Annotated in this window: 89 protein-coding genes and 2 pseudogenes; 42 read left to right on the top strand and 49 right to left on the bottom strand. The window is 63.2% G+C overall.

Annotation, left to right across the window (positions count from 1 at the left end):
- Positions 1–195 precede the first annotated feature (195 nt).
- Both rhtA and HU750_RS21085 read left to right on the top strand, forming a co-directional pair.
- On the top strand, positions 196–1,083 hold the full coding sequence (gene rhtA / locus HU750_RS21080) for a threonine/homoserine exporter RhtA (protein WP_186682167.1): 888 nt from the start codon (positions 196–198) through the stop codon (positions 1,081–1,083).
- A gap of 191 nt (positions 1,084–1,274) precedes the next feature.
- Positions 1,275–1,556 (top strand): hypothetical protein, encoded by a 282-nt coding sequence (locus HU750_RS21085; RefSeq protein WP_027596536.1) that lies wholly within the window; start codon positions 1,275–1,277, stop codon positions 1,554–1,556.
- A 59-nt stretch (positions 1,557–1,615) separates the two neighbouring features.
- On the opposite strand, the gene HU750_RS21090 is transcribed toward HU750_RS21085, so the two are convergent.
- The gene (locus HU750_RS21090; protein WP_186682169.1) at positions 1,616–3,424 is read right to left on the bottom strand and encodes an aminopeptidase P family protein; all 1,809 of its coding nucleotides are present in this window, start codon (positions 3,422–3,424) and stop codon (positions 1,616–1,618) included.
- 227 nt (positions 3,425–3,651) lie between these two features.
- On the opposite strand from HU750_RS21090, the gene HU750_RS21095 reads away from it, so the two are divergent.
- Together HU750_RS21095 and HU750_RS21100 are read left to right on the top strand one after the other, a co-directional pair.
- On the top strand, positions 3,652–4,764 hold the full coding sequence (locus tag HU750_RS21095) for a DUF3182 family protein (RefSeq protein WP_186682171.1): 1,113 nt from the start codon (positions 3,652–3,654) through the stop codon (positions 4,762–4,764).
- Positions 4,748–5,518, top strand: coding sequence for an alpha/beta hydrolase family protein (locus HU750_RS21100; protein ID WP_186682173.1), 771 nt, complete (start codon positions 4,748–4,750; stop codon positions 5,516–5,518). The genes HU750_RS21095 and HU750_RS21100 overlap by 17 nt, the downstream gene beginning before the upstream one ends.
- Here the strand turns inward: HU750_RS21100 and HU750_RS21105 are convergent.
- Positions 5,515–5,877, bottom strand: a complete 363-nt coding sequence (locus tag HU750_RS21105) for an antibiotic biosynthesis monooxygenase (protein ID WP_027596540.1) — start codon at positions 5,875–5,877, stop codon at positions 5,515–5,517. The two genes, HU750_RS21100 and HU750_RS21105, sit on opposite strands and share 4 nt — an antisense overlap.
- 107 nt (positions 5,878–5,984) lie before the next feature.
- The gene (locus tag HU750_RS21110) at positions 5,985–6,968 is read right to left on the bottom strand and encodes a GlxA family transcriptional regulator (protein WP_085274186.1); all 984 of its coding nucleotides are present in this window, start codon (positions 6,966–6,968) and stop codon (positions 5,985–5,987) included.
- A gap of 82 nt (positions 6,969–7,050) precedes the next feature.
- On the opposite strand from HU750_RS21110, the gene HU750_RS21115 reads away from it, so the two are divergent.
- Complete coding sequence (locus HU750_RS21115; RefSeq protein WP_186682175.1) at positions 7,051–7,599, top strand: cysteine hydrolase family protein; 549 nt, start codon at positions 7,051–7,053, stop codon at positions 7,597–7,599.
- 25 nt (positions 7,600–7,624) lie between these two features.
- Here HU750_RS21115 and relB read toward each other — a convergent pair whose 3' ends face one another.
- Positions 7,625–8,188 carry a type II toxin-antitoxin system RelB family anti-toxin gene (gene relB, locus HU750_RS21120; protein WP_099429969.1) on the bottom strand — a complete coding sequence of 188 codons (564 nt, stop codon included), beginning with the start codon at positions 8,186–8,188 and terminating at the stop codon, positions 7,625–7,627.
- A gap of 83 nt (positions 8,189–8,271) precedes the next feature.
- Between relB and HU750_RS21125 the strand changes: the two genes are divergently transcribed.
- The 7 genes from HU750_RS21125 (at position 8,272) to HU750_RS21155 (ending at position 15,430) form a co-directional block, all read left to right on the top strand.
- Entirely contained in the window at positions 8,272–9,222 is a 951-nt protein-coding gene (locus HU750_RS21125; RefSeq protein ID WP_186682177.1) for a DMT family transporter, read from the top strand.
- A 150-nt stretch (positions 9,223–9,372) separates the two neighbouring features.
- Entirely contained in the window at positions 9,373–12,288 is a 2,916-nt protein-coding gene (locus HU750_RS21130; RefSeq protein ID WP_027596545.1) for a monovalent cation/H+ antiporter subunit A, read from the top strand.
- The gene (locus HU750_RS21135; RefSeq protein ID WP_003250128.1) at positions 12,288–12,632 is read left to right on the top strand and encodes a Na+/H+ antiporter subunit C; all 345 of its coding nucleotides are present in this window, start codon (positions 12,288–12,290) and stop codon (positions 12,630–12,632) included. Before HU750_RS21130 ends, HU750_RS21135 begins: the two co-directional genes overlap by 1 nt.
- Positions 12,629–14,308: a monovalent cation/H+ antiporter subunit D gene (locus HU750_RS21140; RefSeq protein WP_186682179.1), complete on the top strand. Its 1,680-nt coding sequence runs from the start codon at positions 12,629–12,631 to the stop codon at positions 14,306–14,308. Before HU750_RS21135 ends, HU750_RS21140 begins: the two co-directional genes overlap by 4 nt.
- Positions 14,305–14,793, top strand: a complete 489-nt coding sequence (locus HU750_RS21145; protein ID WP_027596547.1) for a Na+/H+ antiporter subunit E — start codon at positions 14,305–14,307, stop codon at positions 14,791–14,793. Before HU750_RS21140 ends, HU750_RS21145 begins: the two co-directional genes overlap by 4 nt.
- A complete protein-coding gene (locus tag HU750_RS21150; protein WP_003259015.1) occupies positions 14,790–15,068 on the top strand; it encodes a K+/H+ antiporter subunit F in 279 nt (92 codons plus the stop codon). The genes HU750_RS21145 and HU750_RS21150 overlap by 4 nt, the downstream gene beginning before the upstream one ends.
- On the top strand, positions 15,065–15,430 hold the full coding sequence (locus tag HU750_RS21155; RefSeq protein ID WP_186682180.1) for a Na+/H+ antiporter subunit G: 366 nt from the start codon (positions 15,065–15,067) through the stop codon (positions 15,428–15,430). Before HU750_RS21150 ends, HU750_RS21155 begins: the two co-directional genes overlap by 4 nt.
- Before the next feature lie 12 nt (positions 15,431–15,442).
- Here HU750_RS21155 and HU750_RS21160 read toward each other — a convergent pair whose 3' ends face one another.
- From HU750_RS21160 to HU750_RS21220, 13 genes are all read right to left on the bottom strand, one after another.
- A complete protein-coding gene (locus HU750_RS21160) occupies positions 15,443–15,655 on the bottom strand; it encodes a hypothetical protein (protein ID WP_027596549.1) in 213 nt (70 codons plus the stop codon).
- A complete protein-coding gene (locus tag HU750_RS21165) occupies positions 15,652–16,122 on the bottom strand; it encodes a hypothetical protein (protein ID WP_027596550.1) in 471 nt (156 codons plus the stop codon). The genes HU750_RS21160 and HU750_RS21165 overlap by 4 nt, the downstream gene beginning before the upstream one ends.
- Positions 16,123–16,632: 510 nt before the next feature.
- Positions 16,633–16,827: a hypothetical protein gene (locus HU750_RS21170; protein WP_186682183.1), complete on the bottom strand. Its 195-nt coding sequence runs from the start codon at positions 16,825–16,827 to the stop codon at positions 16,633–16,635.
- 181 nt (positions 16,828–17,008) lie between these two features.
- Positions 17,009–17,413: a TraR/DksA family transcriptional regulator gene (locus HU750_RS21175; protein WP_027596552.1), complete on the bottom strand. Its 405-nt coding sequence runs from the start codon at positions 17,411–17,413 to the stop codon at positions 17,009–17,011.
- 332 nt (positions 17,414–17,745) lie between these two features.
- On the bottom strand, positions 17,746–18,519 hold the full coding sequence (locus tag HU750_RS21180) for an enoyl-CoA hydratase (protein ID WP_099429973.1): 774 nt from the start codon (positions 18,517–18,519) through the stop codon (positions 17,746–17,748).
- Positions 18,520–18,532: 13 nt separating this feature from the next.
- A complete protein-coding gene (locus HU750_RS21185; RefSeq protein WP_027596554.1) occupies positions 18,533–19,660 on the bottom strand; it encodes an acyl-CoA dehydrogenase in 1,128 nt (375 codons plus the stop codon).
- A gap of 8 nt (positions 19,661–19,668) precedes the next feature.
- Positions 19,669–20,862, bottom strand: coding sequence for an acetyl-CoA C-acyltransferase (locus tag HU750_RS21190; RefSeq protein ID WP_186682185.1), 1,194 nt, complete (start codon positions 20,860–20,862; stop codon positions 19,669–19,671).
- A 12-nt stretch (positions 20,863–20,874) separates the two neighbouring features.
- A complete protein-coding gene (locus HU750_RS21195) occupies positions 20,875–21,642 on the bottom strand; it encodes an SDR family NAD(P)-dependent oxidoreductase (protein ID WP_186682187.1) in 768 nt (255 codons plus the stop codon).
- Between the two features lie 12 nt (positions 21,643–21,654).
- Entirely contained in the window at positions 21,655–23,301 is a 1,647-nt protein-coding gene (locus HU750_RS21200) for an acyl-CoA synthetase (RefSeq protein ID WP_186682189.1), read from the bottom strand.
- An 89-nt stretch (positions 23,302–23,390) separates the two neighbouring features.
- Positions 23,391–27,947 (bottom strand): NEL-type E3 ubiquitin ligase domain-containing protein, encoded by a 4,557-nt coding sequence (locus tag HU750_RS21205; protein ID WP_186682191.1) that lies wholly within the window; start codon positions 27,945–27,947, stop codon positions 23,391–23,393.
- A 112-nt stretch (positions 27,948–28,059) separates the two neighbouring features.
- Complete coding sequence (locus HU750_RS21210) at positions 28,060–32,532, bottom strand: NEL-type E3 ubiquitin ligase domain-containing protein (RefSeq protein WP_186682193.1); 4,473 nt, start codon at positions 32,530–32,532, stop codon at positions 28,060–28,062.
- Between the two features lie 72 nt (positions 32,533–32,604).
- Positions 32,605–33,639 (bottom strand): AraC family transcriptional regulator, encoded by a 1,035-nt coding sequence (locus tag HU750_RS21215; RefSeq protein WP_186682195.1) that lies wholly within the window; start codon positions 33,637–33,639, stop codon positions 32,605–32,607.
- A gap of 64 nt (positions 33,640–33,703) precedes the next feature.
- A complete protein-coding gene (locus tag HU750_RS21220) occupies positions 33,704–34,567 on the bottom strand; it encodes a LysR substrate-binding domain-containing protein (protein WP_186682197.1) in 864 nt (287 codons plus the stop codon).
- 134 nt (positions 34,568–34,701) lie between these two features.
- Here HU750_RS21220 and HU750_RS21225 point away from each other — a divergent pair, with 134 nt between their 5' ends.
- The 3 genes and pseudogenes from HU750_RS21225 to HU750_RS21235 all read left to right on the top strand — a co-directional run bounded on the left by HU750_RS21225 (position 34,702) and on the right by HU750_RS21235 (position 37,336).
- Positions 34,702–35,808: a 2-aminoethylphosphonate--pyruvate transaminase gene (locus HU750_RS21225; protein ID WP_186682199.1), complete on the top strand. Its 1,107-nt coding sequence runs from the start codon at positions 34,702–34,704 to the stop codon at positions 35,806–35,808.
- A 34-nt stretch (positions 35,809–35,842) separates the two neighbouring features.
- Positions 35,843–36,670: a phosphonoacetaldehyde hydrolase gene (gene phnX, locus HU750_RS21230; RefSeq protein ID WP_027596561.1), complete on the top strand. Its 828-nt coding sequence runs from the start codon at positions 35,843–35,845 to the stop codon at positions 36,668–36,670.
- 211 nt (positions 36,671–36,881) lie between these two features.
- Positions 36,882–37,336, top strand: a pseudogene (locus tag HU750_RS21235) (REP-associated tyrosine transposase).
- A 121-nt stretch (positions 37,337–37,457) separates the two neighbouring features.
- On the opposite strand, the gene HU750_RS21240 reads toward HU750_RS21235, so the two are convergent.
- Positions 37,458–38,522 carry an AI-2E family transporter gene (locus HU750_RS21240; protein WP_027596563.1) on the bottom strand — a complete coding sequence of 355 codons (1,065 nt, stop codon included), beginning with the start codon at positions 38,520–38,522 and terminating at the stop codon, positions 37,458–37,460.
- Between the two features lie 130 nt (positions 38,523–38,652).
- On the opposite strand from HU750_RS21240, the gene trhP reads away from it, so the two are divergent.
- The 6 genes from trhP to HU750_RS21270 all read left to right on the top strand — a co-directional run bounded on the left by trhP (position 38,653) and on the right by HU750_RS21270 (position 44,573).
- Positions 38,653–39,987: a prephenate-dependent tRNA uridine(34) hydroxylase TrhP gene (trhP, locus tag HU750_RS21245; protein ID WP_186682201.1), complete on the top strand. Its 1,335-nt coding sequence runs from the start codon at positions 38,653–38,655 to the stop codon at positions 39,985–39,987.
- Positions 39,988–40,068: 81 nt separating this feature from the next.
- Complete coding sequence (locus tag HU750_RS21250; RefSeq protein ID WP_514132427.1) at positions 40,069–41,757, top strand: copper resistance system multicopper oxidase; 1,689 nt, start codon at positions 40,069–40,071, stop codon at positions 41,755–41,757.
- Entirely contained in the window at positions 41,750–42,619 is an 870-nt protein-coding gene (locus HU750_RS21255) for a copper resistance protein B (RefSeq protein WP_186682205.1), read from the top strand. Before HU750_RS21250 ends, HU750_RS21255 begins: the two co-directional genes overlap by 8 nt.
- 14 nt (positions 42,620–42,633) lie before the next feature.
- Positions 42,634–43,062 (top strand): DUF411 domain-containing protein, encoded by a 429-nt coding sequence (locus tag HU750_RS21260; protein WP_186682206.1) that lies wholly within the window; start codon positions 42,634–42,636, stop codon positions 43,060–43,062.
- A complete protein-coding gene (locus HU750_RS21265) occupies positions 43,062–43,499 on the top strand; it encodes a YqaA family protein (protein ID WP_186682207.1) in 438 nt (145 codons plus the stop codon). The genes HU750_RS21260 and HU750_RS21265 overlap by 1 nt, the downstream gene beginning before the upstream one ends.
- 75 nt (positions 43,500–43,574) lie before the next feature.
- Positions 43,575–44,573, top strand: coding sequence for an alpha/beta fold hydrolase (locus HU750_RS21270; protein ID WP_099453418.1), 999 nt, complete (start codon positions 43,575–43,577; stop codon positions 44,571–44,573).
- 83 nt (positions 44,574–44,656) lie between these two features.
- Here the strand turns inward: HU750_RS21270 and zapE are convergent, their stop codons facing one another.
- The 7 genes and pseudogenes from zapE to HU750_RS21305 all read right to left on the bottom strand — a co-directional run.
- Positions 44,657–45,763, bottom strand: a complete 1,107-nt coding sequence (zapE, locus tag HU750_RS21275; RefSeq protein WP_186682208.1) for a cell division protein ZapE — start codon at positions 45,761–45,763, stop codon at positions 44,657–44,659.
- A gap of 174 nt (positions 45,764–45,937) precedes the next feature.
- Complete coding sequence (locus tag HU750_RS21280) at positions 45,938–47,086, bottom strand: PQQ-dependent sugar dehydrogenase (RefSeq protein ID WP_186682209.1); 1,149 nt, start codon at positions 47,084–47,086, stop codon at positions 45,938–45,940.
- A 22-nt stretch (positions 47,087–47,108) separates the two neighbouring features.
- Complete coding sequence (locus tag HU750_RS21285) at positions 47,109–47,426, bottom strand: hypothetical protein (protein WP_027596572.1); 318 nt, start codon at positions 47,424–47,426, stop codon at positions 47,109–47,111.
- 147 nt (positions 47,427–47,573) lie between these two features.
- Positions 47,574–48,653 carry an extracellular solute-binding protein gene (locus HU750_RS21290; protein ID WP_186682210.1) on the bottom strand — a complete coding sequence of 360 codons (1,080 nt, stop codon included), beginning with the start codon at positions 48,651–48,653 and terminating at the stop codon, positions 47,574–47,576.
- A gap of 182 nt (positions 48,654–48,835) precedes the next feature.
- Positions 48,836–51,217 (bottom strand): TonB-dependent receptor, encoded by a 2,382-nt coding sequence (locus HU750_RS21295; RefSeq protein ID WP_186682211.1) that lies wholly within the window; start codon positions 51,215–51,217, stop codon positions 48,836–48,838.
- A gap of 174 nt (positions 51,218–51,391) precedes the next feature.
- Entirely contained in the window at positions 51,392–52,264 is an 873-nt protein-coding gene (locus HU750_RS21300) for a FecR family protein (protein ID WP_238348928.1), read from the bottom strand.
- Between the two features lie 4 nt (positions 52,265–52,268).
- Positions 52,269–52,775, bottom strand: a pseudogene (locus tag HU750_RS21305) (RNA polymerase sigma factor); the annotation flags it as partial.
- A gap of 136 nt (positions 52,776–52,911) precedes the next feature.
- Here HU750_RS21305 and HU750_RS21310 point away from each other — a divergent pair.
- Positions 52,912–53,391, top strand: a complete 480-nt coding sequence (locus HU750_RS21310; protein WP_027596577.1) for an LEA/WHy family protein — start codon at positions 52,912–52,914, stop codon at positions 53,389–53,391.
- Positions 53,392–53,396: 5 nt separating this feature from the next.
- On the opposite strand, the gene HU750_RS21315 is transcribed toward HU750_RS21310, so the two are convergent.
- Entirely contained in the window at positions 53,397–53,660 is a 264-nt protein-coding gene (locus tag HU750_RS21315; protein WP_027596578.1) for a hypothetical protein, read from the bottom strand.
- 127 nt (positions 53,661–53,787) lie between these two features.
- Between HU750_RS21315 and HU750_RS21320 the strand changes: the two genes are divergently transcribed.
- On the top strand, positions 53,788–54,108 hold the full coding sequence (locus HU750_RS21320; RefSeq protein ID WP_027596579.1) for an ElaB/YgaM/YqjD family protein: 321 nt from the start codon (positions 53,788–53,790) through the stop codon (positions 54,106–54,108).
- A 34-nt stretch (positions 54,109–54,142) separates the two neighbouring features.
- Here HU750_RS21320 and HU750_RS21325 read toward each other — a convergent pair whose 3' ends face one another.
- Positions 54,143–54,760, bottom strand: coding sequence for a MiaE family protein (locus HU750_RS21325; RefSeq protein WP_027596580.1), 618 nt, complete (start codon positions 54,758–54,760; stop codon positions 54,143–54,145).
- 154 nt (positions 54,761–54,914) lie between these two features.
- Here HU750_RS21325 and HU750_RS21330 point away from each other — a divergent pair, with 154 nt between their 5' ends.
- Entirely contained in the window at positions 54,915–55,778 is an 864-nt protein-coding gene (locus HU750_RS21330) for a universal stress protein (protein WP_186682213.1), read from the top strand.
- 130 nt (positions 55,779–55,908) lie between these two features.
- On the opposite strand, the gene HU750_RS21335 is transcribed toward HU750_RS21330, so the two are convergent.
- The 10 genes from HU750_RS21335 to HU750_RS21380 all read right to left on the bottom strand — a co-directional run bounded on the left by HU750_RS21335 (position 55,909) and on the right by HU750_RS21380 (position 65,988).
- Positions 55,909–56,112 (bottom strand): formate dehydrogenase subunit delta, encoded by a 204-nt coding sequence (locus HU750_RS21335; RefSeq protein ID WP_186682214.1) that lies wholly within the window; start codon positions 56,110–56,112, stop codon positions 55,909–55,911.
- A complete protein-coding gene (gene fdhF, locus HU750_RS21340) occupies positions 56,109–58,988 on the bottom strand; it encodes a formate dehydrogenase subunit alpha (protein ID WP_186682215.1) in 2,880 nt (959 codons plus the stop codon). Before fdhF ends, HU750_RS21335 begins: the two co-directional genes overlap by 4 nt.
- On the bottom strand, positions 58,985–60,544 hold the full coding sequence (locus tag HU750_RS21345) for a formate dehydrogenase beta subunit (protein ID WP_085274165.1): 1,560 nt from the start codon (positions 60,542–60,544) through the stop codon (positions 58,985–58,987). Before HU750_RS21345 ends, fdhF begins: the two co-directional genes overlap by 4 nt.
- Positions 60,538–61,020 (bottom strand): formate dehydrogenase subunit gamma, encoded by a 483-nt coding sequence (locus tag HU750_RS21350; protein WP_027596585.1) that lies wholly within the window; start codon positions 61,018–61,020, stop codon positions 60,538–60,540. Before HU750_RS21350 ends, HU750_RS21345 begins: the two co-directional genes overlap by 7 nt.
- 264 nt (positions 61,021–61,284) lie before the next feature.
- Positions 61,285–62,442: a glutathionylspermidine synthase family protein gene (locus HU750_RS21355; protein WP_186682216.1), complete on the bottom strand. Its 1,158-nt coding sequence runs from the start codon at positions 62,440–62,442 to the stop codon at positions 61,285–61,287.
- Between the two features lie 2 nt (positions 62,443–62,444).
- On the bottom strand, positions 62,445–63,161 hold the full coding sequence (locus HU750_RS21360) for a DUF1190 domain-containing protein (protein WP_186682217.1): 717 nt from the start codon (positions 63,159–63,161) through the stop codon (positions 62,445–62,447).
- Positions 63,162–63,189: 28 nt separating this feature from the next.
- Positions 63,190–63,615: a DUF350 domain-containing protein gene (locus HU750_RS21365; RefSeq protein WP_027596588.1), complete on the bottom strand. Its 426-nt coding sequence runs from the start codon at positions 63,613–63,615 to the stop codon at positions 63,190–63,192.
- Between the two features lie 12 nt (positions 63,616–63,627).
- Positions 63,628–64,227, bottom strand: coding sequence for a DUF2491 family protein (locus tag HU750_RS21370; RefSeq protein ID WP_186682218.1), 600 nt, complete (start codon positions 64,225–64,227; stop codon positions 63,628–63,630).
- 130 nt (positions 64,228–64,357) lie between these two features.
- On the bottom strand, positions 64,358–65,452 hold the full coding sequence (gene sfnG, locus HU750_RS21375) for a dimethylsulfone monooxygenase SfnG (protein WP_186682219.1): 1,095 nt from the start codon (positions 65,450–65,452) through the stop codon (positions 64,358–64,360).
- Between the two features lie 248 nt (positions 65,453–65,700).
- A complete protein-coding gene (locus HU750_RS21380) occupies positions 65,701–65,988 on the bottom strand; it encodes a DUF3077 domain-containing protein (protein WP_027596591.1) in 288 nt (95 codons plus the stop codon).
- Between the two features lie 622 nt (positions 65,989–66,610).
- Between HU750_RS21380 and HU750_RS21385 the strand changes: the two genes are divergently transcribed.
- From HU750_RS21385 to HU750_RS21400, 4 genes are all read left to right on the top strand, one after another.
- On the top strand, positions 66,611–66,958 hold the full coding sequence (locus HU750_RS21385) for a metalloregulator ArsR/SmtB family transcription factor (protein ID WP_099453403.1): 348 nt from the start codon (positions 66,611–66,613) through the stop codon (positions 66,956–66,958).
- A gap of 28 nt (positions 66,959–66,986) precedes the next feature.
- Complete coding sequence (locus tag HU750_RS21390; protein WP_027596594.1) at positions 66,987–67,457, top strand: arsenate reductase ArsC; 471 nt, start codon at positions 66,987–66,989, stop codon at positions 67,455–67,457.
- Between the two features lie 9 nt (positions 67,458–67,466).
- On the top strand, positions 67,467–68,168 hold the full coding sequence (arsH, locus tag HU750_RS21395) for an arsenical resistance protein ArsH (protein ID WP_186682226.1): 702 nt from the start codon (positions 67,467–67,469) through the stop codon (positions 68,166–68,168).
- Between the two features lie 213 nt (positions 68,169–68,381).
- The gene (locus HU750_RS21400; RefSeq protein ID WP_186682228.1) at positions 68,382–68,819 is read left to right on the top strand and encodes an acetyltransferase; all 438 of its coding nucleotides are present in this window, start codon (positions 68,382–68,384) and stop codon (positions 68,817–68,819) included.
- Positions 68,820–69,165: 346 nt separating this feature from the next.
- Here HU750_RS21400 and HU750_RS27345 read toward each other — a convergent pair whose 3' ends face one another.
- Complete coding sequence (locus HU750_RS27345) at positions 69,166–69,750, bottom strand: SEL1-like repeat protein (protein WP_186682230.1); 585 nt, start codon at positions 69,748–69,750, stop codon at positions 69,166–69,168.
- A gap of 358 nt (positions 69,751–70,108) precedes the next feature.
- Between HU750_RS27345 and dusA the strand changes: the two genes are divergently transcribed.
- From dusA to HU750_RS21425, 4 genes are all read left to right on the top strand, one after another.
- Positions 70,109–71,119: a tRNA dihydrouridine(20/20a) synthase DusA gene (gene dusA, locus HU750_RS21410; protein ID WP_099453399.1), complete on the top strand. Its 1,011-nt coding sequence runs from the start codon at positions 70,109–70,111 to the stop codon at positions 71,117–71,119.
- 25 nt (positions 71,120–71,144) lie between these two features.
- The gene (locus HU750_RS21415) at positions 71,145–71,405 is read left to right on the top strand and encodes a hypothetical protein (RefSeq protein WP_186682232.1); all 261 of its coding nucleotides are present in this window, start codon (positions 71,145–71,147) and stop codon (positions 71,403–71,405) included.
- A 227-nt stretch (positions 71,406–71,632) separates the two neighbouring features.
- A complete protein-coding gene (gene tal, locus HU750_RS21420; RefSeq protein WP_099453398.1) occupies positions 71,633–72,559 on the top strand; it encodes a transaldolase in 927 nt (308 codons plus the stop codon).
- A gap of 179 nt (positions 72,560–72,738) precedes the next feature.
- The gene (locus tag HU750_RS21425) at positions 72,739–74,604 is read left to right on the top strand and encodes an alkaline phosphatase D family protein (RefSeq protein ID WP_186682234.1); all 1,866 of its coding nucleotides are present in this window, start codon (positions 72,739–72,741) and stop codon (positions 74,602–74,604) included.
- A 111-nt stretch (positions 74,605–74,715) separates the two neighbouring features.
- Here HU750_RS21425 and rssC read toward each other — a convergent pair whose 3' ends face one another.
- Both rssC and rssB read right to left on the bottom strand, forming a co-directional pair.
- A complete protein-coding gene (rssC, locus tag HU750_RS21430) occupies positions 74,716–75,198 on the bottom strand; it encodes an anti-sigma factor antagonist RssC (protein ID WP_027596601.1) in 483 nt (160 codons plus the stop codon).
- Positions 75,195–76,379, bottom strand: coding sequence for a two-component system response regulator RssB (gene rssB, locus HU750_RS21435; protein ID WP_027596602.1), 1,185 nt, complete (start codon positions 76,377–76,379; stop codon positions 75,195–75,197). The genes rssC and rssB overlap by 4 nt, the downstream gene beginning before the upstream one ends.
- Positions 76,380–76,649: 270 nt before the next feature.
- Between rssB and HU750_RS21440 the strand changes: the two genes are divergently transcribed.
- Entirely contained in the window at positions 76,650–76,949 is a 300-nt protein-coding gene (locus HU750_RS21440) for a PilZ domain-containing protein (RefSeq protein WP_027596603.1), read from the top strand.
- Positions 76,950–76,992: 43 nt separating this feature from the next.
- Here HU750_RS21440 and HU750_RS21445 read toward each other — a convergent pair whose 3' ends face one another.
- On the bottom strand, positions 76,993–77,700 hold the full coding sequence (locus HU750_RS21445; RefSeq protein ID WP_186682236.1) for an MlaA family lipoprotein: 708 nt from the start codon (positions 77,698–77,700) through the stop codon (positions 76,993–76,995).
- A gap of 191 nt (positions 77,701–77,891) precedes the next feature.
- Between HU750_RS21445 and pcrP the strand changes: the two genes are divergently transcribed.
- Together pcrP and HU750_RS21455 are read left to right on the top strand one after the other, a co-directional pair.
- On the top strand, positions 77,892–78,455 hold the full coding sequence (gene pcrP / locus HU750_RS21450; protein WP_186682238.1) for an HAD superfamily inactivated hydrolase PcrP: 564 nt from the start codon (positions 77,892–77,894) through the stop codon (positions 78,453–78,455).
- 122 nt (positions 78,456–78,577) lie between these two features.
- Entirely contained in the window at positions 78,578–78,841 is a 264-nt protein-coding gene (locus HU750_RS21455; RefSeq protein WP_186682240.1) for a DUF4404 family protein, read from the top strand.
- A gap of 107 nt (positions 78,842–78,948) precedes the next feature.
- Here the strand turns inward: HU750_RS21455 and queF are convergent, their stop codons facing one another.
- Both queF and HU750_RS21465 read right to left on the bottom strand, forming a co-directional pair.
- The gene (queF, locus tag HU750_RS21460) at positions 78,949–79,779 is read right to left on the bottom strand and encodes an NADPH-dependent 7-cyano-7-deazaguanine reductase QueF (protein WP_186682242.1); all 831 of its coding nucleotides are present in this window, start codon (positions 79,777–79,779) and stop codon (positions 78,949–78,951) included.
- A gap of 67 nt (positions 79,780–79,846) precedes the next feature.
- Positions 79,847–80,368: a cupredoxin domain-containing protein gene (locus HU750_RS21465; protein ID WP_186682244.1), complete on the bottom strand. Its 522-nt coding sequence runs from the start codon at positions 80,366–80,368 to the stop codon at positions 79,847–79,849.
- 161 nt (positions 80,369–80,529) lie between these two features.
- Here HU750_RS21465 and cinR point away from each other — a divergent pair, with 161 nt between their 5' ends.
- Both cinR and HU750_RS21475 read left to right on the top strand, forming a co-directional pair.
- Entirely contained in the window at positions 80,530–81,210 is a 681-nt protein-coding gene (gene cinR, locus HU750_RS21470; protein WP_186682246.1) for a two-component system response regulator CinR, read from the top strand.
- Positions 81,207–82,559, top strand: coding sequence for a heavy metal sensor histidine kinase (locus HU750_RS21475; protein ID WP_202883855.1), 1,353 nt, complete (start codon positions 81,207–81,209; stop codon positions 82,557–82,559). Before cinR ends, HU750_RS21475 begins: the two co-directional genes overlap by 4 nt.
- Positions 82,560–82,696: 137 nt before the next feature.
- On the opposite strand, the gene HU750_RS21480 is transcribed toward HU750_RS21475, so the two are convergent.
- From HU750_RS21480 to HU750_RS21490, 3 genes are read right to left on the bottom strand one after another with little or no spacing between them, the layout of a single operon-like run.
- A complete protein-coding gene (locus tag HU750_RS21480; protein ID WP_027596610.1) occupies positions 82,697–83,938 on the bottom strand; it encodes a lipoprotein-releasing ABC transporter permease subunit in 1,242 nt (413 codons plus the stop codon).
- 56 nt (positions 83,939–83,994) lie between these two features.
- A complete protein-coding gene (lolD, locus tag HU750_RS21485; protein ID WP_172960376.1) occupies positions 83,995–84,678 on the bottom strand; it encodes a lipoprotein-releasing ABC transporter ATP-binding protein LolD in 684 nt (227 codons plus the stop codon).
- A gap of 7 nt (positions 84,679–84,685) precedes the next feature.
- Positions 84,686–85,936 (bottom strand): lipoprotein-releasing ABC transporter permease subunit, encoded by a 1,251-nt coding sequence (locus HU750_RS21490; protein ID WP_027596612.1) that lies wholly within the window; start codon positions 85,934–85,936, stop codon positions 84,686–84,688.
- 93 nt (positions 85,937–86,029) lie between these two features.
- Here HU750_RS21490 and HU750_RS21495 point away from each other — a divergent pair, with 93 nt between their 5' ends.
- Complete coding sequence (locus HU750_RS21495; protein ID WP_099430031.1) at positions 86,030–86,614, top strand: PilZ domain-containing protein; 585 nt, start codon at positions 86,030–86,032, stop codon at positions 86,612–86,614.
- 30 nt (positions 86,615–86,644) lie between these two features.
- The gene (locus HU750_RS21500) at positions 86,645–87,361 is read left to right on the top strand and encodes a glycerophosphodiester phosphodiesterase (protein WP_186682250.1); all 717 of its coding nucleotides are present in this window, start codon (positions 86,645–86,647) and stop codon (positions 87,359–87,361) included.
- A gap of 48 nt (positions 87,362–87,409) precedes the next feature.
- On the opposite strand, the gene sthA is transcribed toward HU750_RS21500, so the two are convergent.
- The 3 genes from sthA to HU750_RS21515 form a co-directional block, all read right to left on the bottom strand.
- Positions 87,410–88,804 carry a Si-specific NAD(P)(+) transhydrogenase gene (sthA, locus tag HU750_RS21505; protein ID WP_027596615.1) on the bottom strand — a complete coding sequence of 465 codons (1,395 nt, stop codon included), beginning with the start codon at positions 88,802–88,804 and terminating at the stop codon, positions 87,410–87,412.
- A gap of 201 nt (positions 88,805–89,005) precedes the next feature.
- On the bottom strand, positions 89,006–90,004 hold the full coding sequence (locus HU750_RS21510; protein WP_186682252.1) for an FAD:protein FMN transferase: 999 nt from the start codon (positions 90,002–90,004) through the stop codon (positions 89,006–89,008).
- Positions 90,005–90,198: 194 nt separating this feature from the next.
- Entirely contained in the window at positions 90,199–91,662 is a 1,464-nt protein-coding gene (locus tag HU750_RS21515; RefSeq protein WP_027596617.1) for a glyceraldehyde-3-phosphate dehydrogenase, read from the bottom strand.
- Positions 91,663–91,829: 167 nt separating this feature from the next.
- On the opposite strand from HU750_RS21515, the gene mfd reads away from it, so the two are divergent.
- The 3 genes from mfd to HU750_RS21530 are packed head-to-tail and all read left to right on the top strand — an operon-like array spanning position 91,830 to position 99,210.
- Positions 91,830–95,279, top strand: a complete 3,450-nt coding sequence (mfd, locus tag HU750_RS21520; protein WP_186682254.1) for a transcription-repair coupling factor — start codon at positions 91,830–91,832, stop codon at positions 95,277–95,279.
- 9 nt (positions 95,280–95,288) lie between these two features.
- Positions 95,289–95,861 (top strand): CsiV family protein, encoded by a 573-nt coding sequence (locus HU750_RS21525; RefSeq protein WP_099453388.1) that lies wholly within the window; start codon positions 95,289–95,291, stop codon positions 95,859–95,861.
- A 1-nt stretch (position 95,862) separates the two neighbouring features.
- Positions 95,863–99,210 (top strand): SNF2-related protein, encoded by a 3,348-nt coding sequence (locus tag HU750_RS21530; protein ID WP_186682256.1) that lies wholly within the window; start codon positions 95,863–95,865, stop codon positions 99,208–99,210.
- Positions 99,211–99,494: the final 284 nt, after the last annotated feature.

Here is a 99,494-nt window from a genome sequence, read left to right on the forward strand (position 1 = left end):
CAACACTGCCTGAATCGATTAACTCGTTGATACTCAAGGAGTTTCTCGTTCCAATCACGCTGGAAGTGGGGCGCATTATAAGGGGATTCGAAACCCCGTCAACCTTTAATTTCAAAAGCGTGACATCTTGCCCTCTGCCCATGTAAGTGCGCACTATAGTGCACACCCTACCCGCCCAAGGATCGCCGCGCAGAGATGAACACCCAACCCCGCAGCCTGGCCGCTACTCTCTTCCCTATCGGCCTGCTGCTGATCGCCATGGCATCCATACAGTCCGGTGCCTCACTGGCCAAAAGCATGTTCCCCATCATCGGCGCCCAAGGCACCACAGCCCTGCGCCTGATCTTCGCCAGCATCATCATGCTGCTCATATTACGCCCATGGCGCGTCCGCATGACCGCCAACACCCTGCGCAATGTCATCATCTATGGCATGGCACTTGGGGGCATGAACTTCCTCTTCTATATGGCGCTACAAACAGTACCTATCGGTATCGCCGTGGCACTGGAGTTCACGGGGCCACTGGCGGTGGCGATCTTCTCCTCGCGCCGTCCTATCGACTTTCTCTGGATCGCGATGGCGATCGCCGGGCTTCTACTGTTGCTGCCAGCAGGCGATGGCGGCCAGGCTTTGGACCCGGTAGGCGCTGCGTATGCCTTGGGTGCAGGGGTGTGCTGGGCGCTTTATATTCTGTTCGGGCAACGCGCCGGTGCCGAGCACGGCATCCAGAGCGCCGCCCTCGGCGTCGTGGTCGCCGCCCTGTTCGTTGCCCCCATCGGGGTAATTCATGCCGGCAGCGCACTGCTCACCCCAGCGGTCATCCCGATGGCACTGGGTGTCGCGATACTGTCCACCGCCCTGCCCTATAGCCTGGAAATGGTTGCCCTGACCCGCATGCCTGCGCGCACGTTCGGCACCTTGATGAGTATCGAGCCGGCGTTTGGCGCACTTTCAGGCCTTCTGTTCCTCGGGGAGGTGCTGAGCACCACCCAATGGCTCGCGATTCTCGCCATCATCGTCGCGTCGGTAGGCACCACGTTGTCAATGCGCCAGACGCCAACCCCACCCGTCGCCGCCGACTGATATGAGAACTATTTTCATTTAAGACGGGATTAGTGATTGTAGCGGCCCGTCTCGCTGATTAAGCTGTCACACAGAATCAATCACTTTACGCGATCTGGTGGACCGAAGACGGACGCTGGGGATTTTTCAGGAAGACAGCAGTGACAACGACAGGGCCCGACAAATGATCCGCCCTGCATTTAAGGAAGGGAATGAAACGTATTTTGCTCATTCTGGCCATTTTGGCTATTGCTGGATGTGCCGCCACGGCCAAGACTGAGGTCAAAAAGGGGAAGAAAGGCCTGCATATCAATTGCTCCGGCCTCTCCTCATCGTGGGATAACTGCTACAGCAAGGCCGCCACCTCCTGCAGCACCCGCGGTTACAAAGTCATTGCTCGCTCCGGCGATACCGACGAAGAGCAAGGCGATTACTTGTTCGGTATCAATCCAGCTGGCTATACCAGCCGCAGCATGATCGTCATCTGCAAGTGATGACCACCAGGCATTGAGCTCAAAGGGCAGCGCGAGCGCTGCCCCTTGTTTATTTGCCATCACAGCGGCGCGGTACGCGCCTGCAGCCATGCCAGGGCCTCGCCCTTCAACAGCGGCGCAAGACGCTCATGCACCGTCGCGTGGTAACGGTTCAGCCACGCCAACTCTTCCTTGGCAAGCAGCTCGGGCAACAGGCAGCGCGTGTCGATCGGGCAAAGCGTCAAGGTCTCGAAGTTCAGGAAATCGCCGAACACACTCTTGCCCGCTTCCCGGCTAACCACCAGGTTCTCAATGCGTACGCCCCACTCACGCGGCCGGTAAGTACCCGGCTCGATCGAACTGATCATGCCCGCCTGCATGGCCGTCTGTGGCGTAGGCGCCGCCTGATAGGCAATCACCTGCGGCCCTTCGTGGACGTTCATGAAGTAACCCACGCCATGGCCGGTACCGTGGCCATAGTCCACCTGATCGGCCCAGATCGGTGCCCGGGCAATGGCATCGAGCAGCGGCGAGAGGATCCCGCGGGGGAAGGTGGCGCGCGATAGCGCAATCATGCCCTTGAGCACACGCGTGCAATCCTGCTTCTGCTCAAGCGTAGGGTTACCCACCGGCACCATCCGGGTAATGTCGGTAGTCCCCCCCAGGTACTGCCCCCCGGAATCGATCAGCAGCAAACCGTCACCTTCGATGATGGCATGCGATTGCTCGGTGGCGCGGTAATGAGGCATCGCACCATTGCCATTAAAGGCGGCAATGGTCGAGAAACTCAACGACACGAAGTCTGGACGGCGAGCACGGGCGGCGCTCAATCGCTCATCGACCGTCAGCTCGGTAATGACCTCATGGCCCAGAGACGCCTCGAACCAGGCGAAAAACTCGCACAAGGCGGCGCCGTCCTGCTCCATGGCCCGGCGAATATGCACAAGATCATCCTCACCCTTGCACGACTTGCTCAGCGTGGTGGGGTTGACCCCCTCGACCAGCTCAACGCCTGAGGCCAGGTTTTCCAGCAAACCGCAGGTGACCCGCGCCGGGTCGAGCAACAGGCGACTGCCTGAAGGCACGGCGCCCAGGGCCTGACCGATTTCGGCATAGTCACGCACCTCAATGCCATCAACCGCCAACACTTGGCGCAGATGCTCATCGACCTTGTCCTGGCCAACGAACACCGTCGCCTGCTGCTGACTGATCAGGGCAAAGGAAACAAAGACTGGGTTGTAGGACACATCGCTGCCACGCAGATTGAAGAGCCAGGCGATATCATCCAGGGTGGCGATGAAATGCCAGTCAGCGCCCTTGGCCTTCAAGGTCTCACGCAACTGAGCGAGTTTGTCTGCCCGGTTCTGCGAGGCATGCGGCGGCAAGTGTTGGTAGACCGGGTTGCTCGGCAGCGACGGGCGCCCCTCCCAAACCTTGCCAAGCACGTCCTTGTCCGTGACCAGCCGCACATCCCGGGCCTTCAGACGCTCGCTCAGCAAACGCGCCGACGCCAAGGCCATGACAGCACCGTCCACTGCCACGACACCCTGTGGCTCGACATGCTCACCCAGCCATTCCAGCGCGCCCGGCTTGCCTGGCAGCAGCTTCATCAACTCGATGCCGCTGCCTGCCAGCTCGTGCTCGGCCTGCTCCCAATAGCGGCTGTCAACCCAGAGCCCGGCAAACCCCGCCGTGACCACCAGCGTGCCGACCGACCCTTGGAAACCGGACAGCCATTGACGCCCCTGCCAGAAACCAGGCAGGTACTCGGAAAGATGAGGGTCGGCCGAGGGCACCAGCAGCGCATCGACCCCCTCTGCGGCCATGGCCTGACGCACCCGCGCCAGGCGCTCCGGCACAGCTTGCTCTATCGTGGTCTGAACGTTCATGCGCACTCCTGCGAAAACATCTCTACTGATTTCAGACCATCGATAATGGTACAGCCACCCCTACCCTGCAATCACTGCGACCGGCCTGCGGCATGCATTGCCCATCACGCCCTCAGCAATCAGGACATTTCCTACAGCAGAACCAGGACCACCGATCACATCCTGCTGAACTTCCCAAAAACCACGGCTTCACACCAAGTACATTCATTGCAGACAGGCCACCCCCTATGCCCGCTGCCGGTGACGCGAAAACCGCCGTTGTGCTGCTCGACACCCGCCAGCACACGCCTGACCATGAACATGCTGTACACCTCAAGCTTGCCGATGGCCTGGCGCAACTGTTGGGTTGCGCACACGTGTATCTCGACCCGCCCTCCACGCCCAGCGACCGCTACTACTACCTGCCGACCGAAACGCTGATCGACCCGCAGCGCCATGCAGCCTTGGGTATCCGCACCGAACAGGACCTGTTCGGCGGGCTGGTCGCTTTTCCTTATATGGCGACCAAGGCGATTTCCCACCCGCTGCCGGCCGCCGCCAGCTTCCCCCCAGGCTGGACCGACGCCTTCGCCCTTCAGGCCAGTGATGCGCTGTTGCGTGGCTATACCGTATTCAGCAAGGCCGACGCTCGCAATGCCGCACGCTTGCTCCTGCTCGATGGCCCGCTACGGATCAAGCCAGTACTGGCCTGTGCCGGGCGGGGGCAGCAGGTCATCGACACACTGGATGCGCTGGAGCCGTTACTGGCCGACATGGACGACCAAGACCTGGCCGTCTGGGGGTTAGTGCTCGAAGAAGACCTGAGCGAGGTGCAGACCTTCAGTGTTGGCCAAGTGCGTGTCGCGGGCCTGACCTGTAGCTACCACGGCACTCAGCAACTGACGCACGACCACCAAGGCACAGAGGTCTATGGCGGCTCTGATCTACTCGTGGTGCGCGGTGACTACCAGGCGTTGCTACAGCTGCCGTTGGAAGACCACCTGCGCCTGGCGATCAACCAGGCCATGGTCTACGAACGTGCCGCGGAGCAGCACTTCCCAGGCTTCGTGGCGTCAAGGCGTAACTACGACATTGCCCGCGGCACCAACGCCCAAGGCCATGTACGCAGCGGCGTGCTTGAACAATCCTGGCGTCTGGGCGGTGCCAGCAGTGCAGAACTGCTGGCCCTGCAGGCCTTCGCTGCTGAGCCGACACTGCAGCGGGTGCGTGCTTCGACCCATGAAGTGTTCGGCACGCCCGACCTGCCCACTGACGCCACTCTCTTCTACCAAGGAATCGACAGTGAACTCGGACAACTCAGCAAATTTGCGCGGATCCGCGAACATGAGCATTCAGAGTGAGACCATTGAGCTGCACGTCGAGAATGACAGCATCGTCGGCACCCTGGTCAGCCCTGGCAGCAAGATGCCCGGCATACTCTTCGTCCACGGCTGGGGCGGTAGCCAGCAACGCGACCTGGCCCGCGCCCGACACATTACCGGGCTGGGGTGCGTGTGCATGACCTTCGACTTGCGCGGGCACGAAAAGACCGAAAGCCAACGCCTGACCGTCAGCCGCGAACAGAACCTCAACGACCTGCTGGCAGCCTACGACCGCCTGGTCAGTCACCCCAGCGTGGACAGCAATTCCATCGCCATCATTGGCAGCAGCTATGGCGGTTACCTGGCCACCTTGTTGACGCGGTTGCGGCCAGTACGGTGGCTGGCAATGCGGGTGCCTGCCCTGTACTGGGACGATGAGTGGGACACCCCCAAGCAAACCCTTGATCGGCAGCGGCTGAACGCCTACCGCCAGCGCCAGCTTGGCCCGGCGGACAATCGCGCACTGGCCGCGTGCGCCGAATTCGGCGGCGATGTGTTACTGGTGGAGTCCGAGCATGATGACTATGTCCCCCACAGCACACTGATGAGCTACCGCTCGGCATTCATCAGCGCCCATTCGCTGACCCACCGCATCGTCGACGGTGCCGACCACGCCTTGTCCAGCGAAGAAAGCCAGAAAGCCTACAGCTCGATCCTCACGTCGTGGGTCAGCGAGATGGTCATTGGCGCACGCCTGGACCGCTACCCACACTACGCGCCCTGGTATGCCTAAGGCTCACCGACCTGGCAGTGCAAGCCACCGTCGGCATTGCGGACCAGGCTGCGCAATGTCTGGTAAGCCGCGAAGTTGACGCCCCGCGCCTGATGCTGGCACAGCAGGTCGAGAAAGGGTTCTTCAACGAAATGGTCGGCGGCCGCCGCCCATGCCTGGCGCGATTGCCACTGCAGGTACTGGAGAACCCGGCTGCCATCGTCACTGGCCTGGATGCTCACGCCCTGCAAGCCCTCACAACCTGCGGCCAACGCTTCGCTGCGCACCACCAGGGCCTGGGCCAACGCCACTTGCTGCAGCGCAGGCACCTCGTATTCGATCATCTGGGTAAACCACAGAGAATGAGGCGTTGCCGTCATGAAAAGTCTCCTTGCTCCGGACGCCAATGGCGTGATGGTGAGCAGGGTAAAACCTCAAGTTAAGTCAAGGTCAAGTGTTTTTTGCTGCCGTACGAGCGGTCGCTGGTTCAACCTGAAACCGCAAAGCGTCGTCGATATTCACTGGGCGTCAAACCGGTGATGCGCTGAAACACTTTGCGAAAAGCGCCGGGGTCCTGATAACCCACACCCCAGGCGATTTGTTCGACATTGCGCCGGGTAAATTCCAGCAACCGACAGGCGCGCCCAACCCGTACTTGCTGGCAATACTCGGTCGGGCGTAAACCGGTGGCAGCCCGAAAGCGCCGCAGAAAGGTCCGCTCCTCAAGGCCTGCACAAGCGGCCATGGCGGCCAGGTCGGCATCCTGTCCACCATTGCCCTGTAACCAGTGCTGCACTTTGAGCACTGCCTCATCGCCATGGTCCAGGCGGGGGTTGAACAATGCCCCCGGCAACGGCGCCGCCACGGGCTCGACAGCCAGGTAGCGAGCCGTCTCGCGCGCCACCGTCGCCCCCATGAACCGCTCCAGCAGGCGCAAGCCCAGCTCGGTCCAGGCCATCAGCCCGGCCGACGTCATGATGTCACCGTCGTCCAGCAGCGGCTGGTTCGCCTCCACCCGCACCAGGGGAAAACGCTGTGCAAGCGCTTGCACATAGTTCCAATGGGTACAGGCCGGGCGCCCGTCGAGCAGCCCACTGGCCGCGATGAAAAACACGCCGATGCACACCGACGCCAGCACCGTGCCGCGCCCATGGAGCTGATTCAAGGGCAGGCGATGGCGCGCAAGCAGCTCAGCGTGTGGCGCCGAGTCCAGGCTTGGCGGAATGATCATCACCCTCAGCGCCGTGGCCGCCTCAGAGCCACTATCCTCAACCCACTGCAACAACCCCGCTTCATCGACCTGCCAGTGGCTGACGCGGATCTGCGGCAGCTCGACAGCGCCCAACTCGGCGGCAACTCGGTTGGCCACCGTGAACAGGTCGGTCAGGCCATGCACGGCCGCACGCTGCGCCCCTGGGTAAAGCAGCAGGCCGATGTCCAGGCGCGCAGGGTTGTCAGTTTTTGCCCTCATTGTGTCGGTCGTGCCAATCCTCAGGTCGAAGCGCACAGCCTATAACTATCGTCATCCAACGACCACTGCCGCAGGAGGCAACATGAGCAAGCAAGCACTGATCATCATCGACATCCAGAACGACTATTTCCCCGGTGGCAAATGGGCCCTCGACGGCGCAGACCAGGCAGCCGACAACGCCGCCCGGCTGTTGGCAGCCGCGCGTGAGCGGGGCGACCTGGTGGTGCATGTGCGGCATGAGTTCGAAAGTGCCGATGCGCCGTTCTTCGCACCGGGCTCCCCCGGCGCGGCCATCCACGCCAAGGTGCAACCCAAGGCGGGCGAGCCGGTGGTGCTCAAGCACAAGGTCAATGCGTTTCTCGGTACCGACCTCAAGCACACGCTGGACCAGCAAGGGATCGAGGCACTGACCATCGTCGGCAGCATGAGCCACATGTGCATCGATGCAGCGACCCGCGCCGCCGCCGATTATGGCTACGACGTGACTGTGGCTCACGACGCCTGCGCGACCTTGCCGCTGGAGTTCGATGGCAAACAGGTGCCGGCGGCCCATGTACACGACTCGGCAATGGCGGCCCTGGCGTTTGCCTACGCCAAGGTGGTGAAGACCGATGAGCTGCTCGGCAAATGATCGCGCCTTGCCTTTAAAGCGAGTGTCAGATCACCACATTTCGCACAAAGCGCACCGCCACGGCGCCATCGTTGCGGTAGGCGTAGCGGCAGTTGCTAGGGAAGACATGAAACTGGCCAACCTGCAGGCAATACTCGGCCTGCTCGATGACTAATGTGAGCTGCCCTTCGGCCACGTAGATCTGCTCGCTCCAGCCATCGGCATCGGCCTCGCTGACATAGCACTCGCCCGGTGCCAGGGTCCACTCCCAGAGTTCGACCTCACGCCGGGCGGTGCTGCTACCCAGCAGCACTGCCTTGCTTTGCGGATGCTCACCGGCCCAGGCCAGTTCGTCGATGCGGCTGGGGTCGCGCCGCTCGGGCGCCTGGATCAACGTACTGAACGCCACCCCCAAGGCCTCGGCGATCAAATCGAGCGTAGTAAGGCTGACATTCTTCTCACCCGCCTCGATCGCCACCAGCATTCGTCGGCTGACGCCAGAACGCTCGGCCAAGGCAGACTGGCTCATACCCGCTGCGTGACGCAGGCTGCGTACGTTGAGGCTAACATGCTGTAACACCGATGCCCGGTGCGTGGAATTTTTGTGCACTGTATTGCTCGCTGATCGTGACTGCGCAGTATACTGCCCACTTGGCGCAGATTGTGCGCCGCCCCCTCCGAGTGCGCAAGACCATGAACCAACCCACCTGCAAGCCCTATACACGCGTTTCTTTGCGCCTGAGCAAAGCCGAACTGATGCTGGTATTCATCACCATGCTGTGGGGTGGCACCTTCTTGCTGGTGCATAACGTGATGACGGTCAGCGGCCCGATGTTCTTCGTCGGCCTGCGCTTTGCTGCGGCGGCGTTGTTCGTTGGCGCGATCTCGGCGCGCGCGCTGTCGGGGCTGACCTTTACCGAACTCAAGGCGGGCGTACTGATCGGCGTCTCGATCATGCTCGGCTACGGCTTGCAGACCATGGGCCTGCAAACCATCAGCAGCAGCCAGTCCGCATTCATCACCGCGCTGTATGTGCCCTTCGTGCCGTTGTTGCAATGGCTGGTGCTTGGCCGTCGCCCCGGCCTGATGCCAAGCCTCGGCATCTGCCTGGCATTCCTTGGCCTGATGCTGCTGGCAGGGCCGGAAGGCGGCAGCTTGCACTTCAGCGAAGGCGAGATGGTGACCCTGGTCAGCGCCATCGCCATCGCCGGCGAGATCATCCTGATCAGCCGCTATGCCGGCCAGGTCGATGTGCGCCGCGTGACCGTGGTGCAGCTGGCTACCGCGTCGTTGCTGTCATTTCTGATGATCGTGCCGACCCAGGAGCGCCTACCGGACTTTTCCTGGCTGCTGGTGATGAGTGCGGTGGGGCTCGGCGCCATGAGCGCAGTGATCCAGCTGGCCATGAACTGGGCACAAAAGTCGGTTTCACCCACCCGCGCCACGCTGATCTATGCGGGCGAGCCTGTGTGGGCCGGGATCGTTGGGCGCATCGCCGGCGAGCGTCTGCCCGGTGTGGCGTTGATTGGCGGGCTGCTGATCGTGATCGCCGTGGTGGTCAGTGAACTGAAGGTGCGCCGCCCCCGCGAAAGCGCCACAACGCGCGAAGCGCAGGATGAAGCCGAGCACCAAACAGGCCTGTAAACCGGCCAACTCCAGCTATGCTTTGTAAAAAACTGTTATAAAAAAATACCTTGTAACACCGTATTTGTACGATTCTGCGACAGCTTGCGTGTTGGTGATCAACTGCTCGGCACGTATGATCCTTGGCAAACCTCTCCAGAATAGAACGCTATGTCCTTGATAGTGCTATTGCTTCTGCCGTTCGTGGGCAGTTGCCTGGCAGCCGTGCTGCCGCACAACGCACGAAACGCCGAGTCCATACTCGCCGGGCTTGTCGCCTTGGTCGGTACGGTCCAGGTAGCACTGCTGTACCCCCAAGTTGCCCACGGTGGCGTGATTCGCGAGGAATTCCTCTGGCTGCCCAGCCTGGGGTTGAACCTTGTATTGCGCATGGACGGCTTCGCCTGGCTGTTCTCGCTGCTGGTACTGGGCATCGGCACACTGGTGTCGCTGTACGCCCGCTACTACATGTCGCCGCAGGATCCGGTACCGCGCTTCTTCGCCTTCTTCCTCGCGTTCATGGGCGCCATGCTGGGCCTGGTGATCTCCGGCAACCTGATCCAGCTGGTGTTCTTCTGGGAGCTGACCAGCCTGTTCTCGTTCCTGCTGATCGGCTATTGGCACCACCGCGCCGACGCCCGCCGCGGCGCCTACATGGCGCTGATGGTCACCGGTGCCGGCGGCCTGTGCTTGCTGGTCGGGGCGCTACTACTGGGCCATGTGGTCGGCAGCTACGACCTGGACAAGGTCCTGGCTGCCGGCGACCTCATCCGCCAGCACGCGCTGTACCCGGTGCTGCTGCCTTTGATCCTGATTGGCGCCTTGAGCAAGAGTGCGCAGTTCCCCTTCCAGTTCTGGCTGCCCCACGCGATGGCAGCACCCACGCCGGTCTCGGCCTATCTGCATTCGGCAACCATGGTCAAGGCCGGGGTGTTCCTGCTGGCGCGGCTTTGGCCTGTGCTGTCAGGCAGCGAGGAGTGGTTCTGGATCGTCGGCGGCGCCGGCGCCATCACGTTGCTGCTCGGCGCCTTCGCCGCGATGTTCCAGAACGACCTCAAGGGCCTGCTGGCCTACTCCACCATCAGCCACCTGGGCCTGATCACCCTGTTGCTGGGCCTCAACAGCCCGCTGGCAGCGGTCGCCGCGGTGTTCCATATTCTCAACCATGCCACCTTCAAGGCCTCGTTGTTCATGGCCGCCGGCATCATCGACCACGAGAGCGGCACACGCGATATCCGACGGCTTAGCGGCCTGATCCGCCTGGTGCCCTACACTGCGACCCTGGCCATGGTAGCCAGCGCTTCGATGGCCGGCGTGCCGCTGATGAACGGTTTCCTGTCCAAAGAGATGTTCTTCGCCGAAACGGTATTCATCAGCTCCACCGCCTGGGTCGAAACCGCCCTGCCGGTAATCGCCACCCTGGCCGGTACATTCAGCGTGGCCTACGCCCTGCGCTTCACGGTCGATGTGTTCTTCGGGCCACCCGCCCAAGACCTGCCCCATACCCCCCACGAACCGCCGCGCTGGATGCGTGCGCCGGTCGAGTTGCTGGTGCTCACCTGCCTGGTGGTCGGTATTTTCCCCGCGCAGTCAGTAGGCCCGCTGCTGGCGGCGGCAGCCCTGCCGGTGGTGGGCGGTACGTTACCGGAATACAGCCTGGCCATCTGGCACGGCTGGAATGCACCCTTGATCATGAGCCTGATCGCCATGAGCGGCGGGATCGTGCTGTACCTGCTGCTGCGCAAGCAGTTGCGCCTGGGGCGCTTCCCTTACCCGCCGCTGATCGAGCGCTTCAATGGCAAGCGCCTGTTCGAGCATGGCCAGGTCCACCTGATGCTGCTGGCCCGGCGAATCGAAAACCTGCTGACCACGCGCCGCCTGCAATCGCAGTTGTTCATGCTGGTGCTGGCGGCGTTTCTGGCCGGCCTCACGCCCATGCTCTACAGCGGCCTGACCTGGGGCGAGCGCCCGAAAATCCCGGGCTCCGGTGTATTCGTCGCACTCTGGCTGATCGCCATCGCCTGCGCCATCGGCGCCGCCTACCAAGCCAAGTATCACCGCCTGGCCGCCTTGATCATGGTCAGTGTCTGCGGCCTGATGACCTGCATCACCTTCGTCTGGTTCTCGGCGCCCGACCTGGCCCTGACTCAACTGGTTGTGGAAGTGGTCACCACCGTGCTGATCCTGCTCGGCTTGCGCTGGCTGCCGCGCCGTATCGAGGGCGTTTCGCCGCTGCCCGGCAGCCTGGAGCGCGCCCGCATGCGTCGCCTGCGCGACCTGTTGCTGGCAGTGCTGGTGGGCGGCGGCATGGCGGTTCTGTCCTATGCCATGCTGACCCGGCCGACCCCCAACGACATTTCTTCGTTCTACCTGAGCCGCGCCCTGCCCCAGGGCGGCGGCACCAATGTGGTCAATGTGATGCTGGTCGACTTCCGTGGCTTCGACACCCTCGGTGAAATCACCGTGCTGGTCGCCGTGGCCCTGACCGTATTCGCCCTGCTGCGACGCTTCCGCCCACCCAAAGAGAGCATGCAGCTGCCCGCCCAGCAACGCCAGCTGGCGCCCGACGTGGTCACTGACCTGATCAACCCGCGCCACGCTACGGACACCGCGCTGGGCTTCATGATGGTGCCCGCGGTGCTGGTGCGGCTGTTGCTGCCGATCGCCCTGCTGGTATCGATGTACCTGTTCATGCGCGGCCACAACCAGCCGGGCGGCGGCTTTGTCGCAGGCCTGGTGATGTCGGTGGCGTTCATCCTGCAGTACATGGTCGCCGGTACCCAGTGGGTCGAAGCGCAGATGAGCCTACGCCCACTGCGCTGGATGGGCACTGGCCTGCTCTGCGCGACCCTGACCGGGGTAGGCGCCATGCTGCTCGGCTACCCCTTCCTGACCACGCACACCGCCCACTTGCACCTGCCTGTGCTGGGTGATGTGCATGTGGCCAGCGCGCTGTTCTTCGACGTCGGCGTGTACACCGTGGTGGTCGGCTCGACCCTGCTGATCCTCACTGCCCTGGCGCACCAATCGGTGCGCGCCTACCGCCCGGGCAACCCGTCGAAATCCAGCCAAGCAGGAGCCGCCTGATGGAAGAAGTCATTGCAGTCGCCATCGGTGTACTGGCCGCCTCCGGGGTGTGGTTGATCCTGCGCCCACGAACCTACCAAGTGATCATGGGCCTGTGCCTGTTGTCGTACGGGGTCAACCTGTTCATCTTCAGCATGGGCAGCCTGTTCATCGGCAAGGAACCGATCATCAAGGACGGCGTCACTCAAGACTTGCTGCACTACACCGACCCGCTCCCGCAGGCGTTGGTGCTGACTGCCATCGTCATCAGCTTCGCCATGACCGCGCTGTTTCTGGTCGTGCTGCTGGCCTCGCGCGGCTTGACCGGTACCGACCACGTCGATGGCCGGGAGCGTGACGAATGAGTGGTATGAGTCAACTGATCGTCGCGCCCATCCTGCTGCCCCTCATCACGGCGGCGATCATGCTGTTGTTGGGCGAGAAACACCGGCGCATCAAGGCGCGGCTTAACCTGCTGTCCACCTTCGCGGGCCTGGCCATCGCGGTCAGCCTGCTGCTGTGGGTCCGTACCCAGGGTCAAGCCGAATCGATCGGTGTCTACCTGCCGGGCAACTGGCCTGCACCGTTTGGCATCGTGCTGGTGGTGGACCACCTGTCTGCCTTGCTGCTGACCCTGACCGGCATCATCGGCTTCAGCGCCCTGCTGTTTGCCCGGGCCCGCTGGGACAGTGCCGGCGCCAGCTTCCACGCGCTGTTCCAAATCCAGCTGATGGGGCTGTACGGTGCCTTCCTGACCGCCGACCTGTTCAACCTGTTCGTGTTCTTCGAGGTGCTGCTGGCCGCATCCTACGGTTTGCTGCTGCATGGCTCGGGGCGTGCCAGGGTCAAGGCGGGCCTGCACTATATCGCCATCAACCTGTTCGCTTCGTCGTTGTTCCTGGTGGGCGCGGCGATGCTCTATGGCGTGACAGGCACCCTGAACATGGCCGACCTTGCGCTGAAGATCCCGCTGGTGCCAGAGGCCGACCGAGGCCTGCTGCATGCGGGCGCCGCAATCCTCGCCATGGCGTTTCTGGCCAAGGCCGGTATCTGGCCGCTGAATTTCTGGCTGGTGCCGGCCTACGCTTCGGCCAGCGCACCGGTTGCCGCGCTGTTCGCGATCATGACCAAGGTCGGCCTGTATGCCGTGCTGCGCCTGTGGACGCTGCTCTTCTCCGGGCAGGCCGGCGCCTCCGCGCAGTTTGGCGGCCAGTGGCTGGTGTACGGGGGGCTGGTCACACTGGCTGTGGCCGCGGTCTCGATACTGGCCGCACAGCGCCTGGAACGCATGGCTGCCCTGAGCATCCTGGTGTCCGCCGGCACCCTGCTCGCGGCCGTTGGCTTTGCTCAGCCGGCGTTAACGGGTGCGGCCTTGTTCTACCTGGTCAACTCGACCCTGGCGTTGTGCGCGTTGTTCCTGCTCGCCGAACTGGTCGAGCGCTCGCGTTCAGCCAATGAAGCGCCGCTGGATGACGAAGAAGATGCCATGCCTTCGCCCCTGGAGTCGCTGCACCCACCCAAGGGCATCAACCTCGATGACGAACAAAAGGTGGTGATCGGCCAGATCATCCCCTGGACCATGGCCTTCCTCGGCCTAAGCTTCATCGCCTGCGCGCTGCTGATCATCGGCATGCCACCACTGTCGGGCTTCGTCGGCAAACTCAACCTGATCAACGCGCTGTTCAACCCGTTGGGGCTGGGTATAGCGCCGGAGCAACCGCTGACAGCGGCAGGTTGGGGCCTGGTGGCACTGCTGGTGCTGTCCGGCATGGCGTCGTTGATCGCCTTCGGCCGCGTGGGCATCCAACGTTTCTGGAAGCCCGAAGAGCGCCCCTCGCCGCTGCTGCGTCGTTATGAATGCCTGCCAATCGTCATCCTGCTGGGCCTGTGCATCATCCTCAGCCTCAAGGCCGAGCCGCTGCTGCGCTACACCCAGGACACAGCGGCCAGCCTGCAGGCACCCGATACCTACATCAAAGCGGTGATGGCCGCTCGGCCAATCCCCGGCCCGACCTCCCTCGACGTGGAGGTACTGCCATGAAGCGCCTGTTTCCCGCCCCACTGCTGTCGGTCTCGCTATTCGGCCTGTGGTTGCTGCTGAACCTGTCCGTCAGCGCCGGCAACCTGCTGCTGGGTGCCATCCTCGGCATTTTTGCGCCACTGTTGATGGCCCCCCTACGCCCTCAGCACGCCCATGTGCAGCGGCCTTGGGTGATTGCCAAGTTGATTGGCCGGGTCGGCCTGGATGTGATCGTGTCCAACCTGCTGGTGGCCCGTGGCGTTCTGCGTGCGGGCAAGCAGCCGCCGCGCTCGGCATTCGTGCACATTCCGCTGGCCTTGCGCGATGCCCATGGCTTGGCTGCCCTGTCAATGATCACCACGGTGGTACCTGGCACGGTCTGGTCCGAACTGGCGCTGGACCGCAGCGTGCTGTTGCTGCATGTGTTCGACCTTGAGGATGAAGCCGCCTTCATCGAGCATTTCAAGCACACCTACGAACGCCCGCTGATGGAGATTTTCCAATGACAGGCCTGCTCGCCAACGCTGTACTCGCCAGCCTGTTCATCTTTGCCCTGGCCATGGCCCTGGCACTGATCCGGTTGTTCCGCGGCCCGTCCGCCCAGGACCGGGTGCTGGCACTGGACTACCTGTACATCCTGGCCATGCTGACGATGCTGGTGCTAGGGATCCGTTATGCCAGCGACACCTACTTCGAAGGTGCCCTGCTGATTGCACTGTTCGGCTTTGTCGGCTCGTTCGCCCTGGCCAAGTTCCTGCTACGTGGTGAGGTGATCGAATGACCGAAGCGCTACAACTGCCCTTCTGGCTTGAACTGGTCACCGCTGCGCTGCTGCTGATCGGCAGCCTGTTCGCCCTGATCGGTGCCGTGGGCCTGGTGCGCATGAAGGATTACTTTCAGCGCATGCACCCACCCGCTCTAGCCTCCACCATTGGTGCATGGTGTGTTGCCCTGGCCTCGATCATCTACTTTTCGTGGCTTAAAGAAGGGCCCGTTCTGCACGCCTGGCTGATCCCGATCCTGTTGTCGATCACGGTGCCGGTCACCACGCTCTTGCTGGCCAGGGCTGCGCTGTTTCGCAAGCGGATGTCCAAAGAGGCGGTACCTGAAGAAGTCAGTAGCGGCAGCGACCGTGGCCATTGACCGGTTGCAGCCTCACCCCTGGCTGAGGCGCTGCAACTCACGCCGCACCATGGCGGCATACGGTGGCGGGCTGAGTCGATAGAGCTCGCCTGCCACCCAGTTCAGCCAAGCGCCTTGCAGCGCTTCACGCTGGGCCAACAGCCGTTCGGCTTGCGCCAGCGCATCCGCCTGGTGCTGGTGATGAAACTCTGCACGCGACACAGGCGCGTTGTCGCGCTCGGTCATTCACTGGCCTTGAATGTGGTCAGCTCACCCTTGCGCCACTTCGCGACTTTGCCAGTCACTGCCTTGAGCAGCTTACCCAGCCCTTCCTGCACTTGCTGTTGCGCAGCAAAGACCAGCATCACGCCATTGCCTTCGCGCAACACGACGCCCTCGCCTTCAGGCACGGAAACAAAGGCGTAGTCGCCAACACCGTAGACATTGAACTTGATGTCTCGAAAGCGCATTTCCAGCTTGCCACCCTCGCGGCTGGGCAATACCGCAGCGCGGAAGTGATCGCCAACCTTCAGCTCCAGACGCTGTTTGTCATCGACCACCAATGCGCTTTCGGTGTCGATTTCGGCCATGTACAGGCCTTCAGGACTTTGTTCGGTGACATAAACAAAGCGGCCCTGGAACAGCTGGGCCAATTTACCGCGCAAATCGCCCAAGGCGAACAAGGCGTGAGTATCAAGTGTGCTGACTGCCAATGAAGTGATCCTCAATCGGTTACATCCCGCCCCCACACACGCTCAGTGAGGCACGGCCATTACATATCGATAGGCGAAAAGAGTAATAAAGCGATGCGCTGATGTCTGTATCCGCTGGCACTGTAGCCTGCAGGAATCTTTACTCTGGCTTGCCAGATATGGCCTAAGTGCAGGTTTTCGGCAAATTCCCCACGTGGGAAGCGTAATGCCTGACAACAAACCCGCCAGAAAAGATGCGATAGGTAGTTGCAGAGCGCTCGACAGAACGGGCTCTGAAATCCATCAGCGCATTACTGGGGAAGGAATATGCACGAAAACACCGAAATCCGTCGAGAGGCAAAGAACATTTCTTACATCGCCAGCACTCATGCAGCGCCACGCTACGTTGTCATACCCGCAGGTGTCCGCTTCTTTCATGTCACCGAAAGCGCCACGGGCAGGGTCAAGGGGTTTCGCTGCCGGCATCAGGACGCGTGTGAGCTGGCCCGCCATCTGGAGCAATGACGGCCGTCAGGCGGCCAGGCCTTTTTTGAGTTGCTGCATCCAGGCCGACTGGCATTCCAGCGCCTCGTCACGGGTGGCGAACGCCGTACCACGGCGCTCGCCATTGACCAGCACCACCCAACAAATACGCTTGCCCAGCGCCTGCAGGGTGGCAGGTACCCCCGAGCCAATCATCACGGCTACATCGACACGGCTATTCATCATCCCCTCCGGAATTTAATTAGCACCCTAACGATAAAGCCATGATACGCCTGCCTGCACGGAGGAAACAGCGCATCTCGGTACAGCAGTGTTACGCCACAGGCAACAAATCCGGGCATATCACGCACAAACGCAAAAAGCCCCAGGGATTGCTCCGTGGGGCTTCACGCACTGCGCGCGATCAGACCTGGCGCTGGTGGCGGTCGAGCTGCTCGTGGCGTTCCTGGGCTTCGATGCAGTACTTGGTGGTCGGGCTGATCAGCAAACGCTTCAGGCCAATCGGCTCACCACTGTCATCGCACCAGCCGAAGCTCTCGTCAGCGATACGGTCCAGCGCCATTTCAAGCTGTGGCAGCAAACGCTGGTCGCGGTCGATGGCATTGACCAACCAGCTACGCTCTTCTTCTACCGAAGCCACGTCAGCAGGGTCCGACGGAGTGTCCAGGCCCTCGATGGTGGCACGGCTCAACTCGATGCGCTCATGGGTTTCGACTTTCATCGACTGCAGCAGGCCAGTGAAGAAGGCGAGCTGATCAGCGTTCATGTAGTCATCGGCCGACATGGCCAGCAACTGTTCCTTGGTCATCGATTTCTCTATGAAAAATGTGCATTTGGGCGATTCGGGTGCCGCCGACGCCAGTGCATCAGCAGCGGAATTCTTCAAGCGCCAACCGGCACTCTTTTACAGGGGGCGGCAGTCTAAGGCGCCACGTCGCGTGGAGCAACTGCAATCGGAGGCGAATTTGATTCGATTGACCAGAATCCGCTGGTCGGTGCTCGGGTGGCAGGCGGTACAGGCGCGTCTGGGCTGATGGGCGCCTGCCTTGGGTTATGCATAGCCCATGAGATCGAGCGCCGCCCGCGCGGCGCTCGATCTCCCAGACGCCACCCACCTCACGCCATACCCTACAGCCAGGTTCAACGATCCTTGAACTGTGCCTCGCGCTTGGCGATAAAAGCGCTCATGCCTTCCTTCTGGTCTTCAGTGGCAAAGGCCGCATGGAACACCCGACGCTCGAAACGCACCCCCTCACTCAGGGTCACCTCAAAGGCCCGGTTGACACTTTCCTTGACCATCATGCTCACCGGGATCGACTTGCTGGCGATGGTCGCCGCCACCTTCAAGGCTTCTTCGACCAGCTCAGCCTGCGGCACCACGCGCGCCACCAGCCCCGCACGTTCGGCCTCCTCGGCGCCCATCAATCGCCCTGTCAGGCACAGTTCCATGGCCTTGGCCTTGCCCACCGCGCGGGTCAGCCGCTGGGTGCCGCCCATGCCCGGCAACACCCCAAGGTTGATCTCAGGCTGGCCGAACCGGGCATTGTCCGCTGCCAGAATGAAGTCGCACATCATCGCCAGCTCACACCCGCCGCCCAGGGCAAACCCGGACACCGCCGCAATGATCGGTTTGCGCCGATTGGCAATTCGGTCTGCGTCACTGAACAGGTCGTCGACGTAGATCTGAGGGTATTGGAGGTCGGCCATTTCCTTGATATCGGCACCTGCGGCAAAGGCCTTGGCCGAGCCGGTCAGCACCACGCAGCCGATGTTCGGGTCACGCTCGAGCTGGTCCAGGGCCTGGTTGATCTCGCCGACGATCTGCGCATTGAGCGCATTGAGCGCCTGCGGCCGGTTGAGGGTGATCAGGCCGACCTTGCCGTGGATGTCCAACAGGATGGTTTCGAATGCCATGCAGACTGCTCCTTCAAAGATTGCGCGCAATGACCATGCGCTGAATGTCGCTGGTGCCTTCGTAAATCTGGCAGACCCGAACGTCGCGGTAGATCCGCTCCAGCGGGAAGTCACTCAGATAGCCATAACCGCCCAGGGTCTGCAAGGCGTCCGAACAGACCTTTTCGGCCATTTCCGAGGCAAACAGCTTGGCCATCGACGCCTCCGTCAAAGCCGGCCGCCCGGCATCACGCAAGGCCGCGGCGTGCAGCACCATCTGCCTGGCCACGGCAATGCGCGTGGCCATATCGGCCAGGCGGAAGGCCACGGCCTGGTGCTCGATCAACGGCTTGCCGAAGCTCTGCCGCTCCTTGGCATAGTCGCGGGCCACCTCGAACGCAGCCCGAGCCATGCCGACCGACTGCGACGCAATGCCGATACGGCCCCCTTCAAGGTTGGCCAGGGCAATCTTGTAACCCTGCCCCTCTTCACCCAGGCGATTGGCGACCGGCACCCGCACGTTGTCGAAGACGATCTGGCAGGTGTCCGAGGCATGCTGGCCGAGTTTGTCCTCGACCCTGGCAACCTGGTAGCCCGGCGAATCGGTCGGCACGATAAACGCCGTGATGCCACGCTTGCCCGCCTCTGGGTCGGTAACCGCGAAAACGATGACCACGCCGGCGTTTTGCCCGGAGGTGATGAACTGCTTGCTGCCGTTGAGCACGTAGTGGTCGCCGTCCAGGCGTGCGCGGGTCTTCAGGCTGCTGGCATCGGAGCCGGCCTGGGGCTCAGTGAGCGCGAAGGCGCCGATCATCGCGCCGCTGGCCAGCGGCGCCAGAAACTGCTGCTTCTGCTGCTCGGTGCCGAATTTCAGGATGGGCACGCAACCCACCGAGTTGTGCACGCTCATGATGGTCGAACAGGCACCATCGCCTGCGGCGATTTCTTCCAGGGCCATGGCGTACGCCACATACCCTGTGTCACTGCCGCCGTACTGCTCCGGCACCAGCATGCCGAACAGGCCCAGGGCGGCCATCTCGTCGATGGCTTCCCGCGGGAAGCGGTGGGCCTTATCCCATTGCTCAGCAAACGGCCGCAGGCGCTCCTGGGCAAAGTCACGCACGGCGTCGGCGATCTGTTGTTGCTCGTCAGTTACCAACATGGTTCACCTCAATACAGGCATTCGACGGCCATGGCCGTGGCCTCGCCACCGCCGATGCAGATGGCCGCCACGCCACGGCGCAGGTTGTTCTGGCGCAGGGCCGACAGCAAGGTCACCAGGATGCGCGCGCCTGAGGCGCCGATCGGGTGGCCCAAGGCGCAAGCACCGCCATGGATATTGACCTTGTCGTGTGGCAGGTCGAGGTGTTTCATGGCCGCCAGGGTGACCACGGCAAACGCTTCGTTGATCTCGAACAGGTCCACCTCGGCCAGGTTCCAGCCGGTGCGTTTCATCAGTTTATCGATGGCCCCGATCGGCGCGGTGGGGAACAGCGCGGGCGCATCGGCAAAGGCCGCATGGCCATGGATCACGGCCAAAGGTTTCAAGCCGCGCTTTTCGGCTTCGCTGCGGCGCATCAGCACCAGCGCAGCAGCGCCGTCGGAAATCGAACTGGCGTTGGCGGCCGTCACCGTACCGCCTTCACGGAAGGCCGGTTTAAGCTGCGGGATCTTGTCCAGGCGCGCCTTGGGCGGTTGCTCGTCATCCGTGATGACGCGTTTTTCCTTGCCCTCGGTGACTTCCACCGGAACGATCTCGGCGCTGAAACGGCCCTGCTTGATCGCGTCCTGGGCGCGGGTCAGCGAGCTGATGGCAAAGGCATCCTGGGCTTCGCGGCTGAAAGCGCCAGCCTGGGCGCAATCCTCGGCGAAAGTGCCCATCAAACGGCCCTTGTCGTAGGCGTCTTCGAGGCCATCCATGAACATATGGTCGATGATCTTGCCATGGCCCATGCGGTATCCACCCCGGGCCTTGTCCAGCAGGTAGGGCGCGTTGGTCATGCTCTCCATGCCACCCGCCACCACCACATCGGCGCTGCCGGCCAGCAGCAGGTCATGGGCCATGATCGCGGCCTGCATGCCCGAACCACACATCTTGTTCAAGGTGGTGCAGGTGGTGTGTTTGTCCAAGCCGGCGCCCAGCGCTGCCTGGCGCGCGGGGGCCTGGCCCAGGCCTGCCGGCAGCACGCAACCGAACAGTACCTGTTCGACGCTGGTGGCCTCGATGCCGGCGCGCTCGACGGCGGCGCGGATCGCCGCGGCCCCCAGCTGCGGTGCGGTGAGGCTCTTGAGGTCGCCCTGCAGGCCGCCCATGGGCGTGCGCACGGCGCTGACGATGACAATCGGGTCGTTGGCGAGGGTCATGTTCATTACTCCTTACTTGGCAGCCATGCGCAGCGCGCCGTCGAGGCGGATCACCTCGCCGTTGAGCATGCTGTTCTCGATGATGTGGCGGGCCAGTGCAGCGTATTCCTGAGGGCGGCCCAGGCGCGGCGGGAACGGCACCCCGGCGGCCAGCGAGTCACGCACTTCCTGGGTCATGCCGGCCATCATCGGGGTTTCGAAAATGCCCGGGGCGATGGTCATCACGCGGATGCCGAAACGCGCCAGCTCACGGGCCGTTGGCAGGGTGAGGCTGGCGATGGCACCCTTGGATGCCGCGTACGCAGCTTGGCCGATCTGCCCGTCATAAGCAGCGATAGAGGCGGTATTGATGATCACCCCGCGCTCGCCACTCTCATCCGCCGGCCCCTCGGCCATCGCTGCTGCAGTCAAGCGCAGCAGGTTGAAGCTGCCAATCAGGTTGACGTTGATGACCTTGGCGAAACTGGCCAGGCCATGCGGGCCTTGTTTGCCCAGGACTTTCTCGGCGCCGACGATACCGGCGCAGTTGACCAGCCCATGCAGGCTGCCAAAAGCGCTGACGGCGGCGTCGACCGCAGCCTTGGCGGCCTGCTCGTCGCTGATGTCGGCGACCGAAAAGCGGGCGTTGTCGCCCAGTTCACACGCCTTGGCTTCGACCGCCTGAGCATTGAGGTCGACCAGCATGACCTTAGCACCGGCCTCGATCAGCATCTGTGCGGTGGCGGCACCCAGCCCGGATGCGGCGCCACTGACGATAAAGTGTTTGTTGGCTATTTGCATGGTGTCGTTCCTTTAGGCACTGGCGTGAGCGGCCAGTTGGGCCTGTTGTTTGGCGATTTCCTGGTTGCGCAGGATGAAGCGTTGCAGCTTGCCGCTCGGGGTCTTGGGCAGCTCGCTGACGAATTCGATTTCGCGGGGGTAGGCGTGGGCGTACAAGCGCTTGCGCACGTGCTGGCGCAGGGTTTCTTCCAGCTCGGGGGTGCCTTCCACGCCTTTGGCCAGGACGACGAACGCTTTGATCAGCTCGGTGCGTTCAGGGTCGGGCTTGCCGACCACCGCCGCCTCGACCACCGCCGGGTGCTCGATCAGCGCGCTCTCCACGTCGAAAGGGCCAACCCGGTAGCCGGAGGTGGTGATCACGTCGTCGCTGCGGCCCACAAAGCTGATGCTGCCATCGGCATTGAGTTCGACCGTGTCGCCGCTGAGGTAATACTTGCCGACGAAGGCTTTGGTCGGCACGCCGTGGTAGCCACCAAACCAGCACAACGGCGACTGCTCGCGGTCCACGGCCAGGATGCCGGGCTGGCCAGGCGGCAGCTCCGCGCCCTGCTCGTCCAGCACCACGATGCGGTGCCCGGGGATGGCGAAGCCGGCAGACCCCAGGTGCACCGGGTGCTCCAGGCCATGGTGATTGCACAACACCATGCCCAGTTCGGTCTGCCCATAATGGTCGTGGATGGTTACCCCAAGCTCGTCGGCGAACCAGCGGATCACCTCTGGGTTGAGCGGCTCGCCGGCGCTGCTGACCACCCGCAGGCGGCCTTTGATCGGTGCCGAAAATTCGCTGCCTGCCGCGATCAACAGGCGGTACGCGGTTGGCGAACCGGCCAGGTTGGTAATGCCGAACTTGTCGATGATCCGCGCGCAGCTTTCCACGCTGAACGGGCCATCGTAGAACGTCGTGGCATGGCCCAGCGCCAGCGGGCCGGTGACGGCGTAGTAAAGCCCATAGGCCCAGCCCGGGTCGGCCAGGTTCCAGAAGTTGTCTTTCGGCCGCAGGTCGATGGCGTCGCGCATGTAACCCTGGAAGGCGACGATCGCGCGCAGCGGCACTTCGAGGGGTTTGGCCGGGCCAGTGGTGCCGGAAGTGAACATCAACAGGAAAGGGTCATCGCCCGTGCGCATGACCGGCGGGCAGTGCTCAGCGGCGCCGTCCAGGCTCTGCTGGAAGTCCAGCTCGCCGGCGCGGGCGTGCACACTGATGATCGTCGGGCAACCGTGCACCTCATCCAGCTTGGCGCGGTTCTGGCTGTCGGTGACCACCACCTTGGCCCCGGACTGCTCCAGTCGATGCTCGATGGCCTTGGGCCCGAACGCAGTAAACAGCGGCTGATAGACAGCACCCAGGCGCCACGTGGCAAGGATGGTCACCAGCAGCTGTGGAGTACGCGGCATCAGGCCGGCAACGCGGTCTCCCACTTTTACACCCTGCGCCTTGAGCACGTTGGCAAAACGCGCGGCCTGCTCGCACAGCGTATCGAATGTGAACGGCTGGCTTTCGCCGTCGCGGTTCACCCACAGCAGGGCGAGCTTGTCGCTGCCCACATGGCGGTCGCAGCATTCGACGCAGGCGTTGAGCGCAGACAGATCGCCCTGCAGGGCATCAGCGGCGGCCTGGGCATGGTCGAAAACACGAGCGGCCTCGGCGTAGTTACGCATCATCAGACTCCTGGCTTTTTATTGTTGGAGTGCACCCGTTATCTGACGATGGTGTCGCTACACCTGCCGCTCGGCAATGGCCTAATTGCTCAATCGTGATGAGCGGTTTGGCCTGAGGGCTGTTCGCTCAAGGCCTTGCGCGTCAGGCGCAGGATCAGCCGCCGTTCAGCCTCATCGTATGCATGCTGGATCTGCCTCCCACGCGCCTCGTCCAGCGGGCTTTCTGCCTCCATTTGCTCATCGAACGGTTGTCTGATCTGGACGAACTCATCGTCATGGCGTGCACGCAGGTATTTGACCCAGAAATCCCGATCACTGATGTAATTCACCAGTGCATCGGTACTTTCCGCCCAGCGCACTGAAGCCGCGGCACTGTCGAGCTGCTGCTGGTTGACGCCGCCCAGTGCCTCGAACTGCATGGTTTTTGGCTGACCCGGCAGGCTCAACACACGCGCCAGGCCAATGCGGTAAGCCAAGCTGACCTCAATCTCATCCACGCTGTCACGGGCGCGCTGTGCCGCATCAGCCTCTGCCAACCCGGCGCCGCGCAACCTGTCCTCCTCCAGCGCCACGCGCCGCTCGATGTCCAAGCGTGCCTGTGCCTCGACTTGATCCAGTCGGAACAAGCCTGTGGCCAGTTCAAGCAAGGCGCTTTGCTGTGCTGGTTCCCCTTCGGCGCGCATCGCCTGCGCCACCATCACCCCCACCTCCTGCGCACTGAAACACGAGATCACGCTGTCCACACAGCCACGTGAAGAGGCCGTTTCAAACAGTTCATCACGCAGGGCAGCATCCTCGCTGGCCGCCGCGATCACCGTCCATACCCGGCGCGCCAGGTCCTGTGGTTCGCGCCGGAAGTCGCTGGTCAGGGTCAACGCCCTCAGCAAACTGAAAAACTCAGAGCTTTCATCGAGGGCCTGCAATGCATCCCATTGCAGTTCACGGCCAGCCCTGGCGGGCCCATCCAACTGCCCCAGCCATTGCGCCCGGGCTTGCGCAAAGTTCTCGGCAGGCTCAGGCGGTAGGGCCGGCAGAGGGTCGACGGCGTGAAAACGTTCACGGTCGGCCAGTGCCAGCGGGTTGTTCTCCAGCAGTACCGCCCGACGACGCTGCAAGGGCATGGCGAACAGGCTTTGCCGCACGTGCGCGATGCGGTTGTCACGCAGGTTGGCCGACTCCAGCTGTACACAACGCTCAAGCCCGACGGGTACGGTCTGCAGGTTGGTCCGCCGCACGTTCAGCACCCTGAGGTGTGCCAACTCACCCAATTGCAGGCTGACGCCGCCCAAGCGGTTGAAGCTCAGGTCCAGCGTGTCCAACTGCGACAACTCGCTCAGGCTGGTCGCTAGCGCCTCGGTCATGCGGATGCGGTTGTGTGACACACGCAGGCTGGTCAACTGGTTCAACTCGGCGATCTCCGCTGGCAGCGTAGTCAGGGCATTGTTGCTGAGGTTGAGTAATCGCAGCCCCCTGAAGCAGCGCAGAAAACCTTGGGGTAGCGTCTGCAGGCGCAGGCCGATCAAACTCAGGTCGGTGACATGCCCGAACTGCGTGCCGACAGGCAATGTGGGCAAGCTCCCGACCTCAATCCCGACCAGGCTCAAGCGCCGATACTCCCGACTCGCGCCTTGGGCATCGATGCGCAGCCCTTCCAGACGCCAACTGCGGCGCAACATGCTGGCCACATGATGACGCGCGCCACGCACGTTGCCGGGCGGCACGTCCAACACCCAGGCATGCAGAGCCCGGTCCATTCCCATATATTCCCTATATAGCCGGATCATCGCGGCATAGGCGGTCTCCGGCGATTCGAGCAATACCGACACGTAGCGGTCCACTTCCAGTGTGCGGAAAGACGGGAACAAATCCCCCACCGCGCCGACTAGGTCTTGCCGGAGCGAATCAGGCAGTTCATCACGCCCATTGAGCAGGTACCCGATGCGCCCATCGGCAAGCCTTCGCAAAGGACTGCGCCCAGGTTTGATGTCGCGCAACCCTATGAGTTCGGCCTGCGCCTGACGCTCGCGAGGTAGCCAGCTACGCAGCGCATTGCGGATTTGCTCAGGGGCCTGGCTGCCATCCCAGGTCAGGCGAGCAAGATCACGAGGGGCCAGGTGCCTGGCCAACACGTCGGCGATATCGACAGGGTCGCGCAGGTGGATATCCCGTTCACGCCCCTGCGCGTCATAGCACTTGAAGCCACCTGGGCGCTTCACCAGCACGGTGCTGACATATGCCGAGCTCTTGCCCGGGTGCAACTGCGCCAACAACCGACCGACATCTGAGCCTTCACGCAATTCCAGGTCGACCGCCCCGCTCAGGTTGGCCTGCTGGCGCAATAGCGCAAACACCAGTTTGACCGTATCGGGGTGATAACTGCCTTTGAGGTAAAGGCCTTCACGCATGCGCGTCAGCCGCGCCATTTGCAAATGCTCACGGGCCCTTTCAGCAACAGGTAAGGGGATGCGGTCTTCCCTGAGCATCCACGCGCGCTCGGTGTCAGTTGCCGACCTGAGCACATCGAGCGCATAGGCGTCGGGCAGACCGCTGAAGTCCCTCTGGATCAACTGCAACAAAGGGTCTGTCGCCAGGTATTGGCGCGAGAGATGCTCCAGCAGTTGCTCCCTGAGCTCTGCCGCTCTATCCAGCAGTTCCAGGCGCTGCTCTTCCAATGACAACGTCTCGATGCGCAAGCTGTCCATGCACCACTGCCACAGCGGGGCGTCTGCCGGCTGACCTTCGGCCAATTGCGTGAAGAACGCCTCGATTCTAGCCTCCACGGCGAACCGTTCGACCGTGTCACGCAATGCCACCGGTAACGGCCGTGCCTCCACCAACAGCCCGCGCAGATGCTCCTGGTCGACATCGGCCACCTTGAGGATCTGCCCGATACGTTGCTCGCTCAGCGCTGCCGCTGGCGGCCAAAGGCGACCCAACAGCAGGCCTTCCCCTTGCCACGCCAGTGGTCGCTCGCTCGGCAAGCGCCAGCTGCGCTCGCCGTTAAACTCGAGTATAGGGCCGAAGCTTGCCTGGCGTTGCGGGTGACAGAGTTGCCAGCCACTGCGGCCAAGCACGGGCCTGACCTGGTAGTAGGTATCGCCGTTACGCCACCAGCGCCCTTCCCCTTTGGCGAGCAAACCGTTCTCCAGCGCCAGCAGGTCGGTGGGCGGCGCCTTGTCCTCATAATGGCTGATATCCCCGTCCCATAGCCGCGGCGCTCCCCCATCGTTGAGTATCGGCAGCAATTGATCGACCTGCGCGCTGCGGGTGAAGCCTCGGGCGACCACGGTAGTGCCGCCAACCAAGGCAGCGCTGACCACCACCGTTTCGGCGACGCCCAGCAGGTGCTCGATGGCTTCATGGCGATGCCCTTGATGCCAGTCCTCGACCCCCTCACACACATCCTTCAGCGTTTGGCCAATCATGTCGGCCGCCAGCACCTCACCGATCACGGGTACGAACAGGCCGGCCAGGTTGAGCAGGCCCATGCCTATCGCCTCCAGCGTTCGCAAGCGTTGGGCACTGACGCGGGCATCGACCTGGGCAGTGGGCACCGCGATAAACCGTGCGTTGTCACGGATCCGCTGCACCTGCTGTGCAGCCAAGGTCGCGAACAGCGCCTCATGGATCTCCTCGCAAGCACACTGGGCATCGGTGTGCGCATCGGCCAGACGCTTGCCCAAGGTATTGAGGTATTCAGGGCGGTCGGCTAACGCGATGCGCTGGCTAAATGCCCGCTGATAGCCGGGCTCACGCAAACGCCTGCCAAGGTCCAGGCTAGCCTCGCGCCACGTGCCATAGGCACGCAGCGACTGCTCATGATCGTCTGGCAGATACAAGATGACACCCGTCACGACGCGGGAAGACTTTGAGCCGTACAACGGGGCCACATCCAGCCGCTCGAATGCCATGGCACCCTCTACTCGGCAATCCAGCACAGTCAACGCGCCTACATAGGCGCGGTTGCTGCGAGCATGAGTCGGCGGCTTGCCTTGCACGATCCGCCGCAGCATCGCCAAGTCATCGTCCGGCAACTGCGCTTTCAACGTCGCGATTTCGATAGCCAGGACTAGCTGCAAGCGCTTGTCATCGGCAATCAGGGCCATACAGTCGGCATCAAGCAGCGTGTCGAGGTGCTCCTGGTACTGCTTGCCAATATCCAGCGCTCGACAGGTCTCGACCAGCATCTCACCCGAGGTGGTCAACACTTCCTCCGCCTCGCCCGTCGCAGAATCGTATGGGTACACCAGCCCAGTATCTGGATAAAACGACTCACCGGCCTTGAAGTTCTGCATAAGTCTCTGCAATGCCGGCAGGCGCACGAAGTAGGGTTCGAACTGCTGGGCTGGCAGATCGTTGACTTTCTTGAAACGCTGCTCTCGCCATTGCGCCTTGGCCAGCGCGATATCCACTGCCATGGCGACGCGCAACCGCTCTTCCAGCAACGCGGTGGCGAACGTGTCGATTGGCTGCAGCCGGGCAAACGTCTGCTGAATCTTCTGCTGGCTCTGCATGTGCTCATCAAAGCTGCTGCGCAGGGCCAGCAACTGTTCGTGATCAGCGTTTTTCAGCCAATCAGGCAGCGTTTGCGCGATGAACGCGTCGGTTGCCTGTTGCCGTGGGAGGTCTGGGGTCGTATCGGTCATGGTGTCGATCACAGTGGTGGATGAGCCGCTAACTCTGCGGCCCACCACCGCCTGCCTGAACCCGGAAAACCGCCCCTGCAGGCTGGTTCAAGGGTTGATAGCGCAACTCGCGTTAGCCCTGGCGGGCCAGGCTGGTCCTCAGCTCGAAGCGCGTCAGTGCCACGCTGTGACGCTGCATGGCAGACTCATGCTCGATCTCCAGGTTCTCCAGGGCTTGCGCACGCACTGGCGCAGGTGCGTCTGGCTGCTCGGCATGAAACCGGCGGACCCGCTCACCATGAGCATGCTCCAAGGCGAGAAAATCTTCCGCGTGCTGGCTACGCAAGTAGCGCTGCCAGAAGCCGCGTTGGCTCAAGTCTTCGGCAAACGTCTCGATATCGCCCACCCGTTCGATACGTTGCCTGGCATCCTCTATCGACGCCTCACTGACACCCAGCGCCTCGGCATTACGCAGGGTTTGGGGTTGGCCAGGCAGGCTCAGGGCCTCCCTCAGCCTGACGCGATAGAGCAAGTCAATGTCCCGGACATCGACATCGGCCAAGCCCATTAACGCAGGGTCAGCCAGCCGGGCGTTTTCCCGTGCCTCATTCACTTGAGCGGCCGTCTGCCGTGCAAACAGGCTCAGGAAGTCCAAACGGAACAGGCTGAGCCCCAAACCGATATGCTCATTGACCCGCTCGAGACGATGGGCATTTGCCTGAGCGCGCGCCTGCAAGCTGTGCAGTTGCATCCGTGTGAACACATCCACTGCCCGTCTCTCGCCAGACGGCGTGTCGACAGCCTGCTCGAATACTGCATTGCGCAGCGTGTCATTGAGGCGCATCTCCTCCAGCAGCGCCCACACCTGACCGGCTATGTGCGGGCGTGCCAGCTCATAATCAGAGGCATGTTCCAATTGCCCCAGCAATTGAATGAAAGCGTCGCTGTTGCGATGCATGGCCATGGCTGCCCATGCCAAGGCTCGCTCGTCCTGCAGTGGCTCAGGCGAGGCCTGAAGCCATAAGTCGCGCACGTACGCGGGGTCCACAGTGGCCTCCAGCACCTCGGGTATCGTTTCGGGGGCGTAAAGGGCCATGACTTGGCGGTTGCTCAAGCGGTTGCGCCCCACCAGGAACACCTGGCGGAAGGCTTGCGGCATCTGCAGTGTTTCATCAGCCACCGCGCTGAGCTGATTGTCACGCAGGTCCACCACCTGCAGGTTCTGGCACAGCTCGATGTACTGCGGCCAGATACCCAACCGGCAGTGGCGCAGGTTCAGATGCATCAGTTGCTGCAGCCGATTGAAGCGCAAGTGCAGCGCCCCCAGCGGGTTGTAGCTCAGGTCCAGCCGTGTCAGTTCGGCCAGCCCGGCAAGTGTCTCGACAGCCGACGCATTCAGACGGATCACGTTGCGCGCCAGCCGCAGTGTCCGCAACTGAGGCAGGTAGCTGAGCCCGGGCGGAATACTCAACAACCGGTTACCACTGAGGTTCAGGTAGTGCACGTGGGTGAAGCTGTGCAAAAAGTCACTCGGCACACTACTGATGGCGGTGTCGTTAATGACCAGCGACGTCACGAAGCGAAAGTGCACGTGCCCTGGCAGTGCCGGCAGGCTGGCCAGTTCGCCGAAGCCCAGTGACAAGCGCTCCCCTTGTCCACGCCAGGCACGGAGCACCCGATCGGCGATCAACTGCCGACTGGCCCGCCTGCTATTGCTGAACTCTGCGGATACCCAATGGTTGACCGCCCGATTCAATTGCTCATGGTCATCCTGCAAACCTGCCAGCCGTGCAAACGGCATGTCCTCGCCCTGCAGCAGGTGCTCCAGTTCCTGGTTCAGCTGGTTGTCGTCCAGACCCGGGAAAAGCCGGCGCAAGCCGGTGAGCAAGGTTTGCCGCGAAGTCTGTACCACCGCACCCCGGCCGCTGAGCAAATAGCCCACGCGGCCATCGGCCAGGCGCTGGCCCGGATTGAACCAGCGCTGTTGCGGCGTCCATCCAAGCAGTGCCACACAATCCTGGTGTGAGGCTGGCAACTGTGCTCGCAGCTTTTCTCTCAAGGCCAGGGCCGGGTCATCCCCTTCAATGCCGAGTGCTTGCAATTGGGCTGACGACAACGCCGCGACCAGGGCTTCGAAAACCGTGGCAGGCACCGGGTGGGGCTGTGCCAGGGCTTGCCCTTGCGCATCGTACAGCTGGAAATACCGATTGATGCGAACCAACTGAACACGCGCCGTTCCCTGGCCCTCGGGAACAAAGCTGGCCACCAGCCGACCCTGCGGCGTCGCCTCGCGCACCTCCAGCGCGAGGCCAGCGGGCCACGCTGGCAGCTTGCGCAGCAAGGCGACGGCAAGCTCATCGGTTTCGCTGCAACTGGCACTGGCCAGGTAGAAACCTTCGATGGCTCGGGTCAGGCGTGCGGCGCGCAGCAGCGCTCGCGCTTTGCTCGCCAGTGGCAGTGGTAACCGCTGCTCGCGACGGGCAATGGCGTATTCGACTGCACTGCAATCTTTCAGCACCTCAGGGATGTAACCCTTCGGCAATCCTGGGAACTCGCGCAACACCAGGCCGGCCACTGAGGCGGCGGAGCGCGGGGCGTAGGCCAAATGTTCGAACGCCCGCCAGCGCATGGCCGGCAGCTGTAGCAGCAACCTGTCGCGCAGGCCAGCCGAAGGGCCTGCGACTTCACGCTGCGCGCTTAGCCAAGTCAGCAGCTCTTCATCGCGGGGCAGGTGCGTTTCGTTGCCTAAGTGGCGGACGAAAGCCTCGATGCGTGCGTCCGCAGCAAAACGGCGCAGCGTGTCGGCGAGGGTGATGGGGGCCGCACGGTTCTCCACCAGCACACCGCGTAATTCATCCTGGTCGATACCGGCCACCTTCAGGATCTGCTCGGCCGTCTGCCTGTCGACGGGCGGATCCTGTGGCCACAGGCAATCGAGCATGCGGGCGCTGTCGTCCCACGCCAGTGGCTGGTCGAGCTGCAAGCGCCAGCCGCGCTCGCCGTTGTGCACCAGCGCCGGCCCATAGGCACTGTCGTCCAGCGGATGGCGCAAGCGCCAAGAGCCGTTGGCCACAGGGCGATGCACTTCGTAATAACGGGCCTGCAAACGCAGCCAGCGGCGCTTGCCCGCGCCATACAGGCCATCAGACTGCAGGCTTCGGTCTTCAGGGGTTGTTTCATAAGGGGCCAGGTCGTTGTTCCACAGCCGCACCTGCTGCGTGCCCAAGGCGACGGGTTCGAGCTTGTCAACGAACACACTGCGCACCACCGCCACCCCGGCGACCGTCGCGCCGGTGAGCGCCACCACTTCGGCGACGCTGAGAAAATGCTGCAGCGCCTCATGCTGATGGCCCCGCGACCAATCCCTGACGCCCTCGAACACCTCGGACAAGGTCTGTACCACCAGTTGCCCCAACAGCAACGCCCCCACTGCTGGCACGAACAGCCCGGCCAAGTTGACCACGCCGATGCCCAGCGCCTTCCACATCTGCAAGCTATGCTCGGTTGCCGCTTTGTCGACGTCGACGGTGGGCACCAGCAGCAACCGGGCATCGGCCTTCGCCTGTAGCACCTGCAGCCTGGCCAACGTCAGAAAGGCGTCCTCGACCATTTCACCCCGTGTCAGCGACAGGTCCGGTTGCGTGTCCTGCAAGCGCAAGCCGAGTGTCTGCGTAAACCCAGGACGCTGCTTCAGGCTCACTTGTTGCGCCAGCGCCTGGCGAAAGCCCGCTTGCTGCAACTCGACGGCAAGCGTCTGCTGCATCTCGGCCATCGACACGTAGCGGCGCAAGGCGTTATGCGAATCGCCAGGCAGGTACAGCAGCACGCCCTGGCTGACGTTGGCGGGTGTACGTAGCTCAATCAGCAAGGTATTGGAAAGTGTCTGCCCGAGCATCTCGAGCGTGCTGACAAAGTGAGGTTTGGGCTGCCCATAGGTATTCGGGGAAAACGCCGCAACATCGCGCAGGGCTGCATGCTCCCACGCGGTGAGGTGCCCTTTTAGCGCAGCAAGCTCGACAGCCAGGCTGAAGCCGTTGCGTTTGTCCGCGGCAAGCAGGTTCAGGTTTTGCGGGTTATAGACCTGGTCTAGTTCATCCTGATAGCGCCTGCCCACGTCCAGTTGCCGACAGCGGTCAATAAACGCGTCATCGGCCTCCACCAGCAGGGAGGTGCTCCCTTCAAAGCCAAGGCCCTTGCTCAACAGAAAATCAGCGCCGGTTTGCAAGCCCTGCATCAGGCGGGCCAACGCGGGTTCGTAGGTGTACTTGCGGGGGTAGGCAAACCTGTTCAAATCCGGCTGGGCTGCGTTGGTCACTTTGATCCAAAACAAATCTGCCAATCGCACACCTGGGGGCAAGGTGTCCGGCAGCAGCGTTTGAAAATGCGTTTCGGCAAATTGCCGCAGCGGGGGCAAGCCACCGATTGCGTCGTGCAGTAACTGCTGGCTTTTCTTGTGCTCACTGAAAAGGCTGCGCAGCGCATTGATCTGCGAGGGTGTGGCGCGCTTTAGCCAGTCGGGTAACTGGCCCTTGATGAAGTCATCCGTTGCAGTCGACAGCTTCGCTTGCACGGCAGGCAATTGCTGAGTGGCAGTTGGCGTGGGCATGGCGGTTCCAGTGGTAGGCGATGGGCCGTACATGCTTGTGCCTGCATGCCCTTCCCATCAGCTGGAAACGCTTCAATCGCCCCGAGCTCCGCCAAGGCCTTCTGCCTGGATCAGCGCCCGGTAGTGCCCCGGATTACAACCAAACCATTTGCGAAAGGCCTTGTAGAACGAACTGCTGTCGGCAAACCCCAGCCCCTCGGCGATCTCGCCCAGGGCCGGCTCCGTTTGCGCCAGCCAGGCGATGGCCAACTCACGGCGGGCGCTGTCCTTGAGCCGCTGATAAGTCTGGCCCTCGTCGGCCAAGCGACGCCGCAGGGTCGCGCCAGACAGGCACAAGTCGTGGGCAAGGCTTTCGGCATCCGGCCATTGCGCCGGGTCAAGGGCCAGCAGTTGGCCACGGATACGCCGGGCCAGGCTGGCCGGGTCGCGGTACTTGACCAGGATGTTGCCCGGCGCCTCGGCCAGAAAACGCTGCAATTCCTGCGGTGTGCGCTTAAGCGGCAGGTCCAGGCAGTCGGCCGCAATGATGATGCGCGATCGCGGGCGTTCGAACTGCAGGTTCTCCGAGAACATTACCCGGTAATCGTCACAGAACGGCGGCTCGGCGCAGCGCAGGTCGATGGCCAGGATCGGAATGCGCCGCCCCGCCAGCCAACACGCGACGCCGTGCACGATCATCCAGAAGGTAAAATAGGTAAAGGCCCGGCGCGGTTGCTCACGCGGCTCGTTGATGACGATTTCGGCCAGGCTTTGCTGGCGCACCAGGCTTGGCTGCAAGTCTTCGAGCATCAGCGACAGAAACCCCATGGCAATTTCAAGGCCAGCCCCGAGCGTAGGCTGCGCCATGGCCGCACGCGTCAGAAACGCCAGGCTGCCCACCGGCAGCCCGCGTGGGTCCATGGCGAAAAACTCGTCGTTGCAGCGGCGCGCCAGCAGCCGCCACAGCCGCGCATAGGCATCGGCAGAGACGCGTGCCTGGGGCAACTCGAGCTGCGTCGGGTCGATACCGGCACGCTGCAGCACGCCGACATCGGGCTGCCCGGCCGGGCAGGTCTGCAACAGGGCTTCACGCACCAGTTGCATGGAGATGGTGTCTTTATCGCTCATCGGCCATCCAGGTGGGTCTATGCCGGCCATCTTAGGCCGGGGCAGGAAAAACGCCAGCGTCGCCTCACAGGTTGGCCGCCAACCCCAGAAACGCCTGGATCAACCGCAGTTCGCGGCGCCGCTCCAGGCAGCCGATCATGTGTTGATTGACCAGGCCGTCTCCCGCCAGCGGCCGCGCCACCACGCGCGGGTCATGGGCCACCTCGGTCGACGACACCACGCCAACCCCCAGTTCCGACGCCACCGCCTCGGTCACCGCTTCACGGCTGTCGAGCTCCAGCAGCACACGGGGCTGCACCCCGGCAGCGGCACAGGCCTTGTCGAACGTACGGCGGGTGGTCGAACTGGGCTCGCGCAGCACCATGATCTGCTGATTCAGCGCGGTCAACGGCAAGTCGCCTTCACCGTTCGCCCACGCATGCCCCGCTGGCAGCAACGCGCACAGCCGCGACTCGCACAGGCTTTGCAGGTACAGGCCCTTGCGCGGTTCGATTTCGGTCAGCACCGCGACATCGGCGTGCTCGGACAACAGCGCGGCCAAGGTTTCCTGGGCATTGCCCAAGCGCAGGTTGACGGTGATGCCCGGGTAGCGCTCGCGCAATTGGGCGAGCATCGGCATCACGCGGTGCGGGCCGTCCGCCGCCACCTCCAGGCGCCCCGTCAGCAACTGCCGGTTGGCCTCGAGCATCGCCTGGGCTTCTTCGGCCAGGCCGAACATCGCCCGGGTGATGGCCGCCAGCCGCGTGCCCTCCTCGGTCAGTTCCACCCGCCGTGCCGTGCGCCTGAGCAGGGTGATCTGGTAGTGCTCCTCCAGCGCCTTGACGTGCCCGGTCACAGCCGGCTGGCTGATGAACAGCCGCGCGGCGGCACGGGTAAAGCTGCCCTCACGGGCGACGGCATCGAAAGCGCGGAGCTGGAACAGGTTCATGTTTATCGGCCTGACTTATGGCTGGCATAACAACAAACAATTTGATTGATAGCTTAGCCAATTGCAACCTAGCCCCCGTAGTTTCAGCGCCAGATTTTTCGGCTGACCACCCGCCGCTTGTGAGGAACCACGGAATGAGCAACGCACCCATCCTGCTGACCCCCGGCCCCCTGACCACGTCGCTGCGCACCCGCCAAGCCATGCTGGTGGACTGGGGCTCCTGGGACAACGACTTCAACCAACTCACCGCCAGCGTCTGCGAGCAACTGCTGGCGATCATCGACGGCAGCGTCAGCCACCACTGCGTCCCCCTGCAAGGCAGCGGTACCTTCGCCGTGGAAGCCGCCATCGGCACCTTGGTACCCCGCAATGGCAAGGTGCTGGTGCTGATCAACGGCGCCTATGGGCAACGCCTGGCGAAAATCTGCAAGGTGCTGGGCCGCACCTACAGCACCTTCGAAACCGCCGAAGACCAACCGACCACCGCCGCCGATGTCGACCGCCTGCTGGCCGCCGACCCAGCCGTCACCCACGTGGCGTTGATCCACTGCGAAACCAGCACCGGCATCCTCAACCCACTGGCCGAGATCGCCCAGGTGATCAAGCGCCACGGCAAGCGCCTGATCATCGACGCCATGAGCTCGTTCGGCGCACTGCCGATCGATGCCCGCGAGGTCCCCTTCGACGCACTGATCGCGGCCTCGGGCAAGTGCCTGGAAGGCGTGCCGGGGATGGGCTTCGTCTTCGCCGAAAAAACCGCCCTGGCCGCCGCCGAAGGCAATGCCCACTCGCTGGCCATGGACCTGCATGACCAGCACGCCTACATGGCCAAGACCGGCCAGTGGCGCTTCACCCCACCTACCCACGTGGTCGCGGCGCTGCATGAAGCGCTGCAGCAGTACAACGAAGAAGGCGGCCTGCCCGCGCGCCACCAGCGCTACGCCGACAACTGCAAGGCCCTGCTCGACGGCATGGCCGCCCTCGGCCTGCGCAGCTTCCTGCCGGCCGATATCCAGGCGCCGATCATCGTCACCTTCCATGCCCCGAACGATGCCCGCTACCAGTTCAAAGACTTCTACGAGCGAGTCAAGGCCAAGGGCTTCATCCTTTACCCCGGCAAGCTGACCCAGGTCGAGACCTTCCGCGTCGGCTGCATCGGCGTGGTCGGGCCTGATGGCATGCAGGCTGCAGTCAACGCCGTGGCCGAAGTGCTGCGGGAAATGGAAGTGCTGGACATCTGACCCTTTGCCCACCCCAATTCAGGAAATAGCGCACATGAACTACAGCAACCCTACCCAGCTGCAAGCCGCCATCCTCGACTGGGCCGGCACCGTGGTCGACTTCGGCTCGTTCGCCCCCACCCAGATCTTCGTCGAAGCCTTTGCCGAGTTCGACGTCCAGGTGTCCATCGAAGAAGCCCGAGGCCCGATGGGCATGGGCAAGTGGGACCACATCCGCACCCTGTGTAACGTGCCGGAAATCGCCGAACGCTACCGCAAGGTGTTCGGCCGCACACCCACCGACGATGACGTCACGGCCATCTACAACCGCTTCATGCCGCTGCAGATCGAGAAGATCGCCGTGCACTCGGCGCTTATCCCCGGCGCCCTGGACACCCTCACCGGCCTGCGCCAGGACGGCCTGAAGATCGGCTCGTGCTCGGGCTACCCGAAGGTGGTGATGGATAAAGTGGTGGAACTTGCCGCCCAAAACGGCTATGTCGCCGACCATGTGGTGGCCACCGACGAAACCCCGAACGGCCGCCCCTGGCCGGCCCAGGCCCTGGCCAACGTGATTGCCCTGGGCATCGATGACGTGGCCGCCTGCGTGAAGGTCGATGACACCGTACCGGGCATCCTCGAAGGCCGCCGTGCAGGCATGTGGACGGTGGCACTGGTGTGCTCCGGCAACGCCCTGGGGCTGACCTGGGAAGGCTACCGCGCGTTGAGTGCCGAGAAACTGGAGCGCGAGCGCACGCGCATTCACGCGCTGTTCGCCAGCTCCCGCCCGCACTACCTGATCGACACCATCAATGAGCTGCCCGAAGTGATTGCCGACATCAACCGGCGCCTGGCCAAGGGCGAGATGCCGCAAGCATCCTGACCCGACCCAAACGGGGCTGCCTTGCAGCCCAATCGCCGGCAAGCCGGCTCCCACAAAAAATGCTCAGTGCTCAAGGCCAGCGCTATCCCTGTGGGGGCTTGCCGGCGATGGGAGCGGCGTCCATTAAATTTGAAATACTGGGTCTCAATTCAGCCCGCACCAACAGCCCACTGTCACTAGCCTGATGAGCAAACCATCAGGAATAGGCAACATGGACAGTCCTCGCTCTAGCCAATTGAGACTCGGTCGGTTTTCAGAGCCCAACCGGTTATACCTACTAACCAGCACAACGCTACACAGAGCCCCGCTTCTGAATGAGCTTCAGTCTGCCCGCTTGCTGGTCGCTCAGTTGCGCCAGGCGCAGGACGAAGGCGCAGCTCAATCTCTGGCATGGGTGGTGATGCCTGACCATTTTCATTGGCTGGTTGAGCTGGGGCCGGTGAGCCTGAAAACCCTGATGCGCCGGGTGAAGTCACGTAGCACGCTGGCGATCAACAGACTGCAAGGACGCAGTGGGCGGCTCTGGCAGAAAGGCTTTCATGATCGAGCCTTGCGAAGGGAGGAGAATGTGCAGGCAGTGCACGTTACATCGTCTTGAACCCTAAGCGGGCGGGTTTGGTAGAGCGAATTGGGGATTACTCACACTGGGATGCGATCTGGCTGTAATCAACCCCAGTTGCAGCCTGTTCAGGCCTCATCGCCGGCAAGCCACAGGATCTGTGCAGACGCCAAGGTTAGCGCCGCACCTGTGGGAGCCGGCTTGCCGGCGATGGGCTGCAAAGCAGCCCTACTGCGGCAACTGCACCTGCGGCTTGGTGGCTACAAAAATCGCCCAGCTCGACACGAACAAGGCGGCGATCAAGGGCCCGATCACAAACCCGTTGAGCCCGAACACCGCCAACCCACCCAATGTGGACACCAGAATCAGGTAATCCGGCATGCGCGTGTCCTTGCCCACCAGAATCGGGCGCAGCACGTTGTCCACCAGGCCGATCACCAGCACCCCAAATGCCGTGAGGATCACCCCCGGCAGAATCGCCCCGCTCAATAGGAAATACGCCGCCACCGGCGCCCACACGATCCCCGCCCCCACCGCTGGCAGCAGCGACAGAAACGCCATCATCACCGCCCACACCAACGCACTGGGGATATCCAGCACCCAGAATATGAAGCCGCCAAGCGCGCCCTGGGTAATGGCAACCAACACGTTGCCCTTGACCGTTGCTCGCACCACGCGGTTGAACTTCAGCTGCAAGCGGCGCTTCTGGTGTTCGGGCAGGGGCACCGCAAGGCGTACGCGGCGCGCGACTTCCGCACCCTCGCGCAGGAAAAAGAACAGCAGGTAAACCATGATGCCGAAGCTCACCAGAAACTCGAACGTGCCCTGCCCAAAGCTGTAGGCCTGGCTGGCCAACGCCTGGCTGCCTTGGGTGGCCCATTTGGTGATCTTCTCGCGCAGCCCTTCCAGGTTGCCGATGCCCAAGCTGTCCAGGCCGTGCTGCACGAACCCCGGCAGCATGTTCATGCCATGCTCGACGTAGCCGGCAATGTCCAATTGCCCACTCTCGATGCGCTGGTACAACGTCGCCCCCTCCTGCACCAACAAGGCACTGGTGATGATCACAGGCAATACAGCCACCACCAGGCAAATCAACAGCGTCGTGGCGGCGGCAAGGTTGCGCCGTCTGCCAAACCGTATCAGCAGGCTACGCTGCAGCGGCGCGAACAGGATGCCGAGAATCACCGCCCAGAAGATGGCCCCGTAGTAAGGCAGCAAGATCCACACGAAGGCGATGGTCACCAGTGCCAGGAGCACGGCCAAGGCTCTGTTCTGCAAAGCGGTTTCGTTCATGAAGGATCCTCAAGTGTCCTGAACGTTAGTGCGCGGCACAGGGGTAAAAGTGCCGTCGCGCCGTTGATTCAGGTCAATGCCAGCAAAACCGCCAAGCCTTAGCATCCAGGCCTTTTGCCCCGGTGCGCACATGACCCCTCCCGCCAAGCCCGAACTGCTGGCCCCCGCTGGCACCCTCAAGACAATGCGCTACGCCTTCGCCTACGGCGCCGACGCCGTCTATGCCGGCCAACCACGCTACAGCCTGCGGGTGCGCAACAACGAATTCGACCACGCCAACCTGGCGCTGGGCATCCAGGAGGCTCATGCCCTGGGCAAGCGTTTCTACGTGGTAATCAACATCGCCCCGCACAATGCCAAGCTGAAAACCTTCCTCAAGGACCTCGCACCGGTGATCGCGATGGCGCCGGATGCGCTGATCATGTCCGACCCCGGCCTGATCATGCTGGTGCGCCAGCACTACCCACAGATGCCGGTGCATTTGTCGGTGCAGGCCAACACCGTCAACTGGGCGAGCGTGCAGTTCTGGCAACAGCTGGGGCTGAGCCGGGTGATCCTGTCGCGAGAGCTGTCGCTCGAAGAGATTGAAGACATCCGCCACCACGTGCCGGACATGGAACTGGAAGTGTTCGTCCACGGTGCCCTGTGCATGGCCTACTCTGGCCGCTGCCTGCTGTCGGGCTACCTCAACAAGCGTGACGCCAACCAAGGCACCTGCACCAATGCTTGCCGCTGGAAGTACGACGCCACGCCGGCCAGCGAGGATGCTACCGGCGACATCGTGCGCGAAGTGCAACCGACCCTGGGGCTCGGTGCCCCAACCGATCAGGTCTTCCTGCTGCAGGAAAGCAACCGCCCAGAGGAAGCGATGCCGGCGTTCGAGGACGAGCACGGCACCTACATCATGAACGCCAAGGACCTGCGCGCCATCCAGCACGTCGAACGGCTGGCCAGCATGGGCGTGCACTCGCTGAAAATCGAAGGCCGCACCAAGTCGCACTTCTACTGCGCCCGCGCGGTGCAGTCCTACCGCCAGGCCATCGACGACGCCGTGGCAGGCCGGCCTTTCGACCGCGCCCTGATGGGCAACCTCGAATCCCTGGCGCAGCGCGGCTACACCGAAGGCTTCCTGCGCCGGCATGTGCACGATGAGTACCAGAACTACCAGCGTGGCAACTCGGTGTCTGACCGCCAGCAGTTCGTCGGCGAACTGACCGGCGCGCGTGTGGACGGCCTGGCTGAGATCAAGGTCAAGAACCGCTTCGCCGTGGGCGACCACTTGGAGCTGATGACCCCGCGCGGCAACTACCATTTCGACCTGCACCGCCTGTGCGACCGCCAGCAGCAGGCCATCGAGGTAGCTCCGGGTGACGGCCATGTGGTGTACCTGCCGATTCCGGAGCAGGTCCCGCTGGAGTACGGCCTGCTGATGCGTGACCTGCGCCACGACGAGGCCGCCGCCTGACAACGCTGTAATGCGCAGCTCAGCTGGCTGACAGCCAGCAACGGCCAACATCAAGGCTCTCTCGCATGAGGCCACGCCATGTTGCGCAACCCCTCCCGCCGTACCTTCGTCAAAGGCCTGGGCGCCGCCACTACGCTGGCGGGCCTGGGGCTTTGGCGGCCACTGGCCCAGGCCGCCGACGGCCGCGACCTGGCCGGCCAGCACTTCGAGCTGTCGGTCGGCCAGACCGCAGTCAACATCACCGGCCGCCCGCGCACCGCCCTGACCGTCAACGACAGCCTACCCGGCCCGCTGCTGCGCTGGCGCGAAGGTGACACCGTCAGCCTGCGCGTGCGTAACCGCCTCGCCCAAAGCACCTCGATCCATTGGCATGGCATCCTCCTGCCGGCCAACATGGACGGTGTGCCAGGCCTGAGCTTTGCCGGTATCGAGCCCGGCGGCGACTACCTTTACCAGTTCACCCTGCGCCAAAGCGGCACCTACTGGTACCACAGCCATTCCGGGCTGCAGGAGCAGGCCGGGGTGTATGGGGCGATCGTGATCGAACCCCGCGAACCCGAGGCGCATCAGTACCAGCGTGACCATGTGCTGCTGTTCAGCGACTGGTCGGACCAGCCCCCTGAACAGCTCTTGGCGACCCTGAAAAAACAGTCCGACGCCTTCAACTATCACAAACGCACGCTCGGCGATTTCATCGATGACGTGGCCGCCAATGGCTGGAGCACCACCGTCGCCGAACGCATGAGCTGGGCGCGCATGCGCATGAGCCCCACGGACCTGGCCGATGTCAGCGCAGCTACCTACACCTACTTGCTCAATGGCCAACCACCGGATGGCAACTTCACCTGCCTGTTTCAGCCGGGCGAAACCGTGCGCCTGCGACTGATTAACGCCTCGGCCATGACCTATTTCGACTTCCGCATCCCCGGCCTGACACTGACCGTGATCGCCGCCGACGGCCTGCCGGTGACACCCGTGAGCGTGGACGAACTGCGCATCGCCGTGGCCGAAACCTACGACGTGCTGGTGACCGTCGGCGACCTGCCCGCCTACACACTGTATGCCCAGAGCATGGACCGCAGTGGCTACGCGCGCGGCACCCTGGCCCGCGCCAACGGCCTGCAGGCCCCCGTGCCGCAACCCGACCCGCGCCCCGTACTGAGCATGGCCGACATGGGCCACAGCGCCATGGCAGGCATGGACCACAGCAACATGGCAGGCATGGACCATTCCAGCATGGCCACCCTGCAGCAACACCCACCCAGCGAAACCGGCAACCCACTGGTGGACATGCAGACCATGGCCCCACAGCCCAACCTCGCCGACCCAGGCATCGGCCTGCGCGGCAACGGCAGGCGCGTGCTGACCTACGCCGACCTGCGCAGCCCTTACCCCGACCCGGATGGCCGCGAACCCTCACGCGACATCGAGCTGCACCTGACCGGCCACATGGAGCGCTTTGCCTGGTCGTTCGACGGGGTCAAGTTCAGCGATGCCGAACCGTTGCGCCTGGCCTATGGCGAGCGGGTGCGCATCACCTTGGTCAACGACACCATGATGACCCACCCCATCCACCTGCATGGCATGTGGAGCGACCTGGAAGACGAACAGGGGCGCTTTCTGGTGCGCAAGCACACCGTCGACATCCCGCCTGGCAGCCGCCGCAGCTACCGAGTTACTGCCGACGCCCTGGGCCGCTGGGCCTACCACTGCCATTTGCTCTACCACATGGAGACCGGCATGTTCCGCGAGGTACGCGTCGATGAATGAGCTCAATAGCCGTCGCATCGTCACCGGTGTGGCCCTGGTGGCGCTGCTCGCCAGTGAACGCGCCATGGCCGCCGGCCTGCAGCACAGGGGCCACGGCGCCATGCCCATGGACCACAGCCAGATGAACCACGCAACGCCGCCTGCGCAACCACCGCGTACGCCGCTGCCGGTGCTCAGTGACGCCGACCGTCGCGCAGCCTTTCCGCCGCTTCCAGGGCACCAGGTGCATGACCGGGCGCTGAACGGGGCGGTGATCGTCGACCAGCTTGAATACCAGCACTTCGACAGCAGCGGCGCGTTGAACTGGAACGCAAACGCCTGGGTCGGCGGCGACATCGACCGCCTGTGGCTGCGCAGCGAAGGCGAACGCGAGCAGGGCAAAACCCACAAGGCCGAACTGCAGGCACTCTGGGGCCACGCCATCAGCCCTTGGTGGGAACTGGTCGGCGGCCTGCGCCAAGACTTCAAGCCCGCCAGCGGCCAGGCCTGGGGAGCCTTCGGTATCCAGGGGACGCCGCTGTATGGCGTTGAGCTGGAGGCCACTGCCTACGTCGGCGAGCGGCAACAGACCGCGCTGCGCCTGGAAGCCGCTTACGCTATGCTGCTGACCAACCGCTGGGTACTCGAACCCACCCTGGAAGCGAACGTTTTTGGCCGCGACGATAGGCGCCGCGAGCAAGGCACGGGGCTGGCCGACAGCGAAATCGGCCTGCGCCTGCGCTATGAAATCAGCCGTGGCTTCGCGCCGTACGTCGGGGTCAGTTTCAATCGCTTGCACGGCGACCGCGCCGACCAGGCCCGCGAAGACGGCGAAGACACCGGCCAGACCCGCCTGGTGGCCGGTATCCGCCTGCGTTTCTAAAGGAGTGTTTCACCATGCTGCACAAACACCTGCTGACCCTCGGTCTGCTGGCTATCACTGGCCTGGCCCAGGCCGCCGAGGCCATCGATGTCTACCGCGACCCCAACTGCGGCTGCTGCAAGGCCTGGATCAGCCACCTGCGCAACAACGGCTTCACCGTCAACGACCACGTCGAACCGAACATGAGCGCAGTCAAGCAACGCCTGGGCGTGGCACCGCGCCTGGCGTCATGCCATACCGGGGTGATCGACGGCAAGTTCGTCGAAGGCCATGTGCCAGCCGAACAGGTCCGCTTGCTGGCCAAACGCAGCGACCTCAAGGGCCTGGCCGTCCCCGGCATGCCCATGGGCTCGCCGGGCATGGAAATGGGTGACCACAAAGACGCTTACCAGGTCATCGGTGTGACCCAGGATGGCCAGGACACCGTGGTCGCCAACTACTGATGCTCAGCGAGTGGGCGCTGTTCTTCAGCGCCTTCGGCGCCGCCACCCTGTTGCCGTTGCAATCGGAGGCCGTGCTGGTTGGTTTGCTGCTGCGCCAGCCCGACGCTTGGCCGACCTTGTTGCTGGTGGCCACCTTGGGCAATGTGCTTGGCTCAGTGGTCAACTGGGTATTGGGCCGGGCCATCGAGCACCTGCGTGACAAGCGGTGGTTCCCGTTCAGCGCCCGCCAGCTCGAACGCGCGCAACAACGCTACCAGCGCTGGGGGCAGTGGTCGCTGCTGCTGAGCTGGATGCCAGTGATCGGCGACCCGCTGACCCTGATCGCGGGGATCATGCGTGAGCCCTTCTGGCGCTTTATGCTGCTGGTGACCCTGGCCAAGGCCGGCCGTTACGCCGTGGTGGCGATGATCACCCTGGGCTGGTTTCACGCCTGGTAACACCTTTGCCGCTTCAGGCGGTCAACTGGCTGATACAGTCGCCTATTCCTACATGGCCCTACACGGAGTGCCCCCATGCTGCGCGCAACCGCCCTGGCCCTTGCCTGCCTTGTCGGCGGCCCGGCCCTTGCTGCCGAGTCGCCCACCTACGGCAAACAACTCGAAGGGTTCAGCTACCCTCACCCGCTCAAGCATTTCGACTTCAGCTCCCAGGGCCAAGCCCTGCAGATGGGCTACATGGACGTACCCGCCCAAGGCCAGGCCAATGGCCACAGCGTGGTGCTGATGCATGGCAAGAACTTCTGCGCCGCGACCTGGGAAACCACCATCAATGCCCTGAGCAAAGCCGGCTACCGGGTCATCGCCCCGGACCAGATCGGCTTCTGCACCTCAAGCAAACCTGCGTATTACCAGTACAGCTTCCAGCAATTGGCGCATAACACCCACGCCTTGCTCGACCAGCTGGGCGTAAAGCAGGCCATTGTGCTTGGCCACTCCACCGGCGGCATGCTCGCGACCCGCTATGCGCTGATGTACCCGCAGCAAGTCGAACGCCTGGCGATGGTCAACCCGATTGGCCTGGAAGACTGGAAGGCCCTGGGCGTCCCCTACCGTACGGTGGACCAGTGGTATGCACGGGAGCTCAAGCTCGATGCCGCCGGGGTGCGTGAGTATGAGCGCAAGACCTATTACGCCGGGCGCTGGAAGCCGGAGTATGAGCGCTGGGTACAGATGCTGGTGGGCCTCAACCAAGGGCCGGGGCATGAAGCAGTGGCGTGGAACTCGGCGTTGATCTACGACATGATTTTCACCCAGCCGGTGTACCACGAGTTCAAGGACCTGAAGATGCCGACCCTGTTGCTGATCGGTGATCAGGACACCACGGCCATCGGCAGCGACATCGCGCCGCCAGAGGTCAAGGCACGTTTGGGCAAATACCAGGTGCTGGGGCCGCAAGTGGCCAAGCTGATCCCCCAGGGTGAACTGGTGACGTTCGAGGGTATGGGCCACGCGCCGCAGATCGAAGAGCCGGTGCGGTTCAACCGAACGCTGATCGAGTGGTTGGGGCGCTGAGTCGGCTAGCCCCCAACCTACTGAGCGGGCGCAACTGCCTTGGGCAAAATCTAAACTTATGCGCGATCACTGTGGGAGCGGGCTTAGCCGAAGCGTTGCAACTGCATCTCGCGTAAGCGGCTCAAGGTGCGTTGATACGGGAACGCCAAGTACCCTTGGGTATAAAGCGCGTCAAGCGGCACCTGCGCCTCCAGGTACAACGCCACCCGGCGGTCGTAGCATTCGTCGACCAGGGCAATGAACCGGCGCACCGCATCGTCCTTGGGCGACAGCGCCGGCAGCTCCCGGTCTCCTGCCGCGACCCGCGCCGCGCCATCCTCAGTACCGCGGGCAATCCGCCCGGCCCGTTGCTCGCCACCTAACGCTGGTACGCCTTCCAGCAGAATCGACGGGAAACGGTCGCACAGGGCCATGAACTCCATCGCCGCCAAGGGCTGCTCGCAGAGGTCGGTGAAGCGGCACCAGATGGCGTGCTCGCTGCGCCGGATGACGTTTATCTGCCTTGAGCCAATGGCCAGCGGCTGCTCGCTGCCGGGGTCAGCCGGGCTGAGTTGGTGGAACACTTCACCCAGCACGCCGCGCTCGCCGGCCTCAGTGACCCAGTAACGTTGCCGCACAGCGCCCGGATGCAGGCGATGGTCCTGCTCGCCGGCCACCGACAACACCCGCATGTGCCGTTCAATGGCGGCAATCGCGGGTAGGAAGCGGTCACGGTTGAAGCCATCACGGTAGAGTTGGTCGGGCGGTTGGTTAGAGGTGGCGACAATCACCACGCCCTGGTCGAACAACACCTGGAACAGGCGGCCGAGGATAATCGCGTCACCGATGTCATTGACGAACAACTCGTCGAAGCACAGTACGCGAATCTCCCGGGCCAGTTCACGGGCCAGGGCCAGCAGCGGGTCGGCGGTGCCGTTGAGCTGGAACAACCGCTGGTGCACCCAGGCCATGAAATGGTGAAAGTGCTGGCGCCGGCTGGGGTGTTGCAGGCAACGGTGAAACTGGTCCATCAGCCAGGTCTTGCCCCGGCCGACAGGGCCCCAGAGGTAGACACCCTGGGTCAGGCGGCCCTGTTCGATCGCCTCGAAACAGGCTTGCAACGCATCGACTGCGTGGGCCTGGGCGGGGTCATGGACATAGCCGTGGTCGGTCAGGGCTTGTTGGTAGAGGGTCTGCGGTTGGGCGGTCATGCCGCATTATCGGTACTGGCCCCATCGTCAGCAAGCCAACGCCGCTCCTGTGTGGGAGCAGCCTTGTGCTGCGAAGAGGCCAGTGCAGGCCACAACTATCTTAAGTGTCACCACCGGCCTCTTCGCAGCGCAAGGCTGCTCCTACACCGACCGTGCATGGCAGAAGCCAGCGCTTCAGCCCTCGCCCAGCCCCACTTTCAACAGCGCCCCGTCCTTGTCATCGGTCAACACGTACAGATACCCATCCGGGCCTACCCGCACATCACGGATACGCGCCTTGAGGTCCCCCAGCAAACGCTCTTCGTGCACCACCTTGTCGCCCTCGAGCTGCAGACGGATCAATTGCTGAGTAGCCAGCGCCCCAATGAACAGGTTGTGGTCCCACGCTTTGAACGTCGGGCTGTCGTAGAACGCCATGCCGCTGATGCCAGGGGACTTTTCCCAGACATGGTGCGGGTCGACCATGCCATCGACGTGCTTGCCCTTGGCCTCCGGGATCGGCAACAGCGAGTAATTGATGCCGTGGGTGGCAACCGGCCAGCCGTAGTTCTTGCCGGGCTGGGGAATGTTGATTTCGTCGCCGCCCCGTGGGCCGTGTTCGTGAGTCCAGAGCTTGCCAGTCCAAGGGTTGAGTGCTGCGCCCTGCTGATTGCGATGGCCGAACGACCAGATCTCGGAGCGCACGTTGTCTTTGCCGACGAAGGGGTTGTCTTTGGGTACTTCGCCGTCAGGCAAGATCCGCACGACCTTGCCTTGCAGCTTGTCGAGGTCCTGGGCAGTCGGCCGCTGGTTATTTTCGCCCAGGGCAATGAACAGGTAACCGTCTCGGTCGAATACCAGCCGCGAACCGAAATGGTTGCCCACCGAGAGCTTGGGCTGCTGGCGGAAGATCACCGTGAAGTTTTCTAGCCGTGCGCGGTCTTCGGACAACTGACCGCGGCCGACCGCCGTCCCTGCCTTGCCATCATTGCCCGCTTCGGCATAAGACAGGTAAACGGTGCGGTCCTTGCCGAACTCCGGCGACAACACCACGTCCAGCAACCCGCCCTGCCCTTCGGCCCAGACCTGAGGCACGCCACTGATGGGCGGGCCGACCTTGCCTTCGGCGTTGACTACCCGCAGGTTGCCGGGGCGCTCGGTCACCAGCATGTCCTTGCCGCCCGGCAAGAAAGCCAATGCCCAAGGGTTGCGCAGGCCATCGGCGACGGTGCTGACGGTCAATGGCCCTTCTTCGCTGGGGAACTGCTGCTCGGAAGCCGCGTGCGCCCACAGGGGCAGCAGCGCGGCAGCGGTCAAGGTGGTCAGCCAGGTAGCTCGGGTCATGCAGAATTCCTTTCGACGGGGCTTACGGCGCGCGTGGGTTATCGCGCGGCGGCCGGGTGGGTTCCAGATTGGGCGCTTGCTGCTGGCGGCGCAGGTTGTCGCCGTTGCCAATGCCGCGGTTGTCCAGCGAGGGCGTGCGCTGGTAGGGGTCGGTGGACGGGCCACGCACGGGCGGTGTGGCCGGCATGCTGCCCTGGCGGCTATTGGGGTTGGCGCGCTGGATCGGGCTGTTGTAGGGGTTGTTGTTGCTGGCCGCGAGTTGCAAGGGCGCAACCGGCGCTGCGCGCGCGGGCAGGCACAACGCCAAGCCAATGGCCAGGATTGGCAGTGCTAGGTTCATGCTTCACCTCCTGTACGAAATGCCGCGCCTTGTGCGTTGGATAGCCTAAGACGCGAGGGGTTCGCGGCAAAAGTGTGAAAGCGGCTGGAGATAATTCCTTATGTTTCAGTATGGACACCAAGGGGCTGCAGCGCAGCCCCGCCGGGCTCATTGGCCGCTGCGGAAGGCCATCCACAGGCGGTTACGCTGGCGCAAGTCGGACAGCGCCATGCTGCGGTCGGCGTACAACCGTTGACGCACCTGGGCTGGCGGGTAGATGTCCGGGTCGTTGCGCACGGCAGCGTCGACCAAGGGGGTGGCCGCTTGGTTGGCATTGGCGAAGAACAGCGTGTTGGTCAGCGCGGCGACCGAGTCCGGCTTGAGCATGAAGGCGATGAACGCGCGGGCTGCCTCGGGGTGTGGCGCGTCCTTGGGGATGACCAGGTAGTCCTGCCAGACCAAGGTGCCTTCCTGGGGGATGCGGTAGATCAGCTCGAACGGTTTGCCAGCACGGCGTGCCTGGTCGGCGGCCATCGCCGCATCACCGTTGTAGGTGAGCGCCAGGCACACGCTGCCATTGGCCAGGTCGCTGATCTGCCGGCCGTTGGCAACATAGCGCACAGAGGGCTGCAGCTGGTTCAGCAGTGCCTGCGCGGCGTCCAAGTCGGCCTTGTTCTGGCTGTAAGGGTCCTTGCCCAGGTAGTTCAAGGTCAGGCCGATCACTTCCTGCGGCGAATCAGGCATGGCGATGCCGCAATCCTTCAGGCGGCTGGCGTACTCCGGTTTGAACAACAGGTCGAGGCTGTCCAGCGGTACATCGCCCAGGCGCTGGCGCACGGCCTCGACATTCACCCCCAGGCCCAGCGTGCCCCAGGTGTAAGGCACCGCGTAGCGGTTGCCGGGGTCGGCCTCGGCCAGTTTGGCCAGCAAGTCCTTGTCGAGGTTGGCATACCCGGGCATGGCCTGGGCATCGAGCGGCTGCAGGGCCTTGGCCTTGAGCGCCCGGGCCAGCACGGTGGATGACGGCACCACCACGTCATAGCCGCTGCCACCGGTCAGCAGCTTGGTCTCCAGCACCTCGGTGGTGTCAAAGGTGTCGTAGCGTACCTTGTAGCCCGTTTCGCGCTCGAAGCGCTGGAGGGTTTGCGGGGCGACATAGTCGGCCCAGCTGTAGAGGTTGACGACCTTCTCCTGGGCTTGCAGCGGCAGGGCCAGGCACAGGAACAGCAGGCACAGCGATCGACGCATGACGGACACCTCGGCAAAGGGAGCTGTCCGTCACTGTAGTCCACACCACTCGCACCCTGCACGATTCGGGTAGGAGCAGCCTTGCGCTGCGAAGAGGCCAGTGGCAACAGCATAGATTTCCGCTGCTTGCACCGGCCTCTTCGCAGCGCAAGGCTGCTCCTACCTGAAACCCGCCATAGCTGTCAGTAAGCCATGCTCCAGGTCAGGGTGTAGGTGCGCCCACGGCCCTGGTAGTCATACAGGTACGCCGGGCCATAGGTCGGTGCGTAGAACAACGTCGCCCGCTGCCCCCAGACCGTGCTGTACTGCTTGTCCAGCAAATTCTGGATACCTGCGCTGAAGGTGCCGAAGCCGGTGTCCTGGCTGCCCAACAGGTCGAAGGTGGTGTAACCGTCGATCTCGTGGTCGGCATCGTCCTTGAGGGTGAACGCATGGTTGGCCTGCAGGCGGGCACTGCGGCCATCGCCCTTCCAGCCAACAAACGCCGTGGACTTGGACAGCGATGCATAACGGGCATCGCGTTTCATCCAGCCACCGTCGACGTCTTCTTCCTCGGAGCGGGTCAGGTGCAGCGTACCCCCGGCTTCCCAACCGCTCTGGAAGTGGCGGGTCAACGCACCTTCGACACCAAAGTCACGGCTCTTCTGCTCTTCGACATTGATGGTCAGCGTTTGCGAATCGACATTGATGATCTTGTCCGACCAGATGTAGTACAGCGCCGCCTGAGCGTCCCAATCCACGTCGGCATAGCGCCAGCCCAGCTCGACCTGGCGGCTCTTGATGCCGGCCAGCGGGTTGTCGGCGACGCTCAAACCCGGCTTGCCGTAATACTTGGCCGGGTCCGGCAGGTCGAAACCTTCACCGTAATTGGTCCACACCTGATGGCCATTCTTGAAGTCGTAGATGGCGCCGACGTTGTACAGGTTGACTTGGTAATCGTTGCTGCCGCCGGGTACGCCTTTGAACTCGCTGACATCCACGTCCATCTGCTGGCGCCGTGCGCCGCCGGACAAGGTCAGGTTGTCGGTGGCATGCCAATCGAGCTGGGCGTACACCGACACACCGTCAACCCGGTAGCTGGGGTAGCGCGCGGCCTTGCTGGCCTTTTCCATGTCCAGCCCACCGCTTTCGGATGAGGTCAGGGCGTCGAAGGTGGTCTGTTCGGCGTTGAAACGCTCGCGGTCCAGGTCGACGCCGTAGGTCAGCTTGAGCGTCTCCCACTGCTTGGCGAACAGGCCTTTGAGGCTTGTGACCTCGAAGTTCTGTTGTGATGCGGCGAAGTACACCCCGCGCGAACCGGTGGGTGTGGCGCGGTTGTAGTACGGGAACGGGTAGAAGTTGTCGTCTTCCTTGCGGTACGAGGCCTGCAGGTAGAAGTCTTGGCCCAGCACATCGGTGTGATGGTAGTTGGCGTTGAGCAACAGGCGCCGGGTACGTGGCTCCAGGTCAGAGGAATAGCCACTGCGCAGCTCAGCGTCTTCCAGGTCCGAGGGGGCGTTGTAGTTGAGGTTGGGGAAGTAGATGCCGGTGCTGCCGTGGTTGCCCGAGTCGTAGTACTGGGCCAGCAAGTCCAGGCTCTGCTCATCGGTCAGCTTCAGCCCCAGGGTGCCGAGCACGTCAAGGGTGCGGTTGTATTGCAGGTCGGTCTGGGTGTTGTCGATGAAGATCTGATCGCCAGCGCCGTCATAGAAGGCTTCGTTCTGTTCGCCGGAAATACCAAGGCGGGCACTGACCCGCTCGTTGCCGCCGCTGATCGACTGGGCGATGCGGGTGGCCAGGTCATCACTGTTGTTGAAGCCGCTGCTGGCACCCAGCTGGGTCTCGAAGCGGGCCGGGCCGGGCTCACCCTTCTTGGTCACGATATTGATGATGCCGCCGGTGGCGCCGCCGCCGTAAAGGGCGCTGGCCCCCGACAGCACTTCGACACGCTCGACGTTGAACGGCGAGATGCTGTCGAACTGGCGCGACAGGCCGCGCGAGCTGTTCTGGCTGACCCCGTCGATCATCACCAGCACATTGCGCCCGCGCATGTTCTGGCCATAGTTGGTGCGCCCTTCTGGCGCCAGGTCCAGGCCAGGCACCAGCTTGCCGATGGCTTCCTTGAGGCTCACGCCGCTGTCGATCTGCTCACGCAGCTGCTGCTGGTCGACCACCCAAACGGTGCCAGGGATTTCGCTGATCGCCGTGCTGGTGCGCGAGGCCACACTGACCTCGATGGGCTTGAGGTTGACGGCCTGCGGCGCGGCGTCCGCCTTGCGCAGGGTGACCGTGCGGGCGTCGCTGAACTGCCAGCTCATGCCACTGCCCGCCAGCAACTGCTGCAGTGCCTGCTCGATGCTGTAGCTGCCCTGCAACGCCGGGCTGTTCAGGCCCGCGACATCGTGGGTGGTGTACAGCAGGTGCAACCCGGCCTGGTCGGCGAAGGCCGTCAGTGCCTGGTCCAGCGCCTGGGCAGGCAGGTCCAGTTGCACTTGGCGGGCTTCCACCGGGGCCTGTTGCGCAACACTTGAGGCCATCGCCTGCAAGGGGCCGGCCAGCATGGCCAAGGCAGTGCAAGACAACATGGCGTGATGAAGGGGACCGCTGCGGCGGTGAACAGGCTTGAGCGTAAGGGCCACGAATGAGCTTCCAGACAAGTCGTAAATGAGAATGGGTTGCTGATCAGTCCCACTACGACGATCTGGCCTGGCTGAACTTGCAGCGGCAGATGAAAAATATTTAGATTATTTTTTACCGGCTCAGTGCACCACGGCCAACCACGGCAAATAGGTGACCTGCAGGCCATAACGTTGCTCAAGGGTGCGCAGCAGCGCCTGGGGTTCATCGAGGTCGAATACACCGCTGACTTCCAGGGCCGCCAGCTTCGTGTCAGACAGCAGAATACGCCCCTGTTGGTAGCGCTCAAGCTCCGCCAGCACCTGCCCCAGCGGCTTGCCGTTGAAGATCAGCTTGCCGCGCTGCCAAGCGGTCTGTGCACTGGCGTCAGGCGACACCGGTACGCTGCGCTCACCCACCGTGGCCTCGCCCTGGGCCAGTACCACGCGGCCATCGCGGCGCACGCTGAACGTCGCGCCCGTGCCGCGCACCGCCTCGCCTGCACTATCGACCACAAAGGGCCGTGGGTCACTGGCCGTCTCGAACAAGGCTTCGCCCGCATTGAGCACCACGCGGCGCTCGCGGTCGGTGAACGCGACGGTCAACGCACTGCCACTGTTCAGCAGTACCCGCGAGCCATCGGCCAGGGTCACCGCCTGCCGTTGCCCGAGGCCTGTGTGGTAGTCCGCTAGCCAGATAGGCGCCTGTTGCCAGCCGGTATAACCCGCGACCAACAGCGCCAGCGATGCTGCCAGGCCTGCGGCCCAGTGCCGTTTGCGTCGGGCAGGCGGTGCCGCGACAACCTGAGCGGTTGGGGTGTGGCCGAGGTCCAGCCACAGAGCCTCTGCCTCACGCGCGGCCTCGGCATGCGCCGGGCTCAGTGCGCACCAGCGCTGGTAGCGCGCGTGGTCCGCCGCACTGGCGTTGCCCGAATGCAACAACACCTGCCAATCGAGGGCATCGTCAGAGAGGTCGCTGAGCGGTTGGGCGGCTGGCATGGCGTAAGGCTCAGTCATGGTTGTGTTTGAGCCAGTCACGGCAATGGCGCAGCGCCTGGCCGATGTATTTTGCCACCATGCTCTCGGAAACGCCCAACCGTTGTGCAATCTGCGCCTGGGTCAGGCCTTCGACGCGGTTGAGCAACAGGGCCTGGCGGGCATTGCTGGACAGTTGCAACAGCGCCTCATCGAGTATCTGCAAGCGCTCGCGGGCGAGCAGCGTGGCCTCGGGCGCAGGCGCCGGGCAGGCTACCTCGCCAGTGCCATCGGTATCTTCGTGGCGGGCGGCGATACGCTGTTCACGGCGCAAGGCATCGATCGCCAGGTTGCCCGCCACCCGGAAGATGAAGCTGCGTGCATGCAGCACCGGCACGGCCTGCTCGTCGATCTTCACCAGCTTCAGGTACGTCTCCTGCGCGACGTCGGCAGCACGCTGCCGGTCGCTCATGCGCCGAGTCAGGAACAGCAAGAGGTCGTCGTAGTGCTCCTGGAAACTCGCCAGCAGACCAGACACGGGAGACGTCAGCATGGGGTAGGAGAAAGGCCAGTAAGAGGGATTGTCGGGCGTTAATGAGAAACAGTATCTTTCATTAGACGCGCTACTTTCAACGTCAACGCGCATTTGCCACACTGGCGGTTGAATTTTTCAGGCAAGGTTGCAACCCATGACTGCCCGATTGCACCGCTGGTTGCTGATACTGCTGATGGCTTACGGCCTCAGTGCCTGCGCCTTGTTCCAGGCGCGTGACCCACTGAATATCAACGTGATTGGCATCGAACCGCTGCCCGGGCAGGAGCTGGAACTGCGCATGGCGGTGAAGATACGTGTGCAGAACCCCAACGAAACCGCGATCGATTACAACGGTATCGCGCTCGACCTGCAGGTGAACGGCCAGCCGCTGGCCGCCGGTGTCAGCGACCAGCAGGGCCACATAGGCCGTTTCGACGAGGCGGTCATCGTGGTGCCGGTGAGCGTGACCGCGTTCTCCTTCCTGCGCCAGGCCTATGGCCTGGGCCAGCGGAGTTCGCTGCAAGGGCTACCCTATGTACTGCGCGGCAAATTGGCCGGTGGGCTGCTGGGCACCGTCCGCTTCACCGATGAGGGCACGCTGGACCTGCCCAAGGCAGCCGGCACCTACTGGTAGAGCACTCAGCGATTGCTGTTGGCGGCGGCCATCATCTTGTTGACTTCGCTGCGCACCATGCTGGCGTATTCGGGCGGCGACATGGCCTCAAGTTCAGCCCGCACCCATTCCGCCCATTTACCCTTACGCCGTGGCTTTTCGGAGATAAGCCGGGCGGCTTCGCCCTTGGCCTTGCCCAGGTTGCTCTGCCACAGTTCGAACAACCGCGCCTTCTCTGCCTCGATCTGCGCCCGTTCCTCGAAGCTCTTGTTGGCCAGATTGAAACTCATTGAAGGTACCTGCCTGCTGAAAATGGCCGCTATCTTACACCGTAGCGGCGCGTCATCGGAAAGCCGGCGCAACTTTCCCGACGCACCGGCATCCATTGTTCACCCCCCCATTGACGAGGATGAGTTCATGGCCCGAAAAAACGCCGTACAAGCCGCCAGCGATCAGATCAAGGATCAGGTCTTCAGCGAACTGCAGTCACTGATCGAAGAATCCGAAAAGCTGCTCAACGACAGCGCTGCCCTGGTTGGCGAGGAGGCCGAAACCCTGCGCGCGCAAGTCAGCCTCAAACTGCGCCAGGCTCGCCAGGCCGCGAGCAACGTACGTGACAAGGCTCAACCGGTGGTGGATGCCACCCAGGACTACATCGGCGGCCACCCTTGGCAGACCGTCGCGGTGTCCGCAGGCTTCGGCCTGGTGGTCGGCCTGCTATTGGGTCGCCGCTACTAAGCCCTTTTATGAACGCAGTGCCGCCTGAACGGCTTCAGGCGGCCTGCGCCATTGGGATGCCGCTATGAAAGCGCAATTCCTGGTCCGGTGACTGGATCAGCTCGGCTTCTGCCTCACGTACCAGCTCAACCCTGCGGGCGATGTCCGCTTCTTCGCCATACTGATGGGCCAGCTTCAGGTAGCCCTGGTAATGGCGCGCTTCACTCTTCAACAGGCCGTGGTAGAACGTGCCCAGTTCTTCATCCAGGTGCGGCACCAGCGCGGCAAAGCGCTCGCAACTGCGTGCTTCGATAAAAGCCCCCACCACCAAGGTATCGACCAGTTTGACCGGCTCGTGGGCACGTACCAAGCGGCGCAAGCCGGAGGCATAACGCCCGGCCGACACTGGCCGCAAGGGCACGCCCCGGCGCTTCATCAGGCGCAGCACCTGCTCGTGGTGCACCAGCTCTTCACGGGCCAGGCGCGACATCATGTTGATCAGATCCAGGTGCGTGTTGTACTTGGCGATCAGGCTCAGGGCAGTGCTGGCGGCCTTGAACTCGCAGTTCTTGTGGTCGATCAGCAGGGTTTCCTGGTCGGCAAGCGCCGCTTCGATCCAGGCATCTGGGGTCGGGCAGCCAAGAAAGGCGTCGATTTCGGGGATCAAGGACATAAGCGTGCAACCAGACAGAACAGGCAGGGCCGGCGATTATACCGGCGGCAACCGGCAGCGCCAGTGACTATGCTTGATGTACATCAAGCGGCGACGGGTGAGGCGCCGACTATAGTCAGGCACTGGTCGCCATCTTTGAAGGGAGCTCACGCCCATGCAAGCCGTCCGCAGCATCCTCGTCGTCCTCGACCCCGCGCATGCCCACAGCCGGGCCTTGACCCGTGCCAAGCTGATCGCAGGCGTGACCGGCGCGCGCCTGCACCTGTTGATGTGCGACAAAAAGCAGGATCACAGTGCGTTGCTCAGCCTGCTAAGCAGCCAGTTGCACGATGACGGATACGACAACGTCACCCATGAGGCGGCCTGGCGTGACAACCTGCACGACACCATCATCTATGTGCAGCAAGCCGAGGGCTGCGAGCTGGTCATCAAGGAGCATCGGCCGGACAACCCGCTGAAAAAGGCACTGCTGACCCCCACCGACTGGAAGCTGCTGCGCCTGTGCCCCAGCGCGGTGCTGATGGTAAAAAGCGAGCGGCCGTGGACCGGCGGGGTGGTTCTGGCGGCGGTGGATGTCGGTAACCAGGATGAGGACCACCGCCTGTTGCACGCGAGTATCATCGACCATGGCTATGCGATTGCCGGCCTGGCCAAAGGCGATTTACACGTCATCAGCGCACACCCCTCCCCCATGCTGTCCGCCTCGGACCCGACCTACCAGCTCAGCGAGACCATCGCCGAACGCTACCGGGAAGCCTGCCGCGCGTTTCAGGCCGAGTTCGACATCAGCGATGACCGCCTGCATGTCGCCGAAGGCCCGGCGGATGTGCTGATTCCCTACACCGAGAAACAATACAATGCCGTGGTGACGGTGATCGGCACGGTGGCCCGGACGGGTATTTCCGGGGCATTGATCGGGAATACCTCCGAGGTGGTGCTCGATTCGCTCGAAGGGGATGTGCTGGTGCTCAAGAGCGAAGAAGCGATTGCCCACCTGACAGAGCTGGCCCGCGGTTGAAGCATGTGTGGCCCTTGTAGGAGCAGCCTTGTGCTGCGAAGAGGCCGGTGACAGCAGCATAGATTCACTGAGCTGTCACCGGCCTCTTCGCAGCACAAGGCTGCTCCTACAAATACAAAGGGCGGCGCGTTTACACCAGCGCCTCGCGCACTTTCGGGTCCAGCCCTTCCCCCGGATGGGCCTCGCTCCACGCCAGCAACTGCCGGCGCATCGCCGGCGTCCAGAAGCTCTGGATGTGCTGCCTCACCCCTTGCACCGCCAGCTGCCGGTTCGGTTCGCTGTCAAAATAATGGGCAATTTGGTTGGCCATCTTGACCAGGTTGTCATTGCTCATCGGCGCACCTCGGCTTTCTCTTGCTGCTCGGCAGTACGGCGCTCTTTGAGCAGGCGGCGCTGTTCGTCGCTGAAGTCCTGGTAACGCTTCTGCCATTCAGACGGGTGGAACACTTTCACCACCTCCACCGCCGTGACTTTATATTCAGGGCAGTTGGTGGCCCAGTCGGAGTTGTCGGTGGTAATCACGTTGGCCCCCGACTCAGGGAAGTGGAACGTGGTGTACACCACCCCCGGCGCCACCCGCGCACTGACCTTGGCGCGCAGCACCGTCTGCCCGGCGCGGCTGCCGATACCGACCCAATCGCCATCGCGGATGCCACGGCTTTCGGCGTCGGTGGGGTGCAGCTCAAGGCGGTCGGCGTCATGCCAGGCGACGTTGCCAGTGCGGCGGGTCTGGGCACCGACGTTGTACTGGCTGAGGATACGCCCGGTGGTCAGCAACAGCGGGTAGCGGCTATTGACCTTCTCGTCGGTCGGCACATAGCCGGTGAGCATGAAGCGCCCTTTGCCCCGCACGAACTGGTCGATATGCATGGTCGGCGTGCCATCGGGCGCGGCATCGTTGCACGGCCACTGCAGGCTGCCATGGCGGTCGAGCTCGGCGTAGCTGACGCGGTGGAAGGTCGGCGTCAGGCGCGCGATCTCGTCCATGATCTCGGCCGGGTGGCGGTACTGCATCGGGTAGCCCAAGGCGTTGGCCAGGGCCACGGTCGCTTCCCAGTCAGCTTTGCCGGCCAGGGGTTCCATGACCTTGCGCACCCGCGAGATACGGCGTTCGGCGTTGGTAAAGGTGCCGTCCTTTTCAAGGAACGAACTGCCCGGCAGGAACACGTGGGCGAACTTGGCCGTCTCGTTGAGGAAGATGTCCTGCACCACTACACATTCCATGGCCAGCAAGGCGGCCGTGACGTGCTGGGTGTTGGGGTCGCTCTGGGCGATGTCCTCACCCTGGCAGTACAGCGCCTTGAAGCTGCCATCCAGGGCCGCCTCGAACATGTTGGGGATGCGCAGGCCTGGGTCTGGCTGCAACGTTACCCCCCAGGCCTGCTCGAACTCGGCACGCACACCTTCGTTGGAAATATGCCGGTAGCCAGGCAGTTCATGCGGGAACGAGCCCATATCGCACGAGCCCTGCACGTTGTTCTGCCCGCGGAGCGGGTTCACCCCTACCCCTTCGCGGCCGATGTTGCCGGTGGCCATGGCCAGGTTGGCGATGCCCATCACGGCGGTGCTGCCCTGGCTGTGCTCGGTGACCCCCAGGCCGTAGTAGATGGCCGCGTTGCCACCGGTGGCGTACAGCCGTGCGGCGGCGCGGATCTGCTCGGCAGGCACGCCACAGACCGGGCCGAGTAGTTCTGGCGCGTTCTCTGGCTGGCTGACGAAGTCGCGCCAGCGGGCGAAGTCCTCGGTCTCGCAGCGGGCGTCGATAAAGCGCTGGGCCAGCAAGCCTTCGTTGACGATCACATGGGCCAGGGCGTTGAGCATGGCCACGTTGGTACCGGGGCGCAGTTGCAGGTGCAGCTCGGCGCGGGCGTGGGGCGAGTCGACCAGGTCGATACGCCGTGGATCGATGACGATCAGCCGCGCGCCCTGGCGCAGGCGGCGTTTAAGCTGCGAGCCAAACACCGGGTGGGCATCGGTGGGGTTGGCGCCGATCACCAGCACCACGTCGGCCTGCATCACCGAATCGAAGCTCTGCGTGCCCGCCGATTCACCGAGGGTCTGCTTGAGGCCATAGCCCGTGGGCGAATGGCACACCCGCGCGCAGGTGTCGACGTTGTTGTTGCCAAACGCCGCACGCACCAACTTCTGTACCAGGTAGGCTTCTTCGTTGGTGCAGCGGCTGGAGGTGATGCCGCCGATGGAATCACGCCCGTACTTGAGCTGGATGCGGCGGAACTCGCTGGCGGCGTAGGTTACCGCCTCGTCCCAGCTGACTTCTTGCCAAGGGTCTTCGAGGCGCTTGCGGATCATTGGTGTGGTGATGCGGTCCGGGTGGGTGGCATACCCCCAGGCGAAGCGGCCTTTGACGCAAGCGTGGCCATGGTTGGCGCCGCCGTTCTTGTCCGGGACCATGCGCACCAGCTGGTCGCCCTTCATCTCGGCACGGAACGAACAACCGACACCGCAATAGGCGCAGGTGGTAATCACCGCACGCTCAGGCTGGCCGAGCTGCACCAGGCTTTTTTCGGTCAGGGTCGCGGTCGGGCAGGCCTGTACGCAGGCGCCGCACGACACGCACTCCGAGGCCAGGAAGTTGTCCCCGCCAGCGGCCGCTACCCGCGAGTCGAAGCCGCGGCCAGTGATGGTCAGGGCGAAGGTGCCCTGGATGTCTTCACAGGCGCGCACGCAGCGGCTGCAGACGATGCACTTGCTCGGTTCATAGTCGAAGTACGGGTTGGAAACGTCCTTTTTCTCGGCCAGGTGATTGGCGCCGTCATAGCCGTAGCGTACCTCGCGCAGGCCGACCTGGCCGGCGACGGTCTGCAGTTCGCAGTTGCCGTTGGCCGAGCAGGTCAGGCAGTCGAGCGGGTGATCGGAGATGTACAGCTCCATCACATTGCGCCGCAACCCCGCCAGGCGCGGGGTTTCGGTGCGCACCACCATGCCTTCGCTGACCGGGGTGGTGCACGACGCCGGGTAACCGCGCATGCCTTCGATTTCCACCATGCACATGCGGCACGAACCGAACGCCTCGAGGCTGTCGGTGGCGCACAGTTTGGGGATGCTGGTGCCAAGCATGGCGGCGGCGCGCATGACCGAGGTGCCAGCAGGCACGCTGATGGCACGGCCGTCGATGTTCAGGCTGACCTGCACCTCGCTGTCGCGTGCTGGGGTGCCAAGGTCGGACTCGGGGTCGAAGAAATTGATCACTGCGCGGCCTCCGTGTGGGTCAGCCCGAAATCGGCGGGGAAGTACTTGAGCGCGCTGGCCACCGGGTAAGCGGTCATCCCGCCCATGGCGCACAGCGAGCCGTACTGCATCGTGTCGCACAGGTCGCGCAGCAGCAGGGCCTGGTCGTGGCGTTCGGTGAAATCGGTGGTGGCGATCAGCCGGTCCACCACCTCCATGCCACGGGTCGAGCCGATGCGGCACGGTGTGCACTTGCCGCACGATTCTTCGGCGCAGAACTGCAGGGCGAAGCGGGCCATGCTGGCCATGTTCAGGGTGTCGTCCGCCACCACCACACCGCCGTGGCCGAGCATCGCGCCCATGGCAGCGAAGGCCTCATAGTCCAGCGGCGTGTCGAAGTGGCTGGGCGGCACCCAGGCGCCGAGCGGGCCGCCGACTTGTGCGGCCTTCAATGGCCGGCCGCTGGCGGTACCACCCCCGTAGCCTTCCACCAGCTCGCGCAGGGTCAGGCCAAACGCGCGCTCCACCAGGCCACCGTGGCGGATGTTGCCCGCCAGCTGGAACGGCATGGTGCCCAACGAACGGCCCATGCCGAAATCGCGGTAAAACGCCGCGCCCTTGGCCAAAATGATTGGCACAGACGCCAGGGTGAGCACGTTGTGCACCAGCGTCGGCAAGCCGAACAGGCCCTGCAGGGCCGGCAGGGGCGGCTTGGCCCGGACGATCCCGCGTTTGCCTTCGAGCGATTCCAGCAACGCGGTTTCTTCGCCGCAGATATAAGCGCCAGCACCGACCCGGACTTCCAGGTCGAAGGCCTGGCCGCTGCCGGCCACGTCATCGCCCAGGTAACCGGCGTCGCGGGCTATGGCAAAGGCCTGGTCGAGCACGCGAATGGCGTCCGGGTATTCCGAGCGCACGTAGATGTAGCCTTTGTCGGCACCCACGGCGAGGCCAGCGATGATCATGCCTTCGATCAGCAGGAACGGGTCGCCTTCCATCAGCATGCGGTCGGCGAAGGTACCGGAGTCGCCTTCGTCGGCGTTGCAAACCACATACTTTTGCCCAGCCCCGGCATCACGCACGGTGCGCCACTTGATACCCGCCGGGAAGGCGGCGCCACCCCGGCCACGCAGGCCAGAATCAAGTACGGCAGCGACCACCTCGGCACCGTCCAAGGCCACGGCGCGCTCCAGCCCGGCAAAACCGCCATGGGCGCGGTAGTCGTCCAGCGACAGCGGCCGGGTCACGCCGGCACGGGCGAACAGCAGGCGTTGCTGGGATTTCAGATAAGCGATGTCTTCAACCAGCCCCAAGGCCAGGCCATGGGCCTGGGGCTGGCCGGCCAAGGCATCGAGTAGCGCCGGCACATCGTCCGCAGTCACCGGGCCGAAACCCTGGCGCCCTTGGGCGCTGTCGCATTCGACCAGCGGCTCCAGCCAATACAGCCCACGCGAACTGGTGCGCTGGATATCGACCGCCAACTGCCGGCGCTCGGCCTCGCGTTGCAGGGCCTCGGCAACCTGGTCGGCACCCACGGCACGGGCCACCGAATCGCAGGGGATGTACACCTTCAGCATGTTTCGCCCTCCAGGCAACCGTTCACCAGGGCACGCAGGCGCTCAGGCGTGAGCCGCGCGTGCAGTTGGCCGTCCAGTTCCAGCGCGGGCGAGCAGGCGCAGGCGCCCAGGCAATACACCGGACGCAGGCTGATAGCGCCGTCGGCGCTGGTGCCATGGTCGTCCAGTGCCAGTTGGTCGCGCAGTTGCGCGGCCAGGGCCTCGGCGCCACGGCTCTGGCACGACTCGGCCCGGCACAGGCGCAGGGTATGGCGTGCCGGCGCGGTGGTGCGGAAATCGTGGTAGAAGCTGATCACCCCGCGCACCTCGGCCAGGCTGAGGTTCAGGGCATGGGCAATTTCAGGGACGGCCGCATCCGGCACGAAGCCGATGTCTTGCTGAATGGCGTGAAGGATCGGCAACAGGGCGCCGGGGGTGTCCTTTTCACGGGCCAGGATGCTGTGGATCAAAGGCAGGTGGAGCAGTTCATCAGGCATACAGCGGACCTCGGCATCACGGACCCTGCCTGTGTTGTTGTAGGGGCAGGTGTCCGGCGTGTTCTGCTGCGGCGTGCCGGCCACGTCACGGTTGCGGGGTGTCGGCAGCCTCCTTGCCCACGGCCGTGCGTCTGCGCGCACTGGTCCAGGAGCATCCTGCAAGCATGGCACTTGTGGCGCCGGAGGGTTGCATGCGAACGACCAGGCGCATCCTGAAACCGACGTGAGGTTCAGGCTGTTTCGGTTGCCCCGCTTTGCAGTCCGTCAGCCCAGCACGACATGCGGCACAAACCGCGAACTGTCTTTGGTAATCAGCGAATCATCCTCACGAATCCCCATCCCTGCCGCCTTGTCGCCGACCACCCACGAACCGATCAGCGTGTAGCTGTCGCCAAACCTGGGCAGCGGCGCAAACCCTTGCAGGATGTACGGTGCGTCGTCATAAGGGCCGTCTTCGAAGACCCGCTGCCCCGTGCCGGTGCGGATATCGACGTTGGCCCCTTCCCGCGAGAAATACGGCTTGCGCACCCACCCTCTAGGCACTGGCCGCGAAGGGTTGTCATCGACGAAGGCTGGCAACAGATTGGGGTGCCCTGGGTACCACTCCCACAGCAACGGCAAGATGCCCTTGTTGGAGATCAGCGCCTTCCAGGGCGGCTCGACGAACTGCGTGTCGCACCCCGGGATAGCCCTGCCGAAGTCTTCGCGGAAGATATGCTCCCAGGCATGCAGCTTGAACAGCCGCGGGATCGGCCGCCCCTCCAGGTCGACGAAACGCCCCTCGCCATTCAGGCCGATGTCCTCCAGGTCGATGTGCCGGGTATGAATACCTGCGTGGGCGGCCATCTTGCGCAGAAAATCCGTGGTGCCACGGTCTTCCACCGAGCCCGAGATGGTCGAGAAGTAGAACGTGCCCTGCCCCGGCTGCGCGGCAAACGCCTGCACCAGGTCTTCGGCCAGGGTATTGAACTGGCTGGCCTGCGCGGGCAGAACGCCTCGCTGGATCTGTTCTTCCAGCCAGATCAGCTGAAACGCCGCGGCTTCGTACAACGAAGTCGGCGTGTCGTAGTTGGCCTCGATCAGTTTCGCCGGGCCATGGCCGTCATAGCTGAAATCGAAACGCCCATAGAGGTGCGGCTGCCGCGCCAGCCACGATTGCCGCACCAGGTCGAAGAATGCCGGTGGAATCGCCAGGCGTGCCATCAGCACCTCACTGTCGACGATGCGCCCGACAGCCTCCAGGCACATCGCGTGCAGCGCCTCGGTCGGGGCCTGCAGGTCCCGCTCGACCTGGGCCTGGCTGAACTGGTAGTAACCCCGTTCATCCCAGTAACGCTCGCCGTCGAGGGTGTGGAAGGCAAAGCCTTCTTGCTGGGCTGTCTTGCGCCAGCCTGGGCGCTCTGCGAGTGCGACCTTGCGCATGATCACCCCCCGAAGAAGCTACCGGACTTGCCGCCCCAGCCGCTTCGAGCCGTCGCCTGGCTGCCAAACCCACCCCGCGAGATGGACGCAGACACCGCCGAGCGCGACGCGCTGCGGCCTGAGGCGCCATAGCTACCGCCGCCGCCGGAGCCACCGCCGCTGCTGCTCTGTTCGTCTTTGTTGCTGCGCTGAATGCCCCCGGCCGTGCCGTAGCGCTGCCCAAGCAGGCCATTACGCTGCCCGGCACCCTCGCGATACGCATACAGCGGCTGCGCGCGGTAACGGCGGTCGGCGCTGCTGGCCATCTGCCCAAGTAGCATGCCAGCCACTACGGCGGTAGCGACATGGCCATAACCGCCGCCCTGGGCGTGCGCCGCATCGACCTGGGCCTGGGTCACCTCGCCGGTGGTCTCCAACGCGAACCCACTCATGCGCGGCATGTACCGGCCACCGACGCTGATCTGGCAGCCATCAGGGGAAAATTCTGCTTCGCAGGCGGGCTTGGACACATAGGTCGGCGTGGTACGCCGGTACTCGGCCAGCGCCTGTTTGTAGGCATCGTTGCAGGCCTTCTCCGGCACCTTGTCGCTGACACAGGCTTCGACACTGTCGTAGTTCACCTGCTGGCTGACGGTGTAAATCTCCTCCTGCGGGCTGCACGCGGTCAGGGCCAAGGGCAGCGAGCTGGCCAGTACCAGCTTGACGGAGCTGCGTCTCATTGGGGGTTTCATGGGAGCTCCTTGGGCGTCAGGCCGACGGGGTCATGCAGGCCGAATTGAGGAAGCCGACGCTGATCGCCACGCTGGCAGCGTAGATGGCCGCGGCCAACTCGCCCGCGGCGATACGCCTGGACAGGTCGCGCAGCACCAGGCTGGTAATGCCAAAGGCAATCAATTGAACCACAGCGGCGATCACGACCCAGGCCACGAAATCCAGGATGCCAACGCTGTAGGCAATGATATTGCTGGCCGGCAGCGAGAAGCCGATCAGCGAGCCGCCCAAGGCAATGGCCGCGGCCGGGTTGTTCTCACGAATGAGCGCGAACTCCCGGTGCGGGGTAAGGCGGGTGTAGATGAACTGGAACAGCCAGAACAGCAACAGTGCCACGCTGATATAGAGGATGAAGCCAGTCACTGCAGAGGCATTGAGCGACAGGCGTAGCGCGTCGAGCATGGTGAGTCCTTGTCAGGTTACGTGAAAGTCCGTGGGGAACAGGGTGATGCCGAGCGAGGTGGTGAGGGTGGCCTTGCCCGCCTCGTCTTCCTCCGCCGACAACAGCAGAAATTCGCGGCGCTCAGGCAGGCCAGTGTCGCGAGCGTAGAGCATTGAGAGGTGCTGGATGCCATAACGGGCGTCGGGGCTGACCACCCGCTCGTACAACGGCACCAGCCTGGCCTGGCCCGGCTCACGGCCCCACTGGCGGGAATACAGACAGCCGTCGTGTTCGTAGATCGGCAGGCCGACCTTGGACTGGCTACCGACAAGGCGCTGAAGGTGCGCCTCATCGTGGAGGGCTACGGCGCTGTGATAACCGAACAGCACGCTATCGCCCACCTTGTCGCCGTTCATCAGCACTTGCAGCCAGTAGTCTTCGTTGTCCAGGTAATACCGCAGCAGGTGCACCGAATCGCCGAGGTCGACCTCGCCGGTGGCCCAGACCGTTTCCGGGCCGGGAACCTGCAACGCTGAATAACCCTCGAGCAGTGGCTTGAGTGATGCGTCGGGTATGAACCGGCGGCCGTTGAGCAGGCCGAAGGGCGGGTTGGTACTGGGCGAAAGCGGCATCGAACCTTTCCTGAAGCGGGGCAATCCTTGCGAGGGGCGATACCTTAACGGGTTTGGCCGATTGAGCCAATCCAAGCACTGTTTGCATTGATGTCAGGCGCGGCCCTTGTAGGGCCGTGCCTGGCAGGCCTCACGCCACCGCTTTTTCCACCCGGCGCCCGGCCTCCAGCTCGCGCACCAGCGGCAACACATGCTCACCGAAGTACGCCACCTCCTCCTGGAAATGCAGGAACCCTGAAAGGATCAAATCCACCCCCACCGCCTTCAGCGCAACAATGCGCTCGGCAATCTGCAGCGGTGTGCCGATCAGGTTGGTCTTGAACCCATCGTTGTACTGCACCAGGTCCTCGAAGCTGGAAGTAGCCCAGTTGCCCTCGCCTTCCGGGCTGGCCGCCCCGGCGTTCTTGACCTCATGCCCAAACGCCTTTACCGCCTCGGGGTTGGCCTTGTCGATGATCTCCTGCAACACCGCCCGTGCCTCTTCCTCGGTGTCGCGGGCAATGATGAAGGCATTCACCCCCACCTTGATCGCATGGCCGTTGGCGGCGGCCTTGGCACGCAGATCGTCGACCTGGGCCTTGATCCCCTCCACGGTATTGCCATTGGTGAAGTACCACTCCGACACCCGCGCCGCCATGTCCCGCGCTGCTCGCGAACTGCCACCCTGGAAGATTTCCGGGTGCGGCTGCTGCAGGGGTTTGGGCTTGAGGGTGTAGTCCCGGAAGCGATAGAAATCGCCGTTGAAGGTGAAATTGTCTTGGGTCCAGATGCCCTTCAGCGCACGGATGAACTCCTCTGAACGGCGGTAGCGCTCGTCATGGTCCAGCCACGGTTCGCCGATGGCGTGGAACTCGCCCTTGAACCAGCCCGACACCAGGTTGATGGCGATCCGGCCCTGGGTGAACTGGTCGATGGTTGCCAGTTGCTTGGCCGCCAGCGCCGGGTTCCATGGGCCTGGAAGGATGGCCGCGATGACCTTGAGCTTCTCGGTGGCGGCCAGCAGCGCATGGCTGATGGTGACCGACTCGTGCTGGTTGTCGGCACCATAACCGGCAGTGAAACGGATTTGCGACAGGGCGTAGTCAAAGCCCGCCTTTTCGGCGATCTGCGCCAGTTTACGGTTGTAGTCGATGTCCCAGCTGGTGCGCTGCTCGATGGTGCTCACCACCAGGCCACCGCTGACGTTGGGGACCCAGTAGGCGAACTTGATTGGGGCTTGGCTCATGGGGAGGCTCCTTGGCTGTCCTCGAAGGGTTGAAGGAGACAACGCAGCAACCGTGCCAAACGAAAATAGCGTTGCGCCTCAATGGGATAGCCAACAGCGCAGACGGGGCGCGGTGCCCTCTAGGCAGCAGACTGTCGAAACACTGTTGCGGGGCCAACACGGCTAGCAGCGACTGGGAGTGTTCTTGCCAATACCACCTTCGGAAAAGATCTTCATTGTTTACACCCTCACTGTTGAGCGCTGACGCATCAGCGGTGCTTGCGCATGCCCATGTGCGCATCGTCCATCAGCGCCTTGGCCATTTCGCAAAGAAAGTGCGAGGCCCAGACCAGCACAGGTTCGTCGTCCATTACGCCGATGAACGAGGCTCGTCTTGAGCAGTCCATCAGCACCGACGCCTGCTCGATGGCATGGTCGCAGCAGTTGCCGGGTTCTACGCGAAACAGGCGCTTGCCCTGTATCACGCCGTCCAGGCACGACGCGGAGCCTATGGTCAAACCCAGCGTGCCGGTGCGTTCTGGTAATACCTTGTCCATTGCCTATCCCCCTGCGCTGTCGCGCTGAAAACAACGTTCGCAAGCGCGTCGACGCCCCCTGTAGGAGCGGGCTTGCCCGCGAAGGGCTGTAAAGCAGCCCCGGCATCGGTGAACGTCAATGCAGCGTCTGCATGTGCGGCTTGGCCGTGAGTTGCACCTGCGCAACCGCCGATTCCAGCAATGTGCGCACAGCTTCCATTTCGTGCATGACGGCCAGGGTCATGATGGAGGCAGGCGACTTGGGAAGCGTGGAGACGGCGTGGTGGCGGCTACGTGCGGGCCTGCAAGACCGGACTTGGAGGTCAATTGCCCGGCTGGCCCGAAGGCCACCCGCACGCAGCCACCATTGAACTAAGCCAACAGCAAACTGAGACCAATCCAAGCAACGGGCTTGCAGACCCGGTCGTTGAATATGCAACGACCCAGCGAGACTAGGGGGCTCAGCTTTCCATCGCAATGACGCAATGGCCTGCAAAGAGTTATTCAGAAACGCCCTACAAAGAAGAGCCAAAGTCTGATCATTTCCGGTAGCTCTGTATCAATTTCGTGCCGCATTTTTCCCGCTTGCCTAATACATATGGAAATCCGTATATTCAATTATCCATATGTAAAGAGCACCTCCATGATCACCCCACCCGAGGTCTTCAAGAACCTGGCCGACGAGACCCGCGCTCGTGCCACCCTGCTCATCGCCAACCTAGGCGAGCTCTGCGTTTGCGAGCTGATGTGCGCGCTCGACGACAGCCAGCCGAAAATCAGCCGCCATCTCGCCCAACTGCGAAGCAGCGGCCTGTTGCTGGATCGCCGCCAAGGCCAATGGGTGTATTACCGCCTCAACCCGAACCTGCCCACGTGGGTGCACGACATGTTGCAGGTGACGTTGCAGGCCAACGCCACCTGGCTGCAGGCGAACACAGCACGCCTGCAGCACATGGCCGACCGCCCCGTCCGCGCAGCCGCCTGCTGCTGAAGCCGCCACCCCGCGAGAGAGCCTTCCAATGCAAGTCCTGTTCATGTGCACCGCCAACAGCTGCCGCAGCATCCTCAGCGAAGCGCTGTTCAATCACCTGGCACCGCCAGGCTTCGCAGCCGTCAGTGCCGGCAGTTTTCCCAAAGGCCAGGTGCTGCCGCGCAGCCTCACCACCCTGCAGCAGGCCGGCATTTCCACAGAAGGCCTGCGCAGCAAAGGTAACGATGCCTTCGCCGCCAACCCGCCAGACATCGTCATCACCGTCTGCGACAAAGCCGCCGGTGAACCCTGCCCCGTGTACTTCGGCCCAGCCCTAAAAGCCCACTGGGGCCTGGAAGACCCTTCCGAGGTCGAGGGTGACGAGGCCGCGATTGACGCCGCGTTTAACGCCACGCTGGCCATCATCGAGCGACGCTGCAACGCCCTCTTCGCCCTCCCCTTCAATACCCTCGGCCACGACGAGCTCCAGCGCGAGCTGGACCGCATCGGCACGCTTTAAGGAGGCCCCATGCCCGAGCAACTGCCCAACCTCGACCTGTCCCTGTTCGACGCAGCCCCAGCCGCGCCCCGTGCCAGCGAGCACAAACCGCGCATCCTGCTGTTGTACGGGTCGACCCGCGAACGCTCCTTTAGCCGCTTGCTGACCGAAGAGGCCGCCCGCCTTCTGCAGCATTTCGGTGCCGAGACGCGCATCTTCGATCCCTCCGGCCTGCCGTTGCCTGACGACGTGCCGGTAGAGCACCCCAAAGTGCAAGAACTGCGTGACCTGGTGCTGTGGTCCGAAGGCCAGGTCTGGTGCTCGCCCGAACGCCACGGCGCCCTGTCGGCCGTGTTCAAGGCGCAGATCGACTGGGTCCCCCTGGCCCTCGGCGCCGTACGCCCCACCCAAGGCAAGACCCTGGCCGTGATGCAAGTGTGCGGGGGTTCGCAGTCGTTCAACGTGGTCAACCAACTGCGCGTACTGGGCCGCTGGATGCGCATGTTCACCATCCCCAACCAGTCCTCGGTGCCCAAGGCGTACCTGGAATTCGACGATGCCGGCCGCATGAAACCATCGCCCTACTACGACCGGGTGGTCGACGTGATGGAAGAGCTGGTGAAGTTCACCCTGTTGCTGCGCGACCGCACCGAGTTTTTGGTGGACCGCTACTCCGAGCGCAAAGAAAGCGCCGAGCAGCTTACGGCGCGGGTTAACCAACGTTCGATCTGAGTGATTACCGGGGACGGCGCGGCTTTGAAGCCGTCCCCGGCCCTTGACGCAACCTGCGGGTATCAGTACGTTTTCAGCCCCTTCCTTTTCGGCCCCCTCTGCAGTGCACCGCCCAGGCGTTAATTCGCGAAGCGGGCATTCAAGATGCCGACACTTATACGGTCGCCTAATGGCGTGCCGCTACTCCGTTATCAAGTGAACAAGGTTGATTACATGATCATTCGTCAGGCCAACGCCGCAGACCATCCACTGCTGCTCGACATCTGGCTGCGCGCCGTTCGCGCCACTCACCATTTTTTGCAGGCATCCGACATAGACGCGCTGCTGCCGCAGTTGCGCGATGTTTACCTTCCCGCTGTCGAGTTGTGGGTCGGGGTCGATGCTGAAGATTGCCCGTTAGGCTTCATCGGGCTGAATCAGGAGCATGTGGAAATGCTCTTTATCGACCCCGACCTGCGTGGGCGAGGGATTGGGCGTGCGCTGCTGGATTACGCACGCGGTTCGCGGCACACGCTGAGTGTGGATGTGAACGAGCAGAACCCTGAGGCTGTGGGGTTTTATCTGCATTATGGGTTTGTGCAGACGGGGCGCTCTGAGGTGGATGGTGAGGGGCGGCCGTTTCCGTTGTTGCATATGAGTTTGCCGAGTTAAACGGTCGAGCTTGATGGGCAGTTGGGCTCGCGGAGCTAAAGCACCCGCGGGCTTTCCATGGAGCGTTTACGCTGAGCGCTTTTTAACAGCCCATCGCAGCGGTCCGGCGCCCCGACAAGCCAGCTCCTACAGGAGTAGCGTATTTCGTGTGAGTCTCGCTCACCTGTAGGAGCTGGCTTGCCTGCGATGGGTCGCGCAGCGGCCCCCTTGGCCCTAAGTGGCTGGCATTAGGATTTAGCCCGTCTCTCGAAGATCTGCCTCTGGGGACACCCGCGAATAACGTACGCGAGCCCGAACTGCCCTTCCTTCAATCAGCCCTGAGGGTTGCAGGGCCGAGAAAACAGGCTCATCGCGCTTTGTAGGCGTTCATACAGGCCGAGGCGCGCTGGCGGGCATCAGCCAGCTTCTCTACCGGCATCTTGTCAACGATCTCCACCAGGCTTTCGCGGGCGTCGCTCGCAATCTTCAGCTCGGTGTCCGCATGCGCATCCGCAGCTGCAGCATTGCGTGTGGCGGTATCAATGGCACAGCGCACCCATGTGTAAGACTGAACGGGATCTGGCCTCACCCCTTTGCCTTCCTGGTAAGCGATGCCCAGATGCCACTGAGCCTCCGAGACACCCAGCGCTGCGCCTTTGTGCCACAGATCGACAGCCAAGGATGGGTCGGCCTGCATGCCAAGGCCATAGTAGGCCAGGTAGCCCAAGTTGTTGAGCGCAAGCCGATTCCCTTGCGCCACGGCCTGACGCCACTGCACCACCGCTTCAGGATAGTTTTCGCGCTTGTATGCATCGACACCCAGGCCATAGGCCGAGTCGCCTCGTGATCCGATGCGCGTTTGATCGGTGGCAGGGGTTGAAGGGATGGAGGATGTGCAGGAGGTCATCATCAATACGCTAACGATGAACGCAGTCCTGAGGTTCTGATGCACGATGGAATCCTTGCCATGTGTCGGTCGGGGCGGGACGTTATCGGAAATTGTGCCTGCCAACAAGGTAGCGGTACCGGGCAGGGGCGCGGCCTGTGGGACTTCGGTTATAGAGGCCTAATGTCGCGCCAACAGCATCCGAAGGACGTGTTTCCAGACGAACCGCGATTTCTCTTGGTAAACTAGCCGTCTTCCACACTCACGCGAACATGGCCGATGTAGCGGGCTTAGCAATCCGCCTCTGCGTGTGCTGTTGCCACGGGAATTTGCTATACGTCGCCGCCCGGTTGCTAAATCGCAGCCACCGCTTGCTGAAATCGCCCTGAAAACCCCGAATCCGGTACGAAACACGTTGAACGAAATGACTGCAAAATCAGGCTCTAACCCAGTTGCGACAAGGCCTGAGCCGTCGCGCCGGTTCTCCGTTGCACCGATGATGGACTGGACAGACCGCCACTGCCGCTTCTTCCTGCGCCTGCTCTCCAAGCACACCCTGCTCTACACCGAAATGGTCACCACCGGCGCCCTACTCCACAACGACGCCCACCGCTTCCTGCGCCACGACGTGTCCGAGCACCCGCTGGCCCTGCAACTGGGCGGCAGCGTGCCGGCCGACCTGGCGGCCTGCGCACGCCTGGCCGAGGAGGCGGGCTACGACGAGGTCAACCTTAACGTTGGCTGCCCGAGCGACAGGGTGCAGAACAACATGATCGGTGCGTGCCTGATGGCCCACCCGGCGTTGGTGGCTGATTGCGTCAAGGCAATGCGCGATGCGGTGTCGACGCCGGTGACGGTGAAGCACCGTATCGGCATCAATGGCCGTGACAGCTATGCCGAGCTGTGCGATTTCGTCGGCCAGGTGCGCGAGGCTGGGTGCCGGAGTTTTACCGTGCATGCGCGGATTGCGATTCTTGAAGGGCTGTCGCCCAAGGAGAACCGTGAGGTGCCGCCTTTGCGCTACGACGTGGCGGCGCAGCTGAAAGCGGACTTCCCGGACCTTGAGATCGTGCTTAACGGCGGGATCAAGACGCTGGCGGAATGCCAGGCGCACCTTGAAACGTTCGATGGGGTGATGCTGGGGCGTGAGGCGTATCACAACCCTTACCTGCTGGCCGAGGTGGACCAGCAGTTGTTTGGCAGCGAGGCGCCGGTGATCAGCCGCAGTGAGGCGCTGGCGTTGTTGCGGCCTTATATCGTGGCGCACATCGAGAGCGGTGGGGCCATGCATCACGTCACCCGGCATATTCTGGGGCTGGCTCAGGGCTTCAAGGGGGCGCGGCGGTTCCGGCAGCTGTTGTCGGCGGATATTCACAAGGCGCCAGAGCCGTTGGTGGTGTTTGATCAGGCAGCGGAGTTGATGCAGGGTCATTGATGAATGAACCAGGGATGGATTGGCAATGAAGAAAAGACGCACGCGTTCGCAGGGCAGCTTGGGCGTGGCAGTGGCGATCTTTGCCCCGGTGGGCATCATTCTGGCGGTCGCCTCGCAATACCCGACGATGATCGAGCGCAGGGTTGAAGCGAGAAAGGCGCAGGCGCGTGCGGCACAGCCGGCGCCTCGCCCTGCGGGGACCACGCTGGAAATCATCATGCCCGACGGCCAACGGCTCCAGGAAGGGCAATCGGGCACCTTGGGCGAAGCCCTGAAAAGCAGGTAGTCGGCAGCCTTGGGAACCTCGGGGCTGTGGGTGAATCGAATCATCACCTTGCGTAGAACTTCAGGGGCTTGCCTGCCGTTTTGGGCTGAGACCTTGGGGCTGTTGCGCAACCCATTCGCGACGCAACGCCGCGCCCACATGCGGTTTGCCCGAGCGGCTTCGACGGGCCTTGAGCGGCCGCCGGGGCTCGGGTAATGTCGAGTCATTGCACAGGACAGAGCACGCCCATGACCTCCAAGCTGGAACAACTCAAGCAGTTCACCACCGTGGTCGCCGACACCGGGGACCTGGACGCCATCACCCGCCTGAAACCGGTCGATGCCACCACCAACCCGTCGCTGCTGCTCAAAGCCGCCGCCATCCCCGGCTATGCCGACCTGCTAAAGCAGGTAAAAAGTAAAGCCAAGGGCGACGTGGACCTGGCCTGCGACGAGTTTGCGGTCGCGGTCGGCTCCGGGATCCTTAAGGTCATCCCTGGCCGTATCTCCACTGAAGTGGATGCGCGCCTGTCGTTCGATGAGCAGGCCCTGCTGGCCAAGGCCCGTCAGTTGATCGCCCTGTACGATAAAGCCGGGGTCGGCAAAGACCGCGTGCTGATCAAGCTGGCCTCGACCTGGGAAGGCATCCGCGCCGCCGAGAAGCTGGAGAAGGAAGGCATCCAGACCAACCTGACCCTGCTGTTCTCCTTCGCCCAGGCCCAAGCCTGCGCCGATGCCGGGGTGTTCCTGATCTCGCCGTTCGTGGGCCGTATCTACGACTGGTACAAGAAGAGCACCGGCAAGGAATACGTCGGTGCCGAGGACCCGGGCGTGCAGTCGGTCACGCGCATCTACGACTACTACAAGACCAATGGCTACAACACGGTGGTCATGGGTGCCAGCTTCCGCAACATCGGCCAAATCGAGCAACTGGCAGGCTGCGACCGCCTGACCATCAGCCCCGAACTGCTGCAGCAGTTGAGCGATGACCAGGGCGAACTGCCGCGCGTGCTCAAGCCGGGCAACACGGGCGAGGCCAAGCAGGTATTGAGCGAGAGCCAGTTCCGCTGGGCGATGAACGAAGATGCCATGGGCACCGAGAAGCTGGCCGAGGGTATTCGCCAGTTCGCGCGGGATCAGGAGAAGCTGGAGAAGTTGATGGCTGAAAAGGCCTGATACATTTTGGGTTTGCCTGACGGGCGGGAAATGTTCAGCATTTTCCGCCCGTTTTTGGTTTGGCGCTAAGCTGCGCCAGGCTTCCGAGGTATTTTGAATTCGATGGCCTATTCGCGGGCAAGCCCGCTCCCACCGGTACCGTGCTGCGTGAATGGGCTGTCTAGCCACCAGAGCTGTTGATGACCTCTTCCCTACCCCTTGTTCTCGCCGGCCCGGTACTGCGCCGCCTGGAGCCACAGCGCCTGGCCATTTGGCTGGTCGCAACGCAACCCTTGCAACCTGAATTTGCCCTTGATGGCGTAGAACACTCGGCCAAGGTCACTTGCCAGGTGATCACGATAGGCCAGCACGCGTTTATTCATTTGCTGGACATCCACGTTGCCCAGCCGCTCCCCTGCAACCAGACGCTGGGCTACGACCTGCGCATCAATGGCCAGGGCATCGCAGACTGGGCACCCCACATGCTCTACCCCGGTGAAACGCGCCCACACTTCGTGTTGCGTGATCGCCTCGATCATTTGCTGCACGGTTCTTGCCGAAAGCCGCACCACCCCGCCGCCGACGGCCTGCTCTGCGCCGACCGTTTGCTGCAACAGTGCCAGCACCCCGAACAACGCCCTGCGGTGCTGCTGATGACCGGCGACCAGGTGTATGCCGATGATGTCGCCGGGCCCATGCTGCGCGCGATCCACGTGCTGATCGAACGGCTGGGGCTGTTCGACGAACAGCTGGACGGTGCAGTCGTCGCCGACAGCGCGGCGCTCTATCGCCACCCGGCCAGTTACTACCACCGCGCCGACCTGCTGCCCGCGCAGGAACGTAACGACAGCCTGCGCGAGCGCTTTTTCGGGGGTAAGCGCAAGCCGATCTTCTCGTCCAGCAACGCCGACAACCACTTGGTAACCTTCGCCGAGGTCATGGCCATGTACCTGCTGGTGTGGTCACCCGAACCCTGGCGGCTGGTCAACCTGGACATGCCCGCAGGGCTCACCGATGAACGCCAGGCGCGTTATCGGCAGGAGGTGCCACTGATCGAGGCCTTCGCCGACAACCTCGGCCAGGTGGCGCGGGTGATGGCACACCTGCCGTGCCTGATGATCTTCGACGACCACGACATCACCGACGACTGGAACCTCTCGGCGCAGTGGGAAGAAACCGCCTATGGCCACCCGTTCTCGCGGCGGATCATCGGCAATGCGCTGCTCGGCTACCTGTTGTGCCAGGCCTGGGGCAACGACCCAGATGGCTGCGGGCCGTTGGTCGAACGCTGCCAAGCGCTGACGGGTGCGCCACTGGCCAGCCAGGCACAGGATGAACTGATCGGCGAGCTGCTGCGCTTCCAGGGCTGGCAGTTCAGCTTGCCCAGCAACCCACCCTTGCTGGTGCTCGACACCCGCACCCGGCGTTGGCGCAGCGAAACCAGCTTGGCTAAGCCTTCGGGCCTGCTCGACTGGGAAGCATTGAGCGAATTACAGCAGGCGCTGCTCGATCATCCCTCGGCGATTATCGTGTCGCCGGCACCGATCTTCGGGGTAAAGCTGATAGAAACCGTGCAAAAGGTATTCAGCTGGATTGGCTACCCGTTGCTGGTGGATGCCGAGAACTGGATGGCCCATCGGGGCGCGGCCCAGGTGATTCTGAATATCTTCCGCCACTCACGCACGCCCGGGCATTACGTGGTGCTCTCAGGGGATGTGCATTATTCGTTCGTCTATGAAGTACTGATTCGACACCGCCAACGCAGCCCGCACTTGTGGCAGATCACCAGCAGCGGGATCAAGAACGAATTCCCCAGGCGTTTGCTGGATGTGCTCGACCGGCTTAACCGCTGGCTGTATTCACCGCGCTCGCCGCTGAACTGGTTTACCAAGCGGCGGGAGATGGAAGTGGTGCCGCGTACGCCCAGCGGTAGCAAGGCGGGTGAGCGGTTGTGGAATGGTGCGGGGTTGGGGCAGGTGTTTTTTGATGAGCAGGGGCGGCCGGCACGGGTGTTTCAGCTGGATGCCGGTGGGCGGGATGTGACGGAGTTTGTTGGGCCGGAATGAGGGAGTTTTTAGCCTGTACCGGCCTCTTCGCGGGGCAAGCCCGCACACAGTTGAGATACCTGTGGGAGCGGGCTTGCCCCGCGAAGAGGCCGGCACAGGTTTAAAGCGTACTCAAGACCGCTCCAGCGCATTCACCAGGTCATGAAACGCTTCGCGGTTGGAGTCATTGAGCCCCATGAGAATCTTGTGCGCCTCCAGCACCTTGGAGCGCACCACTTCTTCGTTCTGGTCCTGCGACGGCAAGTCGGTCAGGCACTCTGGGCACGGTATTGGGCGATCGACGATGTTGAACACCTGATCGAAGCCCATGGACTGCAACAATCGGGAAATGTCCGGGTTGGTGGTGACCACGGTTGGCAGCAGCCCCACTTTCTGGCGCGACAGAATCGACAACTTGGCCAGCAGGCCCAAGGTGGTGCTGTCGATGCTCTCAGTTTCAGTCAAATCGATGACGATGGCCGAGAAGTTCAGCGCGGTGAAAATCTTCTCGATCGTCGCATCCAGCGCCGAACACAGGGTCAGGCGCACTTCACCGACGAATTTCAGTACAAAGGTACCGCTTTGCTCGGCGAACTGAATTCTACCGGTACTCATTGAAGGTTCCTGCTCAACACCAATAGGGCGATATCATCCGGCATCTCCCCAAGCGTAGCCAATCCAAATCGTTGCCGCAGCCCATCCAGGCTGCCACCCGCTGCCTTGACGATTTCTGGCAAGGCGGCTTCTTTATCTTTGAGCGTGTCGCCTGGCAAAAGGTCCAGAATGCCATCGGACATCAAGCTGAGGCTGAACACTGGCGGCAGTTCCACCACCAGGTCCTGGTAACTGGCCTCGTCGAACAACCCCACCGGCAGGCCGCGGCCTTCCAGGTAGCGGGTATTGCCCGGGGTGTACAGCACCGGCAGCGGCAGGTGGCCGCCCACGGCATAGGTCAACAGCCCGGTGTCTTCATCGATCACGCCGCCCACCATGGTCACATGCTTGCCCAACTTGCAGTTGATCAGCCCGCGGTTGATGTGGCTGAGCACTTGCGAGGGCTTGAACTCACGCATCTTGCTCCCGCGCTTGAATTCGAACAACAGGCGCGTGGTCATGAACTTCAGCAACACCGTGACGAACGCCGACGAGGCGCCGTGCCCCGAGACATCGGCGAGGTAGAAGGCAATGCGCCGATCATCCACGCGGAAGTAGTCGGCAAAATCGCCCGACAGGTACAGCGACGGGATGATCTGGTGCTCGAAGGCAAACTCGCCGGCCACCCAGGGGCTTTCCGGGAGCATGTTCATCTGCACCTGCCGGCCGGCGGTCTGGTCTTCCTGCAACAGGTGCAGGCTGGCCTCCAGCTCGCGGTTGGCGGCTTCGAGCTTGTCGCGGTAGCGCTGGTTTTCCAGCACCAGGCGCGAACGGTCGAGGGCCCGGCGCACCGAGTGCTCGAGCACGGCAAGGTCTTCCAGCGGCTTGATCAGGTAGTCGGCGGCGCCCAGGCGCAAGGCCTCGACCGCATCGCTCATCACGCCGGCACCCGACACCACGATCACCGGCAGCTGCGGCGCGCGCTCGCTGATCTGGCGGATCAGTTCGAGCCCGCCCATCTGCGGCATGCGCAGATCGCAGATCACGAGGTCGGGCTGGTGTTCTTCGAAGACCTGAAGCCCCTGCTGGCCATTACCGGCCTGGAGGACGCTGAAACCACTGTCTTCAAGATAGGCGGCGAGGCTCGCACGGACCACGTCGTCGTCATCGATGATCAGCAGCGTTGCACTGGTTTTCTGCATGTGGGCGAACGGCGCCGATTTAGGTTGGTGCAGCGGTGTCGGCAAGGCTGACGGCCAGCTACGGGAATACTCTGTGGTAACACTCTACTTGAGTTGTAGGACAAGAAGACCCGCCCGGCAACTGTCAGAGGTACCCTGTAAGGCGCAGACGGTACTCCCATCCGCCAGGCGTTTCAAGCGTGCAAGGGTCGACCTCGCTGCTCTTTACAGGGCAAATCACCGAGAGTTATAAGAAAGCCGACCCGCGCAACCTAAAGGGAAGGATGCAGCATGCCCCAGACACCCTCTAACCACAGCGAAAAACGCGATTTCATCCGCATGCGCATCGACACCGACATCAGCCTGTTGCACCAAGGCCAGGTGATTGCAGCCGTGTGCCTGGACCTGTCCAGCGGGGGCATGCAAGTGCAGGCGCCGCAGCGGTTTCAGGTAGGGGATACGCTTGAGGTGAGGATCGATTCCGATCACAAGGCGCTGAAAGGCCTGCATGCCAGCACCGAGGTGGTGTGGATCGCCGACCAGCCCGACGGGCAGCAGAAATTCGGCCTGCGCATCCTGGCGATGCATTGACGCTGGGGCTGCTTGGCAGCCCCGTGGCTTAAATTAGAAACAATCAGAAATCATCTTCGACTTCGCCGTCCTTTACCTTGAACTCACGGTTCTGCAGGTAGGCGTTACGAATGAAGATGTACTTGTCACCCTGCATCAGCTTCTCAGCCGACAACAGGCTGGCACGGGTATCGACGACGTCAACCGCAAGGCTCGTGTTACGCGTCGGTACGTGGTTGATGTAGCGGTAGGGTTCGGTGTAGCTGTCCGGGTACTTGGCCAGGCCGTCACGCACGGTGCTTGGGCCCAGCAACGGGATAACCACGTAAGGGCCGCTGCCCACGCCCCAGTAACCCAAGGTCTGGCCGAAATCTTCGTCGTTGCGCTGCAGGCCCATCTTGGTGCCGACGTCGAAGAAGCCACCCAGGCCAAAGGTGGTGTTGACGATCAGCCGCGCCGTGTCCACGCCCGCCGCATGCGGTTTGAGCTGCAGAATGTCATTGGCCAGGTTGGTGACATCGCCCAGGTTGCGGAAGATGTTATGGATGCCATCTTCGAGGAACTGCGGCGTCACTGCCTGGTAGCCCTTGGCCAATGGCTTGAGGGCATAGGTGTCGACCGTATCGTTGAACCTGAAGATCGGGCGGTTGACCGCCTCCCAAGGGTCTTCCTCGGTGGCCGCTTGGGTGGCCGCCACGGGCGCCAGCAACAAGCTGGCGCAGACACAGACCTGGGTGACTCGCTCGATCACACCGGCACCGATCCTACGCATAGATGTCTCTCCATCGAATTTCTTGGCCGCAGCCGCACCGGGCGTGCTGCTGATAAGGCGCAAGTATAAGGGCTTGCGGGCTGATCACCAGCATTACACATTTTTGCTCAAGATTTTGTGAACGTATGTTGCCTCGTCATCGGCTGGTAACAATAGCGGCCTAGCCTGCGGACTATTTCAGGGAAGTTGCCATGCACGATGCGTCCACCTTCACTGCTGTGCTGTTTGGCCTGCGTGGCTGCCTGGTCCAGGGTGCGAACGGCAACCCCTTGCCCGCGCCCGGCGCCCTGGCAACGCTCACCAGCCTGCGCCAGCGCCAGGTGCCCTGCATCTGGCTGGACGACCTGACTGCCACACAAGGCAAACGCCTGGCCAACGTGCTGCCCGACTGGCTGCCGGGGCACGCGGTCAACGGCGTGCGCTGGCCCGCGCCAAACGCTTGCTGGCAGGCGCTGATGGCACTGGACAGCGCGCGCCTGGATGGCTGCGTACTGGTCAGCGGTGACCCTGCACTGCTGCAATCGGGCCTGAACGCCGGCTTGTGGACCGTGGGCCTGGCCGCCTGCAGCCCGTACTGCGACCTCAGCTCCCGGCATTGGCAAGCCATGAGCCAACAGGAACAAGACCTGGCCCGTGGCAAGGCCACCCTCGCGCTGTTCAGCCTGGGCGTGCACTCGGTGATCGATCACCTCGAAGCCCTGGACACCTGCCTGCAGGACATCGCCCAGCGTCGGCGCAAGGGCGAAAAACCCTGATACAGCACCTTTGACGCGGATCATGCAAAGCGGCTGCGAGTGGATTACATTAAAAGCAGGCCAGAACCTTTGCCGCTTCGCTGAGGTCCATGGCTTGCCAAGCCATTGATGGAGAAAAGCCAATGCCTGCCCGCGAATTGCAAGAGCGACTGAACAGCTTGCGCGAGCAACTGGACCGTAACGTGCCGCTTTCGGAAGAAGAGCTGACCGAAATGCACGAAGAAGCGCGCCAGATCGAAGCGCAACTGAAGCTTGAGGAAGCCACGCCTGACAACAACCTGGTGGACGGGGTCAATCTGGCGATCGATCGTTTTGAGCTCGACCACCCAGATTTAGCCGCTACCCTGCGCAATGTTTTCAACTCATTGCACAGCATGGGTATCTGAATAGCTGGGGGCGCTTCGCACCCCATTCGCGGGCAAGCCCGCTCCTACAGGACAGCGCGCTGCGCTAAAACCTGTGGGAGCGGGCTTGCCCGCGAACGGCCGTGATCTTACTGCCGAACCAGCCGCCCATTCACTGGGCTGATCCCCTCCATGCTACGGTACGGGTTGATATCCAGCCCACCCCGGCGCACATACCGCGCATACACCGTCAAATGCTCCGGCTGCAGCAGGTTCTTCAAGTCCAGGTAAATCCGCTCCACGCACTGCTCATGGAAGTCGGCATGCTGCCGGAAGCTGATCAGGTAAGTCAGCAGGCTGGCAGGGTCCAGCGCCCTGCCCTTGTACTCGACCACCACACTGCCCCAATCCGGCTGGCCGGTGACGGGGCAGTTGGACTTGAGCAAATGGCTGTGCAGGGTCTCTTCAACCACACGCTGCGCATCGCAACGCAGCAACTCCGGCTGCGGCTGCTCATAGTTGCTGATGGTCACATCCAGCGCGTCGATGCACTGCCCCGGCAATGCCACAACGCCCTGAGCCTCCACCTCGGCCAACGTGCGAACCTTGACGCCGACCGGCTTGCCAGCCGCCGCAGACAAGTCCTTCTCCAGACAGGCCTGCAGCTCGCCGATCGAGGCAAAAACCGTTTGGTTCAGCGAGTTCAGGTACAACTTGAACGACTTGGACTCGATGATATTCGGCGAGTCTGCAGGAATGGCGAACTCGCCGATCGCCACCACCGGCTTGCCCGTCGGCAGCAGCCACGACAGCTCGAAGCAGTTCCAATAATCCACGCCCTGCCACGGCAGGGTCTGGGCAGTAACGCCCAACTCGGCCCACTTGGCGGTACGCGGGATCGGGAACAGCAGCTCAGGGGAGTAGGTAGCGATGTATTCGCTGGACTTGCCCAGCGGGGAGTGTTCGGCGGCGGGATACATGGAAACTGACCTGAAGGTTCGAAATGCCCCTAGTCTACCGTTTTTGCGCCCCGCCTTGGGCCTGATGTCACTCGATGGTCAATGGCCCGACCATCCCTGCCTGGTAATGCCCAGGTACGTTGCAGGCAAACTCGATGGGTGCCGACTTGCGGAACGTCCAGGTCAGTTCGGCACGCTGGCCAGGCTGCACCAGTACGGTGTTGCCCCCGCCGTGGCCGTGGCCTTCGCCGTGGTTCATCTGGCTGTGGTCCATGCCTTCATGGTTCATGCCTTCATGGTTCATGCCTGCGGTGAACAGCTTGCCTTGCATCGCAATCATTTCTTTCTGGTGCTCGGCATGCATGGCCTTGTCGCCCAGGTTGAATTCGTGGGGCAACTTGCCCTCATTGATCAACACGAAGCGCACCGTCTCGCCCGCCTTGACCTCCAGGCTTTTTGGTTCGAAGGCAATGTCCTTGAGCACCACCTCGACCGTACGGGTGGCCTTGCCAACCGGGGCAGGCTCGCCAAAGGCGAAACTGTCGGCACTGCCCGCAAAACTGGGCAGGCTTGCCACGGCAAGGGCGGCAGCGATGAACAGGCATTTCATGATGACTCCAAAATACACAACGTGATGAGAGCACCTTAATCAGGCGGGGCTGGCGGCTACCTGACGGGAAGATTACAACTTTGTCAGTTTGGGCGAGCGCCGACATCGTCACGTATCATTTCCGGTAACCGCCGCGCCCCCTCCAGAACTGTGGACACTGCATGAAACTGTTGATCGTTGAAGACCAGGCCCGCACCGGCCAGTACCTGAGCCAGGGCCTGAGCGAGGCGGGCTTCGCCACCGAACTGGCAGCCGATGGCGAAACAGGCCAACACCTGGCACTGACCGGCGACCATGACTTGCTGATCCTCGACGTGATGCTGCCAGGCCGCGACGGCTGGCAGATTTTGCAAGCAGTGCGCCAGGCCGGCCTGGACACCCCCGTGCTGTTCCTGACCGCCCGCGATGCGGTAGAAGACCGTGTGCACGGCCTGGAGCTGGGCGCCGACGATTACCTGGTCAAGCCGTTTGCCTTTTCCGAACTGCTGGCCCGTGTACGCAGCCTGCTGCGCCGTGGCGCCAGCCCGAGCCAGGACACCACCTTGAGCCTGGCCGACCTGCGCCTGGACCTGATCCGCCGCCGCGCCGAGCGCGCCGGCCAGCGCATCGACCTGACCGCCAAAGAGTTCGCCCTGCTCGAATTACTGCTGCGGCGCCAGGGCGAGGTGCTGCCCAAATCGCTGATTGCCTCGCAGGTCTGGGACATGAATTTCGACAGTGACACCAACGTCATCGAAGTGGCCATCCGCCGCCTGCGCCTGAAAATCGACGACCCGCACACCAGCAAGCTGATCCACACCGTGCGGGGCATGGGCTATGTGCTGGAGGAGCGTCAGGATTGATGCGCCGACTTTCCCTCGGCAGCCGCCTGGCGCTGCTGTTCGCGGCCTGCACCGCTGCCGTTTCGCTGGGGGCTGGCGTGCTGTTCAGCCGCGCCAGCGAGCAGCACTTCATCGAACTCGACCAACAGTTGCTGGAATCTCGCCTGTCGCTGTTTCGCACGCAGCTGGCCGGCGTCGTCGGGCCCGCCGAACTGGGCGCCCGCCTCCCCGCCCTGCGCGATGAGCTCAGCCACCAGGCCGACTTGGCCCTGCGCATCAGCGGCCATGACGGTAGGCCGTGGTTCGACAGCCGCACGCAATTGCCCAACACCACGCCGCCCTCTGGGCTTGCCACTCTGCACACCGACGGCGCCGACTACCGCAGCCTGGCCATGCCCCTGAACCCGGCCGATCCGCAGTCTGCGCAGCTGACCTTGTACCTCGACATCACCCACCATCAGCACTTCCTGCAGGGCATGCAGCGCCTGATCTGGCTAACGGTCGGCCTCTCGGCCCTGGCCACCGCCTTGCTCGGTGCCTGGGCCGTACGCCGGGGGCTGAGGCCGCTGCGGCAGATGGGCCAGGTTGCGGCCAGCGTGTCGGCCCGCTCGCTGACTACCCGCCTGCCAGTGGCGCAGATGCCGGAAGAACTGGCCGAACTGGCCACCACCGTGAACGCCATGCTGCAGCGCCTGGACGATGCCTTCCAGCGCTTGTCGGCATTCTCCGCCGATATCGCCCACGAACTGCGCACACCACTGTCCAACCTGCTGACCCACACACAGGTCACCCTCACCCGCCCGCGCAGCCTTGAGGAATACCGCGAGGCCTTGCATGGCAACCTGGAGGAGCTGCAGTGGATGGCGCAGATGATCAACGACATGCTGTACCTGGCCAAGGCCGACCATGGCCTTCTGGTGCCTGGCCAAGCCACGCTGGCACTGCATGAAGATGTCGATGCATTGCTGGAGTACTACGCGCCGCTGGCCGAGGACCGCGACGTGACGCTGCTGCGCCAAGGCCAGCTGCTGTTGCAGGGGGATCGGCCCATGCTGCGCCGCGCGTTGTCGAACCTGCTCGACAATGCCTTGCGCTTCACCCCACCCGGTGGGCAGGTACGCGTGACGCTGGAGCCTGGCTTGCGGGTTTGCGTGGCCAATACCGGGGAGGCAATCGCACCGGCTGCATTGCCCCGCTTGTTTGACCGGTTCTACCGTGTGGACCCGGCGCGGCGCGAAGGCAGCACGGAGCACGCTGGGTTAGGGCTGGCGATTACCCGGTCGATCGTGCAGGCGCATGGTGGGCGTATTCGGGCAGAGTGCGAGGGTGGCTGGACGCGGTTTGTGATCGAGTTACCTGGCAATCAATAGAACCGCAGCTCCTGCATCGGCGTGTAGGAGCAGCCTTGTGCTGCGAAGAGGCCGGTGCAGGCTGCAGCAACCTGTTTTGCCTGCACCGGCCTCTTCGCAGCACAAGGCTGCTCCTACAATGAACGCGGATCAGCGCTTCAAACTGCCAGGCCAATCGCCGGCTGCACCTGCGATGCCCGGTACGCCGGGTAAATGGTCGCCAAGAAGCTCATCACCAACCCCGCCGCACAGATGATCACCACATCGCCCCACTGCAGTTCCGACGGCAGGCTGCTGATGAAATACACGTCCGAGGTGAAGATATGCTGGCCGCTGACCCGCTCCAGCCAGCCAACGATCTGGCTGACATTGAACGCGGCAATTACCCCCAGCACACCGCCGATCAAGGTCCCGACAATACCGATCAAGCTGCCCTGGACCATGAACGTACCCATGATCTGCGCAGGCGTGGCACCCAGGGTGCGCAGGATGGCGATATCCGGCCCTTTGTCGTTCACCACCATCACCAGCGTGGCAATGATGTTGAACGCCGCCACTGCGATGATCATCATCAGCAGCAGGCCGATCATGGTCTTTTCCATCTTCATGGCGCTGAACAGGCTGCCTTGGGTGTGCGACCAGTCATCAGCACGGTAGGCATCGCCCAGGCCGGCCGCGATGGCTTTGGACACCTGCGGCGCCGCATACAGGTCATGCAGCTTGAGCCGCACGCCTTGTACCTGACCCGGCGCCCAACGCTGCATTTCGCCCGCATCGGCGACGTGAATGTACGCCTGGGAGCCATCCAGTTCTGCACCGACCTTGAAGATACCGACCACGGTCAGGCGCTGCATGCGCGGGGTGATGCCACCCGGCGCCTTGCTGATTTCCGGCACGATCAGGGTCAGCTTGTCGCCCGTGTTCAAGCGAAAACGCCGCGCGCTCAGCTCACCGAGCACCACGCCAAACTCACCTGGCTTAAGGTCCTGCAGGCGGCCCTGGACAATATGCTGGCCGACAATGGAAACCTTGCCTTCCTCTGCCGGGTCGATGCCGCTGACCTGGATCGGCTGCATCGCGCCCTTGTAAGAGAGCATGCCTTCCATTTCGGTGATTGGCGCCGCGGCCATCACCGCCGGGTCCTTCAGGGCGGCATCGGCGACGGTGCGCCAGTCATCCAGCGGCTGCACACCAAGGATGCTGGCATGGGGCACCAGGCCGAGGATGCGCGAGCTCATCTCGCGCTGGAAGCCGTTCATTACCGACAGCACCACGATCATCGCCAGCACGCCCAGCGACAGGCCGATCATCGAGGTCATCGAGATGAACGAGATGAAATGGTTGCGGCGCTTGGCACGGGTGTAGCGAGCACCAATGAACAAGGGCAAGGGTCTGAACATGTAAAACACCCAATGAAAGAGTTGTGGGGCGGCTCAGGCCACCCCGTGCAAGCGGCTCAGATCGCCACCAGGTGACCGTCGTCGAGTTTCAACACACGGTCCATCTGGCGCGCCAGGTTGAGGTCGTGGGTCACCACCAGGAACGCGGTACGCGAAGCGCTAGACAGCTCCTGCATCAGTTCCTGAATGCCTTGGGCGGTGTGGTGGTCGAGGTTGCCAGTCGGTTCGTCGAGCATCACCAGGCCCGGGCGGTTGACCAAGGCGCGGGCGATCGCCACACGCTGGCGCTCACCGCCGGACAACTCGGCAGGCTTGTGGTGCAGGCGGTGGCCAAGGCCGACGCGCTTGAGCAGGGCCTCGGCGCGCTCACGCGCCTCAGGGATGGCGGTGCGGCCGATCAACAGCGGCATGCACACGTTCTCCATGGCGGTGAACTCGGGCAGCAGGTGGTGAAACTGGTAAACGAAGCCCAGTGCCCGGTTGCGCAACAGGCCACGCGCGCGCTCACCCAGGGCCGACAGCTCCTCGCCCGCCAGCCAGACACTGCCCTGGGTAGGCGTGTCGAGGCCGCCAAGCAGGTTGAGCAAGGTGCTCTTGCCAGAGCCCGAGCTGCCGACGATGGCCACGCGTTCACCCGGGTGCAGCTCCAGCTGCAAGCCAGACAGCACCTGCACCGACTCCGGGCCCTCGTCGTAGGACTTGCCCAGGTTGCGGCAACTCAGAACGGCTTTATCACTCATGCGCGACTCACTCATAACGTAGCGCCTCTGCAGGCTGGGTGCGGGCCGCACGCCAGGCCGGATACAGGGTGGCGAAGAAACTCAGGACCAGTGCCGCGGCACAGACCATGTACACGTCATTGGCCATGATCTGCGACGGCAGGTAATCAATGAAATACACGTCGGCGTTGAGGAACTTGTGCCCGATCAGCTTCTCGATGCCGGCAATCGCCGCACTCACGTTGAGCGCGGCAAGAATGCCGACGCCGGCGCCGATCAAGGTGCCAATCACCCCGATCACCGTACCTTGCACCATGAAGATGGCCATGATCTGCCCAGGCGTGGCGCCGAGGGTGCGCAGGATCGCGATGTCGCCGCGCTTGTCATTAACCACCATCACCAGGGTAGAAATGATGTTGAACGCCGCCACCGCCACGATCAGCAGCAACAGCAGGCCGATCATGGCCTTTTCCATGCGGATCGCCTGGTAAAGGTTGCCATGGGTGCGGGTCCAGTCACGGCTGTAGAACTCCTGCTCGCCCAGCTGCTGGGCGATAGACCAGGCCACGCGCGGCGCCTGGAACAGGTCGTCGAACTTCAGCCGCAGGCCTTGCACCTGGTTCGGTTTCCAGCGGTGCAGGCGGGACAGGTCGCTGATGTTGGTCAAGCCCAGGTAACCGTCGATTTCGCCGGCGCCCACGTGGAAGGTACCAACCACGGTAAAGCGCTTCATGCGCGGGAACATGCCGGCCGGGGTCACGCTGACCTCGGGGGCGACGAAGGTCAGCTTGTCGCCGATGGCCACACCCAGCTTGGCGGCAGCCTTGTCGCCGATCATGATGCCCCACTCGCCCGGTGCCAACTGGTCGAGACGGCCTTGCTGGACGAAGTTGTCGATGATCGACACCTCGCGCTCGCGGGCCGGGTCGATGCCATTGAGCAGCACCTTCTGCACCTTGCCTTCATGGGTCAGCAGGCCCTGCATCTGGGTGAAGGGCGCTACCGCCACCACCTGCGGATTCTGCTTTACTTGTTGGGCAAGCGCAGGCCAGTCGTCAAGCGGCTGGCCGCTCTCGAGCGTGGCATGGGGAATCATGCCGAGCACGCGGGTACGCATCTCGTGGTCGAAACCGTTCATGACCGAGAGCACCACGATCATGACCACCACGCCCAGGGCGAGGCCGATCATCGAGGTCAGGGAAATGAACGAGACGAAGTGATTGCGACGTTTGGCACGGGTATAACGCGTGCCGATGAATGCGAAAAGAGGTCTGAACATGTCGGGGCTTGTTCGGATGAAAGGGAACGTCCTTGTGGCGGGGCGCTTACGGCGGCTTTACACTCGGACCACCGCCGCTACCATGGGTTCGCCATGACGACATTAGACGAAGAAGATCGCCGCGAATACTACCGCATCGCAGATCGGATCGCACTTCAAATCAACCCCTTGAGCGCGGCTGAAGCCCTTGACCCAGAAGTGTTGCAGGATGATTCGCCGCTGTTCAACCTGCTCAGCGAGCTGCACCTGTCCGACTTCGAAGCCCAGCACCTGCTGCGCCAGCTGAGTGACAAGGACCGCACCCTGGCGGCGTTTTTGCGCGCGCAAAGCAAACGCCTCGACCTGCTCAGCGCCGTGGTCGCGCAAACCCTCATCGGTGAGGTCGGCCAGCCGCAGGCAGTGGTCATCTCCGAAGGCGGCATCGAGTTCACCCAGGCCCAGGCCATCGCCCCCGACACCCGCGTGAAGGTGAAGATGGTGCTGATGCCCCGCGCCCACGGCCTGCTGCTGCGCGGCAAGGTCACCCACTGCGACCCACGCCCTGACGGCGGCTTTGAGGTCGGCACCGAATTCATCGACATGACCGACGCCCAGCGCCAACTGCTGGCCCGATACATCCTGCAGCGCCAGCAACAACAACGGCGCCAGCAGCTGGAGCAGAATGACCCTGCCTCCTGAGCCTCTTCCCCTTGAATTGAAGGAACGAACGTGACCCTGATCTACGGCCATCGCGGCGCCAAGGGCGAAGCGCCCGAGAATACCCTGAACAGCTTCCGCCAGTGCCTGTCCCACGGCGTCAATCGCTGTGAACTGGACCTGCACCTGTCGGCCGACAACGAACTGATGGTGATCCACGACTCGACGCTCAAGCGCACCACCGGCAGGCGCGGTAAGGTGGTCGAGCACCCGGCAGCCGACCTGGTCACCTATGACGCACGCAAAGGCGGCCCGGGCCATGTGCAGCCCTGCCCTATCCCGAAACTGGAAGAACTCTTCGAAAAATGCGCCTTCGAGCATTGGCAGCTGGAGGTCAAGAGTGCCTCGCGCACCCGCGCCGCCACCACGGTGCTGGCCATTCGTGAACTGGCCCAGCAATACGGCCTGCTGGACAAGGTCACCATCACCTCGAGCTCACGCGAAGTGCTGGGCGCCGCACAAGAGCTGGTACCCGACGTGTCTCGCGGGCTGGTGGCCGAATACGCCTGGCTCGACCCACTGAAGGTCGCGCAAAACTACGGCTGCGAGTTGCTGGCCTTGAACTGGACACTGTGCACCCCAGAGCGCCTGCTCAAAGCCCAGGGCCAGGGGTTGCATGTGTCGGTGTGGACAGTCAACGAACCGGCACTGATGCGCCGGCTCGCTGATTTTGGCGTGGACAGCCTGATTACAGACTTTCCCGGTTTGGCCAAGACCACCCTCGGGTAGGGCTGAAATCGGTATCCCCGACCGGCTCAGGCCACCGGTCGGAGCCGCTTAAAAAAGCCGGTTCAGGCCGTCGTAGGCAGCTACCCGATAGGCTTCGGCCATGGTCGGGTAGTTGAACGTGGTGTTGACGAAGTACTTCAGGTTATTCAGCTCGCCCGGCTGGTTCATGATCGCCTGGCCGATGTGGACGATTTCCGAAGCCTGGTAGCCGAAGCAGTGCACGCCGAGGATTTCCAGAGTTTCGCGGTGGAACAGGATTTTCAGCATGCCCTGTGGTTCGCCGGCGATCTGCGCGCGGGCCATGCCCTTGAAGAAGGCCTTGCCCACTTCGTACGGTACCTTGGCCTGGGTCAGTTCCTGCTCGTTCTTGCCGATCGAGCTGATCTCCGGAATGGTGTAGATACCGGTCGGCACGTCATTGACGAAGCGCCAGCTGCCATTGTCGACGATGCTGCCCGCTGCCGAACGGCCCTGGTCATGGGCGGCACTGGCCAGGCTCGGCCAGCCGATCACGTCACCGGCACCGTAGATGTTCGACACGGTGGTGCGGTAGGCCTCGTCGACCTCAATCTGGCCGCGGCTGTTGACCTTGATGCCGATGTTTTCCAGGCCCAGCTTGTCGGTGTTGCCGGTACGGCCGTTGCACCACAGCAAGGCGTCGGCCTTAATCTTCTTGCCCGACTTCAGGTGAAGGATCACACCGTTGTCCAAGCCTTCGACCCGGTCGTACTCCTCGTTGTGGCGCACGGTGATATTGTTGTTGCTGAAGTGGTAGCTCAGCGCCTGGGAAATTTCCGAATCCAGGAAGCTCAGCAACTGGCCACGGTTATCGACCAGCTCGACCAGCACACCCAGGCCGCTGAAGATCGAGGCGTATTCGCAACCGATCACGCCGGCGCCGTAAACGATCAGCTTGCGCGGGGTGTGGCTGAGGCTGAGGATGGTGTCGCTGTCATAGACGCGCGGGTGGTGGAAGTCGATGTCGGCCGGGCGATACGGGCGCGAGCCGGTGGCGATGATGATCTGCTTGGCGTTGAGCTTTTCGACCACACCGTTGGGGCAGACCACTTCGATGGTCTGCTCGTCGGCGAAGCTGCCGGTGCCGAAGAACAGGTCGACACGGTTGCGAGCGTAGTAGCCGGTGCGCGAAGCGACCTGCTTGGCAATGACCTTTTCGGCGCTCTTGAGCACGTCCGGGAAGGAGAACCAGCGCGGCTCGCCGATGGCGCGGAACATCGGGTTGGTGTTGAACTGCATGATCTGCCGCACCGAGTGACGCAGTGCCTTGGACGGGATGGTGCCCAAGTGGGTGCAGTTGCCGCCGACCTGGCGACGGCTGTCGACCATCGCCACCTTGCGCCCTGCTTTGGCGGCGTTCATTGCCGCGCCTTCTCCGGCCGGGCCGGAACCCAGCACCACTACGTCGTAGTTGTAGACAGCCATGCGTACTCCTTCAGAACTGGCCCGCGAGTCACGGTGGCTCGCGGGGCGCGATCATGTCGCCGGGGCGCCATGAGAAAATTCGGTTGCAGTCTAATCAAGCGTGAACGCCGCGCACATTAACCCTTGGTCGCGTCGTAGGCCAATTTTGCCTGCACTACATGTGGTTCACCGATTCCCTGGCGATCATCCATCCTTGCGCTTTCACTCGCCTTTCATTGCCCGTGCAAACGCTGGGGTCGCTCGGGAGACGAAGCCACCCTCGGCCCGAGTCACCAATACGGCGGCAAGGTTATGGCTGACGGCGAAATCCCAGCCGCGCTCGGGGCCGAGAATCAGCAGCAGGGTCGAGAACCCGTCAGCCTTCAGCGCCGAGGCGTCGAGCACAGTGGCCGCAGCCAGGTCGTGCGCGACCGGGCGCCCGAGACGGGCATCGAAGGTGTGCGAATAGCGCCGGCCATTCTGCTCGAAATAGTGGCGATAGTCACCCGAGGTCGATACCGAAAGGCCATCCACCGGGATGACCTGGCGGGCGATCTGGCGGTCTTCACGGGGCAGCTCGAGGGCGATGCGCCACGGGCTGCCATCGGGTTTGCGGCCAACCGCCTTGAGCTCGCCGGTGGCTTCGGCGATGAAACTGCTGATGCCCATGGCCTGCAGGCGCTGGGCGATCAGGTCAACCGCGTGGCCGGCGGCGATGCTGTTGAAATCCAGTTCCACCGGGGCATCCTTGCACAATGCCTGGCCTTCGATGCGCAGGTGCTGGTAGCCCACGCGCAGGCGCGCCTGGGCGAGGGCTCGCGGGTCGGGCACCTGCTCGTGGCGGGCCTGGGGGCCGAAGCCCCAGAGGTCGAGTAGCGGCTCGACAGTGAGGTCGAAGGCGCCGGCACTTTGCGCCGCCAACTGCTGGCCGAAGCGGACCAGGTCGAGCATGTCTGATGGCAATGCCAGGCATTGATTGGCCGGCAGCTGGTTGAACTGGCTGACAGTGGAATCGCTGCGGTAGGTGGAATAGTGCTGGTCGATGTCCTGGAGGATGGCTTCGACTTCAGCCTGCACCTGGGCTGGGGCCGGGCCACCGGGGGCGCGGACGTACTGGATGCTGTAGCTGCTGCCCATGGTCGGGCCGCCCAGGCGCTCAAGGGTCGGGCCCTGGTTGCAGGCGGTGAGGAGCATCAGGATGAACAGGAGGGCTGCGCGCAAATTCGGACTCTCGGTCGCCGACACTGGCCTCTTCGCGGGTAAACCCGCCCCCACAAGGTATTGCACCGCCCTCAAGGACGCAGACGAACCTGTGGGGGGTTTACCCGCGAAGAGGCCAGTAGAGACAACATAAATGCTAGGCAAAAAAAACGGGAACCCGAAGGTTCCCGTTTTTTCATTGCCTTACAAGCGAATCAGCGTGGAAACGCTGGCGGGTTCACACCGGCCATGTCTTCCATCACACGAACTACCTGGCAGCTGTAACCGAATTCGTTGTCGTACCAAACGTACAGCACAACGCGGTTGTCGTTGGCGATGGTCGCCTCTGCGTCAACCACACCGGCGTGGCGCGAGCCGACGAAGTCGGTCGAAACCACTTCCTGCGAGCTGACGAAGTCGATCTGCTTGTGCAGCTCCGAGTGCATGGCCGTCTGGCGCAGGTACTCGTTGATCTCTTCGCGGGTGGTGGGCTTTTCCAGGTTCAGGTTCAAGATAGCCATCGAGACGTTCGGCGTCGGTACGCGAATCGCGTTGCCGGTCAGCTTGCCCTTCAGCACGGGCAGTGCCTTGGCGGCTGCAGTGGCGGCACCGGTCTCGGTGATAACCATGTTCAGCGGCGCGGCACGGCCACGGCGGCTGCCCTTGTGGAAGTTGTCGATCAGGTTCTGGTCGTTGGTGAACGAGTGAACGGTTTCGACGTGGCCGTTGACGATGCCGTACTTGTCGTTGACAGCCTTCAGCACCGGCACGATGGCGTTGGTGGTGCAGGAAGCGGCCGAGATGATCTTGTCATCGGCGGTGATGTCACCGTGGTTGATGCCGTGCACGATGTTCTTCAGCGCGCCCTTGCCAGGTGCGGTGAGGATCACGCGGGCAGCGCCCGGGCAGGCCAGGTGCTGACCCAGGCCGTCGGCATCACGCCATACACCGGTGTTGTCGACGATCAGCGCGTTGTCGATGCCGTACTGGGTGTAGTCGACTTCGCTCGGGTTCTTGGCGTAGATAACCTGGATCAGGTTGCCGTTGGCGGTGATGGTGTTGTTGGCTTCGTCGATGGTGATGGTGCCATCGAACGGGCCGTGCACCGAGTCACGGCGCAGCAGGCTGGCACGCTTGACCAAGTCGTTCTCGGCGCCTTTGCGCACGACGATGGCACGCAGGCGCAGGCCGTCGCCACCACCGGTCTTCTCAATCAGGATGCGCGCCAGCAGGCGGCCGATGCGGCCGAAACCGTACAGGACGACGTCGGTGCCTTTACGGGCCGAAGCGTTCTGTTGGCCAACTACGTCAGCCAGCTCTTCACGCACGAACTGCTCGGCGCTGCGGCCGTTGCCTTCCTGCTTGAACTTGTTGGCCAGCTTGCCCAGGTCAACCGAAGCGGCGCCCAGTTTCAGCTCGCTCATGGCCTTGAGCAGAGGGAACGTCTCGTGGACAGACAGTTCGGTCTCGTCGGTCTGACGATGACGCGCAAAGCGGTGGGCTTTGAGGATCGAGATAACCGAACGGTTGATCAGGCTGCGGCCATAAATCGAGCTCACCACGTTGTTGTTGCGGTAGAGCTGACCGATAAGCGGGATCATCGCTTCAGCCAATGCTTCACGATCAATCCACTCACCAAGACACTGGTCGGGCTTCTGAGTCACGGGAACCTTCCACATGTAGGGACAGAAAAAAGGGGCTACATTATGACGCCCCAACGCGGAACGGGCAATGAGCGCCTGTCGCGGCAGCCAGAGCCAGTGTTCATGGCCTTTGGAGCCTGACAGCAGGCACCAGCACCGGTACAATCGGTGTCTTTGCCGCAACGCTTGGAGTGCAATCTCCCGTGTCAGTTCTGCGCCTACCGCAACTGTCGGCCACGGCCGGCAAACAAACCTGGGGCAACCTGCCCGGTGCCGCCCTCAGCCTTGCCATTGCCGAAGCCGCCAGCAGCGCTGGCCGCTTTACCCTGCTGCTGACCGCCGACAGCCAGGCCGCCGACCGTCTGGAACAGGAGCTGCGCTTCTTTGCCCCAGACCTGCCGGTGCTGCCCTTCCCCGACTGGGAAACCCTGCCCTACGACCTGTTCTCGCCGCACCAGGACATCATCTCCCAGCGCATTGCCAGCCTGTACCGGCTGCCGGAGCTGAGCCACGGCATTCTCGTCGTGCCGATCACCACCGCCCTGCACCGCCTGGCGCCGACCCGCTTCCTGCTGGGCAGCAGCCTGGTGCTGGACATCGGCCAGACCATCGACGTCGAGCAAATGCGCACGCGCCTTGAAGCCAGCGGCTACCGCTGCGTCGACACCGTTTATGAACATGGCGAATTCGCCGTGCGCGGCGCGCTGATCGACCTGTACCCCATGGGCAGCAAGCTGCCCTACCGCATCGACCTGTTCGATGACGAAATTGAGACGCTGCGCACCTTCGACCCCGAGACCCAGCGCTCGATCGACAAGGTCGACTCGGTGCGCCTGCTGCCGGCGCGCGAATTTCCGATGCAAAAAGAGGAAGTGACCCGCTTCAAGGCGCGCTTCCGCGAACGCTTTGACGTCGACTTCCGCCGCAGCGCGATCTTCCAGGACCTGGCCAGCGGCATCATTCCCGCCGGCATCGAGTACTACCTGCCGCTGTTCTTCGAAGACACCTCGACGCTGTTCGACTACCTGCCCAGCGACACCCAGGTGTTTTCCCTGCCGGGCGTCGAGCAGGCCGCCGAGCACTTCTGGAACGACGTGCGCGGGCGCTACGAAGACCGCCGTGGCGACCTGAGCCGCCCGCTGCTGCCGCCTGCCGAGCTGTTCCTGCCGGTGGAAGACTGTTTCGCCCGGCTCAAGCAATGGCCGCGGGTGGTAGTCAGCGCCGATGACGTCGAGGCAGGTGCCGGCCGTGAACGCTTCCCAGCACGCCCCCTGCCCGAACTTGCCATCGAGGCCAAGGCCAACCAGCCACTGGCGGCGCTGTCCAGCTTCCTTGACCAGTTCCCTGGCCGCGTACTGTTTACCGCCGAGTCTGCGGGCCGTCGCGAAGTGCTGCTGGAACTGCTCGAACGCCTGAAACTGCGCCCGCACACCGTCGAAGGCTGGGCCGACTTCATCACCGGCTCCGAGCGGCTGGCGATCACCATTGCCCCGCTCGACGAAGGCCTGGTGCTGGACGACCCGGCCCTGGCCCTGATCGCCGAGAGCCCGCTGTTCGGCCAGCGCGTGATGCAGCGCCGGCGGCGCGACAAACGCGGCGAGACCGCCAACGATGCGGTGATCAAGAACCTCACCGAACTGCGCGAAGGCGCACCGGTGGTGCACATCGACCATGGCGTGGGCCGCTACCTGGGCCTCGCTACCCTGGAGATCGACGGCCAGGCCGCCGAGTTCCTCACCCTGGAATACGCCGAGGGCGCCAAGCTGTACGTGCCGGTGGCCAACCTGCACCTGATCGCCCGCTACACCGGCAGCGATGACGCCCTGGCGCCGCTGCACCGGCTCGGCTCCGAGGCCTGGCAGAAGGCCAAGCGCAAGGCCGCCGAGCAGGTGCGTGATGTCGCCGCTGAGCTGCTCGACATCTATGCCCGCCGCGCCGCGCGCAAGGGCTACGCCTTTGCCGACCCCGCTGCCGACTACGCCACTTTCAGTGCCGGGTTCCCCTTCGAAGAAACCCCCGACCAGCAGAACGCCATCGAAGCCGTGCGCGCCGACATGCTGGCGGCCAAGCCGATGGACCGCCTGGTGTGCGGCGACGTAGGCTTCGGCAAGACCGAAGTGGCCATGCGCGCGGCCTTCATCGCCGTGCACAGCGGCCGCCAAGTGGCGGTGCTGGTGCCGACTACCCTGCTGGCCCAACAGCACTACAACAGCTTCCGCGACCGCTTCGCCGACTGGCCGGTAACCGTCGAAGTGATGAGCCGTTTCAAATCGGCCAAGGAAGTCGCCAGCGCGGCGGCGGACCTGGCCGAGGGCAAGATCGACATCCTCATCGGCACCCACAAGCTGCTGCAGGACGATGTGCGCTTCAAGGACCTGGGCCTGGTAGTGATCGACGAAGAGCACCGCTTTGGCGTACGCCAGAAGGAACAGCTCAAAGCCCTGCGCAGCGAGGTAGACATTCTCACCCTGACCGCCACGCCGATTCCGCGCACCCTGAACATGGCCGTGGCCGGCATGCGCGACCTGTCGATCATCGCCACACCGCCCGCCCGACGCCTGTCGGTGCGCACCTTCGTCATGGAACACAACAACAGCACGGTCAAAGAAGCCCTGCTGCGTGAACTGCTGCGCGGTGGCCAGGTGTATTACCTGCACAACGACGTGAAAACCATCGAGAAGTGCGCTGCAGACCTTGCCGAACTGGTCCCGGAAGCGCGTATCGGCATCGGCCACGGCCAGATGCGCGAGCGCGAGCTGGAACAGGTGATGAGCGACTTCTACCACAAGCGCTTCAATGTGCTGATCGCCTCGACCATCATCGAGACCGGCATCGACGTGCCAAGCGCCAACACCATTGTCATCGAGCGCGCCGACAAGTTCGGCCTGGCCCAGTTGCACCAGTTGCGTGGCCGGGTCGGCCGCAGCCACCACCAGGCCTACGCCTACCTGCTGACGCCAGCACGTCAAAAGGTCAGCAGCGACGCCGAGAAGCGCCTGGAAGCCATCGCCAATACCCAGGACCTGGGGGCAGGCTTCGTGCTGGCCACCAACGACCTGGAAATCCGCGGCGCTGGTGAACTGCTGGGCGAAGGCCAAAGCGGGCAGATCCAGGCAGTCGGTTTCACCCTCTACATGGAAATGCTCGAGCGCGCGGTCAAGGCCATCCGCAAAGGTGCCCAGCCAAACCTCGAACAGCCACTGGGTGGCGGCCCGGAGATCAACCTGCGCCTACCGGCCCTGATCCCCGAGGGCTACCTGCCCGATGTGCATGCACGCCTGATCCTTTACAAGCGCATCGCCTCGGCCGCCGACGAAGAAGGCCTCAAAGACTTGCAAGTCGAGATGATCGACCGCTTCGGCCTGCTGCCGGAGCCAACCAAAAACTTGATGCGCCTGACCTCGCTCAAGCTGCAGGCGGAAAAGCTCGGCATCAAGAAAGTCGATGCCGGCCCCAACGGCGGCAAGCTTGAGTTCGAGGCCGAGACACCGGTCGACCCGCTGACCCTGATCAAGCTGATCCAGGGCCAGCCCAAACGCTACAAGTTCGAAGGCGCCACCCAGTTCCGCTTCCTGGTACCGATGGAACGCCCCGACGAACGTTTCAACACCCTTGAGGCGCTGTTCGAGCGCCTGACCCCACAGTCTGCCTAAGGAAGATCCATGCGTGCCATCCGTTGCCTGACCCTGCTGCTGGCGCTGTTCGCGCCAGCCGCCTTCGCTGAAGGCCTGTATCAGGTAGAAATGATCCTGGTGCGGCAAAACAGCGTCCCCGCCTTCACCAGCCCGTTCGCCCCCGAAGACTGGAGCGCCGGTGCGCCGCGCCTGGACAAGGCCGCCGAGCGCCCACTGGGGCTGGACGATGAAACCACCCGCCTGCAAGCCACCGCCGACTACACCGTGCTGATGCACAAGGCCTGGCAGCAGCAGGTCGGCAGCGAACCCAGCCGCATCGCCCTGGGCGAGGGCGAAGAGCAGTTCGGCCACTTCCCCATCGAAGGCAACCTGAGCATCGCCGAAGGCCGCTTCATCGCGGTGGAGGCCAACTTCTGGGTCAACCAGCTCGACGGCAACGGCAGCGTGCTGCGCAGCGAGCAATTCAAGCAGAGCAACAGCAACGTCAAGGGCGGCCAATTGACCTTCCTTGATGGCGGGCACCTGGCGGTGCTGCTGAAAGTGACGCCGGCCGGGATGCGCAAGCTGCCAGAGATGGACCCGGAGATGATGGAGCAGTGATGTGAGCGAGACCGATGCGCAGTTCTTTATCCGGGGCCTTGACACCTGGAGGTTCGCGTTTGACCGCACTACGCTGCAACGCGGCCTCGACTATGCAGAGGAAGGCAGGAGCGAAATCGTATCGATCCTGGACCTGACCATCCGCGCGCAGTGCGCAGGCTCTGGCGGCCGCGCCTATTACCAGCGCATCACGCTGGACATGACCGAGGACGGCCTTGAATGCGAGGGCACCTGCTCGTGCCCGGTCGGTGACAATTGCAAACACTGCGCAGCGGCGCTCTATTTGCTGGAACGGGGCCCGGACTGGGTCGAAGGCACACCTGACGACCCCCTTGCCGTTACGCCAGCAGCGCAGCAGTCCCTAGAATTGCCCCCCGAACTGGCACACTGGGTCGAGGCCCTGGAAGTACCGGCAAGCCTTGCCACACAACCCGCCAAGCGCAAAGGCCCTGCACTCTACTATGTGGTGAGCAACAACCATGGCCAGTGCATGCTCAGCGTGTTCAAAGGTACCCGGCAGCCCGATGACAGCTTGAAGCTGAGCCGGCCCAGTTCGATGCCCGAGCTCATCTACTACACACCCAAGTACGTGACCGATGAAGACTTGCGTGCGCTGCGGCTGATCGATGCCCTCAGTAAGGATTACAGCCTGCCCGTCGCACGCCTGGAAGGCAAAAAGGGCGCCGAACTCTACGAGTATGCCCTCGCCACCGGCCGCTTACTGTATGGCCAACAGCAGAAACCCCTGGCCCAAGGCCCCGACCTGCACGCCGAATTTCGTTGGGTTCGGCTGGACAACGGCAGCTACCGCGGCGCCTGGCACCATGCTGAAAATACCCACATGCTGGCACTGCCGGTCGACCCACTCTATTACGTCGACCCACAAGGCGGACAGACCGGCAAGCTGCTGCATGACCTTGACCCGTTCATTGCCAGCCAACTGGCCAGCGCCCCGACGGTTCCCGAGCACCTGATCATCCCCCTGAGCCATCGCTTGAACGCATTGAACCGCCAGGTTCCGACGCCCACCAAGGTCCGCAGCGAACAGATCGACACGATCGAGCCTCGCCCTCACCTGACCCTCGGCAGCCTCGAGTACAGCGCGTACATGCCCAAGACCGGACGCATGCAGCGCCAGATGCAGCACCGCGCCGCGCTGTCGTTCGACTACGACGGCCTGCGCGCCAGCGGCAACGACGACAAACCGTTGACCCGCCTGGTGGATGCCACCAGCCAGCGCATTCGCCGCCAGCCCAAGGCCGAACAGGCGCTGCGCAAGACGCTACGCGACCTCGGCTTCAAGGCCGCCACCCGGCAGAGCAAGGCGCTGCCCGACAGTGCGGGCGAGATGCACCAACTGCCGGATGACGAGGCCTGGCTGCACTTCGCCCGCAACGGCCTGGCACGCCTGCGTGAAGCCGGCTGGGTGATCGACATCCACCGCGATTTTTCCTTCAACCTGCACGAGGTGGACGACTGGTACGCCAGCATCGACGAAGCCCCCGGGCATGAATGGTTCGACCTGGAACTGGGCATCGTGGTCGATGGCCAGCGCCACAGCCTGCTGCCGATCGTGCTGCAGTTGCTGCGCAGCAACCCGGAACTGCTGCGCCCCAGCGAACTGGCCCGGCGCAGTGACGACGAACACTTGCTGATCGACCTTAACCGCGGCCGCCTCGACAGCCCCGCGCTGCGCGTCGCCCTGCCCTACGGCCGGATCAAGGCGGTGATGGGCACCCTTGGCGAGCTCTACCTGCATGAAGACGCCGCCGGCCCTTCACTGCGCCTGGACCGGGCCGATGCCGCGCGCTTGAACGAGCTCGATCACCTGCCGCTGCACTGGGAAGGCGGCGCGCACGTGCGCGACCTGGGCAAGCGCCTGCGTGACGCACGCGACCTGCAGGTCGAACCGCCCGCGCAACTGAACGCGGCCCTGCGCCCTTATCAGCAACAAGGCCTGAACTGGTTACAAGCCCTGCGCGAAATGGGCACGGGCGGCATCCTCGGCGATGACATGGGCTTGGGCAAGACCCTGCAAACCCTGGCTCACCTGTTGCTGGAGAAACAGTCCGGCCGCCTGACCACTCCCGCCCTGGCGGTGATGCCGACCAGCCTGATACCCAACTGGCTCGACGAGGCCAAACGCTTTGCCCCCGACCTGCGCGTGGTGGCACTGCAGGGCCCAGGGCGCAGCAAGCATTTCGCCACGCTGCACGACTATGACCTGGTGCTCACCACCTATGCCCTCGTGCCCCGCGACCTCGAACACTTGCGCACGCAGCACTGGCACGTGCTGGTACTCGACGAGGCGCAGAACATCAAAAGCAGCACCAGCAAAGCCGCCCTCGCCGTCTGCGAGCTGCAGGCCGAGCAGCGCCTGTGCCTGACCGGTACGCCGATGGAAAACAACCTCGGCGAGCTGTGGTCGATCTTCCACTTCCTGATGCCGGGCTGGCTGGGCGACCTCAAGCGCTTCAACCAGGATTACCGCACCCCGATCGAACGCCGCGGCGACGCCGAACGCATGGCCCACCTGGTCAGCCGCATCCGCCCGTTCCTGCTGCGCCGCACCAAGGAACAGGTGGCCACCGAACTGCCCGCCAAGACCGAGATGGTGCACTGGGTCGAGCTCAGCGATGCTCAGCGCGATACCTACGAGGCGGTGCGGGTGGCGATGGACAAGAAAGTGCGCGACGAAATCGCCCGAAACGGCGCCTCGCGCAGCCAGATTGTCATCCTTGATGCCCTGCTCAAGTTACGCCAGGTGTGCTGCGACCTGCGCCTGGTGAAGGGCGTCGAGACCAAGGGCAACCAGGCCGATAAAGGCAAGCTCGGCGCCCTGCTGGAGATGCTCGAAGAGCTGCTCAGTGAAGGCCGGCGGGTACTGCTGTTCTCCCAGTTCACCTCGATGCTGGCATTGATCGAGCAAGAACTGCAAAAGCGCAAGGTGCGTTACAGCCTGCTGACCGGCGACACCCGCGACCGCCGCACGCCGGTGCAAGCGTTCCAGCAGGGTGACAGCGAAGTGTTCCTGATCAGCCTCAAGGCGGGTGGCACCGGGTTGAACCTGACGGCTGCGGACACGGTGATCCACTTTGACCCCTGGTGGAACCCGGCCAGCGAAAACCAGGCCACCGACCGCGCCTACCGCATCGGCCAGGACAAACCGGTGTTCGTGTTCAAGCTGATTACCCGCGGCACGGTGGAAGAGAAGATTCAGCTGTTGCAGCAAGAGAAGGCGGCCCTGGCGGCAAGCCTGCTCGATGGCGGGCAGGCCGGGCAGTGGCGGCTGGGGGATGATGAGATCGAGGCGCTGTTTGCCCCCTTGCCCGGGAAGCGCGGCCGCTAGCAGCCAGTGCCGACCTCTTCGCGGGGCAAGCCCGCTCCCACAGAAAATGTACAGCCCTCAAGAGCGGTGCAGCCCTGTGGTGTACAGCCCTCAAGAGCGGTGCAGTCCTGTGGTGTACAGTCCTCAAGAGCGGTGCAGTCCTGTGGTGTACAGCCCTCAAGAGCGGTGCAGTCCTGGACTGCCCCCAAGAAGTTGGACACCAATCCAACCCTTGGGGGATCTATGGGCAAGTACACCGAGCAGTTCAAGCTCAAGGCGATTGCAGCCTACCTTGATGGCAGCCA

Source organism: Pseudomonas sp. SWRI50 (assembly GCF_014269095.1).
Taxonomy (GTDB): domain Bacteria; phylum Pseudomonadota; class Gammaproteobacteria; order Pseudomonadales; family Pseudomonadaceae; genus Aquipseudomonas; species Aquipseudomonas kermanshahensis.

Coding starts and splice junctions, on each gene's coding strand:
- rhtA (WP_186682167.1), top strand. CDS start 196: ATGAACACCCAACCCCGCAGCCTGGCCGCTACTCTCTTCCCTATCGGC.
- HU750_RS21085 (WP_027596536.1), top strand. CDS start 1,275: ATGAAACGTATTTTGCTCATTCTGGCCATTTTGGCTATTGCTGGATGT.
- HU750_RS21090 (WP_186682169.1), bottom strand. CDS start 3,424: ATGAACGTTCAGACCACGATAGAGCAAGCTGTGCCGGAGCGCCTGGCG.
- HU750_RS21095 (WP_186682171.1), top strand. CDS start 3,652: ATGCCCGCTGCCGGTGACGCGAAAACCGCCGTTGTGCTGCTCGACACC.
- HU750_RS21100 (WP_186682173.1), top strand. CDS start 4,748: ATGAGCATTCAGAGTGAGACCATTGAGCTGCACGTCGAGAATGACAGC.
- HU750_RS21105 (WP_027596540.1), bottom strand. CDS start 5,877: ATGACGGCAACGCCTCATTCTCTGTGGTTTACCCAGATGATCGAATAC.
- HU750_RS21110 (WP_085274186.1), bottom strand. CDS start 6,968: ATGAGGGCAAAAACTGACAACCCTGCGCGCCTGGACATCGGCCTGCTG.
- HU750_RS21115 (WP_186682175.1), top strand. CDS start 7,051: ATGAGCAAGCAAGCACTGATCATCATCGACATCCAGAACGACTATTTC.
- HU750_RS21125 (WP_186682177.1), top strand. CDS start 8,272: ATGAACCAACCCACCTGCAAGCCCTATACACGCGTTTCTTTGCGCCTG.
- HU750_RS21130 (WP_027596545.1), top strand. CDS start 9,373: ATGTCCTTGATAGTGCTATTGCTTCTGCCGTTCGTGGGCAGTTGCCTG.
- HU750_RS21135 (WP_003250128.1), top strand. CDS start 12,288: ATGGAAGAAGTCATTGCAGTCGCCATCGGTGTACTGGCCGCCTCCGGG.
- HU750_RS21140 (WP_186682179.1), top strand. CDS start 12,629: ATGAGTGGTATGAGTCAACTGATCGTCGCGCCCATCCTGCTGCCCCTC.
- HU750_RS21145 (WP_027596547.1), top strand. CDS start 14,305: ATGAAGCGCCTGTTTCCCGCCCCACTGCTGTCGGTCTCGCTATTCGGC.
- HU750_RS21150 (WP_003259015.1), top strand. CDS start 14,790: ATGACAGGCCTGCTCGCCAACGCTGTACTCGCCAGCCTGTTCATCTTT.
- HU750_RS21155 (WP_186682180.1), top strand. CDS start 15,065: ATGACCGAAGCGCTACAACTGCCCTTCTGGCTTGAACTGGTCACCGCT.
- HU750_RS21160 (WP_027596549.1), bottom strand. CDS start 15,655: ATGACCGAGCGCGACAACGCGCCTGTGTCGCGTGCAGAGTTTCATCAC.
- HU750_RS21170 (WP_186682183.1), bottom strand. CDS start 16,827: ATGAATAGCCGTGTCGATGTAGCCGTGATGATTGGCTCGGGGGTACCT.
- HU750_RS21175 (WP_027596552.1), bottom strand. CDS start 17,413: ATGACCAAGGAACAGTTGCTGGCCATGTCGGCCGATGACTACATGAAC.
- HU750_RS21180 (WP_099429973.1), bottom strand. CDS start 18,519: ATGGCATTCGAAACCATCCTGTTGGACATCCACGGCAAGGTCGGCCTG.
- HU750_RS21185 (WP_027596554.1), bottom strand. CDS start 19,660: ATGTTGGTAACTGACGAGCAACAACAGATCGCCGACGCCGTGCGTGAC.
- HU750_RS21190 (WP_186682185.1), bottom strand. CDS start 20,862: ATGACCCTCGCCAACGACCCGATTGTCATCGTCAGCGCCGTGCGCACG.
- HU750_RS21195 (WP_186682187.1), bottom strand. CDS start 21,642: ATGCAAATAGCCAACAAACACTTTATCGTCAGTGGCGCCGCATCCGGG.
- HU750_RS21200 (WP_186682189.1), bottom strand. CDS start 23,301: ATGCGTAACTACGCCGAGGCCGCTCGTGTTTTCGACCATGCCCAGGCC.
- HU750_RS21205 (WP_186682191.1), bottom strand. CDS start 27,947: ATGACCGATACGACCCCAGACCTCCCACGGCAACAGGCAACCGACGCG.
- HU750_RS21210 (WP_186682193.1), bottom strand. CDS start 32,532: ATGCCCACGCCAACTGCCACTCAGCAATTGCCTGCCGTGCAAGCGAAG.
- HU750_RS21215 (WP_186682195.1), bottom strand. CDS start 33,639: ATGAGCGATAAAGACACCATCTCCATGCAACTGGTGCGTGAAGCCCTG.
- HU750_RS21220 (WP_186682197.1), bottom strand. CDS start 34,567: ATGAACCTGTTCCAGCTCCGCGCTTTCGATGCCGTCGCCCGTGAGGGC.
- HU750_RS21225 (WP_186682199.1), top strand. CDS start 34,702: ATGAGCAACGCACCCATCCTGCTGACCCCCGGCCCCCTGACCACGTCG.
- phnX (WP_027596561.1), top strand. CDS start 35,843: ATGAACTACAGCAACCCTACCCAGCTGCAAGCCGCCATCCTCGACTGG.
- HU750_RS21240 (WP_027596563.1), bottom strand. CDS start 38,522: ATGAACGAAACCGCTTTGCAGAACAGAGCCTTGGCCGTGCTCCTGGCA.
- trhP (WP_186682201.1), top strand. CDS start 38,653: ATGACCCCTCCCGCCAAGCCCGAACTGCTGGCCCCCGCTGGCACCCTC.
- HU750_RS21255 (WP_186682205.1), top strand. CDS start 41,750: ATGAATGAGCTCAATAGCCGTCGCATCGTCACCGGTGTGGCCCTGGTG.
- HU750_RS21260 (WP_186682206.1), top strand. CDS start 42,634: ATGCTGCACAAACACCTGCTGACCCTCGGTCTGCTGGCTATCACTGGC.
- HU750_RS21265 (WP_186682207.1), top strand. CDS start 43,062: ATGCTCAGCGAGTGGGCGCTGTTCTTCAGCGCCTTCGGCGCCGCCACC.
- HU750_RS21270 (WP_099453418.1), top strand. CDS start 43,575: ATGCTGCGCGCAACCGCCCTGGCCCTTGCCTGCCTTGTCGGCGGCCCG.
- zapE (WP_186682208.1), bottom strand. CDS start 45,763: ATGACCGCCCAACCGCAGACCCTCTACCAACAAGCCCTGACCGACCAC.
- HU750_RS21280 (WP_186682209.1), bottom strand. CDS start 47,086: ATGACCCGAGCTACCTGGCTGACCACCTTGACCGCTGCCGCGCTGCTG.
- HU750_RS21285 (WP_027596572.1), bottom strand. CDS start 47,426: ATGAACCTAGCACTGCCAATCCTGGCCATTGGCTTGGCGTTGTGCCTG.
- HU750_RS21290 (WP_186682210.1), bottom strand. CDS start 48,653: ATGCGTCGATCGCTGTGCCTGCTGTTCCTGTGCCTGGCCCTGCCGCTG.
- HU750_RS21295 (WP_186682211.1), bottom strand. CDS start 51,217: ATGTTGTCTTGCACTGCCTTGGCCATGCTGGCCGGCCCCTTGCAGGCG.
- HU750_RS21300 (WP_238348928.1), bottom strand. CDS start 52,264: ATGACTGAGCCTTACGCCATGCCAGCCGCCCAACCGCTCAGCGACCTC.
- HU750_RS21310 (WP_027596577.1), top strand. CDS start 52,912: ATGACTGCCCGATTGCACCGCTGGTTGCTGATACTGCTGATGGCTTAC.
- HU750_RS21315 (WP_027596578.1), bottom strand. CDS start 53,660: ATGAGTTTCAATCTGGCCAACAAGAGCTTCGAGGAACGGGCGCAGATC.
- HU750_RS21320 (WP_027596579.1), top strand. CDS start 53,788: ATGGCCCGAAAAAACGCCGTACAAGCCGCCAGCGATCAGATCAAGGAT.
- HU750_RS21325 (WP_027596580.1), bottom strand. CDS start 54,760: ATGTCCTTGATCCCCGAAATCGACGCCTTTCTTGGCTGCCCGACCCCA.
- HU750_RS21330 (WP_186682213.1), top strand. CDS start 54,915: ATGCAAGCCGTCCGCAGCATCCTCGTCGTCCTCGACCCCGCGCATGCC.
- HU750_RS21335 (WP_186682214.1), bottom strand. CDS start 56,112: ATGAGCAATGACAACCTGGTCAAGATGGCCAACCAAATTGCCCATTAT.
- HU750_RS21345 (WP_085274165.1), bottom strand. CDS start 60,544: ATGCTGAAGGTGTACATCCCCTGCGATTCGGTGGCCCGTGCCGTGGGT.
- HU750_RS21350 (WP_027596585.1), bottom strand. CDS start 61,020: ATGCCTGATGAACTGCTCCACCTGCCTTTGATCCACAGCATCCTGGCC.
- HU750_RS21355 (WP_186682216.1), bottom strand. CDS start 62,442: ATGCGCAAGGTCGCACTCGCAGAGCGCCCAGGCTGGCGCAAGACAGCC.
- HU750_RS21360 (WP_186682217.1), bottom strand. CDS start 63,161: ATGAGACGCAGCTCCGTCAAGCTGGTACTGGCCAGCTCGCTGCCCTTG.
- HU750_RS21365 (WP_027596588.1), bottom strand. CDS start 63,615: ATGCTCGACGCGCTACGCCTGTCGCTCAATGCCTCTGCAGTGACTGGC.
- HU750_RS21370 (WP_186682218.1), bottom strand. CDS start 64,227: ATGCCGCTTTCGCCCAGTACCAACCCGCCCTTCGGCCTGCTCAACGGC.
- sfnG (WP_186682219.1), bottom strand. CDS start 65,452: ATGAGCCAAGCCCCAATCAAGTTCGCCTACTGGGTCCCCAACGTCAGC.
- HU750_RS21380 (WP_027596591.1), bottom strand. CDS start 65,988: ATGGACAAGGTATTACCAGAACGCACCGGCACGCTGGGTTTGACCATA.
- HU750_RS21385 (WP_099453403.1), top strand. CDS start 66,611: ATGATCACCCCACCCGAGGTCTTCAAGAACCTGGCCGACGAGACCCGC.
- HU750_RS21390 (WP_027596594.1), top strand. CDS start 66,987: ATGCAAGTCCTGTTCATGTGCACCGCCAACAGCTGCCGCAGCATCCTC.
- arsH (WP_186682226.1), top strand. CDS start 67,467: ATGCCCGAGCAACTGCCCAACCTCGACCTGTCCCTGTTCGACGCAGCC.
- HU750_RS21400 (WP_186682228.1), top strand. CDS start 68,382: ATGATCATTCGTCAGGCCAACGCCGCAGACCATCCACTGCTGCTCGAC.
- dusA (WP_099453399.1), top strand. CDS start 70,109: ATGACTGCAAAATCAGGCTCTAACCCAGTTGCGACAAGGCCTGAGCCG.
- HU750_RS21415 (WP_186682232.1), top strand. CDS start 71,145: ATGAAGAAAAGACGCACGCGTTCGCAGGGCAGCTTGGGCGTGGCAGTG.
- tal (WP_099453398.1), top strand. CDS start 71,633: ATGACCTCCAAGCTGGAACAACTCAAGCAGTTCACCACCGTGGTCGCC.
- HU750_RS21425 (WP_186682234.1), top strand. CDS start 72,739: ATGACCTCTTCCCTACCCCTTGTTCTCGCCGGCCCGGTACTGCGCCGC.
- rssC (WP_027596601.1), bottom strand. CDS start 75,198: ATGAGTACCGGTAGAATTCAGTTCGCCGAGCAAAGCGGTACCTTTGTA.
- rssB (WP_027596602.1), bottom strand. CDS start 76,379: ATGCAGAAAACCAGTGCAACGCTGCTGATCATCGATGACGACGACGTG.
- HU750_RS21440 (WP_027596603.1), top strand. CDS start 76,650: ATGCCCCAGACACCCTCTAACCACAGCGAAAAACGCGATTTCATCCGC.
- HU750_RS21445 (WP_186682236.1), bottom strand. CDS start 77,700: ATGCGTAGGATCGGTGCCGGTGTGATCGAGCGAGTCACCCAGGTCTGT.
- pcrP (WP_186682238.1), top strand. CDS start 77,892: ATGCACGATGCGTCCACCTTCACTGCTGTGCTGTTTGGCCTGCGTGGC.
- HU750_RS21455 (WP_186682240.1), top strand. CDS start 78,578: ATGCCTGCCCGCGAATTGCAAGAGCGACTGAACAGCTTGCGCGAGCAA.
- queF (WP_186682242.1), bottom strand. CDS start 79,779: ATGTATCCCGCCGCCGAACACTCCCCGCTGGGCAAGTCCAGCGAATAC.
- HU750_RS21465 (WP_186682244.1), bottom strand. CDS start 80,368: ATGAAATGCCTGTTCATCGCTGCCGCCCTTGCCGTGGCAAGCCTGCCC.
- cinR (WP_186682246.1), top strand. CDS start 80,530: ATGAAACTGTTGATCGTTGAAGACCAGGCCCGCACCGGCCAGTACCTG.
- HU750_RS21480 (WP_027596610.1), bottom strand. CDS start 83,938: ATGTTCAGACCCTTGCCCTTGTTCATTGGTGCTCGCTACACCCGTGCC.
- lolD (WP_172960376.1), bottom strand. CDS start 84,678: ATGAGTGATAAAGCCGTTCTGAGTTGCCGCAACCTGGGCAAGTCCTAC.
- HU750_RS21490 (WP_027596612.1), bottom strand. CDS start 85,936: ATGTTCAGACCTCTTTTCGCATTCATCGGCACGCGTTATACCCGTGCC.
- HU750_RS21495 (WP_099430031.1), top strand. CDS start 86,030: ATGACGACATTAGACGAAGAAGATCGCCGCGAATACTACCGCATCGCA.
- sthA (WP_027596615.1), bottom strand. CDS start 88,804: ATGGCTGTCTACAACTACGACGTAGTGGTGCTGGGTTCCGGCCCGGCC.
- HU750_RS21515 (WP_027596617.1), bottom strand. CDS start 91,662: ATGTGGAAGGTTCCCGTGACTCAGAAGCCCGACCAGTGTCTTGGTGAG.
- HU750_RS21525 (WP_099453388.1), top strand. CDS start 95,289: ATGCGTGCCATCCGTTGCCTGACCCTGCTGCTGGCGCTGTTCGCGCCA.